The sequence below is a fragment of the Bradyrhizobium algeriense genome (assembly GCF_003062295.1).
Taxonomy (GTDB): domain Bacteria; phylum Pseudomonadota; class Alphaproteobacteria; order Rhizobiales; family Xanthobacteraceae; genus Bradyrhizobium; species Bradyrhizobium algeriense.
Window position 1 is genome coordinate 1 of the sequence record NZ_PYCN01000016.1, and the last position, 110,303, is coordinate 110,303.

Annotated in this window: 113 protein-coding genes, 1 tRNA gene, 1 pseudogene and 1 riboswitch (1 of these 116 running past the window's edge); of the genes and pseudogenes, 53 read left to right on the forward strand and 62 right to left on the reverse strand. The window is 63.2% G+C overall.

Going from position 1 to position 110,303, the window contains the following annotated elements; translation table 11 throughout:
- Positions 1-137 precede the first annotated feature (137 nt).
- Positions 138-211 (reverse strand) — tRNA-Gly (locus C7G61_RS25975).
- Positions 212-353: 142 nt separating this feature from the next.
- Between C7G61_RS25975 and C7G61_RS25980 the strand changes: the two genes are divergently transcribed.
- The 6 genes from C7G61_RS25980 (at position 354) to C7G61_RS26005 (ending at position 3,805) form a co-directional block, all read left to right on the forward strand.
- Positions 354-932: a methylated-DNA--[protein]-cysteine S-methyltransferase gene (locus tag C7G61_RS25980; protein ID WP_108519531.1), complete on the forward strand. Its 579-nt coding sequence runs from the start codon at positions 354-356 to the stop codon at positions 930-932.
- Between the two features lie 9 nt (positions 933-941).
- Positions 942-1,781: a helix-turn-helix transcriptional regulator gene (locus C7G61_RS25985; protein WP_108519532.1), complete on the forward strand. Its 840-nt coding sequence runs from the start codon at positions 942-944 to the stop codon at positions 1,779-1,781.
- A gap of 53 nt (positions 1,782-1,834) precedes the next feature.
- Positions 1,835-2,194 carry a VOC family protein gene (locus tag C7G61_RS25990; protein WP_108519533.1) on the forward strand — a complete coding sequence of 120 codons (360 nt, stop codon included), beginning with the start codon at positions 1,835-1,837 and terminating at the stop codon, positions 2,192-2,194.
- A gap of 140 nt (positions 2,195-2,334) precedes the next feature.
- Positions 2,335-2,736: an SRPBCC family protein gene (locus tag C7G61_RS25995; protein WP_108519534.1), complete on the forward strand. Its 402-nt coding sequence runs from the start codon at positions 2,335-2,337 to the stop codon at positions 2,734-2,736.
- A complete protein-coding gene (locus tag C7G61_RS26000; protein WP_108519535.1) occupies positions 2,733-3,263 on the forward strand; it encodes a hypothetical protein in 531 nt (176 codons plus the stop codon). The genes C7G61_RS25995 and C7G61_RS26000 overlap by 4 nt, the downstream gene beginning before the upstream one ends.
- Before the next feature lie 98 nt (positions 3,264-3,361).
- Positions 3,362-3,805: a hypothetical protein gene (locus C7G61_RS26005; RefSeq protein ID WP_108519536.1), complete on the forward strand. Its 444-nt coding sequence runs from the start codon at positions 3,362-3,364 to the stop codon at positions 3,803-3,805.
- A 152-nt stretch (positions 3,806-3,957) separates the two neighbouring features.
- Here the strand turns inward: C7G61_RS26005 and C7G61_RS26010 are convergent, their stop codons facing one another.
- Complete coding sequence (locus C7G61_RS26010) at positions 3,958-5,400, reverse strand: MATE family efflux transporter (RefSeq protein WP_108519537.1); 1,443 nt, start codon at positions 5,398-5,400, stop codon at positions 3,958-3,960.
- A 211-nt stretch (positions 5,401-5,611) separates the two neighbouring features.
- On the opposite strand from C7G61_RS26010, the gene C7G61_RS26015 reads away from it, so the two are divergent.
- Complete coding sequence (locus C7G61_RS26015; protein ID WP_108519538.1) at positions 5,612-6,946, forward strand: PQQ-dependent sugar dehydrogenase; 1,335 nt, start codon at positions 5,612-5,614, stop codon at positions 6,944-6,946.
- Between the two features lie 50 nt (positions 6,947-6,996).
- On the opposite strand, the gene C7G61_RS26020 is transcribed toward C7G61_RS26015, so the two are convergent.
- A complete protein-coding gene (locus C7G61_RS26020) occupies positions 6,997-8,103 on the reverse strand; it encodes a 2'-deoxycytidine 5'-triphosphate deaminase (protein WP_108519670.1) in 1,107 nt (368 codons plus the stop codon).
- Between the two features lie 109 nt (positions 8,104-8,212).
- A riboswitch (SAM riboswitch) is annotated at positions 8,213-8,292 on the forward strand.
- Positions 8,293-8,365: 73 nt separating this feature from the next.
- Between C7G61_RS26020 and C7G61_RS26025 the strand changes: the two genes are divergently transcribed.
- Positions 8,366-9,559: an O-succinylhomoserine sulfhydrylase gene (locus C7G61_RS26025; protein ID WP_108519539.1), complete on the forward strand. Its 1,194-nt coding sequence runs from the start codon at positions 8,366-8,368 to the stop codon at positions 9,557-9,559.
- Between the two features lie 114 nt (positions 9,560-9,673).
- On the opposite strand, the gene C7G61_RS26035 is transcribed toward C7G61_RS26025, so the two are convergent.
- The 3 genes from C7G61_RS26035 to C7G61_RS26045 are packed head-to-tail and all read right to left on the reverse strand — an operon-like array spanning position 9,674 to position 12,715.
- Positions 9,674-10,705 (reverse strand): SGNH/GDSL hydrolase family protein, encoded by a 1,032-nt coding sequence (locus tag C7G61_RS26035; RefSeq protein ID WP_244608470.1) that lies wholly within the window; start codon positions 10,703-10,705, stop codon positions 9,674-9,676.
- A 13-nt stretch (positions 10,706-10,718) separates the two neighbouring features.
- Positions 10,719-11,477 (reverse strand): SGNH/GDSL hydrolase family protein, encoded by a 759-nt coding sequence (locus C7G61_RS26040; protein ID WP_108519540.1) that lies wholly within the window; start codon positions 11,475-11,477, stop codon positions 10,719-10,721.
- On the reverse strand, positions 11,474-12,715 hold the full coding sequence (locus tag C7G61_RS26045) for an OpgC domain-containing protein (protein WP_108519541.1): 1,242 nt from the start codon (positions 12,713-12,715) through the stop codon (positions 11,474-11,476). The genes C7G61_RS26040 and C7G61_RS26045 overlap by 4 nt, the downstream gene beginning before the upstream one ends.
- Before the next feature lie 232 nt (positions 12,716-12,947).
- Between C7G61_RS26045 and apaG the strand changes: the two genes are divergently transcribed.
- A complete protein-coding gene (gene apaG, locus C7G61_RS26050; protein ID WP_108519542.1) occupies positions 12,948-13,340 on the forward strand; it encodes a Co2+/Mg2+ efflux protein ApaG in 393 nt (130 codons plus the stop codon).
- 775 nt (positions 13,341-14,115) lie between these two features.
- Entirely contained in the window at positions 14,116-14,427 is a 312-nt protein-coding gene (locus C7G61_RS26060) for a hypothetical protein (RefSeq protein WP_108519544.1), read from the forward strand.
- Positions 14,428-14,570: 143 nt separating this feature from the next.
- Here C7G61_RS26060 and C7G61_RS26065 read toward each other — a convergent pair whose 3' ends face one another.
- A complete protein-coding gene (locus C7G61_RS26065) occupies positions 14,571-14,831 on the reverse strand; it encodes a DUF1488 family protein (protein ID WP_108519545.1) in 261 nt (86 codons plus the stop codon).
- A 927-nt stretch (positions 14,832-15,758) separates the two neighbouring features.
- Between C7G61_RS26065 and C7G61_RS26075 the strand changes: the two genes are divergently transcribed.
- On the forward strand, positions 15,759-16,139 hold the full coding sequence (locus C7G61_RS26075) for a response regulator (protein WP_108519547.1): 381 nt from the start codon (positions 15,759-15,761) through the stop codon (positions 16,137-16,139).
- A 113-nt stretch (positions 16,140-16,252) separates the two neighbouring features.
- Positions 16,253-17,029 (forward strand): sensor histidine kinase, encoded by a 777-nt coding sequence (locus C7G61_RS26080; protein WP_108519548.1) that lies wholly within the window; start codon positions 16,253-16,255, stop codon positions 17,027-17,029.
- Between the two features lie 73 nt (positions 17,030-17,102).
- On the opposite strand, the gene C7G61_RS26085 is transcribed toward C7G61_RS26080, so the two are convergent.
- The 3 genes from C7G61_RS26085 to C7G61_RS26095 all read right to left on the reverse strand — a co-directional run bounded on the left by C7G61_RS26085 (position 17,103) and on the right by C7G61_RS26095 (position 20,441).
- On the reverse strand, positions 17,103-18,110 hold the full coding sequence (locus C7G61_RS26085) for an Hsp33 family molecular chaperone (protein ID WP_108519549.1): 1,008 nt from the start codon (positions 18,108-18,110) through the stop codon (positions 17,103-17,105).
- A 196-nt stretch (positions 18,111-18,306) separates the two neighbouring features.
- A complete protein-coding gene (argF, locus tag C7G61_RS26090) occupies positions 18,307-19,233 on the reverse strand; it encodes an ornithine carbamoyltransferase (protein ID WP_108519672.1) in 927 nt (308 codons plus the stop codon).
- Complete coding sequence (locus C7G61_RS26095) at positions 19,233-20,441, reverse strand: aspartate aminotransferase family protein (protein WP_190241985.1); 1,209 nt, start codon at positions 20,439-20,441, stop codon at positions 19,233-19,235. Before C7G61_RS26095 ends, argF begins: the two co-directional genes overlap by 1 nt.
- A 515-nt stretch (positions 20,442-20,956) precedes the next feature.
- Here C7G61_RS26095 and C7G61_RS26100 point away from each other — a divergent pair.
- Positions 20,957-21,466 (forward strand): GcrA family cell cycle regulator, encoded by a 510-nt coding sequence (locus C7G61_RS26100; RefSeq protein WP_108519551.1) that lies wholly within the window; start codon positions 20,957-20,959, stop codon positions 21,464-21,466.
- A 155-nt stretch (positions 21,467-21,621) separates the two neighbouring features.
- On the opposite strand, the gene C7G61_RS26105 is transcribed toward C7G61_RS26100, so the two are convergent.
- On the reverse strand, positions 21,622-22,143 hold the full coding sequence (locus tag C7G61_RS26105; protein WP_108519552.1) for a pyridoxamine 5'-phosphate oxidase family protein: 522 nt from the start codon (positions 22,141-22,143) through the stop codon (positions 21,622-21,624).
- A gap of 161 nt (positions 22,144-22,304) precedes the next feature.
- Here C7G61_RS26105 and C7G61_RS26110 point away from each other — a divergent pair, with 161 nt between their 5' ends.
- On the forward strand, positions 22,305-23,711 hold the full coding sequence (locus C7G61_RS26110) for a cytochrome P450 (RefSeq protein WP_108519553.1): 1,407 nt from the start codon (positions 22,305-22,307) through the stop codon (positions 23,709-23,711).
- Positions 23,712-23,773: 62 nt separating this feature from the next.
- Here C7G61_RS26110 and C7G61_RS26115 read toward each other — a convergent pair whose 3' ends face one another.
- From C7G61_RS26115 to pstS, 7 genes are all read right to left on the reverse strand, one after another.
- A complete protein-coding gene (locus C7G61_RS26115) occupies positions 23,774-24,340 on the reverse strand; it encodes an MOSC domain-containing protein (RefSeq protein ID WP_108519554.1) in 567 nt (188 codons plus the stop codon).
- Positions 24,341-24,542: 202 nt separating this feature from the next.
- Positions 24,543-25,244, reverse strand: a complete 702-nt coding sequence (gene phoB, locus C7G61_RS26120; protein WP_108519555.1) for a phosphate regulon transcriptional regulator PhoB — start codon at positions 25,242-25,244, stop codon at positions 24,543-24,545.
- A gap of 10 nt (positions 25,245-25,254) precedes the next feature.
- Positions 25,255-25,971: a phosphate signaling complex protein PhoU gene (gene phoU, locus C7G61_RS26125; protein WP_108519556.1), complete on the reverse strand. Its 717-nt coding sequence runs from the start codon at positions 25,969-25,971 to the stop codon at positions 25,255-25,257.
- A gap of 11 nt (positions 25,972-25,982) precedes the next feature.
- Positions 25,983-26,804, reverse strand: coding sequence for a phosphate ABC transporter ATP-binding protein PstB (pstB, locus tag C7G61_RS26130; protein ID WP_108519557.1), 822 nt, complete (start codon positions 26,802-26,804; stop codon positions 25,983-25,985).
- Entirely contained in the window at positions 26,801-27,646 is an 846-nt protein-coding gene (gene pstA / locus C7G61_RS26135; RefSeq protein ID WP_108519558.1) for a phosphate ABC transporter permease PstA, read from the reverse strand. Before pstA ends, pstB begins: the two co-directional genes overlap by 4 nt.
- Positions 27,647-27,650: 4 nt before the next feature.
- Positions 27,651-28,649, reverse strand: coding sequence for a phosphate ABC transporter permease subunit PstC (gene pstC / locus C7G61_RS26140; protein ID WP_108519559.1), 999 nt, complete (start codon positions 28,647-28,649; stop codon positions 27,651-27,653).
- 149 nt (positions 28,650-28,798) lie between these two features.
- Complete coding sequence (gene pstS / locus C7G61_RS26145; RefSeq protein ID WP_108519560.1) at positions 28,799-29,809, reverse strand: phosphate ABC transporter substrate-binding protein PstS; 1,011 nt, start codon at positions 29,807-29,809, stop codon at positions 28,799-28,801.
- A 304-nt stretch (positions 29,810-30,113) separates the two neighbouring features.
- Between pstS and C7G61_RS26150 the strand changes: the two genes are divergently transcribed.
- From C7G61_RS26150 to C7G61_RS26160, 3 genes are read left to right on the forward strand one after another with little or no spacing between them, the layout of a single operon-like run.
- Positions 30,114-30,440, forward strand: coding sequence for an ArsR/SmtB family transcription factor (locus tag C7G61_RS26150; protein ID WP_108519561.1), 327 nt, complete (start codon positions 30,114-30,116; stop codon positions 30,438-30,440).
- On the forward strand, positions 30,430-31,725 hold the full coding sequence (locus tag C7G61_RS26155; protein ID WP_190241986.1) for an MFS transporter: 1,296 nt from the start codon (positions 30,430-30,432) through the stop codon (positions 31,723-31,725). Before C7G61_RS26150 ends, C7G61_RS26155 begins: the two co-directional genes overlap by 11 nt.
- Positions 31,722-32,255, forward strand: a complete 534-nt coding sequence (locus C7G61_RS26160) for a DUF2306 domain-containing protein (RefSeq protein WP_108519563.1) — start codon at positions 31,722-31,724, stop codon at positions 32,253-32,255. The genes C7G61_RS26155 and C7G61_RS26160 overlap by 4 nt, the downstream gene beginning before the upstream one ends.
- Here the strand turns inward: C7G61_RS26160 and C7G61_RS26165 are convergent.
- Positions 32,226-32,678 carry a MerR family transcriptional regulator gene (locus C7G61_RS26165; RefSeq protein ID WP_108519673.1) on the reverse strand — a complete coding sequence of 151 codons (453 nt, stop codon included), beginning with the start codon at positions 32,676-32,678 and terminating at the stop codon, positions 32,226-32,228. The genes C7G61_RS26160 and C7G61_RS26165 overlap by 30 nt on opposite strands.
- A 48-nt stretch (positions 32,679-32,726) precedes the next feature.
- On the opposite strand from C7G61_RS26165, the gene C7G61_RS26170 reads away from it, so the two are divergent.
- From C7G61_RS26170 to C7G61_RS26185, 4 genes are read left to right on the forward strand one after another with little or no spacing between them, the layout of a single operon-like run.
- Entirely contained in the window at positions 32,727-33,113 is a 387-nt protein-coding gene (locus tag C7G61_RS26170) for a mercuric transporter MerT family protein (protein ID WP_108519564.1), read from the forward strand.
- Between the two features lie 14 nt (positions 33,114-33,127).
- Positions 33,128-33,412: a mercury resistance system periplasmic binding protein MerP gene (gene merP / locus C7G61_RS26175; RefSeq protein ID WP_108519565.1), complete on the forward strand. Its 285-nt coding sequence runs from the start codon at positions 33,128-33,130 to the stop codon at positions 33,410-33,412.
- A 4-nt stretch (positions 33,413-33,416) separates the two neighbouring features.
- A complete protein-coding gene (locus tag C7G61_RS46160; protein ID WP_108519566.1) occupies positions 33,417-33,641 on the forward strand; it encodes a GDCCVxC domain-containing (seleno)protein in 225 nt (74 codons plus the stop codon).
- Between the two features lie 6 nt (positions 33,642-33,647).
- Positions 33,648-34,019: a hypothetical protein gene (locus C7G61_RS26185; RefSeq protein ID WP_108519567.1), complete on the forward strand. Its 372-nt coding sequence runs from the start codon at positions 33,648-33,650 to the stop codon at positions 34,017-34,019.
- 77 nt (positions 34,020-34,096) lie between these two features.
- Here C7G61_RS26185 and C7G61_RS46165 read toward each other — a convergent pair whose 3' ends face one another.
- From C7G61_RS46165 to C7G61_RS26210, 5 genes are all read right to left on the reverse strand, one after another.
- Positions 34,097-34,306 (reverse strand): GDCCVxC domain-containing (seleno)protein, encoded by a 210-nt coding sequence (locus tag C7G61_RS46165; protein ID WP_108519568.1) that lies wholly within the window; start codon positions 34,304-34,306, stop codon positions 34,097-34,099.
- Between the two features lie 82 nt (positions 34,307-34,388).
- A complete protein-coding gene (locus C7G61_RS26195; protein WP_108519569.1) occupies positions 34,389-35,690 on the reverse strand; it encodes a sensor histidine kinase in 1,302 nt (433 codons plus the stop codon).
- A 42-nt stretch (positions 35,691-35,732) separates the two neighbouring features.
- The gene (locus tag C7G61_RS26200) at positions 35,733-36,794 is read right to left on the reverse strand and encodes a lysylphosphatidylglycerol synthase domain-containing protein (protein WP_108519570.1); all 1,062 of its coding nucleotides are present in this window, start codon (positions 36,792-36,794) and stop codon (positions 35,733-35,735) included.
- Between the two features lie 278 nt (positions 36,795-37,072).
- Positions 37,073-37,369 carry a hypothetical protein gene (locus C7G61_RS26205; RefSeq protein ID WP_108519571.1) on the reverse strand — a complete coding sequence of 99 codons (297 nt, stop codon included), beginning with the start codon at positions 37,367-37,369 and terminating at the stop codon, positions 37,073-37,075.
- Positions 37,370-37,371: 2 nt separating this feature from the next.
- Positions 37,372-38,766, reverse strand: a complete 1,395-nt coding sequence (locus C7G61_RS26210; protein WP_108519572.1) for an OmpA family protein — start codon at positions 38,764-38,766, stop codon at positions 37,372-37,374.
- A gap of 168 nt (positions 38,767-38,934) precedes the next feature.
- On the opposite strand from C7G61_RS26210, the gene C7G61_RS26215 reads away from it, so the two are divergent.
- A complete protein-coding gene (locus C7G61_RS26215) occupies positions 38,935-39,993 on the forward strand; it encodes a polysaccharide deacetylase family protein (protein ID WP_108519573.1) in 1,059 nt (352 codons plus the stop codon).
- Between the two features lie 170 nt (positions 39,994-40,163).
- Positions 40,164-40,964 (forward strand): SDR family oxidoreductase, encoded by an 801-nt coding sequence (locus C7G61_RS26220; RefSeq protein WP_108519674.1) that lies wholly within the window; start codon positions 40,164-40,166, stop codon positions 40,962-40,964.
- Positions 40,965-41,162: 198 nt separating this feature from the next.
- Here C7G61_RS26220 and C7G61_RS26225 read toward each other — a convergent pair whose 3' ends face one another.
- From C7G61_RS26225 to C7G61_RS26250, 6 genes are all read right to left on the reverse strand, one after another.
- The gene (locus C7G61_RS26225; RefSeq protein WP_108519574.1) at positions 41,163-41,441 is read right to left on the reverse strand and encodes a hypothetical protein; all 279 of its coding nucleotides are present in this window, start codon (positions 41,439-41,441) and stop codon (positions 41,163-41,165) included.
- A 25-nt stretch (positions 41,442-41,466) separates the two neighbouring features.
- The gene (gene boxB / locus C7G61_RS26230; RefSeq protein WP_108519675.1) at positions 41,467-42,903 is read right to left on the reverse strand and encodes a benzoyl-CoA 2,3-epoxidase subunit BoxB; all 1,437 of its coding nucleotides are present in this window, start codon (positions 42,901-42,903) and stop codon (positions 41,467-41,469) included.
- 137 nt (positions 42,904-43,040) lie between these two features.
- Complete coding sequence (gene boxC, locus C7G61_RS26235; RefSeq protein ID WP_108519575.1) at positions 43,041-44,729, reverse strand: 2,3-epoxybenzoyl-CoA dihydrolase; 1,689 nt, start codon at positions 44,727-44,729, stop codon at positions 43,041-43,043.
- A gap of 124 nt (positions 44,730-44,853) precedes the next feature.
- A complete protein-coding gene (locus C7G61_RS26240; RefSeq protein ID WP_108519576.1) occupies positions 44,854-45,372 on the reverse strand; it encodes a DUF309 domain-containing protein in 519 nt (172 codons plus the stop codon).
- 30 nt (positions 45,373-45,402) lie between these two features.
- Positions 45,403-46,221, reverse strand: coding sequence for an alpha/beta fold hydrolase (locus C7G61_RS26245; RefSeq protein WP_108519577.1), 819 nt, complete (start codon positions 46,219-46,221; stop codon positions 45,403-45,405).
- A 176-nt stretch (positions 46,222-46,397) separates the two neighbouring features.
- Positions 46,398-47,936: a benzoate-CoA ligase family protein gene (locus C7G61_RS26250; protein ID WP_108519676.1), complete on the reverse strand. Its 1,539-nt coding sequence runs from the start codon at positions 47,934-47,936 to the stop codon at positions 46,398-46,400.
- A gap of 134 nt (positions 47,937-48,070) precedes the next feature.
- Between C7G61_RS26250 and C7G61_RS26255 the strand changes: the two genes are divergently transcribed.
- The 4 genes from C7G61_RS26255 (at position 48,071) to C7G61_RS26270 (ending at position 50,356) form a co-directional block, all read left to right on the forward strand.
- Positions 48,071-48,976, forward strand: a complete 906-nt coding sequence (locus tag C7G61_RS26255) for a helix-turn-helix transcriptional regulator (RefSeq protein WP_108519578.1) — start codon at positions 48,071-48,073, stop codon at positions 48,974-48,976.
- A 140-nt stretch (positions 48,977-49,116) separates the two neighbouring features.
- Positions 49,117-49,476, forward strand: a complete 360-nt coding sequence (locus tag C7G61_RS26260) for a PilZ domain-containing protein (protein WP_108519579.1) — start codon at positions 49,117-49,119, stop codon at positions 49,474-49,476.
- Positions 49,477-49,501: 25 nt separating this feature from the next.
- A complete protein-coding gene (locus tag C7G61_RS26265) occupies positions 49,502-49,729 on the forward strand; it encodes a hypothetical protein (protein ID WP_108519580.1) in 228 nt (75 codons plus the stop codon).
- 84 nt (positions 49,730-49,813) lie between these two features.
- Positions 49,814-50,356: a DEAD/DEAH box helicase family protein gene (locus C7G61_RS26270; protein ID WP_108519581.1), complete on the forward strand. Its 543-nt coding sequence runs from the start codon at positions 49,814-49,816 to the stop codon at positions 50,354-50,356.
- Here C7G61_RS26270 and C7G61_RS26275 read toward each other — a convergent pair.
- Positions 50,337-51,128, reverse strand: a complete 792-nt coding sequence (locus C7G61_RS26275) for an IclR family transcriptional regulator domain-containing protein (RefSeq protein ID WP_108519677.1) — start codon at positions 51,126-51,128, stop codon at positions 50,337-50,339. The genes C7G61_RS26270 and C7G61_RS26275 overlap by 20 nt on opposite strands.
- 94 nt (positions 51,129-51,222) lie before the next feature.
- On the opposite strand from C7G61_RS26275, the gene C7G61_RS26280 reads away from it, so the two are divergent.
- Together C7G61_RS26280 and C7G61_RS26285 are read left to right on the forward strand one after the other, a co-directional pair.
- Positions 51,223-52,581, forward strand: a complete 1,359-nt coding sequence (locus C7G61_RS26280; protein ID WP_108519582.1) for an aromatic ring-hydroxylating dioxygenase subunit alpha — start codon at positions 51,223-51,225, stop codon at positions 52,579-52,581.
- A gap of 139 nt (positions 52,582-52,720) precedes the next feature.
- Positions 52,721-54,157: a glutamine synthetase family protein gene (locus tag C7G61_RS26285; RefSeq protein ID WP_108519583.1), complete on the forward strand. Its 1,437-nt coding sequence runs from the start codon at positions 52,721-52,723 to the stop codon at positions 54,155-54,157.
- A gap of 232 nt (positions 54,158-54,389) precedes the next feature.
- On the opposite strand, the gene C7G61_RS26290 is transcribed toward C7G61_RS26285, so the two are convergent.
- From C7G61_RS26290 to C7G61_RS26320, 7 genes are all read right to left on the reverse strand, one after another.
- Positions 54,390-55,103, reverse strand: coding sequence for an ABC transporter ATP-binding protein (locus C7G61_RS26290; protein WP_108519678.1), 714 nt, complete (start codon positions 55,101-55,103; stop codon positions 54,390-54,392).
- Positions 55,096-55,863: an ABC transporter ATP-binding protein gene (locus C7G61_RS26295; protein WP_108519584.1), complete on the reverse strand. Its 768-nt coding sequence runs from the start codon at positions 55,861-55,863 to the stop codon at positions 55,096-55,098. The genes C7G61_RS26290 and C7G61_RS26295 overlap by 8 nt, the downstream gene beginning before the upstream one ends.
- A complete protein-coding gene (locus C7G61_RS26300) occupies positions 55,856-56,803 on the reverse strand; it encodes a branched-chain amino acid ABC transporter permease (protein WP_108519585.1) in 948 nt (315 codons plus the stop codon). Before C7G61_RS26300 ends, C7G61_RS26295 begins: the two co-directional genes overlap by 8 nt.
- Complete coding sequence (locus tag C7G61_RS26305; RefSeq protein WP_108519586.1) at positions 56,800-57,717, reverse strand: branched-chain amino acid ABC transporter permease; 918 nt, start codon at positions 57,715-57,717, stop codon at positions 56,800-56,802. The genes C7G61_RS26300 and C7G61_RS26305 overlap by 4 nt, the downstream gene beginning before the upstream one ends.
- Before the next feature lie 147 nt (positions 57,718-57,864).
- Positions 57,865-59,040, reverse strand: a complete 1,176-nt coding sequence (locus C7G61_RS26310; protein WP_108519587.1) for an ABC transporter substrate-binding protein — start codon at positions 59,038-59,040, stop codon at positions 57,865-57,867.
- A gap of 251 nt (positions 59,041-59,291) precedes the next feature.
- A complete protein-coding gene (locus C7G61_RS26315) occupies positions 59,292-60,179 on the reverse strand; it encodes a sigma-70 family RNA polymerase sigma factor (RefSeq protein WP_108519588.1) in 888 nt (295 codons plus the stop codon).
- Positions 60,180-60,199: 20 nt separating this feature from the next.
- The gene (locus C7G61_RS26320) at positions 60,200-60,469 is read right to left on the reverse strand and encodes a hypothetical protein (protein WP_420836796.1); all 270 of its coding nucleotides are present in this window, start codon (positions 60,467-60,469) and stop codon (positions 60,200-60,202) included.
- 250 nt (positions 60,470-60,719) lie between these two features.
- On the opposite strand from C7G61_RS26320, the gene C7G61_RS26325 reads away from it, so the two are divergent.
- Complete coding sequence (locus C7G61_RS26325; protein ID WP_108519590.1) at positions 60,720-61,994, forward strand: NAD(P)/FAD-dependent oxidoreductase; 1,275 nt, start codon at positions 60,720-60,722, stop codon at positions 61,992-61,994.
- Between the two features lie 3 nt (positions 61,995-61,997).
- Here C7G61_RS26325 and C7G61_RS26330 read toward each other — a convergent pair whose 3' ends face one another.
- The 4 genes from C7G61_RS26330 to C7G61_RS26345 form a co-directional block, all read right to left on the reverse strand.
- A complete protein-coding gene (locus C7G61_RS26330; protein ID WP_420836797.1) occupies positions 61,998-63,671 on the reverse strand; it encodes a tannase/feruloyl esterase family alpha/beta hydrolase in 1,674 nt (557 codons plus the stop codon).
- Positions 63,672-63,763: 92 nt separating this feature from the next.
- Complete coding sequence (locus C7G61_RS26335) at positions 63,764-64,978, reverse strand: ABC transporter substrate-binding protein (protein WP_108519591.1); 1,215 nt, start codon at positions 64,976-64,978, stop codon at positions 63,764-63,766.
- A gap of 85 nt (positions 64,979-65,063) precedes the next feature.
- A complete protein-coding gene (locus C7G61_RS26340) occupies positions 65,064-65,387 on the reverse strand; it encodes a 2Fe-2S iron-sulfur cluster-binding protein (protein WP_108519592.1) in 324 nt (107 codons plus the stop codon).
- A 10-nt stretch (positions 65,388-65,397) separates the two neighbouring features.
- Positions 65,398-66,633: a cytochrome P450 gene (locus C7G61_RS26345; RefSeq protein ID WP_108519593.1), complete on the reverse strand. Its 1,236-nt coding sequence runs from the start codon at positions 66,631-66,633 to the stop codon at positions 65,398-65,400.
- A gap of 80 nt (positions 66,634-66,713) precedes the next feature.
- On the opposite strand from C7G61_RS26345, the gene C7G61_RS26350 reads away from it, so the two are divergent.
- Entirely contained in the window at positions 66,714-67,244 is a 531-nt protein-coding gene (locus C7G61_RS26350; protein ID WP_108519594.1) for a MarR family winged helix-turn-helix transcriptional regulator, read from the forward strand.
- 258 nt (positions 67,245-67,502) lie between these two features.
- On the opposite strand, the gene C7G61_RS26355 is transcribed toward C7G61_RS26350, so the two are convergent.
- Positions 67,503-68,690 carry an ABC transporter substrate-binding protein gene (locus C7G61_RS26355; protein WP_108519595.1) on the reverse strand — a complete coding sequence of 396 codons (1,188 nt, stop codon included), beginning with the start codon at positions 68,688-68,690 and terminating at the stop codon, positions 67,503-67,505.
- A 135-nt stretch (positions 68,691-68,825) separates the two neighbouring features.
- Here C7G61_RS26355 and C7G61_RS26360 point away from each other — a divergent pair, with 135 nt between their 5' ends.
- From C7G61_RS26360 to C7G61_RS26370, 3 genes are read left to right on the forward strand one after another with little or no spacing between them, the layout of a single operon-like run.
- Positions 68,826-69,341 carry a MarR family winged helix-turn-helix transcriptional regulator gene (locus tag C7G61_RS26360; protein ID WP_190241988.1) on the forward strand — a complete coding sequence of 172 codons (516 nt, stop codon included), beginning with the start codon at positions 68,826-68,828 and terminating at the stop codon, positions 69,339-69,341.
- Entirely contained in the window at positions 69,247-69,477 is a 231-nt protein-coding gene (locus C7G61_RS47520) for a hypothetical protein (RefSeq protein WP_108519597.1), read from the forward strand. The genes C7G61_RS26360 and C7G61_RS47520 overlap by 95 nt, the downstream gene beginning before the upstream one ends.
- On the forward strand, positions 69,474-69,932 hold the full coding sequence (locus C7G61_RS26370; protein ID WP_108519598.1) for a hypothetical protein: 459 nt from the start codon (positions 69,474-69,476) through the stop codon (positions 69,930-69,932). Before C7G61_RS47520 ends, C7G61_RS26370 begins: the two co-directional genes overlap by 4 nt.
- Positions 69,933-70,163: 231 nt before the next feature.
- On the opposite strand, the gene C7G61_RS26375 is transcribed toward C7G61_RS26370, so the two are convergent.
- On the reverse strand, positions 70,164-72,026 hold the full coding sequence (locus C7G61_RS26375) for a feruloyl-CoA synthase (protein ID WP_108519599.1): 1,863 nt from the start codon (positions 72,024-72,026) through the stop codon (positions 70,164-70,166).
- A gap of 152 nt (positions 72,027-72,178) precedes the next feature.
- Here C7G61_RS26375 and C7G61_RS26380 point away from each other — a divergent pair, with 152 nt between their 5' ends.
- Positions 72,179-72,712: a MarR family winged helix-turn-helix transcriptional regulator gene (locus C7G61_RS26380; protein ID WP_420836799.1), complete on the forward strand. Its 534-nt coding sequence runs from the start codon at positions 72,179-72,181 to the stop codon at positions 72,710-72,712.
- Between the two features lie 210 nt (positions 72,713-72,922).
- The gene (gene atzF, locus C7G61_RS26385; protein ID WP_108519600.1) at positions 72,923-74,731 is read left to right on the forward strand and encodes an allophanate hydrolase; all 1,809 of its coding nucleotides are present in this window, start codon (positions 72,923-72,925) and stop codon (positions 74,729-74,731) included.
- A gap of 119 nt (positions 74,732-74,850) precedes the next feature.
- Here the strand turns inward: atzF and C7G61_RS26390 are convergent, their stop codons facing one another.
- From C7G61_RS26390 to ugpB, 10 genes and pseudogenes are all read right to left on the reverse strand, one after another.
- Positions 74,851-75,585 carry a GntR family transcriptional regulator gene (locus tag C7G61_RS26390; protein WP_108519601.1) on the reverse strand — a complete coding sequence of 245 codons (735 nt, stop codon included), beginning with the start codon at positions 75,583-75,585 and terminating at the stop codon, positions 74,851-74,853.
- Entirely contained in the window at positions 75,582-75,992 is a 411-nt protein-coding gene (gene hpxZ / locus C7G61_RS26395) for an oxalurate catabolism protein HpxZ (RefSeq protein ID WP_108519602.1), read from the reverse strand. The genes C7G61_RS26390 and hpxZ overlap by 4 nt, the downstream gene beginning before the upstream one ends.
- Positions 75,993-75,994: 2 nt before the next feature.
- Positions 75,995-77,392 carry an AtzE family amidohydrolase gene (locus C7G61_RS26400; RefSeq protein ID WP_244608472.1) on the reverse strand — a complete coding sequence of 466 codons (1,398 nt, stop codon included), beginning with the start codon at positions 77,390-77,392 and terminating at the stop codon, positions 75,995-75,997.
- 7 nt (positions 77,393-77,399) lie between these two features.
- Positions 77,400-77,582: a DUF4089 domain-containing protein gene (locus tag C7G61_RS26405; protein WP_108519603.1), complete on the reverse strand. Its 183-nt coding sequence runs from the start codon at positions 77,580-77,582 to the stop codon at positions 77,400-77,402.
- A gap of 21 nt (positions 77,583-77,603) precedes the next feature.
- Positions 77,604-79,314: pseudogene (locus tag C7G61_RS26410) on the reverse strand (dipeptide ABC transporter ATP-binding protein).
- A gap of 109 nt (positions 79,315-79,423) precedes the next feature.
- The gene (locus tag C7G61_RS26415) at positions 79,424-80,323 is read right to left on the reverse strand and encodes an ABC transporter permease (RefSeq protein WP_108519604.1); all 900 of its coding nucleotides are present in this window, start codon (positions 80,321-80,323) and stop codon (positions 79,424-79,426) included.
- A 9-nt stretch (positions 80,324-80,332) separates the two neighbouring features.
- Positions 80,333-81,346, reverse strand: a complete 1,014-nt coding sequence (locus C7G61_RS26420) for an ABC transporter permease (RefSeq protein WP_108519605.1) — start codon at positions 81,344-81,346, stop codon at positions 80,333-80,335.
- Positions 81,347-81,358: 12 nt separating this feature from the next.
- On the reverse strand, positions 81,359-82,978 hold the full coding sequence (locus C7G61_RS26425) for an ABC transporter substrate-binding protein (protein WP_108519606.1): 1,620 nt from the start codon (positions 82,976-82,978) through the stop codon (positions 81,359-81,361).
- 230 nt (positions 82,979-83,208) lie between these two features.
- Complete coding sequence (locus tag C7G61_RS26430) at positions 83,209-84,204, reverse strand: phosphotransferase family protein (RefSeq protein ID WP_420836798.1); 996 nt, start codon at positions 84,202-84,204, stop codon at positions 83,209-83,211.
- 86 nt (positions 84,205-84,290) lie between these two features.
- Positions 84,291-85,667: a sn-glycerol-3-phosphate ABC transporter substrate-binding protein UgpB gene (gene ugpB, locus C7G61_RS26435; protein WP_108519607.1), complete on the reverse strand. Its 1,377-nt coding sequence runs from the start codon at positions 85,665-85,667 to the stop codon at positions 84,291-84,293.
- 329 nt (positions 85,668-85,996) lie between these two features.
- Between ugpB and C7G61_RS44885 the strand changes: the two genes are divergently transcribed.
- The 12 genes from C7G61_RS44885 to C7G61_RS26500 all read left to right on the forward strand — a co-directional run bounded on the left by C7G61_RS44885 (position 85,997) and on the right by C7G61_RS26500 (position 98,124).
- Positions 85,997-86,146, forward strand: a complete 150-nt coding sequence (locus tag C7G61_RS44885) for a hypothetical protein (protein WP_190241990.1) — start codon at positions 85,997-85,999, stop codon at positions 86,144-86,146.
- Positions 86,143-88,236, forward strand: coding sequence for a sensor histidine kinase (locus C7G61_RS26445; RefSeq protein WP_190241991.1), 2,094 nt, complete (start codon positions 86,143-86,145; stop codon positions 88,234-88,236). The genes C7G61_RS44885 and C7G61_RS26445 overlap by 4 nt, the downstream gene beginning before the upstream one ends.
- Entirely contained in the window at positions 88,206-89,951 is a 1,746-nt protein-coding gene (locus tag C7G61_RS26450; RefSeq protein ID WP_108519609.1) for an ATP-binding response regulator, read from the forward strand. Before C7G61_RS26445 ends, C7G61_RS26450 begins: the two co-directional genes overlap by 31 nt.
- Positions 89,948-90,691: a response regulator gene (locus C7G61_RS26455; protein ID WP_108519610.1), complete on the forward strand. Its 744-nt coding sequence runs from the start codon at positions 89,948-89,950 to the stop codon at positions 90,689-90,691. The genes C7G61_RS26450 and C7G61_RS26455 overlap by 4 nt, the downstream gene beginning before the upstream one ends.
- A gap of 436 nt (positions 90,692-91,127) precedes the next feature.
- Entirely contained in the window at positions 91,128-91,739 is a 612-nt protein-coding gene (locus C7G61_RS26460) for a sigma-70 family RNA polymerase sigma factor (protein ID WP_108519611.1), read from the forward strand.
- Positions 91,740-91,916: 177 nt separating this feature from the next.
- Entirely contained in the window at positions 91,917-92,117 is a 201-nt protein-coding gene (locus tag C7G61_RS26465) for a hypothetical protein (RefSeq protein WP_108519612.1), read from the forward strand.
- Between the two features lie 394 nt (positions 92,118-92,511).
- On the forward strand, positions 92,512-93,480 hold the full coding sequence (locus C7G61_RS26475) for a hypothetical protein (RefSeq protein WP_108519614.1): 969 nt from the start codon (positions 92,512-92,514) through the stop codon (positions 93,478-93,480).
- Positions 93,481-93,626: 146 nt separating this feature from the next.
- The gene (locus tag C7G61_RS26480; RefSeq protein WP_108519684.1) at positions 93,627-95,036 is read left to right on the forward strand and encodes a cytochrome ubiquinol oxidase subunit I; all 1,410 of its coding nucleotides are present in this window, start codon (positions 93,627-93,629) and stop codon (positions 95,034-95,036) included.
- Positions 95,033-96,040: a cytochrome d ubiquinol oxidase subunit II gene (cydB, locus tag C7G61_RS26485; protein ID WP_108519615.1), complete on the forward strand. Its 1,008-nt coding sequence runs from the start codon at positions 95,033-95,035 to the stop codon at positions 96,038-96,040. The genes C7G61_RS26480 and cydB overlap by 4 nt, the downstream gene beginning before the upstream one ends.
- Positions 96,037-96,168, forward strand: coding sequence for a DUF2474 domain-containing protein (locus tag C7G61_RS26490; protein WP_244608473.1), 132 nt, complete (start codon positions 96,037-96,039; stop codon positions 96,166-96,168). Before cydB ends, C7G61_RS26490 begins: the two co-directional genes overlap by 4 nt.
- 262 nt (positions 96,169-96,430) lie before the next feature.
- Positions 96,431-97,030 carry a L,D-transpeptidase gene (locus C7G61_RS26495; protein ID WP_108519616.1) on the forward strand — a complete coding sequence of 200 codons (600 nt, stop codon included), beginning with the start codon at positions 96,431-96,433 and terminating at the stop codon, positions 97,028-97,030.
- Between the two features lie 53 nt (positions 97,031-97,083).
- Positions 97,084-98,124 carry an amino acid ABC transporter substrate-binding protein gene (locus tag C7G61_RS26500; RefSeq protein WP_108519617.1) on the forward strand — a complete coding sequence of 347 codons (1,041 nt, stop codon included), beginning with the start codon at positions 97,084-97,086 and terminating at the stop codon, positions 98,122-98,124.
- 124 nt (positions 98,125-98,248) lie between these two features.
- On the opposite strand, the gene C7G61_RS26505 is transcribed toward C7G61_RS26500, so the two are convergent.
- Positions 98,249-99,388: an acyl-CoA dehydrogenase family protein gene (locus C7G61_RS26505; protein WP_108519618.1), complete on the reverse strand. Its 1,140-nt coding sequence runs from the start codon at positions 99,386-99,388 to the stop codon at positions 98,249-98,251.
- Between the two features lie 170 nt (positions 99,389-99,558).
- Positions 99,559-100,743 carry an acyl-CoA dehydrogenase family protein gene (locus C7G61_RS26510; protein ID WP_108519619.1) on the reverse strand — a complete coding sequence of 395 codons (1,185 nt, stop codon included), beginning with the start codon at positions 100,741-100,743 and terminating at the stop codon, positions 99,559-99,561.
- Between the two features lie 161 nt (positions 100,744-100,904).
- Here C7G61_RS26510 and C7G61_RS26515 point away from each other — a divergent pair, with 161 nt between their 5' ends.
- Both C7G61_RS26515 and C7G61_RS26520 read left to right on the forward strand, forming a co-directional pair.
- On the forward strand, positions 100,905-101,450 hold the full coding sequence (locus tag C7G61_RS26515; RefSeq protein WP_108519620.1) for a carboxymuconolactone decarboxylase family protein: 546 nt from the start codon (positions 100,905-100,907) through the stop codon (positions 101,448-101,450).
- A gap of 49 nt (positions 101,451-101,499) precedes the next feature.
- The gene (locus C7G61_RS26520) at positions 101,500-101,994 is read left to right on the forward strand and encodes a VOC family protein (RefSeq protein ID WP_108519621.1); all 495 of its coding nucleotides are present in this window, start codon (positions 101,500-101,502) and stop codon (positions 101,992-101,994) included.
- A 79-nt stretch (positions 101,995-102,073) separates the two neighbouring features.
- Here the strand turns inward: C7G61_RS26520 and C7G61_RS26525 are convergent, their stop codons facing one another.
- The 3 genes from C7G61_RS26525 to C7G61_RS26535 form a co-directional block, all read right to left on the reverse strand.
- Entirely contained in the window at positions 102,074-103,300 is a 1,227-nt protein-coding gene (locus tag C7G61_RS26525) for an MFS transporter (protein WP_108519622.1), read from the reverse strand.
- 176 nt (positions 103,301-103,476) lie between these two features.
- On the reverse strand, positions 103,477-103,839 hold the full coding sequence (locus C7G61_RS26530; RefSeq protein WP_108519686.1) for a nuclear transport factor 2 family protein: 363 nt from the start codon (positions 103,837-103,839) through the stop codon (positions 103,477-103,479).
- A 26-nt stretch (positions 103,840-103,865) separates the two neighbouring features.
- Complete coding sequence (locus tag C7G61_RS26535; protein WP_108519623.1) at positions 103,866-105,113, reverse strand: MFS transporter; 1,248 nt, start codon at positions 105,111-105,113, stop codon at positions 103,866-103,868.
- 213 nt (positions 105,114-105,326) lie between these two features.
- On the opposite strand from C7G61_RS26535, the gene C7G61_RS26540 reads away from it, so the two are divergent.
- Positions 105,327-107,393 (forward strand): prolyl oligopeptidase family serine peptidase, encoded by a 2,067-nt coding sequence (locus C7G61_RS26540; RefSeq protein WP_108519687.1) that lies wholly within the window; start codon positions 105,327-105,329, stop codon positions 107,391-107,393.
- A gap of 87 nt (positions 107,394-107,480) precedes the next feature.
- Here the strand turns inward: C7G61_RS26540 and C7G61_RS26545 are convergent, their stop codons facing one another.
- On the reverse strand, positions 107,481-107,975 hold the full coding sequence (locus C7G61_RS26545; protein WP_108519624.1) for a type II toxin-antitoxin system HicB family antitoxin: 495 nt from the start codon (positions 107,973-107,975) through the stop codon (positions 107,481-107,483).
- Between the two features lie 179 nt (positions 107,976-108,154).
- Here C7G61_RS26545 and C7G61_RS26550 point away from each other — a divergent pair, with 179 nt between their 5' ends.
- A complete protein-coding gene (locus C7G61_RS26550; RefSeq protein WP_338026114.1) occupies positions 108,155-108,592 on the forward strand; it encodes a hypothetical protein in 438 nt (145 codons plus the stop codon).
- Positions 108,593-108,597: 5 nt separating this feature from the next.
- Here the strand turns inward: C7G61_RS26550 and C7G61_RS26555 are convergent, their stop codons facing one another.
- Positions 108,598-109,284, reverse strand: coding sequence for a DUF938 domain-containing protein (locus C7G61_RS26555; RefSeq protein ID WP_108519625.1), 687 nt, complete (start codon positions 109,282-109,284; stop codon positions 108,598-108,600).
- Positions 109,285-109,330: 46 nt separating this feature from the next.
- Entirely contained in the window at positions 109,331-109,696 is a 366-nt protein-coding gene (locus C7G61_RS26560) for an ArsR/SmtB family transcription factor (RefSeq protein ID WP_108519626.1), read from the reverse strand.
- A 255-nt stretch (positions 109,697-109,951) separates the two neighbouring features.
- Between C7G61_RS26560 and soxC the strand changes: the two genes are divergently transcribed.
- Positions 109,952-110,303, forward strand: partial view of a sulfite dehydrogenase gene (gene soxC, locus C7G61_RS26565; RefSeq protein WP_244608475.1) — the 5' end (the start) only. It continues 857 nt past the right edge of the window; the window shows 352 of its 1,209 coding nt (coding positions 1-352); it begins with the start codon at positions 109,952-109,954; the stop codon falls past the right edge of the window.

A 110,303-nucleotide genomic window follows, 5' to 3' on the forward strand; every position in this document is an offset into this window, starting at 1 on the left:
ATGCACTATGATCTTGGATACTTCGACCTGGAGCAGAAAACCCTGCAACCCCTCGACAACCCGTTCGGCACGAGGTTGTCACCCATGTCTTAGGTACGACCCGTTACCTATGTCTCCGGGCTGGACAGGCTGAGTATTGGAGCGGGCGAAGGGAATCGAACCCTCGTATGCAGCTTGGGAAGCTGCCGTTCTACCATTGAACTACGCCCGCGGGTCGCGCACCATGATTAGCCGACATCGCGCGATCCGCCAAGCTGTTCCGTACCCCGTTTCGCGTCACTGTTAACTTCCACAAAATTCCAGATGCGCCCTCTCAAGCCGGTGCTATGATCCCTTCGGGGCTTGGTGAGTGTATGACGGGGCGCAGCTACACTATTTTTGACACGGGGATCGGCCGCTGCGGCATCGCGTGGGGGCCGTCCGGCATTATCGGCGTGCAGCTTCCTGAAGTGCGCGAGATCGATACGCGGCGGCGGCTGTTTCAGCTCTATCCGGATGCGCGCGAACATCGCCCTCCCCCGAATGTCCAGGCTGCAATCGAAGGCATCACAGCCCTGCTGCGCGGGGCGGCGTGCGATTTCGCCGAGGTCGCGCTGGATATGGCCGGCATTCCGGGCTTCAGCCAGCGCGTCTACGCCTATGCGCGCGCGATCCCGCGCGGGGAGACCCGGACCTATGCGGAAATAGCCTCGGCCTTGCGCGCATCCGGCGCGGTCTATTCGGTAGCGCAGGCGATCGGCCGCAACCCTTTCATGATCATCGTGCCCTGCCATCGCGTGCTCGAGGCGGGTAACTATGCCGACAAGATTTCGCCGCACGGCGGAGCGATCTCCAAGCGGCGGCTGCTCTCGATCGAGGGCGCGAGCCCGACCGCCAGCAAGACGTTGTTCGACGTGCTGCTGCCGGTTGCACCGCCGCGCGTGCATCCCTAAATCTGCGGGATGACGGCGACCACGCTTCTCGAACGCAAATCCATTTCGGTTTCCGACTTTCGCTGCACCGCGGGGCCCGGCGACAAGCCATTTGCGGAGCAGCATAGCCGTTATTCGATTTCCTATGTGCGCAAGGGCAGTTTCGGCCTGCATTGCCGCGGCAAGTTCAGCGAACTGGTGGCGGGATCGGTTTTGATCGGCCATCCCGGCGATGAATATACCTGCACCCACGAGCACGTCTGCGGCGATGAGTGCCTGTCGTTCTTCCTCGCGCCCGAGTTGGTGGAAGCGATCGGCGACAGCGGAGCCCCGTGGCAGGTCGGCGCCGTTCCGCCGCTGCCGGAACTCGTGGTGCTCGGGGAACTCGCGCAATCGGCAGCAGATGGCAGCAGCGACATCGGTCTCGACGAGATCGGCCAGGTGCTGGCGAGCCGCTTTGTCGAGGTGGTTTCCGGCAAGCCGCGCAAATCCGGCCCCGATGCGGTGCGCGACCGCCGCCGCGCGGTGGAGACCGCGCTGTGGATCGATGCAAACTCGCACCGGCCAATCACTCTGGAAGACGCCGCCGATCAGGCCGGGATCAGCCCGTTCCATTTCCTGCGGCTGTTCTCGGATGTGCTCGGCGTGACGCCCCACCAATATCTGCTGCGCTCGCGGCTGCGCCATGCGGCGCGGCGGCTCGCCGACGACGACAGCCCGGTCACCGATATCGCCTATGATGTCGGCTTTGCCGACTTGTCCAATTTCGTGCGCACGTTTGGCCGCGCCGCTGGCGCCTCGCCGCTAAAATTCCGTCAGGCTTCGCGGGGAGACCGCAATATTTTCCAAGAACGGCTGGCCCTCCACTGACTAGGCTTTCTCCAGGCCGCGCGACTTCGCAGCGCTTCCAACTGGAGAAACTCATGTACGACCACATCGGATTACGCGTCGGCAACCTCGACGCCAGCGTGCGCTTCTATACGGCGGCGCTCGCTCCGCTCGGCTTTGGGCTGTGCTCGCGCGACGATGCCGGCGCAGGCTTCGGCCCGAAGGGCGCGCCTGCGCTCTGGCTGCATCTGCACAAGGGATCGGCCGGCTCGGCCGCGCATGTCGCGTTCCGCGCGAAGGATCATGCGGCGATCAAGCAATTCCATGCCGAAGGCCTGAAAGCCGGCGGCCGCGACAATGGCGGAGCGGGGCCGCGGGCGGATTACAGCCCGACCTACTACGCGGCGTTCCTGATCGACCCTGATGGCAACAATGTCGAGGCGGTTTGCACGTGATGCGCTCGTAGCACCGTAGGGTGGGCAAAGCGAAGCGTGCCCACCACCGAAGCTAGAATCTTGGAGAGATGGTGGGCACGGCGCAAAGCGCGCCTTTGCCCACCCTACGACACTCACCCCAACAACAAGGAATAACATCCATGGCCTCCATCCAGAAAGAAATCATCATCGACGCCTCCCCCGACGACGTCTGGGACGCGCTGCGCGATTTCGGCGCGCTGCATACGCGGCTGGTGCCCGGCTTCGTGACCGACACCAAGCTCGACGGCGATGCGCGCATCGTCACGTTTTCGAACGGCACGGTGGCGCGCGAAATCCTGGTCGACTGCGACGACAAGAAGCGGCGGCTGGTCTACGCCATCGTCAGCGAGCGCATCAAGCAGCACAGCGCTTCCGCGCAGGTGTTCGCCGAAAGCGACGGCCGCACCCGCTTCGTGTGGATCGCCGACGTGCTGCCGAACGAGATCGCACCCTATATGGACGCACAGATGGATCTGGGCCTGCTCGCGATGCAGAAGGCATTGGGACGCAGCGCCGCATGATATCAGCATTTCTCGACGCGCTCGGCGCGGATGGCCCCTCGGCCGACCGCGCCGGCAAGATGGATCTCTACGGCCGCTTCGTCGGTTCCTGGGATCTCGATGTCAGGCAATTTTCCGAAGACGGCACGCAACGGCGCCGCGCCGGCGAATGGCATTTCGGCTGGGCGCTGGAGGGGCGCGCGATCCAGGATGTCTGGATCGTGCCGCCACGAGGCGAACTACGCGACGGCGATGCCGCGGCCAATTTCAATTCGTACGGCACCACGCTGCGGGTCTACGATCCTGATATCGACGCCTGGCGGATTCAATGGACCGACCCGGTCACGCGGACTTTCCTGCAGATGATCGGCCGGGCGGAAGGCCGCGACATCGTGCAGATGGGCACGCGGCCGGACGGCCAGTTGGCCCGCTGGAGTTTTAGAGACATCACCGCCAACTCGTTCCTCTGGCGCGGCGAAGTCTCGGCGGATGCGAGTGCAACATGGCGTGTCGTCACCGAGTTCACCGCCCGCCGCAGGAAAGCGTGATCTTTCGCACAGATCGGTTCCCTGCGCGCTCCTAGCCTCGGGGCGTGCGTCCGAACGGCGCCGCGTCCGCGGCGGCCCGGCGCATGAGGAGTGGAATCATGACTGGAGCTGACAAGGTAGTCTGTCAGGCGGCCACGCTGCTTTTGCTGTTCACCCTGACTGCGACGCCGGCCAAAGCGCAATTCGCCGGCGGAGGCGCTGGCGGCCAGGACATGATGACGCAAATGGCGCCGATGCTTGAAATGATGAAGGCGAAAATGGGCAAGCGCCGCTTCGCCATGATGATGCAGACCATGGGCCCGATGATGAGCCGCATGATGGAAGGCGACGGCGGCGGGCTCGGCGGCATGATGGGCGGCGGTGGAATCCCTGGCGGATTTGGCGGCGGTTACGGCGGCGGCTATGTGCCCGAGGGTTACGGCGTGAGCACCGGCGGCATGAACATCGGCGGCCTCGGCGGCGGTGGCGAGCTGATGAGCATGGTCCCGCAACTGATGCGCATGGCCAATGTCGGCGGCGGCCGGCGTCACCGGCGGCGGTAAAGATCCCCGTCATTCCGGGCGATGCGAAGCATCGAACTATGGTGCGCAATTGCGCACCTGAGGATCTCGAGATTCCCCGGTGTGCAATTGCACACCTGAGGTCTGGTGCTAACGTACCATCCCGGAATGACGGTCTTTGTTAGTAGCGGATATCACGGCAGCGCCGGCCGCACGGTGGGGACGGCGCGCTGCTTCGGCCCCCAGCGGGTCAGCATCACGCTGACGCACGACAGCACGCCGAGCAGCACCATCGAGGCCGCCGCCAGCTTGAAGAAGTCCTGCGCGGTCGCATTGTGCGTGGACAGCCACCAGCCGCCGGTGCCGATAAACAACAGCCGCGCGGTCTGCGCCAGCACCGGGCCGATCATCTTGGCCGCGCCTTGCGATGAAAAATAACACGTCGTGGCAAGGCCGATGAAAGCATACATAGGCGCCGCCGTGGATAAATACTGCCGGCTGGCGGCGCGCACGCTCGCATCATCGGTGAAGAGATTGACCCAGATGTCGGGGAATACAGCAATGACGCTCGCAACCGCGCCGAGCGAGACGAATGCGACGACCCCCGCGATCCAGCAGATCCTGCGGGCCCGCGCGATACGTTCCGCGCCGATCGCCATGCCGACCATCGGCACCGAGGCGATGCCAACCGCAAATGAAATCGACGTCAGCATGAATTCGAGCCGCGCGCCGATGCCGTAGCCGGCGAGGATTTCGGTGCCGAAACTCGCCAGCATGTGGGTGAAGATGCTGATGGTCAAAACCGATTGCAGCGGCGAGAAGCAGGAGATGGCGCCGACTTTCAGAATGTCGATGAACATCGGCATGCGAATGCGAAGGCCGCGAATTTTGGGAATGACGCGCGCGCGGCCCGAGAACAGATACCAGGACATCACGGAGATGCTGATCATGTAGGCGATCAGCGAACCGGCGGCGACGCCGCGCATGCCGAATTGCGGGATCGGGCCGAGGCCCAAGCCCAGCGTGCCGCCGAGAATGATCTGGCAAATGGCCGACGAGAGCATCATGAGCGACGGCAGCTTCATGTTGCCGGTGCCACGCAAAATGCCCGACATCGTATTCATCAGCCACGGCACCACCGCGCCGCCGAAGAAGATCTGCGTATAGGCCACCGCCTGCGCCAGCACATTGCCGCGCCCGCCGAGCAATTCCAGCAGCGCAGGGCCGAAGATCAGCATGCCCAGCATGAAGGTCAGGCCGAAGCAGAACCCGATCAGGAGCGCATGCGCAGCCAGCGTCGAGGCGCGGTCGATATCGCCGGCGCCGAGCGCACGCGCGATCGCCGAGGCCACGCCGCCGCCCATGGCCCCGCCCGACATGGTCATGGTCAGGATCACGATCGGAAACACCAGCGCCATCGCGGCCAGCGATTCCACACCCAGGCGGCCGATATAGGAGGTCTCCGCGATCACGACACAGGTGCCTGCGGTCAGCGCGATCACGTTCGGCCAGGCCAGCCACAGCAGCGTGCGCAGGATCGGGCCGTCAAGCAGCGCGTTCTTCACCGGCGCTTCAGGCGGCGGAAGCGGGCGCTCCTTCTCGTCGACGGGAATTTCGGCAACGCCGATATCGGACATTTCTGCTCCCCGCGCGCGGACTTGGGTAGCCGCGGCGCGCGGCTTTCCTAGCATGGCAGGGGATGATTCCGCGTGCGAAAGGCGCAATGGGGGCCTGCGCGATTGCAGGCGAGGCATCTCCGGCAGCCCGTTTCACGCGAAATTCATGCTGGACCACACGAACGTTCCGGCGGAGACCGCATTGTACGATCAACCTCCCGAGGAACCCGCTATGCGTAACAACCTCCTCCAGGCAATATGCGTCGGCGCGCTGGCGCTGCCGCTGGCCGCCTGCAACGACCCCAAGGACACCGCGACCGTGGCGCAGAGCTATGGTCCCTCGCCCAACCTGCCACCGCCGGAACATTCGTGGATCCCGACGGTCGATATCGCGTCCGTCAACCGCTGGCCCGACGGCGCCAAGCCGACCGCCGCCAACGGCATGACGGTCGCCGCCTTCGCGACCGGGCTCGATCATCCGCGCACGGTCTATGTGCTGCCGAATGGCGACGTGCTGGTCGCCGAGAGCAACGCGCCGCCGAAGCAGAGCGGCATGAGCATCAAGGGCTTCATCTACGGGTTGGCGCAGAACCGGGCGGGCGCAGGAGTTCCGAGCGCCAATCGCATCACGCTGTTGCGCGACGCCGATGGCGATGGTGTCGCCGAAACACGCAGCGTATTTCTCAGCAACCTGAACTCGCCGTTCGGCATGGTGCTGGTCGGCGAAGATTTCTATGTCGCCAATGCCGATGCGATCGTGAAATTTCCTTACTCGACCGGAGACACCAAAATCAGCGCACCCGGCGTCAAGCTGGCGGACTTGCCTGCGGGCACGCTCAATCACCACTGGACCAAGGATCTCACGGCAAGGCCGGATGGCACGAAGCTCTATGCGACCGTCGGCTCCAACAGCAACATTGGCGAGAACGGCATGGACGCCGAGAAGGACCGCGCCGCGGTGCTGGAAGTCGATCGCGCCAGCGGCCAATGGCGCGTATTCGCCTCAGGCCTGCGCAACCCGAACGGCCCGTCCTGGAATCCGAAAACCGGCGAGCTCTGGGTCGTCGTCAACGAGCGCGACGAACTCGGCAACGATCTGGTTCCCGATTACATGACCTCGGTGAAATCAGGCGCGTTCTATGGCTGGCCGTACAGTTATTTCGGGGATCGGGTCGACACCCGCGTCGAGCCGCGGCGGCCCGATCTCGTTCAGAAGGCGATGGCTCCGGACTATGCGCTCGGCGCACACACGGCTTCGCTTGGGCTCGCGTTCAATACCGGAGATCTGTTTCCGCCCGAGATGAAGGACGGCGCCTTCATCGGCCAGCACGGTTCGTGGAATCGCAAGCCTCGCGCCGGCTACAAGGTGATCTTCGTTCCGTTCAAGGACGGCAAGCCTTCGGGTGCGCCGCAGGACGTGCTGACCGGTTTCCTCAACGACCAGGGCGAGGCGCAGGGCCGCCCCGTCGGCGTGCGACTCGACAAGCAGGGCGCGCTTTTGGTCGCCGACGACGTCGGCAACACGATCTGGCGCGTGACGCCGGCGGCGAAATCGGCGTCGCGGTAGATGACAACCACCGTCATTGCGAGGAGCCACCGGGTCGCCGCAATGACGAGTCACACCCGGAAATGCTTGGAGAGCTTCAACCCCTGCGCCTGGTAGTTTGAGCCGATGCGCTGGCCGTACAAGGAGTGGGGCCGCGACAGCATTTTCTCATAGACCAGGCGGCCGACGATCTGGCCGTGCTCGAGGATGAACGGCACCTCGCGCGAGCGCACTTCGAGCACGGCGCGCGCGCCCTGCCCGCCGGCGCCGGCATAGCCGAAGCCGGGATCGAAAAATCCCGCGTAGTGCACGCGAAATTCGCCGACCAAGGGATCGAACGGCACCATTTCCGCGGCGTAATCCGGCGGCACCTGCACGGCTTCCTTCGAGGCCAGGATATAGAACTCGCCGGGATCGAGGATGAGGCTGCCGTCGGGGCGGGCCGGGATCGGCTCCCAGAACTCATCGACGGCATAGCCGCCACGGCGGTCGATATCGACCACGCCAGTGTGGCGCTTGGCGCGGTAGCCGACGAAGCCTGATGTGTTTTCGCCGGAGAGATCGACTGATAGCGCCACGCCATTGGCCAGATCCGCATCGTCGATATCGACCAGCCGCTCGGCGCCATGCAGCGCGTCGAGTTCGTCGGCATTGAGGATGGCATCGCCGGTGCGGAAGCGCACCTGGCTGAGCCGGGAGCCCTCGCGCAGCAGAACGGGAAACGTCTTCGGGCTGATCTCGGCATAGAGCGGGCCGTGATAGCCCGCGCCGATCATGTCGAACCGTCGGGTGCCGTCGGCGATCACGCGCGTGAAGACGTCGAGCCGCCCGGTGGAGCTCTTCGGATTGGCGGCGGCCACGATCGACGGCGGCAACGCGAGGCTCTCCAGCAGCGGCACGATGTAGACGCAGTTGGTCTCCAGCACCGCGCCGTCGGAGAGGTCGATTTCGTGCAGCTTCAACTCGTCGATGCGCTCGGCAACCGTGGCGCCTGGACCGGGCAGGAAACTCGCGCGCACCCGGTAGGCGATGTTACCCAGCCGCAGGTCGAGGCTCGCGGGCTGGATCTGGCTTTCGACAAAGGGATATTCCGGCAGGATCAGGCCCGCATCCGCCATCGCCGCGATCATGCGGTCGGGCAGAATTCCGTTGGCGTCGGGCGGAAGCGTGAACGGCACGGCGCGATCCTCAATACGGCCCAAATGTCATCCAAACCTCGTAAATATGGGCTTTTAGGGGTTATCCGATGGCCGCCTTGACGGGAAGGGCGCGAGGTAATATCAGCATGACTTATCCCGTGGTGATTTGAGCCGGCCGGCTTGCAGCCACGTTAAATAAATCGCTAAACAGGCCGGGGACACGTGTGATCCCGGCCTGTGGAAATTTTTCCAGGCCGGTTTTTTTGTGACCATTTTCAAGGATGGTCACGGCGGAGGTCACATGTCTGAGACTGGTTCTACCAAGCGCTATCGTCCCGAAACCCGCCTTGTCCATGGCGGCACGCTGCGCTCGCAATTCGGCGAGACGTCGGAGGCGTTGTTCCTCACCCAAGGCTACGTCTACGACAGCGCGGAGCAATGCGAGGCCCGATTCAAGGGCCAGGAGCCCGGCTTTATCTATTCGCGCTATTCCAATCCGACGATTGAGATGTTCGAGCGCCGCATGATCGAGCTCGAGGGCGCGGAAGCCGCGCGCTCGACCGCGACCGGCATGGCCGCGGTAACGACCGCGATCCTCGCACCGCTCCGGGCCGGCGACCACGTGGTCGCTTCGAAAGCCCTGTTCGGCTCGTGCCTTTACGTGGTGCAGGACCTCTTGCCGCGCTACGGCATCGAGACGACGCTGGTCGACGGCCTTGATCTCGACCAGTGGCAGCGCGCATTGCGGCCGAACACCAAGTCCTTCTTCCTGGAGAGCCCGACCAATCCGACGCTCGACGTGCTCGACATCCCGGCGATTGCAGAGATTGCGCACAGTGGCGGCGCACGGCTGATCGTCGACAACGTCTTCGCCACGCCGATCTGGCAGAGCCCGCTTTCGCTTGGCGCCGACGTCGTGGTCTACTCCGCGACCAAGCATATCGACGGCCAGGGCCGCTGCCTGGGCGGCATCATCCTGTCGTCGGAAGCTTTCATCGCCGAGCACATCCACAACTTCATGCGCCAGACCGGGCCATCGCTCTCGCCGTTCAACGCCTGGGCCCTGCTCAAGGGCCTGGAGACGCTTGGCGTGCGCGTGCGCGCGCAGACCGAGACGGCAGGCAAGGTCGCCGACGCGCTCGCGTCGCACCCGAAGATTTCGCGGCTGATCTATCCCGGCCGCGCCGATCACCCGCAGGCCGAGCTGGTGAAGAAGCAGATGCGCGCCGGCTCGACCCTGGTCGGCTTCGAGGTCAAGGGCGGCAAGCAGGCCGCGTTCCGCTGCCTCAACGCGCTGCGGATCGCGCGCATCTCCAACAATCTCGGCGACGCCAAGAGCCTCGTCACCCATCCCGCGACCACGACGCATCAGCGGCTGACGCCGGAGGCGCGCACGGAGCTCGGCATCAGCGAAGGTTTCATTCGTTTCTCGGCCGGCCTTGAGCATGCCGATGATCTGATCGAGGATTTTGCGGCGGCGCTGGAGAAGGCGTGATCGGACGATGGTAGGGTGGGCAAAGCGAAGCGTGCCCACCATCTCACAACGCATACGCGGACAGAATGGTGGGCACGGCGCTAACGCGCCTTTGCCCACCCTACGAATCTCACCTCACATCGGCCGATAAGCCCGCACGTCCGCGGGCACGTTGACGCCGAGCTTGATCTGGCCGACCGACTTGATGATGTCGTCGCCGAGCAGTTGGGCGAAGCAAGCGTAGCCCCAGTCGCTCATGTGCAGGCCGTCGGCGATCACGAAGTTCTCGATCGGGATCGCCTGCTTTTCGTGCCAGTCTTTCATGACAGCGAAGCGCGGAAACAGGCCGACCTTGCGAAGCTCGGCGGTCTTGTTCAGCAGCGTCATCATCTTGCCGGCGCTTTCGGCGTGTTCGTTGACCCGCGGCGAATATTGCGGATCGATCAGCACGACGTCGGCGCCAACCGCCTGAATGCGCGTAATGCCCTCTTCGACGAGTTTCGCGGTCTCCGCCGGATCGAGGTTGCGCAGCACGGCGTTGGTGCCGACCTGCCAGATCACCAGATCCGGACGCAGATCGATGACGGCCGTCTGCAGCCGCTTCATCATTTCCGGCGCATCCTCGCCGCCCTTGCCGGCATTGATGACGGAGATATCGGCCGTCGGATATTGCCGGCGCAATTGCGCGGCGAGCCGGTTGGGATAGTTGAAATCCGGCGAGGTCGCACCAAAACCAGCAGTCGACGACGATCCGAACGCGACGATCACCACCGGCTGCCCCGCGACGAGCTTGCTCGCGACGCGCGGCAGCGACCCCATCGATTTGGAGCCGCCCTTCGGCGGCAGGCATGGAACACGGCTGAAGATGTCGCCGGCCGATTTCGCGACCTCCTTCACCTTGTCGATCGCCTTGCCGGTGATGCCCTTTTGCGCAGCCGGATTGACGGCGGCCGAGGGCGCGGCCTGCGGCGGGGCGCTTTCAGCCGAAGGCTTTTTTTCAGCCTTGTTGTCAGTTTTGGCGTTATCGGACAGCGCCGCCTGCTGGGCGGTCTGTTGCGGGGCCGTCTGGGCAAGCAGCGGAAGCACCGAGGCGGGCATCAATAGCGCCAGGCTCGCGGCAAAGACGGTCGGCAATGTCGACAAACAAAAAGGGTAGTAACGACTCATTAACGCTAGTTCCCTAATTCTGCTGCGCCTGATCGAGGCGAGCCGCATCGAGCACAAATTTCGACAGCGCGCGGCCGAGGCAGCCATGAACTCGTTTGGCCATGTCGGTGCCGTGAAAAGTACTGAACAGGTCGAAATCTCCGGCATCATTCCAGTGACGCATGATGGCAAACCGGTCGAACAGCGGAACATTAAGCTGCTGCGCCACCACGCGCATATTATCTAGGTATGGCGGCGCAGAAATCATCGTCTCCGTGCGCGGGCTGTATTGCAGATTGATCAGAACCACATCGGCTCCCGCATTTTGCAGCGCAGCAATCCCGTCCCCGACGGCGCCGCGAAAATCGTCGGGATCGACGGATCGCATAGCATCGACGGTTCCGGTCTGCCAGATGACCAAAGTAGGCCTTTTTGCTTCCACCAGCTTAAGAAGGGTGGTGTCCGTCTCCTCGGCGGTTTTCCCGGGCTGTAGTTCTACGGATAGATTGATCGGGATCGAGGGCAGCTTCTCCTTCAGCGCGGCCTGCAATTGCGCGGGATAGGCGCTGTCGGCCGATGCGGCGATAGTCGAGGAACGGCTGCCGACCACCAGGATGGTCAGCGGCCGGCCGTTCTTGACAGCGTCGGTGACCTTCGGCAGCAGGCTTTCGGTGCTCAGCAGATAGGCCGGCACCTCGCAGGTCTGGGGGACATCCTCGGCCTGCGCCAAACCGGTAACCGCAAGGCCAGCGAGCAGGGACAGGGCTAGTACGGCGCCAGAACCGGGCCTCATACGCTCCCTCCAGCCATATCGGCATTGCCGCCCGTGCGCTTGGTCCTGGACGCATCTTTGTCGGCCGAATGCTTGTACCACGAAATCACCCAGGCCACGCCCCACATGATGAGGATTCCGGTCAGGCTGACCAGGGCGTGCATGAATGCACCGCCGGAAACCTCGGCCAGCACGAAATGCCCTGCGAAGGCGAGAAAGATGCCGAGACAGAATATCTCAAGCGAATGCTGGCCGCACAGGATCAATGGTCGCAGCCAGCGCGATTTCAGGCCCGACCAATCCTTGGGCAGGATGCGCACGGTGAGCGCAGCCAGCGCCAGGAAATGGGCAAACCGCAGCACGTCCAGATCCGTCTTGGTGATCGGATACATCCACTGTTCGAGCCGCTTCGGCATCAGGAAGCTGAGCTGCGGGATGTGCCAGGTCAAGGTGACGAAGAATGCGAACGTGACATAGACAATGCAGATCCACATCGTCACCGGCGACGACAGGATGCGGGACATGCGCGCCGCGCCGCCCAGCGCGCACCACGCGCCGAACACGAACAGCAACTGCCAGCAGAACGGATTGAAGATCCAGAAGCCGCTCGGATAGGCCGTCAGATACCAGTCGAACTGCCAGGTCAGCGCATACAGCAGCACCGACAGGCCGAGCGCGACGTCGGCCCGCCACTTCATCAGCCACAGGATAACGGGCAGAAACAGCATCAGCACGATGTAGAGCGGCAGCACGTCCATATTGACGGGACGGAAGCGCAACAGCAGCGCCTGGATGATAGTGACATCCGGCTGCTTGAGAAAATCCATGATGCCCATTTCCTCGCTGTAGAGCGGGTTCTCGAAACGGGTGGCGACGTAGGAAATTTCGGCGAGGAAGATCACGAACAGGAACACATGGGCGACGTAGATCTGCCAGACCCGGCGCATGATGCGCGCGGTGGCCACCACGAAGCCGGCCTGCAGCATCGCGCGGCCGTAGACGAAGGCGGCGGTGTAGCCGGAGATGAAGATGAAGATTTCGGCGGCGTCGGAAAATCCGTAATTGCGGATGGTGAACCAGGTCAGAATGTTGGTCGGCAGATGGTCGATGAAGATCAGCCACAGCGCCAACCCGCGAAACAGGTCGAGCCGCAATTCGCGCTCTCCGGCAACGGGCAGCGTGATCGCCGGCGCGGAAGCCACCGCGACCTTGGTATCGCTGATAGGCCTTCCGGCAACTGGATCGGCAATGGACGACATCTGGCACCGCTAATTGAGCTTTACGCGTGCACTGTCCGGGAAAGATAATATCGGCCCGCAACTTGCACACAAGATACGCAAACAGATACGGGGCCGGACCGCGCGCGGTTGCGCTCTAGAACGGAACTATGTTGAAACCGCGATCAAACAACCGGCAAACCCGGCGGGCCGGAGATTGTTCCCCCGGCATTCTTGGCTATGATACCGAGCAGGATTTCCGAAAGCTTCCCGCATGTACCGCGCCGTCACCCGCCAGATCGAAGTTACCGTCGAGCCGAACTTCCTCCCCGAGCGCTCGTCGGTCGATCTCGGCCAATATTTCTGGTCCTACACCATCGTCATCACCAATACCGGCGCCGAGACCGTGCAGCTCCGCACCCGGCACTGGATCATCACCGACGCCACCGGCCACAAGCAGGAAGTCCGCGGCGAAGGCGTGGTCGGCGAGCAGCCAGTGCTGGCGCCGGGCGAGCGCTTCGAATACACGAGCGGCGTGCCGCTGCCGACCGCGTCGGGCTTCATGACCGGGCGCTACCAGATGGTCAGCGAAAGCGGCGAGCGGTTCGAGATCGATGTGCCGACGTTCTCGCTGGACAGCCCGGACAACAGGCGGGTGTTGAATTAGGGGCGTTGCGACCTCCTTGTAGGATGGGTGGAGCGCAGCGATACCCATCAATGCCGACACAGAAGGTGATGGGTTTCACTTCGCTCTACCCATCCTACAAATGACGCACATTCGCGATCTCGCGACGCATTGCGTCCGAGGTTTGCATCTTCGTTTGCCCTCTCTGAGAACAGAGGGCGCAGGGAAGACCGGGTGCTTGCTGCACCCGCGGTCTCGCGTGCGATTTGCGCAAACAAAACTGCACACGAGCATACAGGGCAGCTGGAGCATTCCGGCCTTCCCTGCGCAATGGCTTTACGGCTTACTTCGTGCTCTCCCCGGTGAACGGCTCTTTTGCCACCGTCGCCCGTGAGAGGCGTGCCTCTCGCGAACTTAACGCCAGCACCGCGGCGTCCGGACCACACGACTTCGCCGTACGCTCAAGCCACACACGTCAGTCGCAGCTCTCGCGTCCATCGCATCTCACCGCGCGTTCGTGACGATGGCCAACGCCCCTCATCCGCCGTGAGACAAGCGGAGTTATGCCGCTGATTTGGCCTGCGGCGGAAGCGGAATATTTTTACGCGAATGGCTGGACAGGTTTTGACTGATTTGCCCGACAAGTGAAATTGTCGCGAATTGCAGGGTGGGCACAGCGCAGCGTGGGGGCGAAGCGTTGAGCATCGACGAGACGTCATCACGCTGGATTGGCAACTATTATGTGCCGGCTCCTGGAACCATTGCACCGCAGGTCTATTGGTTTCCAGACACAACTACCTTTTTGGAAAGAGACATTATGAAAAATCTCGCGATCTATCTGACCGCCGGTGCAAGTGCCCTTCTCGTGACGGCTGCGTCTGCCGCACCGCTTTCCGCCGATGTATCAATCGTCCCGGAGAGCAACATTCAAAACATCCGCATGGTTTGCAATGAGGCAGGGCAGTGCTGGCGCGAGCGTGGTGAACGCCGTGTCATTATCCGTGAGCCCAGTGATTCATACGGATATGCTCCCCGTCGCGAGCGTTATATCGAGCGCCGCGGCTATGAGGAACGTGGCGGCATCGGCATCCGCGCGCCCGGCGTCAGCGTCGGAATCGGTACCTACTGAGGCAGCCGGCAAAGCCTGACACGAGAAAAGCCGCGGAGAAATCCGCGGCTTTTTTCGGATGCGAACTCAAATGTTCGCGGCGAACGAGCACCTGCGCCCGGTCTGTCACGTCGTCTCGGCTGGTCACATCAAAAGTGTTCGTTTCAAAAATTGGCAGCGACCAGATCGTAAGATCCCCGGCTTCCACGGACGTAAACCTTCGCAGCCGCTGCGCATATCACATCGCGGTTGCAATCGAACGCGTTCAGGAAACCGGACTCGTCGGGGCGAGCATCTGGTTGAATTCGCCTCAATGCGCCCTCGTCTATGAAGAATGACGCTTCCATCGCGCTGTCGTACCCCCAGAACCGCACGGCTCGCCGGGTCTGGTCATATGAACGACTATGATTTGGAAACTCAATCATGAGGTTGGGACCGATCAAACTCTCGCTGGCGAACCACGCGCGGCGCCGGCCTTTGCACGACCTGCATCGCGGCATGTTCGATGGCCATGCGCTGTCCTGACCGGTGACGCGCACACCGTTGCGACGTGCGGTTGGTCAATGTCGTTGACAAGATTTGGCGTGGCTAAGCTTCGCGCTGCCGCAAAGGCGATGCTGAAGCAATACGATGGCGCTCTCTTTGAAGTGGCTACTTAGTGTCGCATTACAAGGCTTGTCCGGTCCTGCGCCGAAAACAAATTACGATTCTTCTCGCTATTCGACAGATGATCACTATATGGTCAATATCATCGCGCGCCCCCTGGCTGTTATCGGTGACTGAGAGCTTTGCGCTCCCGCCTAAACCCAAAGGCGGTCATATGTCCAAGCTTCCCACATTCAATCTTCGTGAGTGGCTGGTACCCCCGGTCTTGATGCCGATCTTTCTTGTGCTGCTGGTCGCCGCTGCGATGGTTATCCAATGGTGACTCGGGGTCACGCAGTTTCACGGCAGAAAGAAACCCAATCGCCGCTGGCTCACAATCTGAGCGCCGGGGCGGTCGCCGCCCTAGACGAGGCTCGCGAGATGCCGCCGGGGGATGAGCGCACCGAGGCGCTTCACAAAGCAATGGCCTTTCGAAATGCCGCGGAGATTCACCGGCTTCTTGGCCGCAAGCGCGGTGCACCGGACCTGTGATGAGCGCGTTGGCGTGAGACCTGCCAAGCGAGTGACACGCAGGAGCAAGCAATCCGCTCGCATCCGGCGAGCGCATTCCGCTGGCCGCGAGCTTATTCTGTTGGCCGCGACTTTATTGCGTCATTGTTGAGTCGGCGGGGATCATTTGGACAGCGAGATGCTTGTCCCAGATGAACATCTATCCAAGTCGATCGCCGTTCCCCGCGAGCTCCCTTATGGCGATACTTGATCATCCATGCATTCCAGCCGTCGTTCTCATTGTCGAGGACGAGATGATGCTCCGCATGCGCGCGGTCGACATGGTGGAAGACGCAGGATACACGCCACTCGAGGCGCTGGATGCCGCCGAAGCCGTCGCCATCCTGGAATCCCGATCCGACATCGCGCTGATGTGCACCGATATCCAGATGCCCGGCCAAATGGACGGCGTGGGACTTGCGCACGCCGTGAATGCGCGCTGGCCGGCGATCAGGATCATCGTGGTATCGGGGCAATTGAACCTGCCGCACCTCGATCTTCCTCCCCGCAGCAGGTTTTTCGGCAAGCCGCTCAATGCCGCGGAAGTGATAGCCGAAATGCGCGACATGATCGGCTAGGCCAGAAACGCCACTGCTTTTCACGCCGAATAGGGCCCGAAGCGCGCGATTACGGCAAAAATCTAGCCCCCGAAGATCAGTGCGGTACCCAGTTTATGATGATACAATCGGCAATGTCTCAAGCCGATCTCCGGACCGATCCGCGTCCCGCAAGCAGCGCAACGCCATACCAAGACGATCTGGCGGCAGAAAATGTCAGCCTGCGGCTTCTGCTCGCGCAGGCCGAGATTGATGCATTGAGTTTGCTCGCCACGGCCGGCATCGACGCCAGGGAGCGCGAGGCGTCCGAGAAGCTGCAGAAGCTGATCCTCGAAGAACTGCACCACCGTATCAAGAATACGCTCGCGACCGTTGGCGCCATCGTCTCGCAGAGTCTGCGCGGCCTGTCAGGCGCCGAGCACGCACAGCAGGCCATCGAGGGCCGGCTGCTCGCGCTCGGACGCGCGCACGACCTCCTTTTGCAGGCAAGATGGAGCAGCGCGAACCTTGGCACGATCGTCCGCAGCGCCACCGAAGCGTTCGATAATCCCGACGAGCCGAAATTCTCGATTTCTGGACCCGATATCCGGATGACATCTGGTGCCGTCATCGCCATCGCGATGACGCTGAACGAGCTTTGCACCAACACCACGAAGTTTGGCGCCCTATCGGTCCCGCAAGGGCGCGTCGACATCAACTGGACGCTGGATCAACAGGCGCAGCGCCTGCACCTCACATGGACCGAGAGGAATGGTGCGGCAGTCAGCCCGCCCAAACAGCGCAGCTTCGGCACGCGGCTGATCGAGACGCTCGGCAGGCAACTCCGGGGCGACGTACGGCTAACCTATGAGCCGACCGGGTTCGTCTACACATTCGACGTGCCGATGGCTTCGCTGACTTCGGCGGCATAAGCCCATATTCGGTGTTGCGGCAGCCAAATCGTACTTAAATTCATTCGGGCTGCTGCGAAGCCGACGACCGGGCTCACTCCTCCACGCCCGCTTCATGCGGGGTGAACTGGTAGACCGAGGAGCAGAACTCGCAGGTCACCACTACCTTGTCGTCTTTCACCATCTCGGCGCGGTCTTTCGGCGCAAAGCTCTTCAGCATCGCAGAGACCGCCTCGCGCGAGCAGGAGCATTGCGCGCGCAACGGCAGCGGCGTGAACACGCGCACGCCGCGTTCGTGAAACAGCCGATACAGCAGGCGCTCGCCCGACAGATCGGGATCGATCAGTTCGACATCCTCGACGGTGCCGATCAGCGACTGGCCCTCGACCCAGGCATCATCCTCGGCAACGGAATGCGTCACCGCGCCATCAGGTGCATCGCCGGGATGCAAATCGGCCTGCCGCGCGCGCTCAGGCGCCTTGGGCAGAAACTGCAGCAGCATGCCTCCGGCGCGCCAGCGGTGCTTCGGGCCGCTACCGTCGCCGCCGCGCCATTCCTCGCCGACCGCGAGCCGCACGCGGGTCGGGATCTGCTCGGAGCGCAGGAAATATTCATGCGCGGCGTCTTCGAGACTGCCACCGTCGAGCGCCACCAGGCCCTGGTAGCGGCTCATGTCCTGTCCTTGGTCGATGGTCATCGCCAGATGGCCCTTGCCGAGCAGCGTACCGGAATTCTGGCCTTCCTTCAGCCGCCTCGCGTCATAGCGCGCATAGGCGCGCAGGCGATCCGGCGACTGGAAGTCCACGATCAGGAACGAGACCGGACCGTCGGTCTGCGTCTGCAGGATGAAGCGGCCGTCGAATTTCAGCGCCGTGCCGAGCAGCGTCGCCAGCACGATCGCTTCCCCAAGCAGCTTGCCGACAGCAGGCGGATAATCGTGCTTGGTCAGGATGTCGTCGAGCGCGGGGCCGAGCCGGGTCAGCCGGCCGCGCAGGTCGAGCTCGGCGACCTCGAACGGCAGCACCGCATCATCGACGGGAACGGACGAGGGCGCGCGAACGGAGGCCTCGGTCGTGATTTTGATATCTGATTGTGAATCCATGGCGCCTTATCTGGGGTCGGAACATGCAAAACGAAAGGGGTTGAAGAGCGGCGAAACTGTCTCCGCGAGTCGTCCCTGCGAACGCAGGGACCCATAACCACCGGCTTTCATTGTTACCAACTACGTCTGCTACACAGCGAAAATCGCGAGATCACGCGGTATGGGTCCCTGCGTTCGCAGGGACGACCGAGAGAACCTACGCCACTTCGCTAAAACACCAGGCCAGAATGCCCTTTTGCGCGTGCAGGCGGTTTTCGGCCTCGTCGAACACGACCGATTGCGGGCCGTCGATCACTTCGTCGGTGACTTCCTCGCCGCGATGCGCGGGCAGGCAATGCATGAAGAGCGCATCACTCTTCGCCAGCGACATCAGCTTCTCATTGACCTGATAGGGCTTGAGCACGTTGTGGCGATGTTCGCCGTCCTTGTCGCCCATCGACACCCACGTATCCGTGACGACGCAGTCGGCGCCGCGGACGGCGGCCTCGGGATCGTTGCCGAGCACGATGGGCGCTTGCGTCGCCTTGATCCAGTCCTTCATCGCCTTGTTCGGCGCGAGCTGCGGCGGGGTCGCGACATTGAGCTGGAACTTGAAACGCTCCGCCGCATGCGCCCACGACGCCAGCACGTTGTTGTCGTCGCCGGTCCAGGCCACGGTCTTGCCCTCGATCGGCCCGCGATGCTCCTCGAAGGTCATCAGGTCGGCCATCACCTGGCAGGGATGCGAGCGCCGCGTCAGCCCGTTGATGACGGGCACGGTGGCGTGCGCGGCCAGTTCCAAAAGCGCGTCGTGATTGAGGATGCGGATCATGATCGCATCGACATAGCGCGACAGCACGCGCGCGGTGTCGGCGATGGTCTCGCCGCGGCCGAGCTGCATTTCGGCCCCGGTCAGCATGATCGACTCGCCGCCGAGCTGGCGCATGCCGACATCGAACGACACCCGCGTGCGGGTCGAGGGACGTTCGAAGATCATCGCCAGCGTCTTGCCTTCGAGCGGCTTCTTGCCCTTGTCATGTGCCTTGAGCTTCGCCTTCATGTCGGCGCTCAGCGCCAGCATGTTGCGCAACTCCTTCGGCGGCAATTCGTTGATGTCGAGGAAGTGACGGACGGATTTGCTCATCATCCCGCCGCCTTCTTCAACTGATTACCCGACAGCGCGACGCAGGCGCGCTCGAGCATCTGAACGGACTCGTCGATCTCGGCCTCGGTCACGATCAACGGCGCCAGGAACCGCACCACATTGTCGCCGGCGCCGACGGTGAGCAATTTCTCGCCGCGCAACGCATTGACGAGATCGCCCGAGGGCACCACGGCCTTGACGCCGACCAGGAGCCCCTCGCCGCGCACTTCCGAGAGCACGGCGGGATAGCGATCGACCACGGAGGCCAGTTTCTGTTTCAGCAGCAGCGACATCTTCTGCACATGGTCGAAGAAGCCGGGCTTCAACATCACGTCGAGCACGGCATTGGCGGAAGCGATCGCCAGCGGATTGCCGCCGAAGGTCGAGCCGTGCGAACCGGGCGTCATGCCGGAGGCGGCCTCGGCGGTGGCCAGCACCGCGCCGATCGGAAAGCCGCCGCCGAGCGCCTTCGCCAGCGACATCACGTCCGGCGTCACGCCGACGCGCTTGTAGGCGAAGAGATCGCCGGTGCGGCCCATGCCGGTCTGCACCTCGTCGAACGCCAGCAGCAGGCCGTGCTCGTCACAGAGCTGGCGCAGCGCTTTGAAGAAGGCTTGTGGCGCGGAGCGCACGCCGCCCTCGCCCTGCACCGGCTCGATCAGGATACCCGCGGTGTGCGGCCCGATCGCCTTCTTCACCGCTTCGAGATCGCCATGCGGCACCTGGTCGAAGCCGTCCATTGGCGGGCCAAAGCCTTCGAGATATTTGGCGGAGCCGGTGGCGGCGAGCGTGCCGAGCGTGCGGCCGTGAAACGCGCCCTCGAAGGTGACAAGCCGATAACGCTCGGGATGCCCCTTGGAGAATTGATAGCGGCGCACGACCTTGATCACGCCTTCCATCGCCTCGGCGCCGGAATTGCAGAAGAACACCAGGTCGGCAAAGCTCTGCTCGCAGAGCCGCGCGGCAAGCTTGTCGCCATCCGGGCTCTTGAACAGGTTCGACATGTGCCAGAGTTTTGTCGACTGTTCCTGCAGCGCCTTGATCAGGTGCGGATGGCAATGACCCAGCGCGTTCACCGCGACGCCCGAGGTGAAGTCGAGATAGCGCTCGCCATTGGTTGCGGTCAGCCAGCAGCCCTCGCCGCGTTCGAAGCCGAGATCGACCCTGGCGAAGACGGGGAGCAAATGCGACGTGGCGCTATTGGTCATGGCGATCACAAATGGTTTGCACTGAAGGTTTGAGACCCGCTTTCAAGACCTGCCGCAGAGCACACGCGTGCATTGGCGCGAAGGCGGCAACGGCCGGTCTTGCGAAAACGAAACGTGCCGCCTCTTAAGGGCGGCACGTGAGAGGCATTCTATGTGGGCGGGGGGCGCTGTCAACACGCCACGAAGCCGCCTTTCCTGCACTGCAAGATGGGGAATCCGTAAGATTGCGGTGTGGTGGAAAACACGCAGTGCAATGCCTAGATGTCGGAACATGTGGACGCGCGGGCCCGGACTCTTGCGCCGGAGTCACGCCATATTGTAGCTTTTGGGCTGTCGGGTACGACATCTCGTGCGGCAGTTCTGATCCCAAGAGTCCATTTTGTACAGCGTAGACGTTCGGGCCGGTTTCCGCGCCCGGCGAGGGCTAAGGGATTCTGACCGCAGGGATTTTAGAGACGAATGACGTCGCCAGCGCTGCCCCTGATTGGCCGGCGCGATGCGAAGGGAAGAATACGATGACGGTATTGACCTGGTCCGACGATCGCGTCGAGCAGCTGAAAAAGCTCTGGGAAGCCGGATTATCGGCGAGCCAGATCGCCGCGGAACTCGGAAATGTGACGCGAAACGCAGTGATCGGCAAAGTGCACCGGCTGGGCTTGTCCGGCCGCGCCAAGAGCCCCTCCTCGGCCGCCCCGCGGCAGCGCAAGGCGCGCCCGGCGCAACAGATGATGCGGGTGTCGCGCCCGGTCTCGCGCGGCAACACCGCGCTGGCGCATGCCTTCGAGGTCGAGATGGAGCCGGATCCGATCGCCGTCGACAATGTGGTGCCGATGAGCCAGCGGCTGTCGCTGCTCGAACTGAACGAGGCGACCTGCCACTGGCCGGTCGGCGATCCCTCGAGCCCGGAATTCTTCTTCTGCGGCGGTAAGGCGCTCGCTGGCCTGCCCTATTGCGCGCATCACTCGCGCGTCGCCTATCAGCCGGCCGCCGACCGGCGCAGGCAGCAGCCGAAGCCGACGCGGTAAGCGTCTCCCTCGCCCCGCTCTTCGGCGGGGTCGAGACGAGCAAACCTCGCTCTTGGAGGGCTGGGATGAGGCCTCCCTCCACCCGATGAGATCTATCGAAGTTGTGAAGCCGGTCGAGGGAACGAAGGGCTCCGTACCTCGTGGCACAAGCCGCGCTAACTGCCTTCGCGGCGGAAACGAACGGACTTGGATTCGGTGATCTCGTCTGGAGACGGGCTCTTTCCTGTCAGCCTGGTCCTCACATAGGCGAAAGCATAGGTGACGATGGAAGCCGGGTCTGCCCAATAATCCGCCTTCTCGACTTCAATTGCGAGAAGTGCAAGTTCGGGATCGTCAGGCCCTTTGGGAAACCAAACGCGCAACCCTTCGAACCAAAGCTCTTCCAGTTTCTGTTTGTCCTCGACGATTTTCGCCCGACCCGAAATCGCGACATATTCGTACTTCTCGGGTTTGACGTAAGCGACAAGTACGTGGTCATCATCGCGGATTTGGCGAAGCTTCGATGAGTGGCGAAACGTGATGAACCAGAGCGTGCCATCGAACTGCTTCTGCAGGCAGCCCATCGGCCGCGCCTGGAGCGCGCCATCCTCCTCGATCGTTATAAGCAGCGCGGTATGAGAGTCCTTGATGAGGTCCCATACCTTCGCTTGGTCGCTTGGAGACGATGTGTGCTCCATGGCCTGACGCGCTCGCTGCAAGCACCGCTTACAAGTTAAGCTCGCGCCACCGTATTTGGTTCCAGGGATCCACGATCTTTGGCTCCAGGCAGCAACTCACCGGCTGGCAGCGCGTTTCAATTGGACTCGGGGAATGGCCTCTGGAAGGGTGGGAGCTGATCATGGCCGCGCCTGTCGCAAGGCGTTCGGATCAAAATTTCCGGGTCTATCGGCCTCCGGCGCCCGCACCACGCGCCAAGCGGCTCGGCCCAATCCGCCTCATTTCGGCGCTCAAGCGCAATCCCCTCGAGTGCTGGACAAGTGAACATTTCGAAAAGCTCGTTGTCGCCGGCGGGCTGCCGGTCGGACATGTGGTGATCATCAACCATCCTGCGGCCATCCGTCGGGTGCTTCTCGAGAACGATATCAATTATCGCAAAGATATGCTGCAGCGCCGTGTGCTGTCAGCTGGAATGGGCGAGGGACTTCTCAGCGCCGAGGGTCATCAATGGCGATCCCAGCGCCGCACGGTCGCCCCCCTGTTTGCGCGAAGAACGGTCACACAGTGCGCTCCTGCGATGATGGACGCCGCCAATGCATTGGTCGAACGCTGGCGCCAACACGGTGACGCAACAACACTTGATGTCGCTGCGGAGATGGCGCGCCTGACGCTGGACGTCCTTGAACGGACCATCTTTTCGGAAGGCTTCGGTTGCAACGCCGAAGAAGCACGCCGTGCAATGGTCACATACTTCAACACCGTAGGCCGCATCGATCCTCTCGATCTGCTCGGCATGCCGGACTGGATCCCCCGTATCAATCACCTGCGGGTGCGATCGACCCTGCGGTTTTTTGAGCGGTCGATCGAACACCTCATCGCGGCCCGCCGCCAGCGTCTTGCCGAGCGAGCGAACAGCGGCCCGAACGACTTCCTCGCGCTTCTGCTCGCCGCGCTCGATCCCTATACCGGCGAGCCCATGAGCGAAGCGGAGGTCAAATCGAATATCTTCACCTTCATCATGGCAGGCCACGAGACAACGTCCAACCTACTGAGCTGGTCGCTCTTCCTCCTGTCCCAATCCGACGATTGGCGGCGGCGCGTCCAGGCTGAGGCGGAACGTGAAATCAATGGCTCGGTGATGGATCTCGCTGAGCACCTCCCCGAAACGCGCGCAGTCATCGAAGAGGCAGCCCGGCTCTACCCGCCTATCGCTGCGATAAGCCGGGTGGCGATCGATGCCGACGAGCTTGCCGGCGAAGTGATCCCCGGAGGCACGTTGGTTGTGATCTCACCTTACGTCCTCCACCGGCACCGGCTGTTGTGGCCCGATCCGGATCTTTTCGAGCCCCGTCGGTTTCTCGGCGAAAATCGCGCGCTCATCGACCGTTACTCCTATCTGCCCTTCGGTGCCGGTCCGCGCACGTGTATCGGATCGACATTTGCATTGCAGGAAGCCACAATCGTATTGGCCACCATCACTAGGAATTTCAGCTTGCATCTCGCTCCAGGTCACAAGGTGTGGCCACTACTGCAGGTCACATTGAAGCCTGCCGGGGGGCTTCCAATGATCATCCGCTGCAATCGATAGGGCCGCCCGCGCACGGCAGTCCCGCGGCATTTGCTGGCTATTCACCGAACGTGAACCCGGCGTCAGCCACCAAGCGAGAACTTTTTCAGGAGCCGCGGCATGGCCCCGGCATATGACGCCGGCAGGCCGATCGTGTGAACAAGATCGAGCGCGGCCGCGGACCCATTGCCCTTCTTCAGGAACCATCGAATCCGATCGCCCACGGCATAGGGTATCTCTTCGAATCTCTGCTCGGTCACGCGGAACCGGTCACCGATCGAGATCACCCCCTGATTGAGGAATGTGCCGAACACGCCGCGTTTGTGCAGAATGCGATCGAATTCCACAAGCTTCAGGATCTTCTTGCATGGTTCGCAATGAAAAGTCAGGCGGATCAGGGCCCGCCCAATTTGCACCACCGTGCCAGATGGAAGCTCATAAAGGGAATCAAAGTCGACGACGATATTCTCGCGTAGATCACCAGGGCTGAGCCCGCATTCGGCCGTAACCGATTGCGAAGCGATCAACACCTGCCGGAAGGGAGCGCAGGCGACGTTGTTCTGGATGCCTCGCTCATCGTAGGCGATCGTTCCAACGGATTCGACTGCACGACCGTGGGTGCCTTTGACAAACAGATTCGTGACGGTCATCGCGCCCCTGCAACTTCTGGCGCCATTGTTCTGCCTGCGGCTTGCGGCGAAAGAGTGGTGCGGGAGTTCCAGGAAAAATGAGAGCCTTCCTGTTCCCAGGAACAATTTGCGCGTCTGTTCGGGCCTGGCGGTCGGCGCGACCGCAATTGCGCACCGGGTGGAGACGACGGCTGAGTCCGCTGAGATGGCGGCGGACTATTGATCACTCCACCTTCGCAAACCTGTCATCCAGCGCATAACCCGCGCCGCGCACGGTGCGGATCGGGTCCTGTTCGCGGCCCGGGTTGAGCAGTTTGCGCAGGCGGCCGATATGGACGTCGACGGTGCGCTCGTCGATATAGATGTCGCGGCCCCAGACGCTGTCGAGCAATTGCTCGCGGCTGAAGACGCGGCCGGGATGCTCGAGAAAAAATTCCAGCAGGCGATACTCGGTCGGGCCGAGATCGATGGAGCGGCCCGAACGCGCGACGCGGCGTTTTTCGCGGTCGAGTTCGATGTCGCCATAGGTGAGCACGGTGGCGAGCCGCTCGGGGCTTGCGCGCCGCAACAGGCCCTTCACCCGCGCCAGCAGCTCCGGCACCGAGAACGGCTTGACGATGTAGTCGTCGGCGCCGGTCGCCAGCCCGCGCACCCGCTCGCTCTCCTCGCCGCGTGCCGTGAGCATGATGATCGGCAATTGCTTGGTCTCCGGCCGCGCCCGCAGGCGGCGGCAGAGCTCGATGCCGGACAGGCCCGGCAGCATCCAGTCGAGCACGACGAGATCCGGCACGCGCTCCTTCAGCCGCGTATCCGCGTCGTCGCCGCGGGCGACGGTTTCGACATCATAACCTTCGGCGTCGAGGTTGTAGCGCAACAGCGTGGTCAGCGCTTCCTCGTCCTCGACCACCATAATGCGCGCGCTCATCTTTCTTTCCTCAAGTATTGGGTACGGTCGTGGCAAACGTCGTCATGTCGCCCTTGGGGCGCTGGTCGAGCATCTGCTGTCCCTCGATCATGTAGAATACGGTTTCGGCGATGTTGGTGGCGTGGTCGCCGATCCGCTCGATGTTCTTGGCGCAGAACATCAAATGAATGCAGAACGAGATGTTGCGCGGATCTTCCATCATGTAGGTCAGGAGTTCGCGGAACAGCGAGGTGCAGATGGCGTCGACTTCCTCGTCGCCCTTCCAGACCGCCATCGCCGCCGGCAGGTCGTGCGCCGCATAGGCATCCAGCACCGACTTGACCTGCGACTGCACCAGATCGGTCATGTGCTCGAGGCCGCGGATCAGCTTCAGTGGCTGGAAATCGTTCTCCAGCGCGGCGACCCGCTTGCCCATGTTCTTGGCGAGGTCGCCGATCCGCTCCAGATCGGTGGCGACCCGCATGGCGCCGACGATTTCGCGCAGGTCGATCGCCATCGGCTGGCGCCGCGCGATGGTCAGCACCGCGCGTTCCTCGATTGCATGCTGCAGGCGGTCGATTTCAACGTCGGCAGCGACAACGCGCTTGCCGAGCGCGACGTCGCGGCGGATCAGCGCATCGACGGATTCTGTGATCATGCGTTCGACCAGGCCGCCCATCTCGGCGACCAGGCGGGTCAATTCCTGAAGATCGCTGTCAAATGCCTTGGCGGTGTGTTCAGAAGCCATGTGTTATCTCCTCAACCGAACCGGCCGGTGATGTAGTCCTGGGTGCGTCGATCGCTCGGCGAGGTGAAAATCTTGTTGGTGTCGTCGAACTCGATCAACTCGCCGAGATACATGAAGGCGGTCTTGTCCGAGACGCGGGCCGCCTGCTGCATGTTATGGGTGACGATGGCGATGGTGTAATCCTCCGCCAGTTCCTGGATCAGTTCCTCGATCTTGGCGGTCGAGATCGGGTCCAGCGCGGAACAAGGCTCGTCAAACAAAATCACCTCGGGCCGCACCGCGACCGTGCGCGCGATGCAGAGCCGCTGCTGCTGGCCGCCGGACAGCGAGAGGCCGCTTGCGTTCAGCTTGTCCTTGACCTCGTTCCACAGCGCGCCGCCGCGCAGCGCCTTCTCGACCCGGCCATCCATCTCGGACTTGGAGATCTTCTCATAGAGGCGGATGCCGAAGGCGATGTTTTCGTAGATCGTCATCGGGAACGGCGTCGGCTTCTGGAACACCATGCCGACGCGGGCCCGCAGCAGATTGAGGTCGAGCTTGGGGTCGAGGATGTTGGTCTGGTCGAGCATCAATTGCCCGGTCGCCTTCTGGCCGGGATAGAGATCGTACATCCGGTTGAAGATCCGCAGCAGCGTGGACTTGCCGCAGCCGGACGGGCCGATGAAGGCGGTGACGCGGTGGGTGCCGAGCGCCAGGTTGATGTTCTTCAGCGCGTGATGCTCGCCATAGTAAAAGTTCAGGCCGCGGGCGGTCACCTTGGGCGCGGCCTCGGGCAGCGCCACCTGCGGAACGGGCCCGCTCGCGGAACTCACGGATACGGAGAGATCGGTCATTTGGATGTCCTCTCGGCGCCGAGAATGCGCGCGCCAATATTCAGGGCCAATACGGTGAGCGTGATCAAGAGCGCCCCGCTCCAGGCGAGCTGCTTCCAGTAGACATAGGGGCTCTGCACGAAGTTGTTGATGGTGACGGGCAGGTTGGCCATCGTCTTGGTCATGTCCAGGCTGAAGAACTGGTTCGAAAGCGCGGTGAACAGCAGCGGCGCGGTTTCACCGGCGACGCGGGCGGTGGCGAGCAGCACGCCGGTGATCAGGCCTGAGCGGGCCGCGCGATAGGCGATCCGCCGGATCACCAGCGAGCGCGGCAGGCCGAGCGCGGAGGCCGCCTCGCGCAGCGGATTGGGCACCAGCCCCAGCATGTCCTCGGTGGTGCGAACCACCACCGGGATCACGATCACGGCGAGCGCCAGACAGCCGGCGAAGGCCGAGAAGCCGCCCATCGGCACCACGATGGCGCCGTAGATGAACAGGCCGATAATGATCGACGGCGCGCTCAGCAGGATGTCGTTGATGAAGCGGATCACCGAGGTGAGCCTGTCGTGCTTGCCGTATTCGGCGAGATACGTGCCGGCGAACAGGCCGAGCGGCGCGCCGATGCCGACCCCGATCACGGTCATCATGATCGAGCCGATAATGGCGTTGCGCAAGCCGCCATCGGTCGAACCCGGCGGCGGCGTATCCTGGGTGAAGACGGCAAGATTCAAGCCGGCAAGGCCGTTGTAGAACAGCGTGAACAGGATCAGCGCCAGCCAGGTGACGCCGAACAGCGCAGCTCCCAGGCACAGGAACTTGATGATGATATTGTTGCGGCGGCGGGATGCGTAAATCGGGTTCATGGTGCTAGTTCCCCGCCTTCTTTTCCAGCCGCATCAGCATCAGGCGCGCGGCTGCGAGCACGAAGAACGTCAGAACGAACAGCAAGAGACCAAGCAGGATCAGGCCGGATTGATGCAGCCCGTCGCTCTCGGCGAATTCGGACGCGATGGCGGCTGAGATCGTGGTGCCCGGCGCGAAGATCGAGGACTGGATCTTGAACGAATTGCCGATGATAAAGGTGACCGCCATCGTCTCGCCGAGCGCGCGGCCAAGCGCCAGCATGATGCCGCCGATCACGCCGACCCTTGTGTAGGGGATGACGACGTTGCGGACGACTTCCCAGGTGGTGCAGCCGACGCCATAGGCGGCTTCCTTCAATACCGGCGGCACCGTCTTGAAGACGTCGACCGAGATCGCGGTGATGAAGGGCAGCACCATGATCGCAAGGATCAGCGCGGCGTTGAACAGGCTGAGATAGGACGGGGGACCGGCGAAGATCGTGCCCAGCACGGGGACGCCGTCGAACACGCTGATCATGAAGGGCTGAAAGGTGTTGGCCAGGAACGGGCCCAGCACAAAGAAGCCCCACATGCCGTAGATGATCGAGGGAATGCCGGCGAGCAGCTCGACGGCAAGGCCAATGGGGCGGCGCAGCCAGATCGGGCAGATCTCGGTGAGGAAAATCGCGATGCCGAGGCCGACGGGAATGGCGATCATCATCGCGATCACGGAGGTGATCAGCGTGCCGTAGATCGGGCCGAGCGCACCCAGCACCGGCGGATCGGCCGACGGCGCCCAGCGCTGCGTCCACAGGAAGGCCGCGCCGTATTCCCGTATCGCGGGCCAGGCGCCAACAATGAGCGAAATGATGATGCCGCCGAGGATGAGGAGGACCGAGATCGCGCAGGCGCGCGTGATCCAGTAGAAGGTGACGTCGCCGAGCTTGAACGCGCTGAGAGCCCTCGCGCGATCATAAGGTCCGGCAGCTTCCATTACGTCGCTTTCAACCGCCATTTCTGCCACGCCAATCCCCTGTACTTATAGCCCAACGACCCGGACTTCGGTGCACGGCTTTTTCGGCTCGCGCATTGTTCTTGCCTCTCCTGTCCCGAGAGGGGCGCTCAACCCGGATACCCCGGGTTGAGCAGTCGTGTAGCGAGGCGCAGGCCCGATCAGCTCTTGATCTCGGCCGACCAGGTCTTTTCGATCAACTTGACGACCGATTCCGGCATCGGGATGTAGTCGAGTTCTTCGGCCATCTTGCCGCCCTTCTCGAACGACCATTTGAAGAACTTGATGGCTTCCTGGGACGCCGCCTTGTCGGTTGCAGCCTTGTGCATCAGGATGAAGGTCGCCGCCGTGATCGGCCACGAGGCTTCGCCGGGCTGGTCGGTAAGGATCACGTAGTAGCCGGGCGCCTTGGCCCAGTCGGCGTTGGAGGCGGCCGCCTGGAACGCTGCGATGGTCGGCTGCACGGTTTTGCCGGCCTTGTTGATCATCGCCGCATGGGTCAGCTTGTTCTGCTTGGCGTAGGCATATTCGACATAACCGATCGCGTTCTTGGTCTGGCCGACATTGCCGGCAACGCCTTCATTGCCCTTGGCGCCGACGCCGGTCGGCCATTCGACCGCGGTGCCCATGCCGACCTTGGCTTTCCAGTCGGCGCTCGACTTCGAGAGGTAGTCGGTGAAGTTGAAGGTGGTGCCCGAACCGTCGGAACGGCGCACCACGGTGATGGCGTCGGCCGGCAGCTTCAGCTTCGGATTGAGTTTTGCGATCGCGGCATCGTCCCACTTCTTGATCTTGCCGAGATAGATGTCGCCGAGCACTTCGCCCGAGAGCACGAGCTCGCCCGGCTTGATGCCTTCGAGGTTCACGACCGGCACGATCGCGCCCATCACCATCGGCCACTGCACCAGGCCGTCCTTCTCGAGCTGCTCATGCTTGAGCGGCGCGTCGGTGGCGCCGAAGGTCACGGTCTTGGCCTGGATCTGCTTGATGCCGGCGCCGGAGCCGATCGACTGGTAGTTCAGACCGTTGCCGGTCTCCTTCTTGTAGGCGTCAGCCCATTTCGAATAGATCGGGAAGGGGAAGGTGGCGCCCGCGCCGGTGATATCGGCAGCGAAAGCCGACGTCGAAGCGGCGACCAGGCCGGCAGCGACGATTGTCCTGAGGAAATTCATGGTTGGTCTCCATCTGGTGAGCGAAGCGCCTGTTGCGCCCGATCGCGCTCACGTGCCGCTCATCTAGGAGCGGTCGATAGAGCTTTTACGAAGGTTCGATGACAGTTGGATGACACAACCAAGCAATTGAAATCGCTTGAGTTTAGTGTGCCGCCGGCCCCTTGGCCTGGGGAAAACAGGCGGTAAAGACCGCGCGGTTCCCGGGCACTTTTCGAGTAAGGGGCAGCCGCGGTGGCTGGGCAGCATATAACTATAAAACTAGTATTATGGTTGTAATTTCGACGCCTTGGCGCTATGAAGAACCATGGACCGAGAACTCGCTGCACGCTGCCTCGCTGAACTAGGCAACCTGACCCGCCTGGACATCTATCGGCTTCTCGTTCGAGCCGGTCCGCCCGGGCTCAACATCAGCGAAATACAAACCCGTCTCGATCTGGCGGCATCGACTTTGGCCTTTCATCTGCGAGGCCTGGTTAGCGCAGGCCTCATCGCGCAGGAAAAGATCGGGCGGGAGGTGATTTGTCGCGCCCAGTACCATCGCATTGACTCGATTATCGAGTTCCTGCGGGAGCATTGCTGCGAAGGGTTTGAGGGCGATTTGCCGGCAGAGGCCGGGCGCCGTGCGGGCTGATCTACCGCAGCCGGTTCGCCCGAGTTTGCCGACCATTCACTACGGTTGGGTCATATTGGGGGCCGGCACATTTGGCTCCTTCATGACGTTGCCCGGCCAGACGGCCGGCGTCTCCGTTTTCTTCGATCCGATCACCACCGAACTCGGCATCTCGCGCACGACGGCCTCGATCGCCTATGCGGCCGGCACGCTCGCTGGAATTCTGCCGGCGCCGGCGATCGGCCGCTGGATCGATCGGCTTGGACCACGGCCCACCGCCACCATCATCGCCGGTGGACTTGCTTTGGCCTGCGCGTTCATGGCCTGCGTTCAGTCCGCGCTCATGCTGCTGATCGGCTTTGCGTTCCTGCGTGGCGCTGCGATCGGCGGCCTCAGTCTGGTGAGCCAGCAAGTCGTCAATCTGTGGTTCGTGCGACGGCGCGGGATCGCGGCAGCCGCCGCCAGTCTCGGGCTCGCGGCCGGATCAATGGTTTTTCCGCAATTAATCGATTTCCTCATATCGCTGTTCGGTTGGAGAGGCGCCTATCTCGCACTTGCCGGATTTGTCGCGCTGACCATTCTGCCGGTCGCCGCTCTGCTATTCCGGGATCGCCCGGAGAAATTTGGTCTCAGCCCGGACGCCGGGCTCGCGCTGACAGCGAAAGTTCCGAGGCCGGAGCCTTCGTTTTCTCGGCAGCAGGCGCTTCGCACCGGCGTGTTTTGGCTGCTGTGTGCCGCCGGCTTCCTGACCAATGCCGTCGGCACGGCGCTCTTGCTCAATCACTTCTCGATCATGCAGACCGCCGGAGTGGCTTACCGGGATGCGCTGACCCTGCTGGCGCTTGCTGGCGGCGTCCAGACGGTCGCTACCCTCGGCACGGGATTCCTGGTTGATCGCTATGAACCACGACGCCTGGTTCCGCTGGCAATGTGCATGCTTGCGCTCGCCTCCGCTCTGCCGGCGTTCGGTGGCGGCGTTGCCGTGAGCTGGCTCTACGCATTGAGCCTGGGCGGCGCATACGGCTCGCAGCAAGCGATCAACGCCGCCGGCTACGCACAGTATTTTGGCCGCGATCATCTCGGCGCAGTCAGGGGGACTTCGTTCGTATTCGGTGTCGCGGGCGCAGCATTGGGCCCCCTTCCTTTCGCGGCAAGTCTCGACTGGACCGAAAGCTACGCAGCCGTCCTGATGGTCTGCTGCGGACTTTCCCTCATATGCGGGGCGGCAGCTTTCGTCGTCAGGTGCCCGTCGGTGACAACAAATACGATGATGGCGACGCTTCCAATGACCGAGCGAACGTCATGACGGGCGGGGAAACAACCGTTGTGGCGGGCATCGAAATTCCCTCGACCGATCCTGTCTTTCTCACAGTGATTTTCGCGGTGCATATCCCCCTTGGCCTTGCGTGTGTCGGCATTGGCGCGATCGCGATGTTGAGCGAGAAGCGTCGCGGCCGTCACTCGAAATTAGGAACGATCTATTTTTGGTGTCTGCTGGCGCTGTTCGCGTCTGCGACGTTCCTGTCGCTAATGCGCTGGGACGAAAACTATCATTTGTTCATTCTTGGAACGATGTCGTTCGCTTGCGCCTGGTTCGGGCGCTCAGCGCTCCGGCATCGCTGGCGATACTGGGTCAGGCTTCATATCGCGGGGATGGGCCTGTCATACGTCCTGATGCTAGTTGCTTTTTACGTCGACAATGGAAAGCAGCTTCCGCTTTGGAAGGACCTGCCTCATTTCATGTACTGGCTGATACCTCTGGCCGTCGGGATACCGCTCATCGTTCACGCGCTTCTGTGGCCGCCGTTAGCGGGAGCGCGCGCCCGGGTTTCCTAAACGGCCGGCATCCAGAATATCAAGCACCGGGCAGTCGGGGGTAGCGCCGTCGGAGCATTGCGCAACAGTTTCCGCCAAGATGGATTCAAGCTTGACGAGGTCAGAGAGTTTTTTACGAACGTTCGCCAGATGTGCGCTCGCGATCTTGTGCACGTCGGCACACGGAGCGCGTTCTGGCCCTCCTAAGGCCAGTAAGGCGCGAACCTCCTCCAGCGTGAACCCCAGGTCGCGGGATCGCCGGATGAAGGCCAATGTACGTTTTTCGGTCGGCCCATAGACCCGTCGACCGCTCGCCGTTCGGGACGGCGTCGGCAGCATTTTGATCCGCTCATAATAGCGGATGGTCTCGATGTTTACGCCGCTGAGCTTGGATAGCTCACCGATCGAGATGCTCTCAGCTCCCGAAGACGTGATGGTCCGCATGAAATAGTCCTTGATCCTGTAGTCGCTACAGGATGCACGGTTTAATGCATGACCCTCCATCAGGCTGATCACATTACCGACAACCGGCGGCGGCAAAGTCTAATGGCGGCAGGCGGCCTGCTTGGGGCGCTCGCGGCATCGTCGTGTTGCATCTTCCCCCTCGTTCTGTTTGGCCTCGGGGTCAGCGGAGCATGGATTGGGAACTTCACCCGGCTTGCCGCCTATCAGCCGTACTTCATCGCCGCGACGCTCGCGTTCCTCGGGTACGGCTACTGGTTGGTCTACCGATCCTCAACGCGCGCTTGCGCCGACGGCGAGGCCTGTGCGCGCCCGCTGCCGAATCGTATCGTCAAAACAAGCCTCATCGTCGCAACGATCCTCGTCGTCGCCGCACTCGGCCTCGACTTCATCGCACCGCTCTTTCTCAACGCGTGACCGGAGAATTTCCTATGAAAAAGTTTCTTGCCCACACGGCCTTTGTCGTTGGCATCATCGCTTCGCCAGCAGTGATGGCCGCAGACAGAACGGTCACATTAGCCGTGAACAACATGGACTGTGCGGCCTGCCCCTCCATCGTTAAAGGCAGCCTGGAAGCCGTTCCGGGGGTCGCCAAGGTTGCAGTATCCTTTAAGGAAAAGACCGCGACGGTCATCTATGACGACGCCAAAGCGGATGTGAACCAACTGACCTCGGCCACCACGAAGGCCGGTTATCCGTCCGCCCCCAAGAGCTGATCCGATGTTTCTTCAATCGACCATCACCTGTCCGCACTGCGCCACTGCTAAAACGGAGACCATGCCGACTAATGCCTGTCAGTTCTTCTATGAATGCACCGGCTGTGGCACAAAGCTGAAGCCTAAGGCCGGCGATTGCTGCGTGTTTTGCTCCTACGGCTCGGTGCCGTGTCCGCCAATTCAAGCAGTGCGCGGCGGCGAACCGGGTGCTGCCTCCTGTTGTGCGTAGCAGGCGATGACCAACACGCCGATCCAAACCTCGCGCGACTGGCTCGGGAGTATGCACACCAACTTGCTGGCGTGGTGGCTGCCTCACGCAGCCATTCTTGCCGGCTTGTTTGTTCCTGTATCTGTTCGCGCCCTGATCTGGATCATCGGCCTCATTTGGATGGGCACGGCGTGCATATTGAACGCGAGGCGGTGCAACCGCACGCACTGCCGCTACACCGGCCCATATTATCTTGCGATGATCGTACCTGTCTTCGTGTTGGGCATGGGGATCGTTTCAGCAGGCATTTATGGATGGATTTCTTTGGGCGTGTTTATTGTTGGCGGGAGCGGGCTCATATGGCGGGCCACAGAGCGGACATGGGGGAAGTTCTCTTAGTGTGATAGCCGGACGTAGCTGCGCGACGTCCGTTGTGGGTCATTGCGCCCTGGTATCAGCCCACCAAGGCGGTCGCCTCAGCTACAACAAGCGCCCCTACCGTTTTCTTGGATCGGCGGGCACGGCACGGTCCCGTAGGAGCAGAAGACGCAGCAATCGCCGGGCTGCGGCTTGAGCCGGGCACCGCAGCCGCCGCAGTCATAAAAGAACCGGCAAGCGTCGGTCGGCATGGTCTCCGTGGCTTGGTGCCCGCACTCCGGGCAGGTCAGGGTCGATTGAAGCTGCACCGCGTCGCCTCTGCTTTTCGGTAAGCATAGCACAACAGGTTGGACGGCTGACCTTCAAGAGGCCCGATTTGGGAGACCACCCCTAACCTGCAGAAGGCGCCTTGGCCTGGGGAAAACAGGCGGTAAAGACCGCGCCGTTTTTGGGCACGCTTTCGATCAAAAGCCGGCCGCGATGGCGGTTAAGAATATGTTTCACCAAGGATAAACCGAGCCCGGTTCCGCCCTGCGCGCGGCTGTCGCCGACATCGACCCGGTAGAAGCGCTCGGTCAGCCGCGGCAGGTGTTCCGGGGCGATGCCGGGGCCGAAATCCCGGACCATGATACGGACTTCCGGCGCGCCCTCGCTGGACGTGGCCTGGGTCAGGGAGACAATTACCCGCCCGCCGGACGCGCCATATTTGAGCGCGTTCTCGATCAGGTTCTCGAACAGCCGCAGCAGTTCCTCGCGGTCGCCCGCGATGGTCACCGGCACAGTCGGCAGATCGATCTCGATTTCGACCTGGCGTTCCCGGGCGAGCGGCTCCAGCCCGTCGGCGACCTGGCGAATGATCGGCACGATATCGACTGACGCGTCGGGCCGGACATGGGCCGACAATTCGACCCGCGACAGCGAAAGCAGATCGTCGATCAGCCGCGCCATTCGCGTCGCCTGCGTATGCATGATCGACAGGAAGCGTTCGCGCGCCTTGGCGTCCTCCTTGGCAGGACCCTGCAGCGTATCGATGAAGCCGGACAGCGCCGCCAGCGGCGTCCGCAGTTCGTGGCTGGCATTGGCGACGAAATCAGCACGCATTTCCTCGACCCGCCGCAGCGGCGTCTGGTCGTGGAATGTCATCAGCATGCATTTCTCGGTGCCGCCGAACAGCGTCGGCACCGGCACCGGCGTGATGATCAGTTCCATCCAGCGGTCGACCGGCACCTGGTCGTGGTAGCTCGCCCGGCGCGGTTCGGTGGTCGCGATCGCCTCGCGCAAAGCGGTGATGATTTCGGGCGAGCGCAGCGCGAACTGGGCGAGCTCGTTCTTGCGCAGCGCAGGCGCGAGCTGGGCGGCCGCCGCGTTGAGATGGATGACGCGGCCGGCGCGGTCGAGCAGCACGGCCGGATCCGGCATGCCGGCAACGACGGCGCTGACGGCGGCAGACTCCACCGGGCTGACGGCGCGGACGTCGTCACGCGAGGCCGCCACATGATGCAGCCGCCACGGCACCAGCGCTGCGGCGGCGATACAGATGAAAACAGCCACGGCGCGCGCCAGCGAGAGATCGGCCAGCACCACCAGCGCGCAAAGCGCGAGGCCGGCGGCGAGCAGGATGATCGCCGAATGCCGCAACCGGTCCGGCCACGGTGCAAAGAAGGAGGCAGAGCTGGAATCGTCTATCGCCATGGCGCAGGCTTTTCCTCTATTCGCGAAGCCCCCGCCGCGTCATCAAGCGCCCGTGTCGCCACGCTCGCGCACATAGACGGCGGCCTCATGCCTCGTCGGCTCGGCGTCGGCGCCCGCCGCCAACTGGCGCAGGCGCTTCGATCGCGCGCCGAGGATAATCTCCCGAAGCGTCAGCAAGATTACAGATATGACAAAGGGCCCGATATAATAGAGGACGCGGAACAGCAGCATGCCGGCGAGCAGTTCCTCCCGGTCCATCTGCCAGAGCCCGACCAGCATGGCGGCATCGAACACGCCGAGCCCGCCCGGCGAATGGCTGGCGAACCCCAGCAGCGTGGCCGAGACGAAGATGACAGCGACGACGACAAAGCCCACATTGGGCTCGTCCGGCACCAGCACATACATCGCCAGCGCACAGAAGCCGAGATCGACGATGCCGATGGCGATCTGCAGCAGCGTCAGCGGCCCGCCCGGCAGTGTGACCGTCCACGGTCCGCGGCCGACCCCGCGCGGCTGAACCCAGACCCAGGCCACATAGCCGACCAGTCCGAGCAGGATGCCGAACGCCGCCACGCGATTGAGCCAGACCGGGAGCTGATCGATCGAGGCGGCGGCTTCCGGGTGATAGGCGATGCCCAGCCCCAGCACTGCGGCGTTGCCAAGCCAGAAGGTCAGCCCGGCGAGGAAGCAGATCTTGGCGACGTCGATCGCGTTCAGCCCCCAGGCCGAATAGATCCGGTAGCGCACCGCGCCACCGGTGAAGACGCTGGCGCCGACATTGTGTCCGATTGAATAGGAGGTAAAGGCGGCAAGCGCGTTGACGCGGTAGGGAATGCGGCCCTGGCCGATCGCGCGCACCGCGAACCAGTCATAGAAGGTCAGCGTGAAATAGCCCGCCGCCACGAACAGGGCCGCCAGCGCGATCTGGCGCGGCTCGGTGCCCTTGATGGCGTCGATCACCTCATCGGCGTCGATGCCGCGAAGCATGTGATAGAGGACGTAGCACGCAACGGCGATCACCGTGATGCTGATCAAGACCCCGAGCTTGTGCAGGACCTGCTTCTGGCGCAGAAACGATATCGCCCTGCGTATTGCTTCCAGCATCTACACCTCGAATTGCGCTTATGCGACGACGGCAATGGCCTGAACCCCGCCTACGCTACGCTGCTCCCCTGCCCCTCTGGTAGCGCGTTTTGAGCCGGAGTGGAATTCGCCTGACGAGAATAAAACACGCTTCTTCAACATATTAGGCGCCAGTTGACGACGGTAGAAGTACGGTTTTGCAGCAATCCCGCCGCCCGACGGCGATTCGGGACCATAGCCGGCGCCGGTCAACAACCTGTGACAATGATGTCGGTGAAGCTGGCCAGCTCATGCTGCGGTCAGGCCGACGGCGCACTGCGCGAGACCACCCAGTCGCGCAACCATGATCCGACCGCACAGCCGCAGAGATAAAACGCGAACATGATTAGTCCGAGGTCGAGCCAGTAGCCGAAGCGGCCGGGCACGACGCGCGCCAGCGCAGCGCCAATCAGCGCCGCGACCAGGGCCGAAAGCGCCCATCGCAGCTTCCGCGGGACGCCTTTGCCGTGCTGAACCACTGAAATCCAGCCCATGGCGAAGCCGAGCAGCACCGATGCCAGCAACCAGCCCCAGTAGAATGTGGTCAGATAGGCCATGCTCACTTCACCACGAAATCGATGCGGCGGTTCTGCGCCTTGCCCTGGTCGGTATCGTTAGCCGCAATCGGCTGCGTCGAACCATAGCCGACCGCGCTGAACCGGTTGGCCGGCAATCCCGCCTTGACCAAATAGTCGGCAACCGCCTGGGCACGCTTCTCGGACAGGGCCTGGTTGGCCGCCTCCTCGCCGTTGGTATCGCTATGTCCTGATATCTCGATATTGGCGGTCGGACAGCGCAACGCGGTTTCGATCAGGCGGTCGAGCAGGCCGGCGGAATCCGCGACAATGTCGGCCTTGCCGGATTCGAAGCGGATCCGGGCCTTGCCAAGCAGTTCGGAGAATAACTGCTGGCAGACGGTCGCATCCACCGGCGCGGCGGGCGGCTTGACCGAGATTTCCGGCTTGAACTGCCAGCCCTGCGGAAAGTCCTTGCCGAGGCCGGCGCGGATCTGAACGGCGGCGGCTTCATAAAGCGCATCGCCCGACAGCTTGACCTCCCGGTCGGAGATGACGAGCGTGCCGGTCGACAGCCGCGACAGCGCGCCGAGCGCGGGCACCACCGCGGCGGCAAAGCCCACGGGGGCGCCGACGCTCGCCTTGAGGTTGTCGACGACCTTTTCGCTGAAGAACTTGCGCCCCGCCGCCGCCACCAACGCGGTGTGGGCGCCGTTGTCAGGCACGTTGCCGGTCAGCGTCAGCGTCACCGCGACCGGATCCTTGTAGGCCTGCAAGATGTAAGGCGGAGCCTTGACCTCGTTGGCCGCGACCGAAAAGCCCTCGGGCAGATTTTTCAGCGCGGCGCCGATAGCTTCTCGGCCGCCGAGTTCGCGCGCCATGCCGGACAGGCTGACCTTGGTGTCCGACAGCGTGATCTTGCCATCCTTCAGCTTGCCGACCTGCTCGAGCAGCAGCAGCGCGGCATTGTCGAAACGCGGCGGCGCGCCGCGCGACAGATTCATCCGGTCGACCACTTCGACGCCGCCGAGGCTGGCGCGGGCCGCCTCCATCAAGCGGCCCTTGCTCGCCGGCAGCGGCGAACTGCCCGACAGCGTCACCCGCAGGACGTCGCGTTCGGCCGACCAGACAAACGGCGCGGCTTCGGGAACGAGCCGGGTTTCGTCGTTAACCAAGCGCACACCCGGCACGGTTTCCACCGACGCCACCGCACTCTGCCGGCCGTCTTCCGAGAAAGCATCCGCCGCAAGGCTCACGTCGCGGCCTGCGACCGAGATTCGCCTTTTGTCTAGGATGGTGTCCTTGAGGGCGGCGGTCGAGCGCTGCGCCAGATCGGCTTCAAGCGGTTCGGTGCTCGTCCAGCCCGCGATAGCCCAAAACATGACCAAAGGAATGACGCCCGGCCACCATTTGCCACTCCACCTGAAAAGTCCGTGCATTCGAGTTCCCGCCGGGGTCCGGAACGGAGAGAAAACAAACCCTTGCGGGGCTGTCAAACCCGAAATGTCGTGAGGGCCGAAACGCTCTGAAATTGGTCAGGCTAACTGTTTCTTCAGCGGTCTTTCGCTAATTTCACTCCGTAAATAACCGGGCATCCCCGCATCTCGATGAAACTGCTTCGCAACACCGTCATCCGCGCCGGACTGGAAGCGCTGTACTTCTCCGGAGCGCATTACCTGCTGCGACCAATCTTCGCAGGTGTCGGCGCCATTTTCATGCTGCATCACGTCCGCCCCCGCCGCGACGACGGGTTTCAGCCCAATCATCATCTCGAGGTCGAGCCGGAGTTCTTGCGGGCGATGCTGGCGCATCTTCGTAACCTCGACGTCGACATCGTCACCTTGGACGAGGTGCATCAGCGGCTCCAGCAGCGCAAATTCGCGCGGCGCTTCGCCTGCTTCACCCTCGACGACGGCTATCGCGACAACCGCGATTTCGCTTTGCCGGTGATGCGCGAATTTGACGCGCCCCTCACCGTCTACGTGACAAGCGATTTTGCCGAAGGCACCGGGAGGTTGTGGTGGGTCGCGCTCGAGCGGTCGATCGCCAAGGCATCCTCGATCGAAGTCCCGATCGGCGGCACAGCTACCCGCCTCGATACCTCGACGCCGGCCGCCAAGCAGGCGGCCTTCGACCACATGCACGAATGGCTGCGCGCGCTGCCGACCGAACACGACATGCAGCGTGAAATCTCCGCGCTATGCACGCGATATGAGGTGGACGAGACTCCGATCGCCCGCGAGTTCTGCATGTCCTGGGAGGAATTGAAGGCATTCGCTGATGATCCCCTGGTGACGATCGGCGCGCATACGATCACGCATTGCAATCTGGCGCGGCAGAGCGAGGAGACCGCTTCGTTCGAACTGGCCACCAGCCGCGCGCGGATCGAAGCTGTGTTGCAGCGGCCGGTGCTTCATCTCGCCTATCCCTATGGCGACCGGATCGCGGCGGGCCGGCGTGAATTCGCCCTGGCGAAGGCCGCCGGATTCAAGACCGCGGTCACGACGCGGCCGGGCATGATTTTTCCGGAAAGCGCCGATCACATGACCGCGCTGCAGCGGGTTTCGATCAACGGCAATTACCAGGATGCGCGCATCCTCCCGGTCCTGACCTCCGGCGCCGCCACCGCCATGTGGAACGGGTTTAGGCGCATCGACGCGGCGTAGGGTTTCTGGCCGTAGCCCGGGTGGAGCGCAGCGCAACCCGGGGCCATCTCACAAGCTGACAGACTTATCCCGGATTGCGCTTCGCTCCGTCCGGGCTACGGGTTCATTTCCCTTCCTTGACTCCCCTTGCTGCCCCGCCCAAAACCACGGGCAAAGCAATGGAGGAACACATGTTCAAGGATCTGTTTTCGCTTAACGGCCGCGTCGCTCTGGTGACGGGAGGCTCGCGCGGTATCGGCAAGATGATCGCGGCCGGATTTCTCGCGCAGGGCGCGGCGAAGGTCTACATCACCGCACGCAAGGCAGGGCCCTGCGAGGCGACCGCGAAAGAACTCTCCGCCGCCTATGACGGCGAATGCATCGCGCTGCCGATCGACATCTCGACGGTCGAAGGCTGCGACAGGCTGGCAGGCGAAATCATCAAGCTGGAGCCGAAGCTCGACATCCTCGTCAACAATGCAGGCGCGGCCTGGGGCGCGGAGTTCGACGAATTCCCCGAAAGCGGCTGGGACAAGGTCATGGACCTCAACGTCAAGTCGCTGTTCTTCCTGACCAAGGCGCTGGCGAAACCGCTGCGCGCGGCGGCCTCGCACGAGCGGCCGGCCAAGGTCATCAATATTGCTTCCGTCGACGGCATCTTTGTCAATCCGAGCGAGACCTATTCCTACGCTGCGAGCAAGGCCGCCGTGATTCATCTGACGCGGCGCATGGCGACGAAACTGGTCAAGGACAATATCAATGTCACCGCGATCGCGCCGGGCGCATTCAAGTCGGACATGAACCGGGCCGCGCGCGACCACTCGGACGAAGTCGCAAAGCGCATTCCGGCGAAGCGCATCGGTACCGACGAGGATATGGCGGGGGTGGCGATCTATCTCGCCTCACGCGCGGGCGACTACGTGATCGGCAATACCATCGCCGTCGATGGCGGCGTGGTCTACGCGAATGCGGGACTTGAGATCGCGGGGTAAGTCGTCCGGCGTCGGCGGTGCACTCCCTCGCCCCGCTCTTCGCGGGGTCGAGACGAGCAAAGCTCGCCCTTAGAGGGTCGGGGGGAGGGGCTCTCTCCACCAGCGTGATCTAACGACAGACCTGTACCCCCCTCACCCGCCGCGCGAAGCGCGTCGACCTCTCCCCGCAAGCGGGGCGAGGTTAAGACCTCTTACTTGTCAATCTTTCCCGTACTCGAAATCGGCCTTCGGCGCGTTGGGCAGTTCGCGCTCCAGCGCCTCGCGATATCGCAGACACCCGCGGAAAAATTTCGGCCAGGGCGGTACCGCCACTTCGGGCGTGACCCGCTCGGGCAGCAGGCCCCAGAGATCGGGATGGTGCCAGCACAGGTCGTGACCGGTGCTGTCCCTGTGCGTGCGGATACCCGCCCTTAGACGCTTCACCTCCGCGACCAACTGGTCGCGGTTCAGTGTTTCAAGGTCGCTGTCGGGGTCCATGTCACTGCTCCCCGATTGCGGGGGGTCAGGTTTCGATTTTCACGTACTCGAAATCGCCGGGCTTGTTGTCGATGCCGACCTTCGGCGGCGAGATCCAGTTGGCGTAGACGCCGACGTCGGTCACCGGCTTCATCAGCGAGGCGATGAAGTCGCCGTCCTGCGTCGAAGGCAACCATTCGCCCTTGCGTTGGTTCCAGGTGGCGTCGTCGATCAGGATGCCTTCCGGCGTGGCGTTGATATCTTTGAACTCGCCGATGTGGCGGTGGAACGCGACGTTCGGCAGCGTCAGCTTGTACTGATAGCCGGCGAGCGAAATGATCTTGTTCCAGCGCAGCATGCCCTTGACGCAATCCTGCGTGTAGTCGTCGCGCAAGCGCATGTTGAGCGCGGTCAGCGCCGGCTCGTCGACGCGCTTGATCACGCCGTCGACCAGCTTGAGCACCGGATAGGTGGCGTTCTTGAGCTGATGGTCGTCGTCGATCTGGGTTTCCTTGTAGCGGCCCTTGATGCCGGCGTTGAAGGCATTCGCCGCGTTGGTCGAGACTTCCGAGCCGAACAGATCAAGCGACAGCGAATAATGCAGATGCAGCTTCTTCTGGATGGTCGGCAGGTCGATCACCCCCAAGGCACGCACCTTGGCGATATCGGTGGGATCGGTGATGCCGGCCTCCCTCATCGCCTCGCAGGTGCGCTGCACGACGCGGCTGATGCCGGTCTCGCCGACGAACATGTGATGCGCCTCTTCGGTCAGCATGAAGCGGCAGGTGCGCGACAGCGGATCGAAGCCGGACTGCGCCAGCGAGTGCAACTGCATCTTGCCGTCGCGGTCGGTGAAATAGGTGAACATGAAGAACGACAGCCAGTCCGGCGTCGCCTCGTTGAAGGCGCCGAGCATGCGCGGGCTATCCGCATCGCCGGAGCGGCGGCGCAACAAATCGTCTGCCTCCTCGCGGCCGTCGCGGCCGAAATATTTCTGCAAGAGATAGACCATCGCCCAGAGATGGCGGCCTTCCTCAACATTGACCTGGAACAAATTGCGCAAATCATAGAGCGAGGGCGCGGTCTTGCCGAGATGGCGCTGCTGCTCGACAGAGGCAGGCTCGGTGTCACCCTGGATCACGATCAGGCGGCGCAGCGTAGCGCGGTGTTCGCCGGGGACTTCCTGCCAGGCCGGCTTGCCGTAGTTCTCGCCGAAGGGAATGACGCGGTTCTCTTCCTGCGGTGCCAGCAAAATGCCCCAGCGATATTCCGGCATCTTGACGTAGTCGAACTTGGCCCAGCCGCGCGGATCGACGGAGTAAGCGGTGCGCAGGTACACCAGCGACTGCTGGAAACCTTCCGGCCCCATGTCGCCCCACCAGTCCATGTAACCGGGATGCCAGCCCTCCAGGGCTTTCAGCACCTGGCGGTCTTCACTGAGATTCACGTTGTTGGGGATCTTGGTCGAATAGTCGACGTTCATGAAGTTCATGGCCGTGCTCCTTTGTGCACATGTGCCGTCATGCCCGGCCATGTGCCGGGCATCCACGTCTTTTCTTGCTGATGAAAAGAAGACGTGGATGGCCGGGACGAGCCCGGCCATGACGCACCAATACCTGTCTAAACCCGCGTCATATCGAATTGCGCCTTCTGGCCGGTGCCGTAGCGGCGCAGCGCGCCGTCTTCGCCGACCGCGTTGGGGCGCTGGAAGATCCAGTTCTGCCACGCCGTGAGGCGCGAGAAGATTTTCGATTCCATGGTCTCGGGGCCGACGAAGCGCAAATTCGCTTCCATGCCGGTGAGACCGTCGGGCGAGAAGGAAGTGCGTTCTTCCAGGAACACCCGCACCTCGTCGTCCCAATCGATGTCGTCGAGCGCGAAGGTGACGAGGCCGAGTTCTTCGGCGCCCTCCGCATCGAGTGTCGTGCCGATGGTGGCTTCCGCGTGCTCCAGATCGGACGGATCGGCCTGGAAGCGCGATTGCAGCCGGGTCAGGCCGTGGCACATCGGATAGGGGCCGAAATTCATCGCGGTGAGCTGGATCGCCGGGGGCTGGCGGTTGTCGCCCTGCCGCGAGCCGATCAGCATGTAGGAGCGGTCGGCGGCGAACACGAGTTCGGCGAGCGTGCCCGCGAAGCAGGAGCCGGGCTCCACCAGCGTCACCAGCGTGCGCGAGGTGACGTCGATGCGCTTCAACACCCGCTTCCAGTAGTGCCTCATCTCGTTGACCAGCCAGTGCGCCTTGTTGGCTTCGAGGAAGGTGTCGCAGGCCACCACATTGGCGGCATCGCCGTGCGACTTGAACACCAGCATCGCGATTTCGAGTTCGTTGATGCGCAAGTGAAGGATCGCATCATCGAGCTCGCGCGCCACCTGCAGCGGCCAGAACGACGCGCCTTGCGCGATCAGGCCGTCGATGTCGGACGGCGGGGCGGACTCCGGAGCCTGGATCGAGATAGTGGCAATCCGCGCCGCGCGGTCGATATCGACATTGACAAAACCGTAGCGGATGCCGCTGTCGTCGATGGTACGGTTGAGCGGCGAAAGCGCGATGCCCTTGCCGTTGCCGTTGCGCTTCGAGGCGGCGGCAAATTCTTTGGCGCGATCGGCGACCTTGCCTTCGAGCTTGCTGTTGGGCACGATCTCGTCGACCAGCCGCCATGCGACGGCGCGCTTGCCCTTGATGCCTTCCTCGATGGTGCAGAAGAAATCGGCATGGTCGCGCCGCACCTTGCGCTTGTCGACGACGCGCGTCAGGCCGCCGGTGCCCGGCAGCACCGCGAGCAGCGGCACTTCCGGCAGCGACACGGCGGCGGCGCCGTCATCAGCCAGCATGATGTGATCGGTCGCCAGCGCCAGTTCGTAGCCGCCGCCGGCCGCGGTGCCGTTGACGACGGTGATGAAGCGCTGTCCGGAATTTTCCGATGAATCTTCCAGGCCGTTACGGGTCTCGTTGGTGAATTTGCAGAAGTTGACCTTGTGGGCGTGGGTGGCGCCCGCCAGCATGCGGATATTGGCGCCGGCGCAGAACACGCGGTTCTTGGCCGATCGCATCACCACCGCCTTCACTTCGGGATGCTCGAAGCGCAGCCGCTGCACGGCATCGGCGAGTTCGATGTCGACGCCGAGATCGTAGGAGTTCAGCTTGAGCTGATAGCCCTCGAACAGGCCGCCATTCTCGTCGACGTCCATGGTCAGCGTTGCCACGTCGCCTTCCACGCCCAGCTTCCAGTGCCGGTAGCGCTGCGGATCGGTTTGAAAATCGATGTATTTCGCGCCGCCTGCGAGGACGCGATCATCACCGGCCATGAGCCACCCTCTGTCGTTTTCTCGAGCTTGGTCGTTTTCTCAAGCTTTGCTTGGTTCGTTAGATGCACAATAGTGCATGTTTTCGAGCAAGTCTAGCTTAAAACGTCGGAACATGCATTTTGTTTCATGTTCGGCCAGCAGCCGCGAATGCCACCCCATCGGCCTTGGTGAGCATCGGCTGGGCCAGTTTGGCCTTGATCAGCGCCGCCAGCGCCGCGACCGGAAAACTGTCGGCAAACCCGTCGCCGCCGGCGCCGCGCGCGCCCAAAGCCTCGAGCTCGCCAAGCGCCTCCCCCAGCAACCGTGCCGCGACGTGCGCCTTCTGCATGCGCAGCCGCAAATTCGCGGTCGCGATCAGGATGCAGGCGCGCAACAGAATCCGCTCGCGGCCGCCCTGCGGCGCCGCCGCCCACACCGCCTCCAGGATCTCCTGCGCCTCCCAGAAGTAGCCGTGGTCGTTGAGCATGAGGCCGTAGCGCAGCGCCGGATGGCGCGCCGGCACATAGCCGCCGAAGCGCGGCGGCACCAGAGCTGTGATCTGCGCCAGCGTTTCGTAATCGGCGCTGGATTTCTCGGGCTCGCCGGGCACATAGGCCCATCGTGGCAGCGGCAGATTGCCCGTGGCTGGCGGCGGCGTGGTCATCGGGGCGCGGCCCCGGAAAAAACAAAAGCGTTACGCGGCCCGTCCCTGCGGGCCGTCATCGACGTGCAACACCGCGTTTGCGAATTCCGAAATCGCATCGAGCGTCGCCCCCGGGGCTTCACGATGCGGCTGATGTCCCGCTCCCGCGATGACAGTCACATCGACCGGACAGTAGCACTCTTCCTGCGCGATCTCGACCTGGCGCATGGTTCCATACTGGTCGTCCACACCCTGCAGGATCGCCACCGGGACGCGGATATAGGCGAGGTATTCCGAAATGTCCCAGTTGCGGAAATCCGGATCGAGCCAGGCGCCGTTCCAGCCATAGAACGCGTTGTCGACATCCCTGTGCCAGCGCGAAAGCTTCGCCTTCAGGTTCGTGGTCTCGTAGGCGTTCCGGATCTGCGCAATCGAGGCGACGGAAATATCCTCGACGATGAAATGCGGAGCGATCAGCGCGAGGCCTTCAACGCGGTGATCCTGACGCGAGCCCGCATAGATCGTCGCGATCGAGGCGCCGTCGGAATGGCCGAGCAGGAGGCCGCGGCGGAAGCCGATCTTGTCGAGCAGCTTTGGCAGCACGTCGAGCGCTTCGACATGCATGTAGTCGAGCGGCCGCGGCAGTTTCACCGGTGTCGATCCGCCGTAGCCCGCGCGTGAATACACGAACACGCCCGCGCCGGTCGCGGCCTGAATCTTTTCGGGAAAGTCGCCCCACAGCCCGGCCGATCCGAGCCCCTCATGCAGCACCACGATGGTCGGCGCGGCCTCGGGCGACAGGCCGATCATGCGGTATTCGAGATGGGAGGCGCCGACGGTGAGGAAGCCGGAGGGGGTTAGGGTTGTCATGTCGTAAGCTTTCCGAAAGTGATCCAGACGTCGCACTCCTTGCTCCCGTCGTCCCTGCGAACGCAGGGACCCATACGCCGCGGCCTATCCATTGACGCGTGATGCGCGAGACCTTTGGTCACAACGAAGGCCGGTGGTTATGGGTCCCTGCGTTCGCAGGGACGACGAGAGAGAGGTTACGATGCGCCATCCCGCAACTTGAATCGTTGAATCTTCCCCGTCGCGGTCTTCGGCAAGGAGTCCACCACGTCGATCCAGCGCGGATATTTCCACGGGCCGATCTTCTGCTTGACGTGCTCTTTCAACGCCTCATGCAGATCATCGGTCTTGGCGTCGGCGCGCAGCACGACAAAGGCCTTCGGCTTCAACAACCCTTCCGGGTCGGCCTCGGGCACGACGGCGGCCTCGAGCACGGCCGGGTGGGTGATCAGCGCGCTCTCGACCTCGAACGGCGAGACCCAGATGCCGGAAACCTTGAACATGTCGTCGGAACGGCCGCAGAAGGTGTAACGGCCGTCGGCGTCGCGGATATATTTGTCGCCGGTGCGGGTCCAGCGGCCTTCGAAGGTCGAACGGCTCTTGGCGCGCTGGTTCCAGTAGCCCTCGCCGGCCGAGGGCGCATCGACCAGCAACTCGCCGACCTCGCCGTCGGGTACGTCAGCCCCTGCCTCATTGACCAGCCGCACCTTGTAGCCCGGCACCGGGCGGCCGGAGCAGCCGTATTTGATGTCGCCGGGCGCGTTGGAAAGGAAGATGTGCAGCAATTCGGTCGAACCGACACCGTCGAGAATGTCGACGCCGAAGCGCGCCTTCCAGGCGTTGCCGACGGACTCCGGCAGCGCCTCGCCGGCGGAGGTGCAGATGCGAAGCCGGTTGCCGGCGCGGGCATCCTTCATCGTCTCGTCGTTGAGCATCGCGGCAAACAGTGTCGGCACGCCATAGAAGATGCTGGGGTTATACTTGTTCAGCAGCGCGAACATCGTGGCCGGCGTCGGGCGCTCGGTATTCAGGACGGTGGAAGCGCCGACCGACATCGGAAACGTCAGCGCATTGCCGAGGCCATAGGCGAAGAACAGCTTTGCCGCCGAGAGACAGACATCGTTCTCGCGAATGCCGAGCACCTGTCTGGCGTAGGTATCCACCGTCGCAGCGAGATTGGAATGCAGATGGCGCACGCCTTTGGGCATGCCGGTCGAGCCGGACGAATAGAGCCAGAACGCAGGCTCGTCGGGATGCGTCGCGGCGGTCGCGAATGTATCGCTCTCGCGCGCCAGCTCGTCGGAGAGTTTCTTGTGACCGAGCGCGTCCTTGCCCGACACGACGACGTGCTCGAGATCCGGCAACCGCGCGACGACGTCCTTGACGACGGGATACAACGCCTCGGAAACGAACAGCACGCGCGCGCGGCAATCCGCCAGCACATAGGCATATTGATCCGAGGTCAGCAGCGTGTTGAGCGGCACTGGCACGATGCCGGCGCGGATCGCGCCGAGGAACACGGACGGAAAATCCACCGTGTCGAGCATGATCATCGCCACGCGCTCTTCGCGGCGGACGCCGAGGCGGCGCAGCATGTTGGCCACCCGGCGGCTTTGCCGCTGCAGGTCGCCATAGGTGAGCTCGGAGACGGTATCGGTAAAGGCGAGCTTGGCCCCGCGGCCCTCGTCGATATTGCGATCGAGCAGCCAGGTCACCGCATTGTACGAACCGGACATGCCGCCCACGACGCTTCTCCCCGCGTTTTAAGAATTATAATTCATACAAAGACACCGGCTGCGCTTGCTGTCAATCCTCATCGGCACTATGTTTCCGAAATCCGTTCACCAGCAGGTAAAGCCGAACGAGGGAAATGACCGAGGCCAGCGACCCCGAAACCGGCTTTCTCGAGCAGCTCGGCCAGCGTGTGCGCACCATGCGGGCGCTACGCGGCATGTCGCGAAAAGTGCTCGCCAAGGTGTCGGGAATTTCCGAGCGCTATATCGCGCAGCTCGAAAGCGGCAAGGGTAATGTCTCGATCGTGCTGCTGCGGCGCGTGTCGAACGCGATGGGCGCGCATCTCGAAGACCTCATCCCCGCAACCGAGCCGGCGCCCGACTGGGCCATCATCCGCGACCTCCTACGCAAGGCGACGCCCGCCCAGATCGCGCAGGCCAAGGACGCGCTCGCCGGCGGCGGCATATCGGCACAGCGGCGGATCTCGTTCGCCGGCATCGCCCTGATCGGCCTGCGCGGCGCCGGCAAATCCACCCTCGGCAGGATGCTGGCGAAGAAGATCGGCTGGAAGTTCGTCGAACTGAACAAGGAGGTCGAGGCGCAGAACGGATTATCCGTCGCCGAGATCATCGCGCTCTACGGCCAGGAAGGCTTTCGCCGCATGGAGCAGGCAGCGCTGACGCAGCTATTGGCGCGGAAAGAGTTGATGGTGCTGGCGACCGGCGGCGGCATCGTCTCCGAGCCGTTGACGTTCGACCTGATCCTGTCGTCGTTCTACACCATCTGGCTCAAGGCCGAGCCGGAAGAACACATGGCCCGCGTCCGCGGCCAGGGCGATCTGCGCCCGATGGCAGATGATCGCTCCGCGATGGCGGAGCTGCGCAACATCCTGGTCAGCCGCGAGCCGCTCTACGCCCGCGCCTCCGCCGTGGTCGACACCGCGGGGCTTTCGGTCGATGCGGCAGCGGCGCGGCTGAGCGATGCGGTAGCGCCGGTGCTGCACGACAAGCACGCGTTCGGCCTGCACAGCGCGGCGTCCTGATCTCCCTGCAATAACACTACCGCCTGTCGGGGCGGGCTCGGCTCGTAACCGCGTGACCGCGGTTAACCACGGCAGGAGTTTCGTGCAGCAACACACCTTTGAATTGTGTTACCAATCCGTTAATCGAATGGAGAGGAACCATGCTCGAGCGCCGTCAACTATCCAGAAAGCGCGTCTATTACGGCGGCCTCGTTACCTTCAACGGCCGCAATTCGACGATCGCCTGCGCCGTGCGCAACTTCAGCATGTTTGGCGCGAAGATCGAATTTGAGGGCGCGGGCCTCGTCCCCGACGAGGTGGACTTCGAAATCGAGCGCAAGGCAATCTCGTGTACGGCGCGCATGGTCTGGCGCAGCCGCGATGCGGCGGGCCTGGTGTTCGCCAATGTGCACGAGGACAGTGGCGTCGTTCCGCTACACTGGGCGCGCAAGCTGCGCGCCAGCGAGCGGGCCAACAGGCGGCTCCAGTCCCGCCTCGATCAGCTCCTTTCCGAATACTGAGTGCGGCCATGTCCGGTCGAACCGCATGAGCACGGTTGAAGGCGAAGACGCCCTCCTTGCTGTCGCCAAACCGCCGAAAGTCCGGCGGCGCCGGCTGCGTTCGATATTGCTGGTGTTGATGGCGCAGTACACGATCGTCGCGATGATCGTCGGCCTGTCGGTCGCCGGCATCCTTCGCTATGTCGTGACCCCGCAGATCGTCGCCAAGTTCGAAGCGATCGAAGCCGCACTCAAGCGCTTGCCCTCTCCATAAGGCGCCTGGACCGCCCAAGAATTGTTTCATGGCGCCGTAACTACCGGTTCCCGCGGACCAGACTTTTCGCGATACTGATGGCGCATGAAACTGCTTTTTCACCATGGGGCGCCCGCGGTCGGCAAGCTGACAGTTGCAAAGGCGCTGCTCCGGATTGTGCCGGGACGGCTGATGGACAATCACGCCGCCATCGATCTGGCGCTTACGATCTTCGACTTCGGCGCGCCCGGCTTCTGGGAGCTTGTCCATGACGTCAGATGTTCGGCGCTTGATGCTGCCGCCGAACATCGCGTGCCGCTGCTGGTCACAACCTTCTGCTATGCCGAACCTGACGACCGTGTGCAATTCGGGCAGTTCGAGGAGATCGTGCAACGGCGCGGCGCAAAATTGCTTCCGGTCTTCCTGCACTGCTCGCGCGAAGAAGCCTTGCGCAGGGTCGGCAATCCCGACCGCGTGACGCGGCGCAAGATAAGTTCAGGGGAGCACCTGATCCGGGAGCTCGACAACTACGACCTCACCGCCGTGCCGCGGCCCGATTGCCTCAAGCTGGATACGGAGGCGGTCCCGGCGGAATTGACCGCACACTACATCGCCAGCCATTTCGGGCTCACACCAGCATCGACTTGACCGAGGCCGCCGCCTCGCGCAATCGCGGCAGGAAGAATTCGACCATCTCGGCCGCGGACACGCGGTCGACATGCGCGCCCATGTTGATGGCGGCGACGATCGTACCGTCATAGCGGCGGACCGGGACGGAGATCGAGCGGAATCCGGGCTCGGCTTCGCGATCGACCAGCGAATAGCCCTGGGCACGATCGGCGATGATCGTTTTCAGCAGCAGCTTCTTGTCGGTCACCGTGAACGGCGTCAGCGGCGCAAGGTCCATCTTGTCGAGCGCCACGGCCAGTTCGTCGTCGGGCAATCGTGACAGCAGCACGCGGCCGACCGAGGTGCAGAACGCCGGCAGCCGGTAGCCGATATCGATGCCCGCAGAAAATATCCGCGTCGGGCTGGCACGGGCGATGAAGACGACGTCGTTGCCGTCGAGGATCGCCATCGACGAAATTTCCTGCGCCTCGCCCGACAGCCGGTCGAGCGCAGGCTGCAGCACCGAGACGACATGGTTGGAAGCGAGATAGCTTGAAGCCAGCACCAGCACGCGCGGCATCAGGCGGAACAGCTTGCCGTCGGTGGCGACAAAGCCGGCGCGTTCGAGCGTGAAGAGAATCCGCCGCGCGGTCGCGCGCGGCAGGTCGGCGGCCTTGGCGAGGTCGCTCAGCGTCATCGGCTGTCGGCTGCCGCCGAACACCTCCAGCACCCGCAGGCCGCGATCGAGGCTTTCGATGAAATCGGTCGCGCCGCGGTTGTCTGCGTCCCCCACGCGCTTAAGCTTCGGCATCGCTGCCTCCATAATCCGCTTGCCTAACGCTCAGCCTACGCTAAAATCGCACAGAAGTTCAATAGGCGAACAAATCTCCCGGAGACCTCTCGCCATGATGAGCCAGGAAGCGAACGACCTGATTACCCGCACCGGGCGCAAGGACCCCTGCGGCAAGCTGATGCGGATGTATTGGCAGCCGGCGGCGCTGGTCGATGAGCTGCAGGGGCCGCGGCCGGTTCGGCCGGTCAAACTGCTCGGCGAAAACCTCGTGCTGTTTCGCGACGAGGGAGGCCACTACGGCCTGATCGATCGCCACTGCGCACATCGCGGCGCCGACCTCGCCTTCGGCCGGCTGGAGAATGGCGGGCTGCGCTGCGCCTTCCATGGCTGGCTGTTCGACGTCTCAGGCCAATGCCTGGAAACGCCTGCGGAGCCGAAGGACTCAAAACTGTGCCAGGGCATCAAGCAGCGCTCGTATCCGGTGGTCGAGAAGAGCGGCATCCTCTGGGCATATTTGGGCGAAGGCGAACCACCGGCGTTTCCGGAGATCGACTGCTTCGTCGCGCCCGACAGCCATACGTTTGCGTTCAAGGGCCACATCAATTGCAACTGGCTGCAGGCGCTGGAAGTCGGTATCGATCCGGCGCACGCCTCGTTCCTGCACCGCTTCTTCGAGGACGAGGACACTTCCACTGCCTATGGCAAGCAGTTCCGCGGCGCTTCCGCCGGAAGCGATATGCCGATGACGAAGATTTTGCGCGAATACGACAACCCGATCATCAATGTCGAGCACACCGAATACGGGCTGCGGCTGATCGCGCTGCGCGAGATCGACGAGGAGCGGACGCATGTGCGCGTCACCAACCAGCTCTTCCCGCACGGCTTCGTGATTCCGATGAGCCAGGAGATGACGATCACGCAGTGGCACGTGCCGGTCGATGACGAGAACTGCTACTGGTATGCGATCTTCACCAGCTATTCCGCGCCGGTCGACAAGAAGAAGATGCGCGACCAGCGGCTCGAATTGTACGAGCTGCCGGATTACAAATCGCGCAAGAACAAGAGCAACGATTACGGTTTCGATCCGCACGAGCAGTTAACCGAGACCTATACCGGCATGGGGGTCGACATCAACGTCCACGACCAGTGGGCGGTGGAATCGATGGGCGCGATCCAGGACCGCACCAACGAGCATTTGGGCACCTCGGACAAGGCGATCGTGCAGTATCGCCGCCTGCTGCGGCAGGAAATCGAAAAGGTGGTCGGCGGCGAGAAGCCGTTCATGTTCCTGGACAGCGCGCATGCGCGCAGCATCCAGGGTCCGGCCACCATGGACGGCATCGGGCCGACGCGCGGCTGGGAAATCTACTGGATGGAAGTCGACGTCAAACGCCGCCGCGGCGCGCCGTGGGCGGCGCCGGTGCCGACCGAGATCGCCGGCAAGATCCGGGCTTTGTCGGCGGCGGAGTGATGGTCTCTCCCCGTCATTGCGAGCGCAGCGAAGCAATCCATGCCAACGCTTGCGGCACTATGGATTGCTTCGCTGCGCTCGCAATGACGGTCGATATAGCAATTTCAATTGTTCAATTCAGACTCGCGGGAGTGACGCGTTGAGTTTTGTGAAACGTCACGGGCTGTGGTCGAAAGAGCAGGAAGAGGCGGCTAGCCGCCTGCGCAAAATCGTCGAGGAGCAGAAGCTCGAAGTCGTCAGGCTGTCATTCCCCGACCAGCACGGCATCCTTCGCGGCAAGACGCTGGTGGCCAGCGAAGCGCTGGCGTCGCTGGAGAGCGGCTGCTCCATCACCACCACGATGCTGGCCAAGGACACCTCGCACAAGACGGTGTTCCCGGTGTTCACGGCCGGCGGCGGCTTCGGCATGAAGGAGATGGAGGGCGCCGCCGATGTGCTGATGGTGGCTGACCCAACCACGTTTCGCGTGCTGCCATGGGCACCGACCACCGGCTGGCTGCTGTGCGATCTCTATTTCAGCGACGGCCGCCCGGTGCCGTTCGCCACGCGCCATCTCTATCGCAAGGTGCTCGATCAACTGGGAAGCCGCGGCTACGATTTCGTCGCGGGCCTTGAGGTCGAATTCCATCTCTTCAAGCTCGACGACGCGCACATGGCGCCGGAGGATGCCGGCCAGCCCGGGCGCCCCCCTTCCGTGAGCCTGCTCTCGCACGGCTATCAATACCTGACCGAGCAGCGCTACGACCAGATGGAGCCGGCGCTGGAAATCATCCGGCGCGACGTGCTGGCGCTCGGCCTGCCCTTGCGGTCGGTCGAGGTCGAGTTCGGCCCGAGCCAGTGCGAATTCACCTTCCAGCCCACCAAGGGACTGACGCCCGCCGACAACATGGTGCTGTTTCGGTCCGCCGTGAAGCAGATCGCCCGCCGCCACGGTTATCACGCCACCTTCATGTGCCGGCCGAAACTGCCCAATGTATTTGCCTCCGGCTGGCACCTGCACCAATCGCTGGTGTCGCGCGCGAACGGTGAGAACGCGTTCATGACGAAGGCTGCCGGCGAAGCGCTGAGCGAGTTCGGCCAGGCCTATCTCGCAGGGTTGCTGGAGCACGCCCGCGCGTCCACCGTGTTCACGACCCCCACCATCAACGGCTACAAGCGCTACCGCTCCTACTCGCTGGCGCCGGACCGCGCGATATGGGGCCGCGACAACCGCGGCGTCATGATCCGCGTGCTCGGCGGCCCGGGCGATAGCGCAACGCGGCTGGAAAACCGCATCGGCGAGCCCGCGGCCAATCCCTATCTCTACATGGCCTCGCAGATTCTATCAGGACTTGATGGCGTCGATCGCAAGCTAGATCCGGGACCGTCGGCGGATACGCCATATGAGACCAAGGCTGCGCTGCTGCCGAAGAGTCTTCGCGAGGCGGTGTTCGCGCTGCAGGACGATCCGTTCTTTCGGCAGGCGCTGGGCGCGGAGTTCGTCGATTATTACGTCCACATCAAGAACGCGGAGATCGAGCGGTTTCAGGCCGAGGTGTCGGATTGGGAGCACCGCGAGTATTTCGAGATGTTTTGAGGGCCCCAAACCTCTCCGCTCGTCATTGCGAGAAGCGAAGCGACGAAGCAATCCATGCCCCAGCGAGCGGATAGATGGATGGCTTCGCTGCGCTCGCAATGACGGTGCGTAATCAAACACCCGTCATTCCGGGATGGTCCGAAGGACCAGACCCGGAATCTCGAGATTCTCCGATGCGCAATTGCGCATCGTAGTTCGATGCTAACGCATCGCCCCGGAATGACGGTCAGGCTCAAATCCCCAGATACCTGTGCTGCAGGTCCGGCTCCGCGATCAACTGCTCGCTCGTCCCCGTCCACACCGTCCGCCCGCGCTCGATGATGTAGTGGCGGTCGGCGATGCGGGAGAGGTTGGCGACGTTCTTGTCGATGACGAGCACCGATTGCCCGCGGCCCTTCAGCATCGACAGGCAGTTCCAGATTTCCTCGCGGATCAGCGGCGCGAGGCCTTCGGTGGCTTCGTCGAGGATCAGAAGTTTTGGATTCGTCATCAGCGCCCGGCCGATCGCCAGCATCTGCTGCTCGCCGCCCGACAGGGTCACGCCCATGTTGCCGCTTCGCTCGGCGAGCCGCGGAAACAGCGCGTGGATTTTGTCGATGGTCCAGGGATCGGGATTGCCCTGACGGTTGCCGGAAGCCGCGACCAGATTTTCGTACACCGTCAGGTTCGGAAAGATCTGGCGGCCTTCCGGCACCAGGCCGATGCCGAGTTTTGCAATCTTGTACGACGGCAGGCTGCGCACTTCCTCGCCGGCGAAGCGAACCTTGCCCGCGCGGGCCGGCGTCATGCCCATGATGGAACGGATGGTCGTGGTCTTGCCCATGCCGTTGCGGCCCATCAGGGCGACCATCTCGCCCGATTGAACCTTCAGCGACAGTCCGAACAGCACCTGACTGAGGCCGTAGCAGGTCTCGATGCCGTCGATTTCCAACAAGGTTTCAGCCATGACCGACCACCACATGCTGGTCGCCGAGATAGGCGCGCTTCACTTCCTCATTGCTCCGGATCGCGTCGGGATCGCCGGAGGCGATGACGCGGCCATAGACCAGCACCGTGATGCGGTCGGCGAGCGCGAACACCGCTTCCATGTCGTGTTCGACCAGCACGATCGTGACTTCCTTCCGCAGTTCCTTCAACAGCGCCACCATGCGCGCGGATTCGGTGACGCCGAGTCCGGCCATCGGCTCGTCGAGCAGCAGCAATTGCGGCTTTGTGGCAAGCGCCACCGCGAGCTCCAGCTCGCGCTGTTCGCCGTGGCTTAATTCGGACACCGGCACGTCGGCGCGTTTCGCAAGCCCTACCCGCGTTAGCGCCGCCTGCGCTGCGTCGCGCAGATGCCTCTCCTTGCGCGCGCTGCCCCAGAATCGGAACGAGTGTCCGTCATGCGCCTGGGCTGCGAGCGCGACATTGTCGGCGGCCGTGAAGTCCGGCAGCAGCGAGGTGATCTGGAACGAGCGCGCCAGGCCGAGCCGGCTGCGTTGATAGGACGGCAGCCGGGTGACGTCACGGCCGGCAAAATGAACCGTGCCGGAATTCGGCATCAATTGACCGGTCAACTGGCTGATCAGCGTGGTCTTGCCAGCCCCGTTGGGGCCGATGATGGCGTGCAGTTCGCCCGGCAACACGTCGAGCGATAGATTGTCGGTGGCCTTGATGCCACCAAAGCTGCGGACCAGGTTTTCGACGCGGAGCAAGGGTTCAGCCACGGCTCAACCTCCCGAGCACGCCCATGATGCCGCCGCGCGCGAACAGCACGATCAGCAGCAACAGCGGGCCCATGATCAACGCCCAGTATTCGGTGAATTGCGACAGGACTTCTTCCAGCAGGAGGAACACGATGGTGCCGAGCACCGGCCCGAACAGCGAGCCCATGCCGCCGAACACCACCATCACCATGAGTTCGCCCGAGCGGGTCCAATACATCCCGGCCGGGCTGATGAAGTCGGTATTGTTGGCAAGAAGTGCGCCGGCGAGGCCGCAGATCGTGCCGGAGATGACGAAACAGACGAGACGATATCTATTGGCATGAAAGCCGATTGCCTGCATGCGCTGCTCGTTGGAACGGACGCCCTGCACCACCATGCCGAAGCGCGAATTGATGATGCGCCAGATCAGATAGACTCCGCCGAACAGGCAGCCGAGGCAGAGGTAATAGAACTGCACGCGGTTCGACAAGTCGATCAGGCCGCCGAAAGTGCTGCGCTTGTAGATGGTGAGGCCGTCGTCGCCACCATAGCGCGAGAGACCCGAGGCGATGTAATAGGCCATCTGCGCGAAGGCGAGCGTGATCATGATGAAATAGACGCCGCGGGTGCGCAGACTGAGCGCGCCGATCACAAGCGCATACAGCGCCGACGCCGCCAGCGCCACCGGCCACTGGATGAAGCCGGAGCCGATGCCCTCATAGGCGAGGATGCCCACCGCATAGCCGCCGATGCCGAGATAGGCGGCATGGCCAAAACTCATCATGCCGCCATAGCCCATGATGAGGTTGAGGCTGGCGGCGGCGAGCGCAAAGATGACGATGCGGGTGAACAGCGTCAGGATGAAGATGTTGCCGGTCAGCGCCGAGTAAAGCGGCAGCAGCAGCAGGCCAAGCGCGACGAGCGCCACGACGACGTTACGGACGTTGAGTTGAGATTTCATCGCTTGGCGGCCGGAAACAGCCCCTCCGGCCGCACGACGAGCACAATCGCCATCAGCAGATAGATCAGCATCGAGGACAATGCGGGTGCCGCGGTGGAGGCTGCGGCGGAACTCAACACCATGCGCAGCAGATCCGGCAGGAAGGCACGCCCGAGCGTATCGATCATGCCGACGAAGATCGCGGCCAGAAATGCGCCGCGGATCGAGCCGATGCCGCCGATGACGATGACGACGAAGGCAAGGATGAGAATGTTCTCGCCCATGCCGATCTGCACGGTGAGGATCGGCGCCTGCATCAACCCGGCAAGGCCGGCGAGCGCGGCGCCTAACCCGAACACCAGCGTAAACAGCAGTTTGATGTTGATGCCGAGCGCGCCGATCATTTCGCGGTTCGAAGCGCCGGCGCGGATCAGCATGCCGATGCGGGTCCGCATGACGACGATATAAAGCAGCGCCGCGACCGCCAGCGCGACCACGATGATCGACAGCCGATAGGCCGGATAGAACACGCCGGGGACGATCTGCACCGGCACGGTCAGCCAGGCCGGCAGCGGCAGCGACAAGCCGGCCGGGCCCCAGATCAGCCGTACCGCGTCGTTGAAGAAAAGAATCAGCCCGAAGGTCGCCAGCACCTGGTCGAGATGGTCGCGGCCGTAGAGATGCCGGAGCGCGATGAATTCGAGCGCGATGCCCAGCAGCAACGTGGCGCCGAGCGCCAGCAGGATGCCGAGCACAAAACTGTTCGTCCAGGCCACGAAGGTGGCGGCGAAATAGGCGCCCATCATATAGAGCGAGCCGTGCGCCAGATTGACGAAATCCATGATGCCGAACACCAGCGTCAAGCCGGCTGCCAGCAAAAACAGCAGCAGGCCGAACTGCAGGCCGTTCAGCGATTGTTCTACGAGGACGAGCATGGATCCCTAAACTCTAGGCCTAACAAAACAGCGGCAGCACATCTGCGCCGCCGCCATTTTCTTGTTGGGCGGATGATCTGTCGCAAACCACCCCCGGGTCAAGCCCGAGGGCGTATCCGCGAGATCATGCACCGGCCATGCCAACCATCACTTCTTCATCGGACATTTGTCGGCGAAGCGGTCCTGGTCGTCCTTGACGATGGTGGCCACCGTCTTGAGCGCGAGCTGGCCGTCGGCGTCCTTGACCACGTCCTGCAGGTAGAAATTCTGGATCGGGATGTGGTTGTTGCCGTACTTGAACGGACCGCGCACCGACTTGAAGTTGGCCTTCTCCATCTCGGCCTTCATCTCGTCCTTCTTCGAGGTATCGCCCTTTACGGCGATAACCGCGCTGTTGATCAGGTTCGCGGCGTCATAGGACTGCGCGCCGTAGAAGGTCGGGCGCAGTCCAGTATACTTCTTGCGGTAGTCTTCGACGAACTTCTTGTTCTCGGCGTTCGGCAAATCGTTGACCCATTGCTGCGCGCCGGGAACGCCGAGCGCGTTTTCCTTTTGCAGCGGCAATGACAACTCGTCGATGGTGAAGGCCGTATAGAGCGGAATCTGCGCCTTGATGCCGGCCTGCGCATACTGATTGAGGAACTGCACGCCGGCAGCGCCCGGATAGAACACGAAGATCGACTCGGCCTTGGAGTTCTTGGCCTTGGTGAGTTCGGCGGAGAAGTCGAGCTGGCTCGGCCACACCGTGTATTCCTCGCCCACGACCTGGCCCTTGAACGTGCTCTTGACGCCGGCCAGCATGTCCTTGCCCGCCGCATAGTTCGGGCCGATCAGGAACACCGACTTGACGCCCTTCTGGTTCATGTAGGTGCCGACCGCCTGCGGGGTCTGATCGTTCTGCCAGGAGGTCGAGAACACGTAGGGCGAACAGAGTTCGCCGGCGAGCTGCGAGGGCCCGGCATTGGCCGAGATCAGGAAGGTTTTTGAATCGACCGCGGTCTTGAGCGAGGCCAGCAGCACGTTCGACCAGATATAGCCGGCAATGAAATCGACCTTGTCGGACTGGATCAGCTTTTCGGTCTTCTGCTTGCCCACATCAGGCTTCTGGCCGTCGTCCTCATAGATCACCTCGACGGGCTTGCCGCCCATCTTGCGGCCGAGATGGTCCAGCGCCAGCTCGAACGAGTTGCGCATGTCGTTGCCGATTACAGCGGTCGGGCCACTGAAGGTCGAAACAAAGCCGATCTTGATGGTATCGCCTGCGAACGCCGTCTGCGTCAGCGTCAAAACGGTTGCGCCCGCCAGCCAGAATGCCTTTTTCATAATCACTCCCCTCCTCGTTATCGAACCAGACCCGGTCGACCGGGCGACCGGGCTTGTCTCGCACGCCTCATTATCAGGTGAGGTATTTTGTGCGCGAAATCGCTGGTCTGCGGCAAGCATGAACCGCCGGCCCGGCTTTGGACCTTCGGCTCATGCCCCCGATGGCCTGCACCATAATTCGCGGATGGCAGGGATGGCAAGAACTATAGTTCCGGTTGCCGGGGCAACAATTGTCGCACGTGGCGAGCGGTTCAGACCGAATATTCCGCGCCGTCGATCGCGTACGCCGCATGGCGGAAATCACGGATGGTCGCGACCTTGCCGGCCGCCCATCCCAGCAGCATGAAGTATTTCGGGGCCCCATCAAGCTCGTTCGGGTCGAACACTAGAATAGCGGGATGTCCCTCCACCAGGCCCGGCACGAGACGCCAGTCGCTCACCTTGGCGTAATTGCCAAAATAGCGGGATACCTCGGCCTTGCCGTTCAAGCGGGACTTGCTGACGAGATCGAGCCGCACGTCGTCCGCGATCATCGCGCGGATCGCGTCGAAATCGCGCGCGTTGAAATGAGCGACATAGGCGCCGAGGCGCGCGCGATCGGCATCCGATAATCTCTGTTGCGGCGTGTCCTCCGGCTCATCGGCGATTTCGCGCAACTGCGTGCGGCCGCGATGCAGCGCGGCCTTGGCCGCCGGCAGGCTGCACGCCATGATTTCGCAGATCTCGTTAAGCGAGCAGCCGAGCACGTCCATCAGGATCACGCTTGAGCGCTGCGCCACCGGCAGGCGCATGAAGGTGCGCAAGGAGGTGGCGGCGATCTGGCGGCTCGCCACGGCATCGAGCTGGTCAACCATCATGTCCACCTCCTCCACCGATCGCAGCGCCTCCTGCCGGTGGCGCCGGCGCAGGAAATCCAGCGCCGTGTTGTGCGCGATCCGGAACAGCCAGCCCTCGGGATTGCCGATGTTGCCGGCGGCGGCATGCGCCTCCACCGCCTTGATCAGCGCGTCCTGCAGCACATCCTCGCCGTCGATGACCGAGCCGACCATGCGCGCGCAATAGCGATGCAGCCTTGGCCGCATCGCGACCAGCAGGCGTTCGATGTCGAAAGCGGCGGACGACTCGGGCACAACTGTCATTCTGCCTCCGGCAAGCGGGTTCAGTTCTCGCCCAGCATGCGATAATTGCCGACGACGGTGGCGCCCTTAGGCAGCGGCGGTTCGACGCAACGCTCCCGAATGCCGTTCTGGAATGCCGCGAACGCCGGCAGCTTCGGCAACGGGCTCGCGCCGTCATCGGCGGCGGTCTCGACGACGTGGATGAAGGTGTCGTCCTCCAGCCGCAGCGACATATAACGCAGGCCTTCCGGCTGCGCCGCCTTCAGTTCCGCAAACACCGCCGCGACCAGTTCGGCATTCCTGTCGGTCATTTCCGGCTTTGTCCTGTATCTTACCACGGTCCGTCGCATGGGCTTCTCCTCGTTGGCGGCTGCAAAGGCAGCGCTTCGATCCCAAGGACGTTTGGAACCAGCCAAAGGATGCGGGCCCGGAAAATCTTTTTGGGGCCTGTGCGCGATATGCTTTCGCTATCGATCGATTAGCAATCGCGTCTTGGACCGGAGGCGCAAAATGGCTACATAATCCAATGTGTTGAATGATCCGAAACCGGGGTTGCATGCCATGACGACAGCGCCGAAACAGCCCCATCACGTGGTGATCGTCGGCGCCGGTTTCGGCGGGCTGGAAGCAGCCTTCGGCCTCGCCGGTGCGCCGGTCAGGATCACGCTGATCGACCGCCGCAACCATCATCTGTTCCAGCCGCTGCTCTACCAGGTCGCAACTGCTTCGCTGGCGACGTCGGAAATCGCCTGGCCGATCCGCTATTTGCTGCGCGGACGCAAGGAGGTGACGACGCTGTTCGCAAATGTCAGCGGCGTCGATGCTGCGGGCAAGCGCGTGCTGCTCGAAGACGGCGAAGCACTGTCCTACGACACGCTGGTGCTCGCCACCGGCGCCCGCCACGCCTATTTCGGCCATGACGAATGGGAGCCGTTCGCGCCGGGCCTGAAAACGCTGGAGGACGCCACCACGCTCAGACGCCGCATCCTCGTCGCCTTCGAGCGCGCCGAGCGCGAGACCGACCCGGCGCGGCGCGCGGCGCTGTTGACCTTCGTCATCATCGGCGCCGGCCCGACCGGCGTCGAAATGGCGGGAACCATCGCCGACCTCGCCAAGGACACGCTGCCGCCGGATTTTCGCAACATCGATACTCACAAGACCCGCGTTGTCCTGATCGAGGCCGGCCCGCGCGTGCTTGCAGGATTTCCCGAGGATCTTTCCGCCTATGCGCTGCGCTCGCTGGAGGAACTCGGCGTCGAGGTCGTGCTGGGGCAGCCGGTCACCGATTGTGCCATCGATGGTGTCGTCTATGGCGGCAACAAGCTGGAAGCCCGAACCATCGTCTGGGCCGCCGGCGTGCGCGCCTCGCGCGCGGCAGAATGGCTGAACGCGCCCGCCGATCGCGCCTACCGCTTGAAGGTCGAGCCAGATCTTACCGTGCCCGGCCATCCCGACATCTTTGCCGTCGGCGACACCGTGACCATCGCCGGCCCCGACGGCAATCCGGTGCCGGGTATCGCGCCGGCGGCGAAACAGCAGGGACGCTACGTGGCGGCGCTGATCAAGGCGCGGCTCGGCGGCGGCACGCTGCCGCCGTTCCGCTACAAGCATGCCGGCAGCCTCGCGCAGATCGGCAAGAAAAAGGCGGTGATCGATTTCGGCCGTATCAAGCTGCGTGGCAATCTCGCCTGGTGGATCTGGGGCATCGCCCACATCTACTTCCTGATCGGCCTGCGCAACCGGCTCAGCGTCGCGCTGAGCTGGCTGTGGATCCACGCCCGCGATCAACGCGCCGCCCGGCTGATCACGCAAGGCTCGAGCAAGGTCACGGGATAAAGTTCACGGCGCGCAGGCAAAACTCGCCGCGCGATTGACCTCTCCCGATTTGTAATGCGGCCATGCCGGCCACTGGCACAAGGGAAGCGCGCGCGTCGTTTCGAACTCCGGCGCTTCGACCTTCTGCTCGGTCACCTCGAGATCGCCGGGCGCCTTGCCATTCTCGACCCAGTCGACCAGCACCGCCAGCATGTCGACATTGGCAGGCGCACCGGAGCCGACGTGATCGACGCCGGGCGCCGTGTAGAGCCGGGCGAACTCGGCCGTCTTCTCCTTGCCCAGCGTGCGCTGCACGTTTTCGAAGTAGCGGATTCCCGCATACGGGCTCTGGGCGTAGTCGGCCATGTTCTCGAGAATCACGAGCTTGCCGCCGCGCGCGGCAAAGCGGCTGAGGTCCGGATTGGTCGAGTCCATCAACCGCGAGACCTGAAGCAGGCGCTCCTTGTGCTCTTCAGGCCTGTACGTCGTGACGTCGAGCTTCGGGTCGCGCGCAAAGACATACTGGATGCCACCCGCGCCATAGATCCAGGCGATGCCGTTGGTCGGCACCGGCGGCTGCGCCGGAGCCGCCTTGCCGAGCCACCAGGAGATCCAGCCGCCGGTCGGACCGAAGGCGGGCGTGTTTTCGCCCGAGACGCCCCAGCCCGGATAATCATCAAGGCCATTCTCCAATGCGAACGGGAATTTGTAGGTCGAATGCAGCGTCTTGATCGCCGCGATCTGCGACTCGGTCAGGCACGCGCCGCTCTGGCCCGCCGCGCAACGCAGCGCTTCCGGCTGGAACTTCGCCTTGCAGCCGGCCGGGTCCAGAACGAGCAGATCCTCGGCGCCGTCGGCCTTGTCGCAAGCCTGCAGCACCGCCTTGGCCACGAGTTCGACTTGCGCGGGGCGGATCCAGCCTTCACCCATCGTTGCCAACCCCGCCCGCGTCCCGGCATGCTGCAATCCGACCCAGTTGATGACGGGCACGCGGGCAAAGATGCCGTCAAAATCATCGGGATAGCGCTGCGCCATCGTGAGCGCCTCGCGGCCGCCTTCCGACGATCCCATGAAGTACAGTTTGGCGGGAGGGTTGCCGTAGGCGCGCACCATCAGGGCGACGGCGGCGTCCCGCACGCGTTTGTAGGACCGATGCGCGAAATTCTCGAACGCTTCCTCGTTGAGCGCAAACACCTGCGGCGGCTCGCCCGGCCTGGTCTCGTGGCCGGAATCCGTGCCATAGGTGACAAAACCGCGCGCCAGCGGCGAAGGCGTGCCGAACGGATAGGCCGGCGGCAAAGCAAGCCCGGTGATCAGCACGCCGTTGAAGCCGCCGCCGCCATATTGCAGCGAGCGGCCGTTCCACTCGATCGGGAGGTTTACCTGGAATTTGATCGGCGGCGCCTTGGGATCGGACGGTGCGATCTGGCCGAGCACCTTGCAGAATTCCGGATTGGCCGGCGTGACGCGCGCTGCCGGCGTCGGCCCCCTTTCGGCGACGGCGAGTGGTGTCGGCGTTATGATGGAGGCGGAGTCGATCCGGACGGCATTATCGGCCGGTCGGATAAGGCCGCTGCACGTCGCCGCCGGATCGCCGGTCATCTTCGCGGCCATCGCATCCGCACTAAAGAGCGAGGTCGCAGCGAGCAGCGAGGCCAACTGAGTCCACGCGCGCAGATCGAACTTGAAGTGTTGCATCGTTTCCCCCGCTATCGTCTTGCAGCCGCGTTTTGGGCCGGCTGTCAGGCTTACAATGGTTCGCGCCACGCGGACGTCAATCGAAATAAGCCTCACTTCACCAGCGAGCAGCCGCCGTCCGCAAGCGGGCGGAACGCCTGGTCGGCTGGAATGGTCGAGACCAGCTTGTAGTAGTCGTAAGGGTATTTCGACTCTTGCGGCTTCTTCACCTCGAACAGGTACATCGGGTGAATGACGCGACCGTCCTGGCGGATAGTGACGTCGCCGAACAATTTGTCCTTGCCCTTGAACTTCTTCATCTGCGGCACCGCGTCCTTGGCATGGTCGCTGCCGGTCGCCGCCACCGCGTTGAGATAGGCCAGCGTGGAACCATAGACGCCGGCCTGGTTGCCGCTCGGCATCTTGCCGTTCACGCCCGGCCGCGCCGCGAAGCGTTTTGCAAACGCGCGGGTGTCATCGTCCATGTCCCAGTAGAACGCCTCGAACAATTGCAGGCCCTGGCCGACCTTCAGCCCCATGCCGTGGACGTCGTTGATGAACAGCAGGAACGCCACCATGGTCTGGCCGCTTTGCTGAAGACCGAACTCCGCCGCCTGCTTCACCGCGTTGACGGTGTCGCCGCCGGCGTTAGCGAGCCCGATCACCTTGGCCTTGGAATTCTGCGCCTGCAGCAGAAGCGAAGCAAAATCCGCCGTGTTGAGCGGATGCTTGGCCGAGCCCAGCACCTTGCCGCCGTGCTTTTCGATGTAGTTGGTGGCCTCGGCCTCGATGCCCTGGCCGAGCGCAAAATTCACCGTGATGAAGTACCATTCCTTGCCGCCGCGCGCCATCATCGCCGCCGCAGTGGAGTTGCCGGTCGCCCAGGCGTCGTTGACCCACTGGATGGTGTTCGGCGAACAGGCCTTGCCGGTCAGGTCGGAGCTCGCGGTCGATGACGCGAGGAACGTCATGCGGCTGTCGCGCAGCAGCGAATTGATGGTGAGGCCGACAGCGGAATTCGGTACGTCGACCACGGCATCGACGCCGTCGACATCGAGCCATTTGCGCACGATCGCCGATCCCACGTCGGCCTTGTTCTGGTGATCGGCATAGACGATCTCGACCTTGATGTTCTTGCCGCCGCCGTTGAAATCTTCCACCGCCATGCGCGCGGCTTCCACCGAGCCCATGCCGTTGGTGTCCTGGAAGATCCCGGAGATGTCGTTGAGCACGCCGACGCGCACGACGTTGTCTGATATCTCCGCACGCGCCGCGCCCCATGTCACGCATGACAAGGCGAGCGCCAGACCGAACCTGCAAACCTTCATTGTTTTCTCCCTTTGGAATTCGATTTTGAGCTTCCCGGACTTCGCCGGGTTTGATTTCACTGCGCGATATCGGACGATGTCGCTGTTACAATTGCCGGTCCGGCAGGCTGAGGACCAAGCCATCGAGATCGGCGGCGAACTTGATCTGGCAGGACAGGCGGCTGTTGGTCCGCCGTTCGGCGGCGGCGCCGTCCAGCAGCGCGTCCTCGTCGCCGCCCATGGCCGGCAGACGGGCGAGCCAGGCCTCGTCGACATAGACATGGCAGGTCGCGCACATGGCGTTGCCACCGCATTCCGCCAGGATTCCGTTGATGTCCTGCCGCGTCGCGGCCTGCATGGCGCTTTCGCCCGCGCTCGCCTCGATGTTCTGCCGGCGGCCGTCGGGATGGATGAAGGTGATGCTTGGCATGAGCGGTCCGTCAGGCCGGAGAAATCGTAATGGGAAGGCTTTCGAGGCCGCGCAGCGTGTTGTTGTAGCGGCGCTTCACCGGACCGGTGATCGCGATGGTCGCGACCTTGCGCGCGATCGCGGCCAGCATCACCTCGCCTTCGACACGCGCGAGAAGCTGGCCGACGCACATATGGATGCCCGAGCCGAACCCGACATGGCCCGAGGTACGGCGGGTGACGTCGTAGCTATCAGGGTTTTCCCAGCGCCGCGGATCGCGGTTGGCGGCGCCGAGGAACATCAGCACCTTCTCGCCTTCGCCGATGCGATGGCCCGCGAGTTCGACTTCCCGTGTCGTGGTGCGGAAGAAGGTCTGCACCGGGCTTTCGTAGCGGATCGCCTCTTCGAACGCATTGCGCGCCAGCGCTAGATCGCTGCGCAGCCGCACGAACTGATCGGGGAAGCGCGCCAGGCAATAGACCGCGGCGCCGATTCCATTGACAGTGGTGTCGAGGCCTGCCGAAAGCAGCGAGCGCACCAATAGCGGCGCCTCTTCCGGCGTGATGTCGCCGGCGTCGGCGCGGGCATGGACACAGGCGCCGAATCCGCCGGGCGCGAGATTTTCGCGCTGGCACTGCGCGGCGACATAGGCCTGGTGCGGCGCCGAGCGTTCGATCGCCTCCTGGCGCAACTGGTTCGGCGGCCCGAAGGAGTTGAACACCAGGCTCGCGTAAGGCAGCAGGTTCTCGCGTCCCTCCTGCTTCAGGCCCATCGCATCGGGAAACACCGAGAGCGGATAGGCCTCCGCAAGATCGGCAACCGCGTCGAAACTTCCACGCGCCAGCAATTCGTCGACCTTGGCGGCGGCCATCGCCGTGAAATGTTCGCGCACCCCTTTCATCGCCGTCGGCGACAGCACCTGACTTAGCACCGCCCGCGTCCTGGTATGCGCCGGAGGGTCCGCCTCCAGGATGATGCTTTGCGGGCGCCACGGCTTCTCCTTGGCGAAATCGCTCAGGCCCACGCCGCGGCTCGAACAGAAAGTCAGGGGATCGTTGAGAACGGCATGCACCTCCGCATAGCGCGCCACGCCATAGACGCCCCATTTGTCGAGCCATACCAGCGGCCCGGCCTCGCGGAGGGTGTCGTGGATCGCGTGCGGATCCTCGAAAAACTCGTTCGAGAACGGGTCCACGTCCAGGCTTGGCACACCGGCCGGTGCGCCCCGCTCCGGGGTTACAGAATCTGTGCGGGAGGTCGCGCTCATGTGGGTCTCCTGCATAATGTTCTTGCAGAGGGGTGTGCGCAGTCTCTATGTCTGGGATGCTGGAGCGGCTTCGGAAGAGCATGAGCAGGAACAGACAGGCGCGCGCGCCCCGCGCGGGCACGGCAGGCAGGAGCGGACGCGCCGAACAGGTGCTCGACCTCGACCGCTACGTTCCCGCGCTCATCACCTTCATCGCCAACAAATTGTCGCGCAGCGCGACCGTGGTCTATCAGAAGCGCTTTGGCGTCAACGTCACGGAATGGCGGATCCTGTCGCTGCTGGCGATCGAGCCGGAAATTTCGGCGGCCCGCATCTGCCACGTGATCGGTTTCGACAAGGGACCGGTCAGCAGAACCTTGGCAGGAATGGAGGAGCGCGGGCTGGTCAGCATCAGGGCCGACCGGCAGGACGGGCGCACCCATTCGATCTCGCTGACCGCGAAGGGATTTACCACCCACGACCAGGTCATCGCGGTCGCGCTCGAACGCGAACGCCGCCTGCTCTCCTGCCTGAGCAAGCCGGAGCGGGAAACCCTGATCGGGCTGCTGCTGCGGGTTCACGGCAATCTCGATGCCGTAAAAGGCGCGGGCGAAATCAACGACCGGGACTGAGCGGAACGCGTCGGCCACGCCGCGCTGAACGATGACGACGCCATCGTGCTGCGCACGCAGTACCGCACTGCGTCGTGACGATCCGACACGCCCAAACATCCGTTTCTCCCTGCGCGGCCCGGCACTCTCGGTGCTCTGCGATCGGCCGCTTGTCGAAAAAAGGCTCGCACAAATTAGTTGCCTTGGCAACATAAACGGCAGGCCTCGACGATCGATTTTCGGCTGCTGCCGGTTCCTGCCGGCAGCAAGCTGATCAGGTCATTTCTTGACCAGCGGGCAGTTGCCCTCGCTTTCGGGGCGAAACGCCTGATCGCCCGGAATTGTCGCAACGACCTTGAGCAGATCCCATTTCGACGTGGATTCGTCGGGCTTCTTCACCTCGAGCAAGTAGAACGGATGAACCTTTCGGCCATCGCTGCGGATGGTTCCCTTGCCAAACAGCGGATCGTCGGTCGGCATCGCCTTCATCGCCGCGACCACGGCCTTTCCATCGGCAGCGCCGCCGGCCTTGTCGACGGCCTTCAGGTAATGCAGCACGGATGCGTAGACGCCGGCCTGCATGTCGTTGGGATAATTGTTCTGCGGATGGCGCTGGGCAAAGCGCTTGGCGAAGGCGCGCGTGCCGTCGTTCAAATCCCAGTAGAACGGATTCATGATCTGCGCGCCCTGCGCCGCCTTCAGGCCGAGCGCGGGAATGCCGTTCATGCCGAGAATCAGCCCGACCAGCTTCTGCTTTTTTGTCAGCCCGAACTCTGCCGCCTGCTTGATCGAGGTGATGGTGTCATCGCCGGCATTCGCCACGCCGACGATATCGGCGCCCGAGGCCTGCGCCTGCAGCAGGAAGGAGGCGTAATCGGCGGTGCCGAGCGGATGGCGCACGGCGCCGAGCACTTCGCCCCCCGAGGCCTTGACGCCTTCCATCGCCTGCTTCTCCAGGTCATGGCCGAAGGCATAATCGGCGGTCAGGAAGAACCATTTCTTGCCGCCCTGGGCGACCACGGCTTTGCCGAGGCCGCGGCCATAGGCGTAGGTGTCGTAGGTCCAATGCACGGTATTCGGCGTGCACTTTTCGCCGGTGAGAAGCGCGGTTCCGGCGCCGGAGCCGATGAAGACCTTGTTCTTCTGCTCGCTCATATTGGCGACCGCGAGCGCGATCGCCGAGTTCGGCAGATCGAAGATCGCGTCGATGTTTTCGGTGTCGTACCAGCGCCGCGCGATGCCGACGCCTGTGTCGGTCTTGTTCTGATGATCGGCGGTGATGACGTCGACGGGCTTGCCGGCGGCCTTGCCGCCATAATCCTCCACTGCCATTTGCGCTGATATGACCGAGCCTACGCCCTGATAGGTCGAAAACACGCCCGACTGGTCGTTAAGCACGCCGATCCGGACGCGATCCTGGCCCTGCGCTGCGCCGGCAAACATGCCGCCGAGCGCGGCAACGAACATTCCTGTGCGAAAAAGCTGTCGCATCGTTCCCTCCTGGATGAAAAAGGCGGCCTTTGCGACCACTTCGAAATTGCTTATAACTTATAAGCATTTTGAGGATTGTCAATTCACGGGATGACGTGCGAGCTATTGCCCATGGGAAGAATCGCCAAAGTTTCGACGCGCAAGGGCAACGGGGCCGGCAGACCGGCCGAGCCGGGCGCGGGCCGAGAACTGGATCTCACCGCGCTACAGCAGACCCCGGGATTCATGATCCGGATCCTGCAGTTGCAGAATTTCGAGGCGTTTTATCCGTATTTCGAAGCGCTAAAACTCTCGCCGCTCGAATACGCCATCCTCGTCGCGGTGCGCGACAACAGGACAGTGACGCAGAGCGAACTTGCCGGCGTGCTGAAAATGCAGCTGCCCAATTTGGTAAAAATCCTGTCGCGGATGGAGGAGACCGGAGTTTTGAAGCGTAGGCGGTCCACGCGGGACAAGCGGGCGGTCGAGCTCAGCCTCAGCGCGGCGGGCGAAAAGCGCGCCGACGAGGCCAGCCGGCTCGGCGAGCGTTTCAATGCACAGACGCTTTCCGCACTCAGCAAGCCCGAGCAGGCCGCCTTTCTCCAGATGCTGGTGCGGCTGGTCGACGCGCACAAGAACGGATTATGAGGGCGCGAACGCGTCTTGCAACGCGCGAGCAATAGCCCGCGGCAAACGACAGGTCGAGGACTATCGAAAGGAGCTTGAGTCCATGACTGGTGAGACCTGGAATTCAGTTGTTGACGTCTATCGAGCTGGCAAATGATGACAGGTCAAGAGTTCAGTAAGGGCCTGTTCGGGGCTCTGCAGCAGCATGGTTTCGCCCGGCGTGGAAGTCTGATGTGGCTTCCGGGAGAGGCGACTATAACCCTCGTTGGAGTCCAGAAGGGATTTGGCGAACAATGGTTCGTCAACGAGGGGTTCTGGCTGAAGCAACTAGGTCGGGATGAACCCGATCGGATAGAGCAGTCGCATATGTATTTTAGGCTTGAGAGGCTATTTCCGCAGTATAGGGAATTTATTCTAAAGGCAGGCGATCTGGCCGCTGAGGAGCAGCTAAGCGCATATCAAAGATTTCTTAGGGTGCTGGTCGATGAAATCGCGGGCGATCTAAAGCAGCTCGGGACAACTGAGGGGCTCGTCGACGCATATCACGCGGGTAGATTAACTGTGGGCCTTATGACGAAGGCAGCCAAGGAATTGCTAGCGAGCACTACGTGATGCCCCGAATTGTCGCCGATCCAGCGCCAGCCAGCGTCACAGCGTCGGGCGCGGATCGGCGACAGTGTTATGAACTCTGGCACGCGCAGATCATCCTTTGCCTACAAATCTGCATCGAGATTGCTGAACCAGGGAGGCAATCGAGCCAAACACCTCGGCGCTTCGACTGCAAAGCGACTACGGGTATGACGCCTTTGGCAACAAGAGCGTGACCGTGAGCGAGATTGACAACTAGCCGGCGCAGGCGATCCATTCGGCCGATGAATCGTCGTCCAGCGTTGCCACTGCGCTCGCGCGCCGCGTCAGCACCGCGCGCTGGTTGATATAGCCCTTGTCGGTGATCTCGCCGCCGTCGACGGAGGCGATCTCGGGCAGCAGCAGCGCCCGCGTGGCATGGCCGGACGAATTGCCGCTCTGCGCCTTCAGTTTGGCAAGGCCTTGCGCGATCGCGGTGCGCACCTTGTCGTGGCCGATCACTTCCTTCACGTCGGCATTGTCCGGCAGGCCGGCATGCGCGCGGCAGGCCGCGATATTCGGAAACACGAGGAAGCGGACCTCATCGCCGCCGTGGCCTGTCACCACGATATCCTGCGCCAGCGGCGCCAGCGCGGCGATGCCCGCAACGCGCAAGGTTCCGACGCTGACCCAGGTGCCGGAATTGAGCTTGAAGTCCTCGGCGACGCGGCCGTCGAAGAACAGACCGAGTTCGGGACGCGCCGGATCGGCGAAGGTCACGGCGTCGCCGATCAGGTAAAAACCTTCCGCATCGAACGCCTGCGCGGTCAATTCCGGCGCCTTCCAGTAGCCGGGCGTGACGTTCGGGCCGCGCACGCGCACCTCCAGCTTGTCGCCCGACGGCACCAGCTTCAGTTCAGTCCCCGGGATCGGCACGCCGATATTGCCGGAGCGTTTTGCCTGGAAGTGACAATCGGTCGCGAGCGGCGAGGTTTCGGTCGAGCCCCACGCCGACACCATCGGCATCGCGCGGCCGACGGTCTTGATCGAGAGCTCCTCCAACGCATCCCAGAGATTCTGCGGCAGCGCCGCGCCCGCGTAGAAGGCGAATTTTACCTCGCTGAAGAACTTTTGCCGCAGCTCCGCATCGCTTCGCAGCGCCGCGATCAGCATGTCAAAGCCGCGCGGCACGTTGAAATAGACCGTCGGCATCACGCTGCGCAGATTGGCCAGCGAAGTCGCGAACAGCCCGGGCGCCGGCTTGCCGCCGTCGACATAGAGCGTGCCGCCATTGCGCAGCACCAGATTGAAATTGTGGTTGGCGCCAAAAGTGTGGCTCCACGGCAGCCAGTCGAGGATGACGAGATCCTCGCCGCCATCTTCGAGGAACGTCCAGGTCTGCGCCTTGGCCTGCTGGCTCGAGGTTAGCATGCGCTGGGTGTTGATCACGGCCTTTGGCGTTCCGGTCGAACCCGACGTGAACAGGAATTTTGCGATCGTGTCGGGCGTGATCGCGGCGAACGCGTTTTCGACGTCGGGCGTTTCCGGCGTGGCCGCGATGGCGCGGAAAGAGATCGCGTCACTGTCGTCCGCATTGCCGCTGACGATCGCGGCCGAATGCAGCGGCTTGATCGCCGCCAGCGCCGCCGCGAACGGTTTCGTGCCGGAAACATAGATCGCGCCGGGCTCGAGCAGCGTGATCATGCTCCTGAGCTTGTCGAAGTCTTTCGACATCAGCGAATAGGCCGGCGAGATCGCGGCCGATGGCACGCCGACATGCTGGGCCGCGAGCGCGAACAGCGCGTGTTCGACGCTGTTGTCGGACAGGATCACCAGCGGCCGCTCGGCGCTCAGCCCTTGCGCGAGGATCCACGCGGCGCTCGCGCGAACCTGCATCAGCGCGTCCTGGTAGCTGACCGTCGACCACGGCGCATCGGCACTGGCGCGATCGGCGAGAAAAACCCGCTCCGGCGCCTGCCGCGCCCAATGCTCCAGCCAGTCGCCGATGCAACGCGCGCCCGGCTGCAGCGGCACGGTCGACCGCACCAGAATGCTGCCGTCGGCGCGGCGGTCGGCGACAATCGCTGGCGTCGCGAACAGGCTGCGGGAATTGTCACCGCTTGCGGCGGCGAGGGTCATGGTTTCCTCCTGTCCCGGCTGGTTACGGGATTGCCGAGCGTCATGCCGGCGTGCAACTCGAAGGGCTGCTTGGCCCTAATGTTGAGCACAACAATTGTTGTCGTCAACAACAATCTTCCCTTGAAGTGCGCGAGGCGCTAGAAGGAGAGGCGATGGCGGGAAGCAATCACATGCCCAGAACGGCCAAATCGCGCGCAAGCGCTCAGCCGCGTTCAGGCCGCAAGCAAGCCGGAAACGGCAGCGCGCAAAGCAGCGTCATGGATGACGGGATCGCCCTCGACGCGCTGGCGGGCCACGCCGGCTATGCGGTACGGCGCTTCCAGATCTGGATTTTTCAGGATTTTATCCGCACGCTCGCCGCCGTCGACATCCGTCCCACGCAGTATTCGGTGATGACGGTGATCGGTGCCAATCCCGGCCTGAGCCAGATGGCGGTCGCCAAGCGGCTCGGGATCGAGCGCGCCAGGCTGGTGCATCTGCTGGACAGTCTCGAACATCGCAACCTCGTCAGCCGCATCCAATCGGCCACCGACCGGCGCTCCCACGCCCTGCACCTGACCGCGCGCGGCAGGACCGCACTGGCGCAGTTCAGGCGGCTCGCCGCCGAACATGAGCGCCATGTGGCCGATAAAATCGGCAAGGAAAACCGCGAGCGGCTGCTGCAAATCCTGTCCGCGTTCACCTGAGCGGGGCCGCAGCCTCGCCTTAGGCTTCACCGCTCATATTTTAGGCATATACTCGGCCGCGCCAGGCACGCCGCGCCTGCATGCTCGTGTCCTAAACACCTGATATTACGTACCTATCGTTTAAGGCTGGCGCCCTCCAACGATTGTACACAATGGCACATCGCTTGCTTCATTCACGGTAACCTTTGCTCGCCGGAGTTTTTGCTCGCCATGGGGTCTGACGCGCCTGAAACCGTTGCCGCCATCGTCGCCGCACACCGCGCCGCGACCATGACCCCGGCGCAAACCATCGCCCGCTTCTATCAGCGCATCCGCGCCTATAACGACCCCGCTGTGTTCATCAGCCTGCGCGACGAGAAGGAGGCGCTGGCGGACGCCGAAGCGCTGGCCTCGAAGGATGCGGCATCGCTTCCGCTGCTCGGCGTCCCGGTCGCGGTGAAGGACAATATCGACGCGCAGGGCTTGCCGACCACGGCGGCCTGCCCGGCCTTTTCCTATTCGCCCGCACAGGATTCGACGGCGGTCGCAAAACTGCGGGCGGCCGGCGCCATCATCATTGGCAAGACCAATCTTGACCAGTTTGCGACCGGCCTGGTCGGCGTTCGCTCGCCCTACGGCATTCCCGTCAATCCGATCCGCGCCGATCTGATTCCGGGCGGCTCGAGTTCGGGATCGGCGGTCGCGGTTTCCGCAGGCCTCGTGCCGCTCGCACTCGGCACCGACACCGCGGGTTCGGGCCGCGTGCCGGCGATGCTCAACAACATCGTCGGACTTAAGCCGAGCCTCGGGCTGATCTCCAACGCCGGGCTCGTTCCGGCGTGCCGAACGCTGGATTGCATTTCGGTGTTCTCGCTCACCGTCGATGACGCGATGACCGCACTGGCGGCGATGGCCGGCCCTGACGGCGCCGATCCATTCTCGCGCGACATGCCCCTGGGGGCGGTGTCCGCGTTTCCCGAAAAGCTCCGGCTCGGCGTGCCGCGCAACGGCCAACTGATCTTCTTCGGCGACCGCGCCGCGGAGAAAGCCTATGGCGAGGCGCTTGAGCGCTGGACATCGCTCGGCGCCACGCTGGTCGAATTCGATCTCGAGCCACTTTATGAGACCGCGCGGCTGCTCTATGAGGGCCCGTGGGTCGCCGAACGTTATCTTGTGATCCGTGACCTCTTGGCGTCATCGCCGGATTCGATCCACCCCGTGACGCGCGAAATCACGGCCGCCGGTGCGCGGCTCACCGCCGCCGACACCTTTGCCTCGCTCTATCGGCTGCAGGCGCTACGCCGCGTGGCCGAGCGCGCCTTCGCCAATCTCGACGCGATGGTGCTGCCGACGGCCCCGACCGCCTATTCGACCGCGCAGGTGCTGGCCAATCCGGTCGAACTCAACTCGAGGCTCGGCACCTACACCAATTTTGTGAATTTGCTCGACCTCTGCGGCCTCGCGCTGCCGGCCGCGATGCGTGCGGACGGCGTTCCATTCGGCATCACGCTGCTCGCGCCCGCCGGACGCGACGCGGCGCTCGCCAGCATCGGACGGGTGTTTCATGCCGACACCAAACTGAAGATGGGGGCCAAGGGCCTGACGCAGCCCGCGCTCGCGCCATTGCCGGCCGGCACCAGCAACGATGAAATCACTATCGCCGTGGTCGGCGCGCATCTCTCCGGCATGGCGCTCAACGGCGAACTGCAGGTGCTCGGCGGACGCCTGCTCGAAGAGGCCACCACCGCGCCCGATTACAAACTCTATGCGCTCGACACCACGCCGCCAAAGCCTGGCATGCTGCGCGTGGACACAGGCGCGGGCAGCTCGATCAAGCTGGAGCTATGGGCGCTGTCGGCCGCAGCCTTCGGTAAATTCGTCGCCGCGATCCCTCCGCCGCTCGGCATCGGCACGATACGGCTCGCTGATGGAAGAGGTGTGAAGGGCTTTGTGGTCGAGCCCGCCGCAATCGACGGCGCGCGCGATATTTCCGCGTTCGGCGGCTGGCGCGCGTTCATGGCGGAGAAGGTGGGGCTGTAATCGTCATTGCGAGCGAAGCGAAGCAATCCATCTCTCCACGCGCGCGGAAAGATGGATTGCTTCGTCGCTTCGCTCCCTTGCGCAAACGCTTCGCGTTTGTCGCAGGCAATGACGGCGAACTACACCGACACCGCGTAAATCTCGTATTCCCCGCGCACCAGTTCGATATGGGCGCGCATCGCGGCCGCAGCACCCGCCTTGTCGCCGCGCATGATCGCGACCACGACGCGGTCGTGCTCGGCGTGCGATTTCGCCAGCCGCCCGAGGTTGCGGAACTGGGCGCGGCGGAACGGCTGCACCCGCACCCGCGTCGCCAGCGTCATCTCGGCGATATAGCTGTTCTGCGAGCCGGCATAGATCGCGTTGTGGAAACGCTCGTTGACCTCGTGAAAGCGTTCGGGATTGCCGGCGTGGCTCAGCACCCGCAATTCCTCGTGGACCGCTTCCAGCTTCTGGCGATCCCCCGGCGGCATCCGCTCGGCGGCGAGCCCGGCGCACAGCGCTTCCAGTTCCGCCATCGCCTCGAACATTTCAGTCAAACGATCCAGCGAGGGCTGCGCGACCACGGCGCCGCGGTGGGCGCGGGCTTCGACCAGCCCGCTCGCCACCAGTTGCCGCAGCGCCTCGCGAACCGGCGTGCGCGACACGGAAAAGCGCCGCGCAATATCGGTCTCGTCGAGCGCCGATCCCGGCGCCAGCACGCCGCGCACGATCTCGTCGGCCAACTGCAGCCGCAGCTCTTCTGCGCGCGTGACCTTGTCCCGCAGCGACGAAGGCCGATCGACGCGCCGGACCGGCGTCTCGGCCTCCGCGCCGGATGGCGGCGTTGGCGTGCGAAGATCGTCAAGACTCATGACTTCGAATCCACCTTGGGAGCGTCGGGATCATTGATGATGCTGACATGGGCCGCGACAATCCTCCATCCTTCCGGAAAACGCACCCAGGTTTGCATCTGCCGTCCGACTTTGCCCGGCGCGCCCTCGCGATAGAACAGCGTCGAGGCGACCGCCGCGTCACGGCCATAGGTCGTGATCACGGTCTTGTCGGTCCGCCGCATCAGCCCGACCGGCGAGCGCGCGGCGCGAAAACTCATGATCGCATCATAGCCGTAGAGATTTTCACCAATGCCGTAGCGCAGCGTGCGGGGATCGTTGCGGAACAGTTCGTCGAGCACGGCCACGTCGTTCGACACCAGCGCCTTTTCGTAGCGCGCGAATTGCGCGGTGACTTCGGCCAGTACGTCGGGAAGATCGATCTCCATCGCTATAACCCTCTCGGAATCGGCGCGGCGGCGACGCCGGCGCGTTCCAGCGCATGCGCAACACGCAGCGCGATATCTTCGCGCCAGGGAGCGGAAATGATCTGCACGCCGATCGGCATCGGCTCCAGCGGCACCGGCACCGCTACCACCGGCAGGCCGATGAACGAAATCGGCTGGGTGTGGATGCCGATATTGGCGCGCACGGGGAGTTCGACGCCGTCAAGCACGAAATTCACCTGACCCAATTTCGGCGCGATGCAGGGCGTCGCCGGGGCGATGATCACGTCCACCGACTTGAACAGTTCGAGCACCTTTGCGCGATACCAGCGGCGGAATTTCTGCGCACGATCGACCAAAGGCGCCGGGACCATCGCGCCGGCGATCAGGCGATCCCGCACCGCCGGATCGAAATCATTCGGACGCTTGCGCAGGCGATCGAGATGCAGCGACGCGCCTTCGGTGGTGGAGATCACGTAAGCGGCGGCGCGGGCGCGCGCGGCTTCGGGAATTTCGATCGTTTGCGTGGCATCGAGCGCCCTGGAAACGCGCGCCACAGCTTCGACCGCTTCGGGAAAGACGTTCTTCTGGAAGTAGCCGCCGGCCACCGCGACCCGCAGGCCCGAGGCACCCTGCGCCAGCAGTGAGGTGACCGGTTCAACCGGCCGCGTCGTGCAGGCCGCGTCATCGGCGTCAGGGCCCTGCATGGCGTCATAGGCGAGCGCGAGATCGCCGACGCTGCGCGCGAACGGGCCGAGATGATCGAAGCTTGCGACAAAGGGAAACGACCGCGCCCGCGACAGCCGGCCGTAGGTCGGCTTCAAGCCAAAGACGCCGCAGAACGACGATGGCACGCGGATCGAACCATTGGTGTCGGATCCCAAGGCGATCGGAACCAGCGCACCGCCAACCGCACTGCCGGAGCCGCCCGAGGAGCCGCCGGTCATCCGCGTCGGATCATGCGGATTGCGCGACGGGCCGTCATGCACGTTCTCGCCCGTAAAATCGTAGGCGTATTCGCCCATGTTGAGCGCGCCGACCAGCACGGCGCCGGCGGCCTCCATGCGCTCGATCAACGTGGCATCACGCGGCGACGGCGCCAGGTCGCGGTTGATCTTCGAGCCGGCGCGGGTGGCGAGACCTTTCACATCGAACAGGTTCTTCACCGCGAACGGCACGCCGGCGAGCGGGCCGACCTTCTGGCCGGCGGCGATCGCGGCATCGACCGCGCGGGCTTTTGCACGCGCACGGTCGGCGGTGATGTCGGTGAACGAGTTCAGCACGGAATCGTGTCTGGCGATCCGCGCCAGCGCAGCTTCGGTCGCATCGAGCGCGGAAAGTTTGCGGCCCGTTACGGCTTGCGCGATTTGTTGGGCTGACAACTCGTCGGTGTTCACGGTCATGGCATTGTCAGGCTGTGTAGACACTGGCCGGCTCGGTTTCGTCCGGCAGCGGGAATTCATCGACCAGCCGCGCCAGCCTCAGCGACACTTCGAGGTTCGCCCGCACGGCAGGCCGCCAGGCTTCCTCGACCGGCAGCGCCAGCGCCTTGGATACGGCATTGATGTAATCGTCCAGCGGATCGGCGGCCATTTTTCGTTCTCACTCAACTTTCTAGTGAACCGGCAACGGCGGATGCGGGATCGCCGTCAACAATTCCTTGGTGTAGGCATCCTGCGGATCGCCGAGCACCCGCTCGGATGAACCTTGCTCGACGATTCGTCCCGCACGCATCACGATGACACGATCGCACAGCAAACGCACCACATTCAGATCATGCGACACGAACAAATAGCTCATCCCCATCGACTGCTTGAGATCCTGCAGCAGATTGAGCACGACGGCCTGTACGGAGACGTCGAGCGCCGCCGTCGGCTCGTCGAGGATCACGAGCTTTGGATGCAGCGCGATGGCGCGTGCGATACCGACGCGGGCCTTCTGGCCGCCGGATAATTGGTGCGGGAAGCGATCGAGCAGGTTGATGGGCAGGCCGACCAGGCCGGCCAACTCCTCGCAGCGCGTCACGTCCCCTGACGTCGCCAAGCTGCATGATCGGATCGGCGATGGCGCGCGCGGCCGTGAAGCGCGGGTTGAGGCTGTCGGTCGGGTCCTGGAACACCATCTGGATGCACTTGCGCAGCGGCAGCCGCGCAAAGGCCTGCGGCAGGATGGCGCCGATCTCCTCGCCATCGAACAGGATGCGGCCGGAGGTCTGGTCGAGGAGCCGCATCACCATCATCGAGGTCGTGGACTTGCCGCAGCCGGACTCGCCGACCAGGCCTACGCTCTCGCCATGCCCGACGGTGAAGCCGATGCCGTCGACGGCACGAAATATCTTCGCTTCGACCGGCGGCTTGCGGGAGAACAGTTTGCCGAGCACGGCGCTCGCGCCCTGGCGCGGATATTCCTTGACCAGCTTTTCGACGAGGAGAAGCGGTTTTGCGGAGCCATCGACCGCAGTAGTCGGCGCAGCGGCCGGTGTAGGCGGCGCTGAGGTGCCCTCGTCCTCCGGCAACAAATCGCGCAACGACACGCCGATCCTCGGCGTCGCGCGCATCAGTTTCTTGGTGTAGGCGTGCTCGGGGTTCGCAAAGATATCCGCCGACTTCGCCGTCTCCACCACCCGGCCCTTCTCCATCACCACCACGCGGTCGCAATAGGCGGCGGCAAGGCCGAGGTCGTGCGTGATCAGGATGGTCGACATATTCCGTCGTTTGGTGAGTTCGACGATCAGATCCATCACCGCCTTCTGCGTGGTGACGTCGAGGCCGGTGGTCGGCTCGTCCGCGATCAGGAGCTGCGGATTGCAGGCCAGCGCCAGCGCGATCACGACGCGCTGGCACATGCCCCCCGAAAGTTCGAACGGATAGGCGTGATAGCGCTCGCGGGGACGGGCGATCTTGACCTGCTCCAGCGCCTCGATCGCCTTCTCGCCGCGGTCGCTGGCCGCGCTCTGCACATGCTGGCGCAGCACGTCCTCGATCTGGTCGCCGACTTTGCGGATCGGGTTCAGCGCCGCGCGCGGGTTCTGGAAGATCATCGAAATTTCGCGGCCGCGCAGGTCGCGCATCTCGTTCTCGCTTGCGGCCTTGACGTCGATGCCGGAAAACATCACGGAGCCTTCGGCAATCCTGCCGGCGCGGTCGAGAATCCGCATTACGGCATAAGATGTCACCGATTTGCCGGAGCCGGACTCGCCGACGATGCCAAGCGTTTCGCCCTTGGCCACCGAGATGTTGACGTGCTGCACCGCCTTGACGATGCCACGGCGCGTGGTGAATTCGACGGTGAGGTCGTTGACGTCGAGCAGGGGCTGGGCGGTCATGACGGCCTCCGCAAAAATATCGAAAACAACCCCATGCAAAGTAGAACGGTCAGCCCCCCAGTCGCATTCCCCCTGCGGGGACCGAGACGAGCAAAGCTTGAATCAGCCATCACGTCCTCCGCTGCGGATCGACGATGTCGCGCAGGCCGTCGCCGAGCAAATTGAAGCAGAACACCGCGAGCATCAGCGCCAGACCCGGGAACAGCGCGATCCACCATTCGCCCGACACCATGAAGCCGGCCCCTTCCGCGACCATAATGCCCCATTCCGCCGTCGGCGGCCGCACGCCGAGCCCGATGAAGGAGAGTCCGGCAGCGTTGAGGATCGCATAGCCCATGGTCAGCGACATCTGCACGATCATGATCGGCATGATGTTGGGCAGGATGTGCACCAGCAAAATTCGCATTTCGCCATTGCCCGACAGCCGCGCCGCCTGCACGAAGCCGGCATCGCGGCGCACGTTCGCCTCGGCCCGCGCCACGCGGGCATAGAGCGGAAAGTTCACGATCGCGGTGGCGATGATGATGTTCTGCACGGTGTTGCCAAGCGCTGCGACGATGCCCATCGCCAGCACGAACAGCGGAAACGCCATGATGGTGTCGGCGACACGGCCGACGATACGATCGGTCCAGCCGCCGAAATACCCGGCGGCGATGCCGGCGAGGCCACCCATCAGGAACACCAGCACCACGGAAGCAACCGCGATGAAGGTGTCGAGCCTTGTGGCGACGACGACGCGGCTGAAAATGTCGCGGCCCAGTTGATCGGTGCCGAACCAATGCGCCGCCGATGGCGGTTTCAGCGCTGCTGCGGTATCGCTGGCGAGCGGATCGTAGGGCACGATGTAGGGGCCGAAGATCGCGGCGAACAGGATGATGACCAGCAGACCGAAGGCAAAGGCCGTGACGCGGTTCTCGCCGAGCACGTAGCGGGTGTGTTCGAAGATGGCTGATAGTCCCGAGGTACGCGCGGGTCCGACGGGTTCAGCGGCAGGCGCAACGCTACTCATGTTCCAACCTCACCCTTCCAGCCGCACGCGCGGATCGATCACGCCGTAGAGAATGTCGATGATCAGATTGAGCAGCACATACATGACCGCCATGGTCAGCACGAAGCCTTGCACCGGCGCGAAGTCCGACGAGATCAGCGCTTCGACGGCGTAGGAGCCGATGCCGGGCCAGGCGAATACTTTCTCGACCAGCACATTGGCCCCCAGCAGGAACGAGAACACCATGCTGAGCGTGGTGATGACCGGCAGCATCGCGTTGCGAAACGCGTAGGTAACGACCACGGTTGACGGCGACAGTCCGCTGGCGCGCGCGGTGCGGACGAAGTCGGACGCCAGCACCGCCAGCATCGAGGCCCGCGTCATGCGCGCGATCGGCGCCAGCGAGAAGATCGCCAGCGTCGCCGCCGGCAGGATCAGCTGGCTCAGCGCCGAACGGAACGTCTCGAAATCGCGCGCGATCAGCGCGTCGATCAAATAAAGGCCGGTCACGGTGGGTGGCGCGCTGTAGAACACGTCGAGCCGGCCGAGCGGCGCCGGCGACCAGCCGAGCCGGAAATAGAACACATAGACCAGCACGAGACCTGTAAAGAACACGGGCAGCGATACCCCGGCCGTCGTGGTGATGCGACAGAGATGGTCGATCCAGGAGCCCGGGCGCGTTGCCGCCAGCACGCCGAGCGGGATCGCGATCATGACCGAGACGACGAGGCCGAGCAGCGTCAGTTCGGCGGACGCCGGCAGGCGGTTGCGGATCTCGGTGGCGACCGGCTGGCCCGTGGTCAGCGAGTTGCCGAAATCGCCATGCGCGAGATCGTTGGTGTAGCGGAAGAACTGCTCGATCAGCGGCTTGTCGAAGCCGAGTTTCTTGCGGATCTGCTCAATGGCTTCCTTGCTCGCCGCGGGCCCGGCGAAATAAGCGGCCGGGTCACCTGGCAGCGCGCGCGTCAGCAGGAACGTCACGATCACGACCCCGATCAGCGACGGAATCGCAAACATCAGCCGCTTGCCGATCATGGTCAGCATGACGCTCGCCTCTTATGCTTTCACGAGCGCGCGGTAATCCAGGCGACGGTGGAACCAGTACTGATAGCCCGACACGTTCTTCTGCATCGCGACGTTGACATAGGGCTGATACAGCGGGATGCGCGGGATGTCCTTGAAGGCGAGGTCGACAAAACCCTTTACGTCGGTATCGTATTTGGCGGTGTTGCCGATCGCCGCGGCATCGACCGCGCCGTGGATGAACGCGTCCATCGCCTTCGACTGGTAGCTCATGGTGTTGAAGATCGAATTCTTGCCGTCATAGCACCAGATGAAGAAATACTCGGGATAGTCGAGCCAGCCGGAGAACACGTTGGTGTAGAGCGGCAGCACCTTCTTGTTGAGCTCGGTGCGCCAGTTGGCGCCGGGGATCTTGTTGATGGTGGTCTTGATGCCGATCTGGGCGAGGCTCTCCTGCACCAGCACGCAGAGCGGCTCGTTGACGCCGGCGAAGCCGAGGTCGAACGACAGCGTGGTCTCGAAACCATCGGGATGGCCGGCCTCCGCCAGCAATGCCTTGGCCTTGGCGATGTCAGTGACATATTTGGTAGGCTGCGGCCACGCCACCTCAGTGGCCTTGTCAGCAGCGGCGCCGAACATCGGCTTGGCCAGGCCGAACAGCACCGCATCCATGATCTTCTGGTAGGGGATCGCGCAGGCGATGGCCTCACGAACCTTGGGGTTGTCGAACGGCGGGATCTTGACGTTCATGCCGATATACTGGACGCCGTTGGAATACGGCACCGAGACGATGTTGAGCTTGCCGCTGTCCTTCAGCTCGACGAAATCCTTGTTCGGCAGATCGTAGGAGATGTCGGCGTCGCCGCGCTCCAGCAGCGCGCGGCGGTTGCCGGCCTGCGGCACCATGCGCCAGATCACGCGCTTGACCTTCGGCATTGGGCCGCCGACCCACGAATCGTTGCGCTCCATGACGACTTCGGTGCCGGCGGTCCACTTCGACACCTTGTAGGCGCCGGAGCCCGCGGTCTGCTGCTTGGTGTATTCGAGGCCCCAGGGATCCTTCTCGGTGGCGTTCTTCTTCACCAGTTCGGAATTGACGATGCATGGCACGATGACCGCGAGATCAGGGATGGTGAGACGGTCCTTCTTGGCGAAATCGACCCGCACCGTGTTGTCGTCAACGACGACGAACTGCTCGGGCTTGGTCAATGAACCCGCGCCCATCTGGAAGGTCGGAAAACCGCCGACGCTCACCGCGCGATCGAGCGACCACTTGACGTCCTTGGCCGTGACCGGCGCGCCGTCGTGGAACGTGGCTTTCTTCTTCAGCTTGAAGGTGACCGACATGTCTCCGACATTCATGTCCTCGGCGAGCTCAGGCTTGAACTTGTCGCGGTCGTAATACGGCACGCCGCCTGGACCGCTCTTCATCTCGTGGCTGATCAGGCGGTCGTAACAATTCCACGACACTTCATAGCCGGGCACGTTGGTGCCGACGCCGTGAATGTCGAGATTGTTGGGGCCGCTTTCCGAGACAATCAGCAGCGTTTCCGACCGCGCATCAGCCTTGGCCGCAGACCAGATTGCCGGCGCCGGCACCATCGCGCCCGCGGCAACGCCGGTGACGGATTTCAGAAAATCGCGACGCTTCATGGGTGATGCTCCAAACGCCTGAGGGAAAACGGCTTTGGAACAGGAATCGCAAGGTTTGTGCCAATCCTTAAGGAAGGATTGATGATGGAATAACCGATTGATTTAGCGTTTGAATATGCCTGCTACGCGACGTCCGGGCGCGGTGCGGCATCCTGGCAGATTGCATACAAAGAGGCTTATTTGCTCAAAAAGTATGCAGATATTTTGAACGCTCCATTGCTGTGCGGTACTCAAACGGGCCAGAGCAAATCCTGTAATTCGTGCAGGTCAGCGGCCTTCTGCTGCCAGCCCTCGATACGGATGCTCCTGACGGGATCACTGAAGCGATGTAGCAGCATCAGCGCCATCAGCCGCCGCTTCAGCTCAGGCGTGATATCCGTGGCAGAGTACCCAAAACCCTCAAACAGGCGCTGCACCCGCCGCGGCATGCCGGCCGTCATGAAGGCGCTCGGACCCAGCAGGTCGTATTCGCCGCGCCCAGTCATGACATCGCCGAAGTCAATCAACCCCGCGAGGTGCCAGCCCGCGGCGTCATGGCCCAGCAGGAAATTCTCGGGAATATATTCGCCGGTCAGGATCACCGGCGGCCCGTCCAGCGCAATCAGCATGGGCGCTGCATCGCCCAGGAGTTCGTCCAATCCATCCAGATATTTCTGCGGCAATCCTAAACGCCGGTGCCGATCGCGGCATCCCGCGATCTGTACGCGAATGAAGACTTCCCAGCTCGGCTCGATCTCCGCGAGCGGCCCGGCGGGAACGCGCTGCACCTCCGCAATGGTCTCGCCTATTTCTGCGAGGACGCGCTCCTTATCGTGTTCCGGCAAGGACGGCCAGGCGTCCACGCCCAACATCCCCGACAGGCGTGTGATAACGAGATATGGCCATCCGTCGCGCTGGCCTTCGACGATGGTTTCGGGGATCGCGACTCGAAGCCTTCCGCGAAGCTGCGCAAGCGTGCTTCGTTCTGAGTCGAACTGGCCGCGAAGAAATGGCGGGAAGATCTTCAGGATGAGCTTTTCGTCGAGGGCAAGGACGAGGTTGGTGCCGGTGGAAAAAACGTGCGGCGCCGCGCATGCAAGGCCGTGGCCGCGAGCAATATCGCGCGCGATCGGCAGCCATTGCGCCGGATCGGCGCGCCAGATGCGGAAGGGCTCGTAATCTGTGAATGCCGGCAGCGATGCGGTCATGATAGTCCCGTAGGATGGGTAGAGCGAAGCGAAACCCATCAATCACGTGCGCGGAAACATGATGGGTTTCGCTTCGCTCTACCCATCCTACGGACTTCGCTTCGCTCGCAATGACGGAGTGGATGTTACCTATCCGGATTGGCCCGTTCGAACTGGCGCAGCAGGCGATTGCCGCGCTCGACGGCGAGGTCGAGGGCTGCCTGCGCGGACTGCTTGGCGCTGAAAACCTGCTCGAGTTCTTCGTCGATCACGCTGCGGATCAGCACAAAGGACCCAAGCCGGATTCCCTTCGAATTCCCGGTCGGCGGCTTCAAGGTGAGTTGCTCGATACCGATCGCCGCACCGGGATCGCGATCGTAGAAGCCTTGCGCGCGGGTGAGGTCGAAGGCGGCGCGGGTGATCGGCAGATAGCCGGTGTTCTGGTGCCAGGCGGCCTGGACTTCCGGTTTCGAAAGATAAGCGAAGAACCGCGCGACGCCGGCATATTCGGTGCGCGGCCGGTCGCGCAGCACCCATAGCGTGGCGCCGCCGATGATGGAGTTTTGCGGGGCGCCGGTGATTTCGGGCCGGTGCGGGATCATGCCGTAACCGACCTCGAATTTGGAATTGGCCTTGATGTCGGCGCGCGTCCCGGACGAGCCGATGAAGATGGCGCATTCGCCCTTCTGAAAACGCGGCTCGGCCGATTGCCCGCGGCCGCTATAGTCGAAAACTTTCGTCGCCTGCCATTCCGCGAGCTGCGCGATGTGCCGGACCATGTCCTGGTTATTGAAGGTCAGCTCCGCATCGAGACCGCCAAAGCCATTGGCCCGGGTCGCCAATGGCAGATTGTGGAACGCGGAAAAATTCTCGACATGGACCCAGGAAGGCCAGGAGGTGGTGAGCCCGCAAGGCGAGCCGGCCGCGCGCAGGCGCTTCGCAGCAGCGCCGACCTCGGCCCAGGTCTTCGGCGCCACCTCCGGATCGAGGCCCGCGGCGCGGAACAGATCCTTGTTGTAGTACAGGATCGGCGTCGAGACATTGAACGGAAACGACAGCATGTTGCCGGCGACGTCGGAATAATAGCCGGTCACGGCCGGCAGATACGCCTCCGGCGAGAACGGCTCCGACTGATCGCGCATCAAGTCGAACACCGGATAGATCGCGCCCTTTGCCGCCATCATGGTCGCAGTCGCGATCTCGTTGACCTGGACGATGGCGGGCTGGCTTCGCGAACGGAATGCGAAGATCGCTGCCGTCACCGTCTCGGTGTAGTTGCCCTTGTATGTCGGCACGATCCGATAGTCGGACTGCGACGCATTGAAATCGGCCGCCAGCTTTTCGAGCTGCTTGCCGAGTTCCCCCGACATCGCGTGCCACCACATGATTTCGGTGGCGGCTTGCGCCGGAGACGCCAGCGCCGTGGCGGCGAGGGCTGCGAATTGCAAGAATCTCAAGGCCAATTTCACTGGTGATTTCCTTGCTCTGCCGCGCCTTCGATAAATGGGTTCCCAAGCCCTCATAAATCGCTGCGGCTGCGGTTTCAATCCGCCCGGCATCGCCGCAGCGCACAACACAATTTAAGATTGCAGCAAGACTATCAGGATTACTGGCGGAAAACCGCCTGCCGGCCCAGCCGCCAATAGCCAAGCATCGGTAAATTCTGCTAAAAATGCTTGAACCTTTTCTCCCCCGCCGCAGACTCAATCTCTAAGGGGATTTGTCGCCTGTGTATCGCCGCGCCAACCTTTCGCGGACCTTCATGCTTGTTGGTGCGCTGTTGCTTACGGCGGTCTCAGCGGGCGCTCTTGCGCGCGAGTTTGGTATGCCCGATCCCCAGAACGAGAGGCATTTGATCGACGCGTTCCATTCCCGACGGCCCGGCGCGCATGAAGCCCTCGAACAAATCAAGACCGGCGCTGCCGGTCTCAACCGTACCATCGTTGCATTGATCGGGGCGACGACGCCGCTATTGATCACGCGTCTTCGTGGAGTGGAATGAATTTGACCGGCGCACGGCAACAACAGCGAGCAGCGGAACGGCAGGCGGGCTTCGCCGCGCGCGGCCGTTTTCGCGTCGTGCAGTGGCTGCGCGCGGTGCCGATCCGCTGGCGCATCCTGTCGATCGCGGGATTGAATTCCGCCGTCGTCGTGGTGCTCGCCATATTGATCTGGAACGGCGCCAAGGTGCTGGGCTCGGCCTGGGACGACGTCCGGCAGGTGCGCGAGTCCGACAAGATCCTGGCGCTGCTGGAAAGCGAAACCAGCCGGCTGCAGAACCTGATCCATCGCTACATCAACCAGCCGAGCCCCGACCTGTTCGCCGAGATCCTGCTGCTGCGGGAAGCGGTGCTCGGCACGCTGACCACGCGCGCCGCGAACGATCCGATGCTGTCAGGATCGGTCGAGCGGCTCGAACACGTCACCGACCGTTTCCTCAACGGCTTCGGCGAATTGCGCGCCGTGCAGGCCACCATCACCAGGACCTATGAGCAGCAGGTGCTGGGCCCGGCCCGGGAAATGGCCGGGCTGTATTCGATCATCGAGGGCGCCACCGGGCATCGCGATGCGCAGATCTGGCCGGCACTCGGGAAATCCCGCGAGGCGTTCACGGCCATGCTGGTCGCTACCAACGCCTATTATCTGTCGCGTGCCTCGACCTCCGCCGAGGACGCCCGCAGGAACACCGAGACGATCGAGAACACCATCCCCGCGATGGCCGACCTCGCCGACAACGACCTGCAGCGCATGGCGCTGACGCGGCTGAAGGCGCGGACGGTGGCGCTGCGCGAGTGGATGGCCAAGCTGACCGAGCAGCTCACGATCCGGACCGAGCTCTTGCGCAACACCATCGATGCCAGCCAGGCCGAGGCGATCGGCGTCATCGACGAGTTGTCGGTCAAGATGCGCCAGCGCGAGCAGAAGGCGCAGGAGACGTTCGACAAGACCCTGGCGGGCATCTCGCGCCGGGTGCTCTCGATCGCCGTGATGTTCCTCGGCATCATCCTGTCCGCCGGCGTCCTGATCGCGCTCTCGATCCGGCTGCCGCTGCAGCAGATCCTGCGGGCGATGCATGCGATCACCTCAGGCAATTACGATCGCAGGGTACAGGGCACCACCGCCAGGGACGAGGTCGGCGCCATGGCGCGCGCGGTGGACGTCTTCCGCGAAAACGCCATCGCCAAGCGCAAGACCGAGGACGAGCTGCGCGCCTCGAAGGAAAGGGCCGAAAGCGCGCTGCTCGAGCTCAACACCGCGCAGCAGAACCTGATCGACGCCGAACGGCTGGCGGCGCTCGGCGGACTGGTCGCCGGCGTCGCCCATGAGGTGAACAACCCGATCGGCATCAGCCTGACGGTGGCGTCGAGCTTTGCGCGCCGGGCTGAAATGTTCGAGCAGGAATTGCGCACCGAGCCGCTGCGCCGCTCCAAGCTCGACGAATTCGTCAAGTCCTCGCGCGACGCGGCAGGGCAACTGGTGGCGAACCTGCACCGCGCCGGCGAGCTGATCCAGTCGTTCAAGCAGGTGGCGGTGGACCGCTCGCACGCCGAGCGCCGGCAATTCAACCTCAGCGAGGCCACCGACCAGATCGTCGCCAGCCTGAAACCGGTGCTGAAGAAGGCCGCGATCACGCTGTCGGTCGACGTGCCGGAAGGGCTTTTCATCGACGGCTATCCCGGCTCCTACGGCCAGATATTAACCAATCTTTTCCTCAACGCCGCCAATCATGCCTTTGCCGACGGCCGGTCCGGGGCGATCACGATCTCGGCGCGGGCGCGCGGCAGCGACGATGTCGAGATCATTTTTGCCGACAATGGGGCCGGAATGACGCCGGACGTGCAGCGGCAGGCGTTCGACCCCTTCTTTACGACGCGCCGCAACGAAGGCGGTACCGGGCTGGGCTTGCATATCGTCTATAATCTTGTCACTCAACAGCTCGGCGGCCGGATGATGCTGGAGTCAAGGCTGGGACAAGGCACCACATTCCGCATTATCATGCCTAAAGTCGCCCGGGGCGAACCCACGATTACAGACCAGACAGCAGCCGACGGAACTCCTCAATGGCCGAACAGGACGATGTCCTCCACCTGATCGACGATACCGGGACCGTTCCTGAGGACTCGTCCGCGCGCAAATGGAAGATCGCCGTCATCGACGACGATGCCGCGGTGCACGAGGGCACCCGCTTTGCGCTGAGCGACTACAATCTGCATGGCGCGACGCTGGAAATCCTGTCGGCCTATTCCGCGGCCGAGGGCCGCACCTTGATGCGCGAAAATCCCGACGTGGCGGCGGTGCTGCTCGACGTCATCATGGAAACCGATGTCGCGGGCCTCGACCTCGTCGAATACATCCGCAACGAACTCAAGAACGAAACCGTCCGCATCATCCTGCGCACCGGCCAGCCGGGACAGGCGCCCGAGCGCCGCGTCATCGTCCAGTACGACATCAACGACTACAAGGCCAAGACCGAGCTCACGGCCGACAAGCTGTTCACCTCGCTCACGGCGGCGCTGCGCAGCTACCAGCAGCTCGAGCGCATGGTGCAGACCAGGCGCGGGCTTGAAATCATCATCGACGCCGCCTCGACGCTGTACGACTTCAAATCGATGCAGCGGCTCGCGGAAGGCGTGCTGACGCAGCTCGCCTCGCTGCTCAATGTCGACTGTGCCGGCATCCTAGTGCTGCGCGACGACGGCGCCGCGGGGAGCGAATTCTCGGTCCTCGCAGGCTCGGGCTGCTACAGCCGCTTCATCGGGACCACGAGCTCCAAGGCGCTCGATCCGGATTTGCGGGCGATGGTGGAAGCCGCCTTCCAGCGTCGCAAGAACGAATTCGCCGACCACCGCAGCGTGCTTTACCTGCGCACTGGAAGCGGCCGCGAGGTGGTGGTGCTGCTGCAGGCCGAGCGCCAGCTTTCCGACACCGACCGCGCGCTGGTCGAGATTTTCTCGAGCCGGCTGTCGATCGCGTTCGACAACGTCATCCTCTACCGGCAACTGCACGAGGCCAATACCCAGCTCGAGGACCGCGTCGCCCAGCGCACTCGCGCGCTGATGCAGGCCAACCGACGGCTCTCGGCGCAGTGGCTGCGGCTGCAGCGCGCCAACGGCTTCAAGAACGAGATTCTCGGCACCGTCGCGCATGATTTGAAGAATCCGCTCGGCGTGATCCTGGGCCGCACCGAAATGCTGACCGAGCTGATCGGCGCCGGCTCGCCCAAGGAGAACGTCACCGCCCAGGTCGAGCATATCAGGGACGCCACCAAGCGCCTGACCTCGATGGTCGACCATTTGATTTCGGATGCGATGGCGGACGCCTTCGACATCACGATCCGCCGCGAACCGGTCGATATCGCAGCGCTCGTGACCGAGGTCACCGATTCCAACCTGCCCTCGGCGGTCAACAAGCAGCAGGCCATCGCCGTGTCCGCCCCGCCGAATTTCGTCACCATGTGCGATGCCGACCGGATCCGCGAGGCGATCGACAACCTCGTCAGCAACGCCATCAAATATTCACCGATCGGCGGCAAGATCACGGTGGTCGTCGCCCAAGAGGGTGGCGACACGGTGATCCGCATTGCCGACCAGGGCGCCGGCCTTTCGCCGGAGGACCTCGGCCGGCTGTTCGGCCGTTTCCAGCGGCTCTCGGCCAAGCCGACGGCCGGAGAAAGTTCGACCGGCCTTGGACTGTCGATTGTCAAACGTATCATCGACATGCATGGCGGCCATGTGACCGCGGAAAGCGCCGGCCCCGGACAGGGATCGACATTTACCGTTACACTGCCTGCGACAGAGACGACATGACCCAGAGCCCGCACATCATCATCGTCGACGACGAGGCGCCGGCCCGCGAGATGGTCGGCGATTACCTCAAGATGCACGGTTTCGGCGTCACGCTGTGCGACGGCGGAAAAAGCCTGCGCAGCGTGATCGAGACCAACGTGCCCGACCTCGTCGTGCTCGACCTCAACATGCCCGAGGAAGACGGGCTTTCGATCATTCGAGACCTGAAGAGCCGCATCAACGTTCCCGTCATCATGCTGACGGCGACCGCGAGCCCGATCGACCGCGTCGTCGGGCTTGAACTCGGCGCCGACGACTACATCGCAAAGCCCTGCGAGCTGCGCGAGCTGATGGCGCGCATCCGCTCGGTGCTTCGCCGCAGCACGCCGGCCAAGGCGGCGGCAGCACCTGAGGCTGCGGCTGCAACAAAGGCGGAGAAGGAGCAGTTGGTGCGGTTCGGCACCAAATGGCTGGACCTCGAAGCCCAGGCGCTGCGCGACGACGAGGGCAACGAGCATCCGCTGACGGCCTCCGAATTCGGCCTGTTGAAAGTGTTCGCAGCGAACCCGAAGCGCGTGTTGTCGCGCGAGCGGCTCTTGGAACTGGCCAATGCGCGCGACGCCGAAGCCTTCGACCGCGCGGTCGACCTGCGGATCATGCGCATCCGCCGCAAGATCGAGATCGACCCGACCAAGCCCGCGGTCATTCGCACGATCAGAGGCGGCGGCTATCTGTTCTCGCCGACCGGCGAGAAGGGTTAGCGTTCTATCTCGGTCGTCCCTGCGAAAGCAGGGACCCATACCGCGTGATCCATCGATGGGGCGCGGTCGCCGACGCTCTGCCAACTATTCGCTATCCCTTGCTGAAGCAAAGCCGTCTCCTAAAGCCGTCTCCTAATGTGCCCGTTACACTGGCCGCGGCGTATGGGCCCCTGCTTTCGCAGGGGCGACGAGTTGATAGGCTCACGCTTTCTCCTCGCGCCTGTGCGGAACAAATCCGCGTCCGAAATCATCCAATTTTCCACATATTGAAATTACTCGCATTTCACCCCCGAATGTTTCGTCGCAGGCCCCGCGACGAAACAATTCTCTCCTGCACGAAACCATTTTCCCCCCTTGGAGCAGACATCCCGAAACCGAGCCTAATTAACAATCCTCCCAACGAAACGCCGCCCGGCGTCGGAATTGGGAGCCTGTCATGTCGAACGTCATCGCCATCAACGCCGCAGCCAAGAAGTCGATTGCCGCCGCCCGCGCGACGTCAGACGAAATGCTGCTGCAGAGTATTGCCAAGGGCGACCGCACGGCGATGCATGTGCTTTATTCCCGTCATAACGTCCGGGTTTACCGCTTCGTGCTGCGCATGGTGCGCGACACCACGATGGCGGAAGACCTCGTCAGCCAGGTGTTCCTCGACGTGTGGCGGACCGCCAGCCAGTTCGAGGGCCGCTCGCAGGTTTCGACCTGGCTGCTGTCGATTGCCCGCTTCAAGGCGCTGACCGCGCTGCGCCAGCGCAAGCATGAGGACATCGAACAGGAAGACGTGCTGGAGATCGCCGACGAGGCCGACACGCCGGAAGCTTCGCTCGACCGCAGCAACACCAGCGCGATCCTGCGCGCCTGCGTCGCAAAACTGTCGCCGGCCCATCGCGAGATCATCAACCTGGTCTACTACCACGAGAAGTCGGTGGAAGAGGCCGGCGCGATCATCGGTATTCCCCAGAGCACGGTGAAGACCCGGATGTTCTATGCCCGCAAACAATTGGCCGAGTTGCTTAAGGGCGCCGGCGTGGACAGCATCGCTGCATAAAGCGAAGCTATTTCAGTAGGTTAATACGGTATTGGGAGCGAAAAACGGGTCGATTTCGACGGACAAAGATTACCTCCGACGAAACAAATGAAACAATTGGCGACATCACCCGGAAAAACTCAGCCCCTATACCTTTGATCAACAACTTAAACACCAACGCCGAACAGGAGAGCGAACATGCTGAAGCCGTCCTTCCGCCTTTTCATCGTCCCGCTCGGCGCCGTCGCGACGCTCGCCACCCTGTCGGCCCAGAACGTTCAGCCCCGCGCCCAGCGCGACAGCGGTTCGATGTTCGTGCGTGAACAGGTGGTGGATTGCGGCACCAAGAGTCCCAAGGAGGTCTGCGTGATCTCCTACGACAGCGAGACCCCCCGCTGAATTTCTCGCCTCCCAAGTTCTAGTCTTCCAAGCTCTCAACCTCCCAAGTAACCTCCAACGACCCGGCCGGGATGCCTCCCAGCCGGGTCGCTCTGTGTTTGGCATCCGATTTCGTGCGCGACGCGAAAGCCGCACGAAGAAGTTACGCCGCCCGCTTTGCCACGACGCAGAGTCCCTGCCGTCTGCCCCGTTTCAACCGTTATTGGCGGCGCAATATGCGATGTATCGTCGACCAGAACGGCAAGATCGTATGCCAATGCGAACACATCGACCGCGCCCTCGCATGGCTGCCGAACGCTGCGTCCTGAGATCAGGCAACTCTGACTTGTGGTATTGCAACCGCACGGCTTGCGGCTTGACGCGGCCACGCCGCTCGTGATGTTTGCCGCCGACGATGGATACCGCGGCAAACGAGAATGAAGTCAGGCTGCGCAAGGGCACGTCGCTCAATGAGCGGCTCGTTCTCGCAGGCATTGCCGCAATTTTGTGTTTGATCGCCCTGCCAGGCGTCGCTCACCTTGCAAACGACCAATGGCTCGGCATCGCCGCCCTGTTTGCGTTGCTGTTCGGGTGCCTGCTGCTGAGCGCCGCGCTCTTTGATCGCAACGTCGTCTGGATCATTACGCCAGGCGAAATCCTGATCGGCGAACAGCGTCCATTCGGGAAGTTGCACCGAAGATTGATCAGGGACGACGAAATAGCCGGGATGCGTCTGCGAAAGAGCATCGGCAAATCAGTGGAGTTCGCTCTCGTAGTCGAGACCGAATCGGGGGATACGCTCACCTCACCTCCGCTGCCTGATGTCACCCAGGTGCAAAAAACCACTTTGCAGATCGCCTGGCTGCTTCAGTTGCCCGCTCCCGAATTGGCCGAGAACCCGCTTGACGCCGCCAATCCCCGGATACGACTGGGTAAGCCGATCAGTTCCAAACGCGTCCGGGCCTACAGGGCTCTCGTCGTGCTGTTCGCCTGCTCGCTGAGCCTTCCATTCATCTATGCGCTCTGGAGCGGCAAATTGTCCACCCTTGGAATCGCCGTCTGGTCGCTTGGCGCGATCATGGCCTTCGTGCTGATCAGGTATCTCTATCGGACCAGTGCATTCTGGATTGTCCGCGACGGCGCCATCAGGTTTGAACGGCTGTCGTTGAAGGGTACGATAGAGACGGATACGGTCGGCGATGACGATGTCGAGCGCATCGACATCGAAAGCGGCGGCCGGAGGGGCAGCCACTACGTCATCGCGATCCGGCTCCGCACCGGGAGGAAGATCCGCAGTCCGGTGCTGGTCGGCAAGGAGCAGACCCGAGCCGTGCGGGCAGAGATCGCCCGGCGACTGGCACTGAATCCATCGGACGCTGGCTAGACCTGCACGCCTGTTCCGCTTGGCGCGCAGGTATGATCGTCGTATCGGGCGTGGTAGGATACACGCCTGGTTCGGACGCAATTTTCGAAAACTCTAGTTCGGTTTTTTCGAGATCGCGCCCGATGAAACTGCGACAGGTGGTGCCGATGTTCGAAGGCTGGGATGCGATCGTATTGGCCCGGGCGCAGTTTGCTTTCACGATGTCGTTCCACATCATATTCCCTGCCTTCTCGATCGGGCTTGCCAGCTATCTCGCCGTGCTCGAGGCGCTGTGGCTTTGGACCGGACGCGAGGTCTATATCAACCTGTTCAATTACTGGCTAAAAATCTTTGCCGTCGCCTTCGGCATGGGCGTGGTGTCGGGCATCGTGATGTCCTACCAGTTCGGCACCAACTGGTCGGCCTTCTCCGACAAGACCGGCCCGGTGATCGGGCCGCTGATGGCCTATGAAGTGTTAACCGCGTTCTTCCTCGAGGCAGGTTTCCTCGGCGTGATGCTGTTCGGCCTGCAGCGCGTCGGTCCAAAGCTGCATTTTCTGGCGACGCTGATGGTCGCGATCGGCACGCTGATTTCGGCGTTCTGGATTCTATCCGCCAATTCCTGGATGCAGACGCCGACGGGCCACGCCATCAATGCCGACGGGCAGTTCATCGCCGCCGACTGGCTGAAGGTGATCTTCAACCCGTCATTCCCCTACCGCCTCGTGCACATGGTGCTGGCGGCGTATCTGACCACCGCGCTGGTGGTCGGCGCGGTCGGCGCCTGGCACCTGCTGCGCGACCGCCACCTCGCCGGCCCGCGCGTGATGTTTTCGATGGCGATGTGGATGGCCACGTTGGTGGCGCCGATCCAGATCCTCGCCGGCGACCAGCACGGGCTCAACACGCTGGAACATCAGCCGGTGAAGATCATGGCGATGGAAGGCCATTTCCAGAGCCACAAGGACGGCGCGCCCCTGATCCTGTTCGGCCTGCCCAACCAGAGCGCGGGCAGGGTCGACTACGCGATCGAAGTGCCGAAGCTGGGATCGGTGATCCTCAAGCACTCGCCGGACGCGCCGATGGCCGGCCTCGACACGGTGCCGCGCGAAAACTGGCCGCCGGTGGCGATCACGTTCTGGTCGTTCCGGATCATGGTCGGCATGGGACTGCTGATGCTGGCGCTCGGCCTGTTCAGCCTGCTGATGCGTGTGCAGGGCAAACTCTACGATTCCCGGCCGTTGCACATGTTTGCGGTCGCGATGGCGCCCGCAGGCTTCATCGCCGTGCTCGCGGGCTGGATCACCACCGAGACCGGACGCCAGCCGTTCACGGTCTATGGATTGCTGCGCACGGCTGAATCCGCCTCCCCGCTGGCAGCCCCTGCGGTTGCCTCCTCGCTGATCGCCTTCATCATCGTCTATTTCGCCGTCTTCACGGCCGGCGTGATCTATCTGCTGCGCCTGATGGCGGCCCCGCCGCATCCGGGCGAAGAGGGGCCGTCGCACGAGGTCCCGATCCGCTCGGCCGGCATCACGCCCGCCGCTGGCGCGGTTACCGAGGGAGCCGCCCGATGATCCCGATCGACCTTGCGATCATCTGGGCCTTCATCATCGCGTTTGCCGTGTTCGTCTATGTTGTCATGGACGGCTTCGACCTCGGCCTCGGTATCCTGTTTCCGCTGTTCCCGGAGAAACGCGATCGCGACGTCGTCATGAACAGTGTCGCGCCGGTCTGGGACGGCAACGAAACCTGGCTGGTGCTCGGCGGCGGCGGGCTGATGGCGGCGTTTCCGCTGGCCTATGCGGTGCTGATGCCGGCGCTTTACACGCCCATGATCGTGATGCTGCTCGGCCTGGTGTTCCGCGGCGTCGCCTTCGAATTCCGTTGGCGCACGACGGCCCAGCGTAACCGCTGGGACATCGCCTTTTTCGGCGGATCGCTTTTGGCGACGCTGGCGCAGGGAATCGCACTCGGCGCCATCCTGCAAGGCGTGCATGTCGAAGGACGAAGCTATGCCGGCGGCTGGTGGGACTGGCTGACGCCGTTCAGCATCCTGACCGGTGTATCGCTGGTGGTTGGCTATGCGCTGTTAGGCGCGACATGGCTTGTCATGAAGACGGAAGGCGAGTTGCGCGACCGCGCCTATCACCTGAGCTGGGTCCTGTTGCTCGCGATGCTCGGGACCATCGCCGCGGTCAGCATCGCGACACCGTTCCTCCATATACAGTACACCGAGCGCTGGTTCGCCTGGCCGAACGTCCTCATGACGGCACAGGTACCGATTTCGGTTGCTGTAGTCACCGCCCTGTTGCTGCGCAGCCTCGCCAGGAAATACGACTACCAGCCGTTCTTCCTGACGCTGGCGCTGTTCGCGCTGTCCTATGCCGGGCTCGGCATCAGCATGTATCCCTATATCGTGCCGCAGAGCATCACGATCTGGCAGGCGGCGGCGCCGGCGAACAGCCAGATCTTCATGCTGTTCGGCGTCGCCGGGCTGATCCCGCTGATCCTCGGCTATACCGCCTGGGCCTATTGGGTGTTTCGCGGCAAGGTCAAACCCGAGAGCGGCTATCATTGAGCCAGATCAAGCCAGAACAGCGCCCGCTGACACAGCGTCTGCTGTGGTTCGCCGCGCTTTGGCTCGGCGGCGTCGGCACTGTGGCGCTGATTTCGTTTTGCCTGCGGCTGTGGATCGCGCCGAAATAGGCGAAGCCTGAATATCCCATGAACAGGGCGGCCGGCATAAATTGAAGACATTTCAATCACCTATCCGCCTCATTCGCCCTAAACTTGCCATCAAGCTGGCCCTGAGATTTGATGGTTCCCGAGCGCGATCAGCAAAAGTGGGAACCGGTTTTGCGTCCGATCGCGCTCTGACTTAAAAGTGGCGCATGATTTTATCGCCAAACCGCTCACACTTTGGCGGATCATACGCATTTGGCCAACGCGCCGCGAGGAGAGTTCTTCGATGACTAAATTTCGGCACCTGATCTGGATGGTGATTGCTGCAGGCGGTCTGGTCCTTTCGGCCCCGCTGAGCCAGGCGCAGACGCGGCAGCCCGACGTCGGCGACCAGCCGGGGCTTATCGCTGACGAGTCCGTCGAACTCGATCCGCAGTTCAAGAAGACCGCGGTGCTCTATCGCACCAACGAAGCTCCGGGCACCATCATCGTCGTCACGGCCGAGCGCCATCTTTATCTCATTCAGGGCAACGGCCGCGCGCTGCGCTATGGCATCGGCGTCGGTCGCGAGGGATTTCAGTGGCAGGGCCTGGTCAACATCACGCGCAAGGCGGAATGGCCGGACTGGACGCCGCCGCCGGAGATGATCGCGCGCCAGCCCTATCTGCCGCGCTTCATGGCCGGTGGCCCCGGCAATCCGCTCGGCGCGCGCGCGATGTATCTCGGCACCACCGTCTACCGCATCCACGGCACCAACCGGCCCGACACCATCGGTACCGCCGTCTCCTCCGGCTGCTTCCGGCTGGTCAACGCCGACGTCGCCGACCTCTATGAGCGTGTGCCGGTCGGCACCAAGGTCATCATCCGGCAAAAGCCGGAACTGTAATTGCGACACGGCCTCTCCTGCCGATCCATTCCCTGAAATTAGTGAGTTTAAAAATGCTACGGACATTTCGAGGCGGCCTCCTCATCGGGCTGGCGGTCGCAATCGCGATCGCGGCTATCGCAATCACCTATGAGCGTTACGACACCAAGACCTTGAAGCGGACCGTCCGTCGCGGCGACGTGCTGTGCGGCGTCAACAAGGGCCTGCCGGGCTTCTCGATTCCCGACGACAAGGGCGACTGGACCGGCTTCGACGTCGACTTCTGCCGCGCAGTGGCCGCGGCGATCTTCGACGATCCCAAGAAGGCGAAATTCGTAGCCCTCGACGCCAACGAGCGTTTCAAGGAACTGCAGAGCCGCAAGGTCGACATTCTCTCCCGCAACACGACCTGGAGCATGTCGCGCGAGAGCAACAACTACCTCTATTTCCCGGCGGTGGCCTTTTATGACGGCCAGGGCTTCATGCTGCCGCGCTCGCGCAACATCGATTCAGCGCTGGACCTCAATAACAGCAAGGTTTGCGTGCAGGAGGGGACAACGACGCTGCTCAACCTCGCCGACTACTTCCGCGCCAACAACATGAAATACACGGAGATGAAATTTCCCAAGCTGGAAGACGTGCTCAAGGCCTATGAGGGCGGCAAGTGCGACACCTTCACCGCCGACGTCTCCCAGCTCTATGCACTCCGGTTGAACCTTACCCAACCGAACGACAACGTCATCCTGCCCGACGTCATCTCCAAGGAGCCGCTCGCCCCCGTGGTACGGCAGCGCGACGACGACTGGATGATGATCGTGAAGTGGACGCTGTACGCCATGATCAACGCCGAAGAACTCGGCGTCACCTCGAAGAACATCGACGAGGCGCTGAAGTCGAAGAAGCCCGACGTCATGCGGCTGGTCGGCACCGAAGGCAGTTACGGCGAAGACCTCGGACTGTCCAAGGACTGGGCCGCCCGGATCATCCGCCATGTCGGCAATTACGGCGAGATCTATGACCGCAATGTCGGCGAAGGATCGAAGCTGAAGATCCCGCGCGGGCTGAATTCGCTGTGGAGCAACGGTGGCATCCAGTACGCCCCGCCGATACGGTAACGGCCGCAAAAGCCGTCATTCCGGGGCGCGCTTAGCGCGAACCCGGAATCTCGAGATTCCCCGATGCGCAATTGCGCATCTGAGGTCTGGTCCTTCGGACCATCCCGGAATGACGGCGTAGCTCTCAATAACTCTTCATCCGCGCCAACTGATCGGCGTGGTAGTTGCTGTCGCCGAACAATTCCTGGCAGACCCGCGCGCGCTTCATGAAGAAGCCGATGTCGAACTGGTCGGTCATCCCCATGCCGCCGTGCATCTGCACGCCCTCCTGCACCGCCAGCGTTGCCGTCGTCCCGGCGCGGGCCTTTGCGACCGCGACCGCCGCGCTTGCGCGATCGAAATCGCCGTCAAGCGTCTGCAGCGCCTTCAGGACGGCGGCGCGGGTGATCTCGATATCGATGTAGAGCTGGGCTGCGCGGTGCTGCAGCGCCTGGAATTCGCCGATCAATTTGCCGAACTGCTTGCGCTCCTTCAGATAGCTAACGGTGCGGCTGAACACCTCCTCGCTCAAGCCCACCATTTCGGAAGCGACCGCGCCACGGCCGATATTGAGCACGCCGTCCAGCAGCGCCGCACCCTGGTCGACTTCGCCGAGCACATGATCCGCGTCGACCTCGACATTGGCGAATTCGATTCGCGCGGCGTTGTGCGCATCGACCATCACGGTGCGTTCGATCGCGACGCCCTTGGCCTTGGGATCGACCAGGAACAGCGTCAGCCCGCTGCGCTCGCCGGCAGCGCCGCCGGTGCGGCCAGCGACGATCAGGAGATCGGCGGTGTGGCCGTCGACCACAAGCGCCTTGGCGCCGCTGAGCTTGAAACCGTTGCCGGAACGCACCGCCTGCAATTTGATCTGCAGCGGACGGTGCTTGGCGCCTTCATCAACGGCGAGCGCGGCCAGCAGCGACCCGTCGGCGATGTCAGGCAGATGCGCCGATTTCTGCGCCTCGCTGCCGCCGCGCGACAACGCGGAGACCGCCAGCACCGCCGTTGACAAGAACGGCGACGGCATCAGCGTGCGGCCGATTTCCTCCATCACCACGCCGGCCTCGACACAGCCAAGCCCGCTGCCGCCGAAATTTTCAGGCACCAGTAGGCCGGAAAAGCCCATCTCGGCAAACGCCTCCCAGAGGTCGCGGGAAAAGCCCGTTGCGTCCTGGCTGTCGCGCAGACCGCGCAGATGCGACACCGGCGCCTTGTCGCTGATAAGGCCGCGCGCGCTGTCGCGCAGCATGGATTGTTCTTCGGTGAGGACGAGGGGCATGAGAGAGTTCCGTGTCAGAAGTGAATTAAGCTATTTCGTCGTCCCTGCGAAAGCAGGGACCCATACGCCGCGGCGCCTCGAGTATGATTGGTGCTAGCGTCACAATACTCAGACAGCGGTGGTTATGGGTCCCTGCTTTCGCAGGGACGACGAGAGAGAAAGCCTGGGCGCTACGCCCCCGGCAGGTCGAGGATGCGCTTGGCGACGATGCCGAGCATTACCTCGCTGGTGCCGCCTTCGATCGAGTTGGCCTTGGTGCGCAGCCAAGCGCGCGGGCGGGCGCCGCCTCTGGAGCGCTCGCTTTCCCATTCCAGCGCATCGATGCCGCCAGCCGACATCAGGATTTCGTGGCGGCGCTTGTTGAGTTCGGTGCCGTAATATTTCATCGCCGAGGAAAACGCCGGATGCGACTGCCCGGCCTTGGCGAGATCAACGGCGCGCTCGGCAACGGCCGCAAACGCCGCCTCGTCGATGTCGAACGCGGCGATCTGGCCGCGCAGCATGGCATCATCGAGCTGGCCGGAATCATCACTACCGACGGAGTCGGCGGCGACCTGCCCAAGCGGACGGCCGATACCGCGCTCGCCAGTACCTGATATCATCGCTCGCTCGTGCTGCAGCAGATATTTTGCAACATCCCAGCCGCGGTTGACCTGGCCCACCACGTGCGATTTCGGCACGCGGACATTGTCGAAGAAGGTTTCACAGAACGGCGAATAACCTGAGATCAGGAGAATGGGTTTTGTCGAAACACCCTTTGAGGCCATGTCGAACAGGATAAAACTGATGCCGTCGTGCTTCTTCGCCGCGGGATCGGTCCGCACCAGGCAGAAGATCCAGTCGGCGTAATTCGCATATGACGTCCATATCTTCTGGCCGTTGATGATGTAGTCGTCGCCGTCGCTCTCGGCGCGGGTCTGCAGCGAGGCGAGGTCCGATCCGGCATTCGGCTCGGAATAGCCCTGGCACCAGCGGATCAGGCCCGCGGCGATTTTTGGCAGATGCTCCTTCTTCTGCGCCTCGTTGCCGTACTTCAGCAGCGCCGGCCCGAGCATCCAGATGCCAAAACTCGACAGCGGCGACCGCGCGCCCATCGCCGACATTTCCTCGCGCAGCACCTTGTGCTCGGCGCGATCGAGCCCTCCGCCGCCATATTCCTTCGGCCAGTCCGGCACGGTCCAGCCCTTGTCGCGCATCCGCTCGAACCAGATGCGCTGCGGCTCGGACGAGAACTTTGCGTTGCGCCCGCCCCAATAGGTGTCGTTCTCCGAGGTCATCGGACGGCGCATCTCCGGCGGGCAATTTGCCTCCAGCCAGGCGCGGGTTTCACGGCGGAATGTTTCCAGATCGGACATGATGGCGTTTCCATGTGGGATATTTGCGTCGACCTTAGCCGTCGCATGGCGGAATTCAATATATGTCTGACATCAGCCCATGCGGCAGGGGGCGGTGGTCATGATGCCCGATCGGGTGTATGCGCAAAGCCGTACCGATTGAAAAACAAGAGGAAACGGGCATGCGGTTGAAGTTGCTTTCGCCTGGCGAAATGAGCGCCGAACAAAAAGAAACCTACGACGAAGCGGTATCCGGCAAGCGCGGCGCCCCGCCGGCGCCGATGATGGCCTGGCTCAACAGCCCGGACATGGCGCGGCACGCCACGCGGCTCGGCGAACAACTCCGTTTCAACACGATCTTTCCCGCAAAGCTTTCCGAGATCGCGATTCTCGTCACCGCCCGGCACTGGACCTCGCATTACGAATGGTATGCGCATAAGCGGCTGGCGCTGAAGGGCGGCATGGACCCGAAGATCATCGAGGATATCCGCGACCGCCGCACGCCTGTGTTCGACGATCCGAAGGGGCAGATGATCTACGACGTTGCCAAGTCGCTGCATGAGGGCAAAGGCGTCTCCAAGTCGCTATACGACGAGGCCGTGAAGGTGCTCACCGAACGCGGGATCGTCGAGGTGATCGGGCTGTGCGGCTATTACACCATGGTGTCGATGACGCTGAACACGTTCGAGTTCGGGCTGCCGGAGGGAGAGGCCTCCGACCTTGCGTGATGAGAATCCGCGATTACGTGTCCCGGACGCGGTGCAAAGCGGAGACAACATGCCCCAGAACCCACCCATCATTGCCGGCACAAGGATCGGGCATGTCCATCTCAAGGTCGCCGACCTCGAACGCGCGCTGGGCTTTTATTGCGGCGTGCTCGGCTTCGAGGTGATGCAACGGATGGGCGCCAGCGCGGCGTTCATTTCGGCGGGTGGCTATCACCATCACATCGGGCTCAACACCTGGGAAAGCAAAGGCGGCCATCCGCCGCCGCCTGATGCCACCGGGCTGTTTCACACCGCCATTCTCTATCCCACCCGCCCGGCGCTGGCGGATGCGCTGTATCGCGTGATCCAGGCCGGCATCGAGCTTGACGGCGCCAGCGACCACGGCGTCAGCGAGGCGCTGTATTTGCGCGATCCCGACCAGAACGGCGTCGAGCTCTACCGCGACCGGCCGCAGGAGGACTGGCCCCGCGCGCCGGACGGCTCGCTCGCGATGTTCACGAAACGGCTGGATCTGGAGGATTTGCTCAGGCAGCGTGAGGCGTGAGCCTGTAGCCCGGATGGAGCGAAGCGAAATCCGGGGTGCCTCAGCCACCGGCCCCGGATTTCGCTTCGCTCCATCCGGGCTACGCTTTCTTTGCGCGCCCGCGGATCATGATCAGCACCGCCGCCGTCAGCTCCACCGCGATGCAGCCGTAGAACGGCAGCGTATAGCTTCCCGAGAGATCGCGCAGCAGGCCGACCACGCCGGGGCCGAACGCGTAGGTGATCTGGTTGATCGCCGTGATCAAACTGACCAGCACGCCGAACGAACGCGGGTCGAATTCGCGCTGCACGATTAGCGCCGGCACCGTGATCAGATTGCCGACCGAAAACCCGAACAGCGCGCAGGCCGCGATCAGCGCGTAATCATGATGCACGTTGATGACGATGACGAGCGCGACCGCCTGGCTGACAAAGGAGAGCGAGGACGCCAGCCGCTGGTTCATCCGGTCGATCACGAAGGAAAACAGCACGCGGCCGACCACCGCCATCGCCGTCAACAGCGCCATCGCAATCGCCGCCTGCTGCCGCCCGATCACCGAATCCAGAAACGCGATCAGATGCACGATGAAGCCGACCTGCGCGAACAGCACCAGCGCGAACGCCGCTGACACCGAGAGGAAGCCGACATCGCGAAAGGCGCGCGCGCGAATTTGAGTCGGCGACGGCGCGTCGGCAGCGTCGATCGCGCCCGCGCCCGAATGAGCCGGCGGCCGTCCGACGGACAGCAGGATCACCGGCACCATCAGCGCGACCATCACCACCGCCGAGGCGGTCATCGCGCCGGAGAAACCAAAATAGCCGATCGCGGTGATCAGCAACGGCACACCGACGATGCCGCCGAAGCTCGCGCCGTTCAGCGCCAGGCTGATCGCCATGCCGCGCTTCTTGTCGAACCAGAGGCCCAGCACGTTGGTGATGATGCCGAGGCTGGTGCCGGCCCAGCCAAAGGCGAGCACGGCATTGGCCAGGTAAAGCTGCCAGGGTTCGCGCACCTGGCCGATCGAGATCGCGGCGGCGGCCATCGCCAACGTTCCCGCGATCAGGCAATTGCGCGGGCCGAACGCCTTGATGGCTTCGCTGACGAACGCGACTAGCGCGGCGCCGAACAGATAGAAGAACGTCGTGCCGGACGAGATCAGCGACGCCGGCCAGCCGTACAGCCGCTGCAATTCGGCGACATAGACGCTTTGGCCATAGAAGCCGAGCCCCCAGCCGAACGTCGCCAGCAGGAAACAGACAACGACGATGCGCCAGCCGTCGTAGCGGATCGAGGTTTCGTCGCGAGGGGTGTAGTTGAGGGCGTCCAACTTCTTTCTCTACTTTCGCTCCGTCATGGCCGGGCTTGTCCCGGCCATCCACGTCTTAATGTCCATCAGCAAGTAAAGACGTGGATGCCCGGGACAAGCCTGGGCATGACGATAACTACTAGCAGAGTCATAAGGGCCATCAATTCGACGGACGCCGAACTGTCAGCAGATGGCAACTAGGTTGCCGGCTTCGACGGATCGTAGAAAAACCGCTCGCGAAAGACTCTGTCGCCGCGCCATTCCTGCAGCGCGACTTCGTCGAATTTGCCGGTCTTGCCGGAATGATAATCGAACTCGAAAACCCAGTTGATCGCGACGCGATCGCCCTCGACGACCGAGGCAACGCAAGTCGACGTCACGCTCTTGACGCGTTCCAGCACCGCGCGCTCATGCGCGACCAGGACGTCGCGACCGACCCGCGGCGGCGCCGCGTTCTCCTGCATGCTGGCGTCCTCGGTATAGAAACGCTCGATCGCTCCGGCGTGGTCGCCGGAGACGACGGCTGCAATGAACTCATCGAGACGGGCGCGCGTCGGCATGGAGCCTCCTGCAATCAAATTGAAGATCAAATACTCGGATCAAGAATTTCGTCGACCGCCTGCAGCCTCGCCCGCCGCTTGGCGAACGAGGCCAGAAACAGCACCGCAAGGCCGAGCAGCACCGGCGGGAACACCACCATGTTTACCATCGACCAGCCGTAATGCGCCAGCAACTGGCCGGACGAGAACGAGCCCAGCGCCATCATTCCGAACACCAGGAAATCGTTGAAGGCCTGCACCTTATTGCGCTCCTGCGGCCGATGCGTTTCCAGCACCAGCGCCGACGCGCCGATAAAGGCGAAGTTCCAACCCACCCCGAGCACGATCAGCGTCGCCCAAAAGTGCATCGCGGTGATGCCGGCAAGGCCGATCCCCGCGGCGACGGCTTCCAGCAGCAGGCCGAGCGCCACGATCCTTTGCGCGCCGAAACGCGCGATCAGCGAGCCCGTGAAGAAGCTCGGCCCATACATCGCCACGATGTGCCACTGGATGCCGAAATTGGAATCGCTCACCGTGAGACCGCACATCTTCATGGCGAGCGGCGCCGAGGTCATCACGAGGTTCATCATGGGGTAGGCGATCACCCCGCACATCGCGGCGGCAATGAAGCGCGGCTGCCGCGCGATCGTCCACAGCGGCCGGCCGCCATGCAGATCCGACGGCGCCGGCTTTGGCGCATCGACGCCCCACAGCACCGCCATCGCCACCAGCGCGACAAAGGCCTGCGCCAGGAAAGAGAAGGCAAACAGATAAGGCGGCCAGATATCCATGGTCCATTGCACGAGCTGCGGACCGAGCACGCCGGCGAACACGCCGCCCGCCATCACCCACGACACGGCCTTGGGCCGGAACGCTGTGCTGGCGCCGTCGGCGGCGGCGAAACGATAGGATTGCGCGACCGCGCCGTAGAGACCGCCGAGAAACGTCGCGCCGCAAAACAGCCAGAACGAGGCATACAGGACAGCGATGGCGGCGAGCGCGCCGGTCAGCACGCCGCAGAACGTGCCGATGATGAAAGCCGTGCGGCGGCCATAGGCGCGCGAGATCGCGCCGGTCGGCAGCGTGCCGGCGGCGAGCCCCAGCACATACATCGAGAGCGGCACGGTGGCGAACGAGATGTTCGGCGCCAGCGTCGCGCCGACGATCGAGCCGGTGGCGAAAATGACCGCCGAATTGGCGCCGGTCAGCGCCTGCGCCGCGGCGAGCCGCAGCACGTTGCCGCGCGCACGCGCGTCATTGGCGATCTCTTCGGTAGCTGTAGTGGTATCCAACATCGGCAATTCCGCTCCGCAGGCCCCGCGGAGAGCCTTGTCGATTCATTGCGGGGCACTATGAAGACGCTGGGCGATGCGATCAACCAGCGCAAACGGGCGCGCGCTATGCGAAGCGCGCGCATTGGACAGGACACCGGCAACAGCCTACATCGGGGGTCGCCCGATCATGCCCTATTGCGGTACAAGCGACCGGCATTTCCTGGAGTTCAAGCCATGCCAATCGACGACAGGCCGACCATCGCCGCGCCCGACGATGATCCCTATCTCTGGCTCGAGGAAGTCGAGGGCGAACGCGCGCTTGATTTCGTCGACCGGCAAAGCCGGCTGACGCTGGAAACCTTCGGCGGCCGACCATTCGAGACTGATCGCGATGCGCTTGCGGCGATCTATGATCGCACCGACAACATTCCCTATGTCACGCGCCAGGGCGCGCTCGTCTACAATCTCTGGAAGGATGCCAAAAATCCGCGCGGCCTCTGGCGGCGCACGACGCTTGCAGATTTTCGCAACGTGGAGCCGGGCTGGGAGACGCTGCTGGACATCGACCGCCTCGCCACAGAAGAAGACAAGGATTGGCTGCTCAACTGGACGCAGCCGCTGCCGGGCAACTCACGCGTGATAACAGCCCTTTCGCGGGGAGGCAGTGACGCGGTAACGCTGCGGGAATTCGATCTGGATGCCAAAGCTTTCGTCGCAAACGGATTCACCCTGCCGGAAGCCAAGAGCGGCGTCGAATGGGTCAACGCCGACACATTGCTACTTTCGAGCGCGTTGGGCGAGGGCATGGCGACAAATTCCGGCTATGCGAGAACGGTCCGGCTGTGGCGCCGCGGCGAGCCCGTGGAAAGAGCGCCGGTACTGTTCGAAGTGCCGGCCGACCGGATGGCCGCGTACTGCAGCGTTGACGACACCGGGCCAACGCAGCGGATGTGGTTCATCGATCGAATCGATTTCTTCAATCTCAATCTCTGGCTCGGCACCGAGGCCGGTCCACGCACGAAACTCGACCTGCCGACCGATATCTGGTTGGAAGCACATCAGGACTGGCTGGCCGTGAAATTGCGCGGCGCCTGGACGGTCGCGGGCAAGAGCTATGCGCCCGACAGCGTGCTTGGCATCTCGCTCTCGGCCTTTCTGGCGGGCGAGCGAAACTTCACCGTCGTTTTCGAGCCGGAGCCACGGCGGGCGCTACAAGGCTTTTTCTGGACGGCCGACAAACTCGTGTTGTCTGTTCTCGACGAGTTGCGCCCGGTGTTCGAAATCTGCACGCCGTCGGCAAGCGGCTGGGCGCGCGCGCAACTACGGGGGCTTCCCGAAATCGGCGTGGTCGATGTCTGGCGTCTCGACCGTCACGAAGCCGAGAGCAACGGCGACCTGCTCGCCAATGTGCAAGATCCCGTAACGCCGCCTTCGCTGCTGCTGATCGAAGGCACAGCCAGTCCCGCTGTATTGAAGCGGGCGCCGAAGACCTTTGCCGCCGACGGACTTGTGGTCACCCGCCATGAGGCGATTTCGGTGGACGGCGAGCGCATTCCCTATGTGCAGACCGGCCCCGCCACCGAGACCGGCGATGCACCGCTCTATATGAGCGCCTATGGCGGCTTCGGCGCTGCGGTGAAACCATATTACAATTCCGCGCTCGGCAAGCTCTGGCTGGAGCGCGGCGGCACCACGGTGCAGGCCAATATCCGCGGCGGCGGCGAGTTCGGTACGCGCTGGCACGATGCCGGCCGTTACGCCGGAAAGCGGCTGGCGCATGATGATTTCGCGGCTGTTGCCGCCGACCTCGTCAAGCGCGGCGTGACGCGCGCCAACCGAATTGCCGCCGAAGGCGGATCGAACGGCGGCATCCTGATCACCAACATGCTGGTGCGCTACCCCGAAAGATTCGGCGCGCTGTTCTGCACGATTCCCCTGATCGACATGCGCCGTTACACCAAGCTGCTCGCGGGCGCGAGCTGGATCGCGGAATATGGCGATCCCGACAAGCCCGCGGAGTGGGAGTGGCTGAAAACCTATTCCGCCTATCACGCTGCAACACCGGGCCAGAACTACCCGCCGATCCTGATCGCCACCACGCGCCGCGACGACCGCGTTCATCCCGGCCACGCCCGCAAGATGGCGGCCAAGCTGCAAGCGATGGGATACGAAGCCCATTTCTACGAACCGGCGGCCGGCGGTCACGGCTACGGCAAGGACAACCGCGAACGCGCCGGGTTCATCGCACTCGGCTACACATTCCTGAGGAACAAGATCGGCTGGGCGGATAACGCCGTGTAGTGTTTCGCTTTTGGGCCGAAGCGCGGGCCAGCGCACCGCAGCCCTCTCGCGCGCGGACAGCAGATTACGCCGCGCGAAAACCCGCCTTCACGGCCGCTTCTTGCCCGATCGCTTCTCGGCTCGCACCGCACCGGTCTTGTGGACCTTCGAGCGAGGATCCGTGACGCCGGCGCGCGGGAGATGTGGGCTCCAATCAAGCGCAATCGTAGCTGCGAAGCCGAAGAAGCTGGAGCGGCTCATGCCAAGCTCCGTGGCGCGCTTGTCGATCCGCGTAATCAGGCTCTTCGGCAAATAGACGTTCACCCGCTCGGACGGATCGGGCGGATCGACCCCGACGATGAAGTAGGCGACGACGTCGGCGCCCTTGGGCAACGCGATCTGCGCGATCGGCGTCGGCGCCGGCAGCGGCCTGCCCTGCTCTGCCATGCCGTCCACGGCTCGCGCCAGCGCACCCTCCGCTTTCTCGATCGCCTCCTCCTGCGACCGCCCGCCGGCCACGCAGCCCGGAAAATCGGGAAACCATGCGCCGAGCGCACCGCGCGGACCGCGCTCCAGCACGGCCGGATAGAGCCGCTTTTTCAATCTGGCCTCCTTACGATGAGTGTGCTATTTAACACACAGATTGGTGTGTCAAATCACACAAGGCTGATAGCATGGGCCGGGATGGAGAGCAAAATGGACACGCAAGTCTCGTCGGGCCGTCAGGGCGGGTAACGGGAATCGAATATGATGGGAGCCTCGCCGCGCGCGCCTGAGCCAGCCTGGCGCCCTATGCAAATGTCGCGGTGATTGAAGGCGACGGCACGCAGGTGCCGTTCGATGCCGCCGATGTCATCTATGTCAATGCCGGCTGCACGCAGCCAGCGGCACGCTGGCTCGATGGTCTTGCCGATGGCGGCCGCCTGATCATGCCGATGACGTCGGATCAGGGATTTGGCGGGGTTGCGCGGGAGCGCTTCGCGAGTGCCGGCGCAGTGTTCCGAGTTGAGCGAAGAGCCGCGAACTATCTGGCACAGTGGATTTCGCCAGTTGCGATATTCCCCTGCGCCGGCGGTCGCGACGAGGCGTCCGAACAAGCGCTTGCTGAAGCCTTCGCCCGTGGCGGCTGGCAAAAGATCACACGGCTGTACCGCGATCAGGACGTTCCCGACGAGCGCTGCTGGCTTCGCGGACCGGGGTGGTGTCTCGCCTATCATTGAGGCGTTTACGCAGACGCGGCCGATCGCTCGAAGCCCAAAATCAGATTGTTGGCCGGCATTGGCACGGTCTCGACCAGGGCAAGGCCCACGCCAGCAGCGAGCTTCTCGAGATCGGCGATGTCGCGCACGCCCCATTCGGCGTCCTGCTGACGAAGGCTGGTGTCGAACACAGCGTTACTCATCGCGGTGTGCTTGCCGTCGCGCTTGAAGGGGCCGTAAAGAAACAACCGGCCGTCGGCGCGCAGATATCGCCCCGCGCCGGCGAACAGGCCCTCGGCGACGCGCCATGGCGCGATGTGGATCACATTGGCGCAGAACACCGCCAGCAATTCCGCCGGACCGCTGCCGTCTTGCATGGCCGAAGACCAGGCGGGATCGGTGAGATCGATCCGCTGCGGCGGTCGAATGTTGGGCAGGCCGGCATAAGCGCGCCACGCCTCGATGCTCTTCAGATGCCGCTCGTTGAGATCGCTCGGCCACCAGATGATGCCGGGGGTGTGTTTTGCAAAATGCACGACATGCTGGCCGGTGCCGCTGCCGGCCTCCAGCACGTCACCGGATTTGCCGGCGAGAAATTTCTGCAGCACCGCCCAGATCGGCTCATGATTGCGATGAAACGCCGCCGCATCGAGCCGGCCGTCCGGTTCGACCGGCCGTCCATCCTTGCCGAACTCCACCACATATTCGGCCATTATCGCCTCGCCTAAAAATCGTTGTGGGTCTGAAACGCGGGAAGTGTCACTTCAGTTCGCCGCAGTACATTTCCTTCAGCACCTGCAGCAGGCGTAGCGCGCGCTCATCGGCAACCCGATAATGCAGCGTCTGCGACGTCCGCCGGAATTCCACCAGGCCATCGGCGCGCAGTTTCGCTAAATGTTGCGACAATGCCGACTGGCTCAGCTTGACGATGCCGACGAGTTCCCCGACCGTCATCTCGCCGCGCACGGCCAGAAAGCAGAGGATCAGCAAGCGCTTTTCGTTGGCGAGCATTTTCAGGAGTTGGGCGGCTTCGCCGGCCTGCTTCGCCAGCTGCTTCAGCGCCACCGCGTCGTCGGCGCCGGGGGCCGATTGTGGCTCTTTGGCTGTCGCCGCGGCTGCTCTCATAGCGTCCAATCCGGGATGGTTTTCCGTGCCTGCGAAGCACACATGATATACTAACGTCCGAGCCTTTATTTAGCATTGACTAAATTAGCAAATGTCGATATCGGTTCAAAAAAAGCAAGAAATGATGCGGCGATGTGGCCGTGAGGGGAAGAAAACGTGCGGCCTGACCCGTTACGCAGCAAAGCTGTTCTCTCCGATCTCGCCGGCTCGGACGCGCCTTTGGGGCGGCGCAGCTTTCTCACGCTTGGCGCGGCGCTGACCGGCGGCCTTGCCCTTGGCGGCAACCCCGTAATCGCCGACCCCGCGCAGGAGGCTCCCCCCGCGGACGCCCCCTGGTCGCAATCGATCGGCGCAGGCGTGGTCGACCGGCCCTATGGCCGGCCTGCGGAAACCGAGGCCTCCGTCATCCGGCGCAACGTCCCCTGGCTCACCGCCAGCGCGGAATCGTCGGTGAGCTTTTCGCCGTTGCAGGATCTGCACGGCATCATCACACCCAATGGATTATTCTTCGAGCGCCACCATGCGGGACGGCCCGACATCGATCCGGCGCAGCACAAACTGATGATCCACGGGCTGGTCGAACGCCCGCTGCTGCTCACCATGAAGG

What these genes read in the sequence shown, in the direction of transcription:
- C7G61_RS26390 (WP_108519601.1), bottom strand. Translation starts at nt 75,585, where the DNA reads ATGAGTCTTGACGATCTTCGCACGCCAACGCCGCCATCCGGCGCGGAG.
- C7G61_RS47520 (WP_108519597.1), top strand. Translation starts at nt 69,247, where the DNA reads ATGCACAGACGCTTTCCGCACTCAGCAAGCCCGAGCAGGCCGCCTTTC.
- C7G61_RS26025 (WP_108519539.1), top strand. Translation starts at nt 8,366, where the DNA reads ATGTCTGAGACTGGTTCTACCAAGCGCTATCGTCCCGAAACCCGCCTT.
- C7G61_RS26305 (WP_108519586.1), bottom strand. Translation starts at nt 57,717, where the DNA reads ATGCTCGTCCTCGTAGAACAATCGCTGAACGGCCTGCAGTTCGGCCTG.
- C7G61_RS26460 (WP_108519611.1), top strand. Translation starts at nt 91,128, where the DNA reads ATGTCGAACGTCATCGCCATCAACGCCGCAGCCAAGAAGTCGATTGCC.
- C7G61_RS26360 (WP_190241988.1), top strand. Translation starts at nt 68,826, where the DNA reads ATGGGAAGAATCGCCAAAGTTTCGACGCGCAAGGGCAACGGGGCCGGC.
- C7G61_RS26370 (WP_108519598.1), top strand. Translation starts at nt 69,474, where the DNA reads ATGATGACAGGTCAAGAGTTCAGTAAGGGCCTGTTCGGGGCTCTGCAG.
- C7G61_RS26280 (WP_108519582.1), top strand. Translation starts at nt 51,223, where the DNA reads ATGATGAGCCAGGAAGCGAACGACCTGATTACCCGCACCGGGCGCAAG.
- C7G61_RS26080 (WP_108519548.1), top strand. Translation starts at nt 16,253, where the DNA reads ATGTCTCAAGCCGATCTCCGGACCGATCCGCGTCCCGCAAGCAGCGCA.
- C7G61_RS26075 (WP_108519547.1), top strand. Translation starts at nt 15,759, where the DNA reads ATGGCGATACTTGATCATCCATGCATTCCAGCCGTCGTTCTCATTGTC.
- merP (WP_108519565.1), top strand. Translation starts at nt 33,128, where the DNA reads ATGAAAAAGTTTCTTGCCCACACGGCCTTTGTCGTTGGCATCATCGCT.
- C7G61_RS26010 (WP_108519537.1), bottom strand. Translation starts at nt 5,400, where the DNA reads ATGTCCGATATCGGCGTTGCCGAAATTCCCGTCGACGAGAAGGAGCGC.
- C7G61_RS26355 (WP_108519595.1), bottom strand. Translation starts at nt 68,690, where the DNA reads ATGTTCGTTGCCGCGCTCGGCGGCATGTTTGCCGGCGCAGCGCAGGGC.
- C7G61_RS26495 (WP_108519616.1), top strand. Translation starts at nt 96,431, where the DNA reads ATGACTAAATTTCGGCACCTGATCTGGATGGTGATTGCTGCAGGCGGT.
- C7G61_RS26290 (WP_108519678.1), bottom strand. Translation starts at nt 55,103, where the DNA reads ATGGCTGAAACCTTGTTGGAAATCGACGGCATCGAGACCTGCTACGGC.
- C7G61_RS26240 (WP_108519576.1), bottom strand. Translation starts at nt 45,372, where the DNA reads ATGACCACGCCGCCGCCAGCCACGGGCAATCTGCCGCTGCCACGATGG.
- C7G61_RS26510 (WP_108519619.1), bottom strand. Translation starts at nt 100,743, where the DNA reads ATGTCCGATCTGGAAACATTCCGCCGTGAAACCCGCGCCTGGCTGGAG.
- C7G61_RS26225 (WP_108519574.1), bottom strand. Translation starts at nt 41,441, where the DNA reads ATGGACCCCGACAGCGACCTTGAAACACTGAACCGCGACCAGTTGGTC.
- C7G61_RS26345 (WP_108519593.1), bottom strand. Translation starts at nt 66,633, where the DNA reads ATGAGCGCGACCTCCCGCACAGATTCTGTAACCCCGGAGCGGGGCGCA.
- C7G61_RS25995 (WP_108519534.1), top strand. Translation starts at nt 2,335, where the DNA reads ATGGCCTCCATCCAGAAAGAAATCATCATCGACGCCTCCCCCGACGAC.
- C7G61_RS26185 (WP_108519567.1), top strand. Translation starts at nt 33,648, where the DNA reads ATGACCAACACGCCGATCCAAACCTCGCGCGACTGGCTCGGGAGTATG.
- C7G61_RS26540 (WP_108519687.1), top strand. Translation starts at nt 105,327, where the DNA reads ATGCCAATCGACGACAGGCCGACCATCGCCGCGCCCGACGATGATCCC.
- apaG (WP_108519542.1), top strand. Translation starts at nt 12,948, where the DNA reads ATGTACCGCGCCGTCACCCGCCAGATCGAAGTTACCGTCGAGCCGAAC.
- phoU (WP_108519556.1), bottom strand. Translation starts at nt 25,971, where the DNA reads ATGGCTTCTGAACACACCGCCAAGGCATTTGACAGCGATCTTCAGGAA.
- boxB (WP_108519675.1), bottom strand. Translation starts at nt 42,903, where the DNA reads ATGAACGTCGACTATTCGACCAAGATCCCCAACAACGTGAATCTCAGT.
- C7G61_RS26405 (WP_108519603.1), bottom strand. Translation starts at nt 77,582, where the DNA reads ATGGCCGCCGATCCGCTGGACGATTACATCAATGCCGTATCCAAGGCG.
- C7G61_RS26160 (WP_108519563.1), top strand. Translation starts at nt 31,722, where the DNA reads ATGACGGGCGGGGAAACAACCGTTGTGGCGGGCATCGAAATTCCCTCG.
- cydB (WP_108519615.1), top strand. Translation starts at nt 95,033, where the DNA reads ATGATCCCGATCGACCTTGCGATCATCTGGGCCTTCATCATCGCGTTT.
- C7G61_RS26335 (WP_108519591.1), bottom strand. Translation starts at nt 64,978, where the DNA reads ATGAAGGTTTGCAGGTTCGGTCTGGCGCTCGCCTTGTCATGCGTGACA.
- C7G61_RS26110 (WP_108519553.1), top strand. Translation starts at nt 22,305, where the DNA reads ATGGCCGCGCCTGTCGCAAGGCGTTCGGATCAAAATTTCCGGGTCTAT.
- C7G61_RS26270 (WP_108519581.1), top strand. Translation starts at nt 49,814, where the DNA reads ATGAAACTGCTTTTTCACCATGGGGCGCCCGCGGTCGGCAAGCTGACA.
- C7G61_RS26310 (WP_108519587.1), bottom strand. Translation starts at nt 59,040, where the DNA reads ATGAAAAAGGCATTCTGGCTGGCGGGCGCAACCGTTTTGACGCTGACG.
- C7G61_RS26340 (WP_108519592.1), bottom strand. Translation starts at nt 65,387, where the DNA reads ATGCCAAGCATCACCTTCATCCATCCCGACGGCCGCCGGCAGAACATC.
- C7G61_RS26035 (WP_244608470.1), bottom strand. Translation starts at nt 10,705, where the DNA reads ATGAGTCGTTACTACCCTTTTTGTTTGTCGACATTGCCGACCGTCTTT.
- C7G61_RS26320 (WP_420836796.1), bottom strand. Translation starts at nt 60,469, where the DNA reads ATGACCGACAGGAATGCCGAACTGGTCGCGGCGGTGTTTGCGGAACTG.
- pstA (WP_108519558.1), bottom strand. Translation starts at nt 27,646, where the DNA reads ATGAACCCGATTTACGCATCCCGCCGCCGCAACAATATCATCATCAAG.
- boxC (WP_108519575.1), bottom strand. Translation starts at nt 44,729, where the DNA reads ATGGCCGGTGATGATCGCGTCCTCGCAGGCGGCGCGAAATACATCGAT.
- C7G61_RS26165 (WP_108519673.1), bottom strand. Translation starts at nt 32,678, where the DNA reads ATGCGGACCATCACGTCTTCGGGAGCTGAGAGCATCTCGATCGGTGAG.
- C7G61_RS26065 (WP_108519545.1), bottom strand. Translation starts at nt 14,831, where the DNA reads ATGATTGAGTTTCCAAATCATAGTCGTTCATATGACCAGACCCGGCGA.
- pstS (WP_108519560.1), bottom strand. Translation starts at nt 29,809, where the DNA reads ATGAATTTCCTCAGGACAATCGTCGCTGCCGGCCTGGTCGCCGCTTCG.
- C7G61_RS26555 (WP_108519625.1), bottom strand. Translation starts at nt 109,284, where the DNA reads ATGGCCGAATATGTGGTGGAGTTCGGCAAGGATGGACGGCCGGTCGAA.
- C7G61_RS26005 (WP_108519536.1), top strand. Translation starts at nt 3,362, where the DNA reads ATGACTGGAGCTGACAAGGTAGTCTGTCAGGCGGCCACGCTGCTTTTG.
- C7G61_RS26325 (WP_108519590.1), top strand. Translation starts at nt 60,720, where the DNA reads ATGACGACAGCGCCGAAACAGCCCCATCACGTGGTGATCGTCGGCGCC.
- C7G61_RS26535 (WP_108519623.1), bottom strand. Translation starts at nt 105,113, where the DNA reads ATGTTGGATACCACTACAGCTACCGAAGAGATCGCCAATGACGCGCGT.
- C7G61_RS25985 (WP_108519532.1), top strand. Translation starts at nt 942, where the DNA reads ATGACGGCGACCACGCTTCTCGAACGCAAATCCATTTCGGTTTCCGAC.
- C7G61_RS26215 (WP_108519573.1), top strand. Translation starts at nt 38,935, where the DNA reads ATGAAACTGCTTCGCAACACCGTCATCCGCGCCGGACTGGAAGCGCTG.
- ugpB (WP_108519607.1), bottom strand. Translation starts at nt 85,667, where the DNA reads ATGAGGGCTTGGGAACCCATTTATCGAAGGCGCGGCAGAGCAAGGAAA.
- C7G61_RS26375 (WP_108519599.1), bottom strand. Translation starts at nt 72,026, where the DNA reads ATGACCCTCGCCGCCGCAAGCGGTGACAATTCCCGCAGCCTGTTCGCG.
- C7G61_RS26505 (WP_108519618.1), bottom strand. Translation starts at nt 99,388, where the DNA reads ATGCCCCTCGTCCTCACCGAAGAACAATCCATGCTGCGCGACAGCGCG.
- C7G61_RS26330 (WP_420836797.1), bottom strand. Translation starts at nt 63,671, where the DNA reads ATGCAACACTTCAAGTTCGATCTGCGCGCGTGGACTCAGTTGGCCTCG.
- C7G61_RS26265 (WP_108519580.1), top strand. Translation starts at nt 49,502, where the DNA reads ATGAGCACGGTTGAAGGCGAAGACGCCCTCCTTGCTGTCGCCAAACCG.
- C7G61_RS26275 (WP_108519677.1), bottom strand. Translation starts at nt 51,128, where the DNA reads ATGCCGAAGCTTAAGCGCGTGGGGGACGCAGACAACCGCGGCGCGACC.
- C7G61_RS26430 (WP_420836798.1), bottom strand. Translation starts at nt 84,204, where the DNA reads ATGGGTTTCGCTTCGCTCTACCCATCCTACGGGACTATCATGACCGCA.
- C7G61_RS26400 (WP_244608472.1), bottom strand. Translation starts at nt 77,392, where the DNA reads ATGACCGTGAACACCGACGAGTTGTCAGCCCAACAAATCGCGCAAGCC.
- C7G61_RS26000 (WP_108519535.1), top strand. Translation starts at nt 2,733, where the DNA reads ATGATATCAGCATTTCTCGACGCGCTCGGCGCGGATGGCCCCTCGGCC.
- C7G61_RS26220 (WP_108519674.1), top strand. Translation starts at nt 40,164, where the DNA reads ATGTTCAAGGATCTGTTTTCGCTTAACGGCCGCGTCGCTCTGGTGACG.
- C7G61_RS26530 (WP_108519686.1), bottom strand. Translation starts at nt 103,839, where the DNA reads ATGCCGACGCGCGCCCGTCTCGATGAGTTCATTGCAGCCGTCGTCTCC.
- C7G61_RS26200 (WP_108519570.1), bottom strand. Translation starts at nt 36,794, where the DNA reads ATGCTGGAAGCAATACGCAGGGCGATATCGTTTCTGCGCCAGAAGCAG.
- C7G61_RS26445 (WP_190241991.1), top strand. Translation starts at nt 86,143, where the DNA reads ATGAATTTGACCGGCGCACGGCAACAACAGCGAGCAGCGGAACGGCAG.
- C7G61_RS26415 (WP_108519604.1), bottom strand. Translation starts at nt 80,323, where the DNA reads ATGAGTAGCGTTGCGCCTGCCGCTGAACCCGTCGGACCCGCGCGTACC.
- C7G61_RS26300 (WP_108519585.1), bottom strand. Translation starts at nt 56,803, where the DNA reads ATGAAATCTCAACTCAACGTCCGTAACGTCGTCGTGGCGCTCGTCGCG.
- C7G61_RS26105 (WP_108519552.1), bottom strand. Translation starts at nt 22,143, where the DNA reads ATGGAGCACACATCGTCTCCAAGCGACCAAGCGAAGGTATGGGACCTC.
- C7G61_RS26245 (WP_108519577.1), bottom strand. Translation starts at nt 46,221, where the DNA reads ATGACAACCCTAACCCCCTCCGGCTTCCTCACCGTCGGCGCCTCCCAT.
- C7G61_RS26425 (WP_108519606.1), bottom strand. Translation starts at nt 82,978, where the DNA reads ATGAAGCGTCGCGATTTTCTGAAATCCGTCACCGGCGTTGCCGCGGGC.
- pstB (WP_108519557.1), bottom strand. Translation starts at nt 26,804, where the DNA reads ATGACCGATCTCTCCGTATCCGTGAGTTCCGCGAGCGGGCCCGTTCCG.
- phoB (WP_108519555.1), bottom strand. Translation starts at nt 25,244, where the DNA reads ATGAGCGCGCGCATTATGGTGGTCGAGGACGAGGAAGCGCTGACCACG.
- C7G61_RS26350 (WP_108519594.1), top strand. Translation starts at nt 66,714, where the DNA reads ATGAGCAGGAACAGACAGGCGCGCGCGCCCCGCGCGGGCACGGCAGGC.
- C7G61_RS26380 (WP_420836799.1), top strand. Translation starts at nt 72,179, where the DNA reads ATGGCGGGAAGCAATCACATGCCCAGAACGGCCAAATCGCGCGCAAGC.
- C7G61_RS26150 (WP_108519561.1), top strand. Translation starts at nt 30,114, where the DNA reads ATGGACCGAGAACTCGCTGCACGCTGCCTCGCTGAACTAGGCAACCTG.
- C7G61_RS26250 (WP_108519676.1), bottom strand. Translation starts at nt 47,936, where the DNA reads ATGTCCGGTTCGTACAATGCGGTGACCTGGCTGCTCGATCGCAATATC.
- C7G61_RS25990 (WP_108519533.1), top strand. Translation starts at nt 1,835, where the DNA reads ATGTACGACCACATCGGATTACGCGTCGGCAACCTCGACGCCAGCGTG.
- C7G61_RS26520 (WP_108519621.1), top strand. Translation starts at nt 101,500, where the DNA reads ATGCCCCAGAACCCACCCATCATTGCCGGCACAAGGATCGGGCATGTC.
- C7G61_RS26480 (WP_108519684.1), top strand. Translation starts at nt 93,627, where the DNA reads ATGTTCGAAGGCTGGGATGCGATCGTATTGGCCCGGGCGCAGTTTGCT.
- atzF (WP_108519600.1), top strand. Translation starts at nt 72,923, where the DNA reads ATGGGGTCTGACGCGCCTGAAACCGTTGCCGCCATCGTCGCCGCACAC.
- C7G61_RS26475 (WP_108519614.1), top strand. Translation starts at nt 92,512, where the DNA reads ATGGATACCGCGGCAAACGAGAATGAAGTCAGGCTGCGCAAGGGCACG.
- C7G61_RS26060 (WP_108519544.1), top strand. Translation starts at nt 14,116, where the DNA reads ATGAAAAATCTCGCGATCTATCTGACCGCCGGTGCAAGTGCCCTTCTC.
- C7G61_RS26420 (WP_108519605.1), bottom strand. Translation starts at nt 81,346, where the DNA reads ATGCTGACCATGATCGGCAAGCGGCTGATGTTTGCGATTCCGTCGCTG.
- C7G61_RS26015 (WP_108519538.1), top strand. Translation starts at nt 5,612, where the DNA reads ATGCGTAACAACCTCCTCCAGGCAATATGCGTCGGCGCGCTGGCGCTG.
- C7G61_RS26040 (WP_108519540.1), bottom strand. Translation starts at nt 11,477, where the DNA reads ATGAGGCCCGGTTCTGGCGCCGTACTAGCCCTGTCCCTGCTCGCTGGC.
- C7G61_RS26315 (WP_108519588.1), bottom strand. Translation starts at nt 60,179, where the DNA reads ATGACAGTTGTGCCCGAGTCGTCCGCCGCTTTCGACATCGAACGCCTG.
- C7G61_RS26085 (WP_108519549.1), bottom strand. Translation starts at nt 18,110, where the DNA reads ATGGATTCACAATCAGATATCAAAATCACGACCGAGGCCTCCGTTCGC.
- C7G61_RS26515 (WP_108519620.1), top strand. Translation starts at nt 100,905, where the DNA reads ATGCGGTTGAAGTTGCTTTCGCCTGGCGAAATGAGCGCCGAACAAAAA.
- C7G61_RS26260 (WP_108519579.1), top strand. Translation starts at nt 49,117, where the DNA reads ATGCTCGAGCGCCGTCAACTATCCAGAAAGCGCGTCTATTACGGCGGC.
- C7G61_RS26170 (WP_108519564.1), top strand. Translation starts at nt 32,727, where the DNA reads ATGACCCTCCATCAGGCTGATCACATTACCGACAACCGGCGGCGGCAA.
- C7G61_RS26450 (WP_108519609.1), top strand. Translation starts at nt 88,206, where the DNA reads ATGGCCGAACAGGACGATGTCCTCCACCTGATCGACGATACCGGGACC.
- C7G61_RS26045 (WP_108519541.1), bottom strand. Translation starts at nt 12,715, where the DNA reads ATGTCGTCCATTGCCGATCCAGTTGCCGGAAGGCCTATCAGCGATACC.
- hpxZ (WP_108519602.1), bottom strand. Translation starts at nt 75,992, where the DNA reads ATGGAGATCGATCTTCCCGACGTACTGGCCGAAGTCACCGCGCAATTC.
- C7G61_RS25980 (WP_108519531.1), top strand. Translation starts at nt 354, where the DNA reads ATGACGGGGCGCAGCTACACTATTTTTGACACGGGGATCGGCCGCTGC.
- C7G61_RS26560 (WP_108519626.1), bottom strand. Translation starts at nt 109,696, where the DNA reads ATGAGAGCAGCCGCGGCGACAGCCAAAGAGCCACAATCGGCCCCCGGC.
- C7G61_RS26115 (WP_108519554.1), bottom strand. Translation starts at nt 24,340, where the DNA reads ATGACCGTCACGAATCTGTTTGTCAAAGGCACCCACGGTCGTGCAGTC.
- C7G61_RS26210 (WP_108519572.1), bottom strand. Translation starts at nt 38,766, where the DNA reads ATGCACGGACTTTTCAGGTGGAGTGGCAAATGGTGGCCGGGCGTCATT.
- C7G61_RS26500 (WP_108519617.1), top strand. Translation starts at nt 97,084, where the DNA reads ATGCTACGGACATTTCGAGGCGGCCTCCTCATCGGGCTGGCGGTCGCA.
- C7G61_RS26095 (WP_190241985.1), bottom strand. Translation starts at nt 20,441, where the DNA reads ATGACCAATAGCGCCACGTCGCATTTGCTCCCCGTCTTCGCCAGGGTC.
- C7G61_RS46160 (WP_108519566.1), top strand. Translation starts at nt 33,417, where the DNA reads ATGTTTCTTCAATCGACCATCACCTGTCCGCACTGCGCCACTGCTAAA.
- C7G61_RS26255 (WP_108519578.1), top strand. Translation starts at nt 48,071, where the DNA reads ATGACCGAGGCCAGCGACCCCGAAACCGGCTTTCTCGAGCAGCTCGGC.
- C7G61_RS26465 (WP_108519612.1), top strand. Translation starts at nt 91,917, where the DNA reads ATGCTGAAGCCGTCCTTCCGCCTTTTCATCGTCCCGCTCGGCGCCGTC.
- C7G61_RS26100 (WP_108519551.1), top strand. Translation starts at nt 20,957, where the DNA reads ATGACGGTATTGACCTGGTCCGACGATCGCGTCGAGCAGCTGAAAAAG.
- C7G61_RS26205 (WP_108519571.1), bottom strand. Translation starts at nt 37,369, where the DNA reads ATGGCCTATCTGACCACATTCTACTGGGGCTGGTTGCTGGCATCGGTG.
- C7G61_RS26195 (WP_108519569.1), bottom strand. Translation starts at nt 35,690, where the DNA reads ATGGCGATAGACGATTCCAGCTCTGCCTCCTTCTTTGCACCGTGGCCG.
- argF (WP_108519672.1), bottom strand. Translation starts at nt 19,233, where the DNA reads ATGAGCAAATCCGTCCGTCACTTCCTCGACATCAACGAATTGCCGCCG.
- C7G61_RS26455 (WP_108519610.1), top strand. Translation starts at nt 89,948, where the DNA reads ATGACCCAGAGCCCGCACATCATCATCGTCGACGACGAGGCGCCGGCC.